Genomic DNA, 111,480 nt, shown 5'->3' with positions numbered 1-111,480 from the left:
GTGCTGCCGGTGGTCCAGAAGCAGATCAACGAAGCACCCAAGTACGCCGATCTGCGCCGCGTCTACAAGGCCCGCATCGCCGCCGAGTACGTCCGCCAGACCGTCGCCCAGGACAAGAAGGCCTTCGGCGGATCCTTCAGCAAGATCATCGACAGCAATCAGGTGAAGCGCTGGCCGCTGCGCGGCAAGAACGCCGACTGGGACAAGAAGACCGTCTGGAAGGAGATGAAGCGCTCCTACAGCGAGGGCGACTTCAAGTACGACATCCCCGTCAACGGTGAGGTCTGGGTCTACACCGTCGGCGGCGTCGACCTGACCAAGCAGCCCCAGGAGAAGGTCAGCAAGGCCCGGTTCCAGGCCGAGAAGCCCAACCTGCCCTCCGTCACCAAGGGTTCACGCAACGAGGCCCTCGGCTACCAGGCGACCGGCACCACGGTGATGGGCGGCGACAACAGCGGGAAGACCGGTGGCGGCGGCCCCGCCCCGACCCCCTCCCCCACACCGACCGGCACACCCACCCACGAACCGACCGGCACACCGTCCCCGACCCACACTCCGGCCCCGGACCCGTCCGGCGACGGCGGCCACAGCACGCCGCCCACCGGAGGGGGTGACCAGGACGGCAGCATGGCCGACACCGGCACCCAGGTACTGACCATCGCAGGTATCGCCGCCGCGCTCCTCGCGGCCGGCGGAGCCCTGCTCTGGATCCGGCGCAGGCGCGGCATCAGCGGCTAGCCGGAAGCCCGTACGGGAAGGGGCCCCTGCACTCTCATGCGACGGGAGTGCGGGGGCCGCCTTATGACGTCGGCCGTTCACGGCGTGGCCCAGGAGGCGGTCCGGGCGGGGGCGACGGCGAAGGTGGGGCCGTCGGTGACCTTGGAGTCTCGGACGTGCGCGGGCGAAGTCACCGCACTACGCTCGGTGCGGTAATGCGCCTGTGCCGGGGTGCGTACGCACGTCGTCGAGTCGGCTCATCACCAAGGCGACCGCGCAGGCGTTCGAGCAGCGGCAAAAGCCCTGCTCATCGGGGATATCCGGGCACGCAGTCCGTCGCGGCCGAGCATCGGAAAGGCCGCCCCCCGCACTGAACAGCGCCCCCGCGTAACCGAGTTGCCCACGGACCCCCTCCCCTTCACCACGTCGGCGCTATGCTCGCCAGACTTTGAGACCCCACGCAGAAAGTTGGGCGGTCGGTATGGCTGAAACCGTGAAGTGCGGCAAGTGTTTCGCCACGAAGGTCCCTCGCACTCCGTGTCAGGGCTGCGGCGACGAGGGCTGAAAGCCCCGAGAGCGGCGGCGGCCCGCTGGACGCTTACGAGGAAATGCTCGACCTGGCCCGCCGGGCTCACCGATAAGGGCGCGGCAGGCCAAGTCAGCGCGTTGACCGTCCTTTCGACGTGGCCGGGGCGGGCGCCCGGACGGTAGCGCACCGAGAAGTTCTGTCATCGAATCGCAGTTGGGGGATCACGAAATGTTCAGCCTCGCCATCAACGCGAACGCTCACGGCACGCGCGTAGAGTCCCTTTACCGACTGGTCGACGCATCCGGACTCGTCATCACGGTGCACGGATCCGGCGACCAGAGCGAGACGGCGAGGGCGATCCACGAGGCAGCCCCGCGCCTATCGGATGATCACGAAGTCCGGGCCAACGGCATGATCCTGAGCACCATGGCGCAGTACCGCATGTTCTGGGGTGTCGTCGGATATCCCGGTGGCAGTCTGGCGATCCTCACGCCCATGTCCCTGTACGAGGCACAGGACAGGCACGACTGGATCCGCCATTTCATGCATGACGTCCTCGACCCCGTCAATGCGCTCGCCGGCCGGGGCTACCGCGTCGGCGGGGGCGGAAACGGAACGGTGAGCGACTCCGACTTCGCCCAGGCTTTCGCACGTGCGTACGTTTGACAGTTCCGGACGGGTCGGGGCGGCAGGAAGGGGGCCGGTGGACGCCACGAGGCGACGCCTGTGGGGCGGGCCGGTATCGCCTACTTCCCTTCCGGCCGCGGCTGGAACATCGCGTCGTCGTAGTCCAGGAAGATGAGAGGCATGTTCCGTCGGAAGTCCGCGACTTCCGCACTGTCCTCGTACCCGGCGCACAGCGTTTTCGGCCAGTACCAGTATCCGCGTGAGGCGATCAGGAGATCGAGGTACTCGGAGAAGGTGCGGTGCGTGGAGGTCAGCTCTTCGCCGAAGTAGTGATAGCTGAGCTTCTCCTTGAAGACGCCACCATCCCCCCGCTCGAACGCCACACACGCTTCCGGGGTGAAGAAGTCGAAGGGCACCACAGGGCGGAATTCCTGTTCCCCCTCCGGGAACCAGGTCACCCCGCTCCAGTCCCCGAGCACTTTGTCGAGGGGCAGGATATCGACCAGGCCATGATCCGAGCTGTCCCCTTGCTGGATTTCGGGGACGGTGCACCGCCAGTCGAGCCTGAAGGACCCCACCTGCCGGTAGAACTCCTCCACTCCGGCGGGTAGCCGGTCGCCCGACTCCGCGATGACGCGGGAGACCTGGTCGGACGGGAGGGGCTCCGTCAGCGTGCAGTCCAGTAGCTCGACACGGGGGTTCTCGCGGAGTTCAGCGACCAGCGAGTCGAGTCGGTCCCTTGCATTGCTCATGTGTGTGTCTTCCGTCGCGTCGCCCGTTGAATCCGCCGGTCACAGGTGCTACATGTTGTTGTTTTCAATCTCCCACGCATCCCCGCCCAGATTCTTGCCATTGGCGTCGTACAAGGTGTATTCCGCCCTGATCATCCCGGGAAGGCCGAACCGGTAGATGCTGTCGAAGGCAATGGCTTCCGGAGATCCTGGCGTCATTTTCATGTCGGCCGCTGTGGGGTGGGTGCTGAAGTCCGCCGTCACGTGATAGCGGGCAGTGTGTCCCGACTGGAGAATGGCCCCCTTGAGACTCTTCTCGACCTTCGCGTGGTGCTGACTGTTGGCCTGCCTGACCAGCGGGGTCAGATTCTCCAGATTCTTTCCCGAGCCACCCAGGTTGTGGTTCAGGAGATGCCCCTGCACCATGTAGTTCTTGAACCAGTCCCCGATCGGAGTGCCGCTCGGCGGCCACCAGGCGGGTTGCACCGTGGGCGCCTGTCCCGTCCCGAGCTGGCCGGCGAAGAGCTCCCCCATCATCTCTATCCCCACGTTGCCCGCCGTGCCGTTGATCGTCACGGTGTGGGCTCCCTGCGGGTAGTCGACCCGCTGGTTGTAGCCCGGGAGCGGGGCTCGCTGCACGACCGGCGGTTGTGCGCGCTGGAGCGCGGTGCCCGAGGACGCGGAACGCTGGGCGGTGAGGTCCTCGCGCCGACCCGGTGCGGGTGCCCGCATGACCCGGGTCGCGTTGGCCTCCGCCTCCCGTTCGAACCGGTCGGAGGGGTCGGAGACGCTGAGTCCGGAGCCGTTGTCGGTCCCGGCGACGGGGCCTTGGCGCTGCTGGATGACGTGGGTGAGCTCATGGGCCAGCGTGTGCTTGTCGGCTCCGCCGGCGCCGATGACGACATGGTGGCCGGAGGTGTAGGCGCGGGCACCGACTTCGGCGGCCGACGCCTTGGCGGCAGCGTCGTTGTGGACGCGGACATCGGAGAAGTCCGCCCCGAGCCGGGACTCCATGTCCGTGCGGACGGCGCTGTCCAGCGGCCTGCCGGCCGAGCGCAGCACATCCCTCACGGCCGAGCGCTGCACCGAGGGCCGCTCCGCCTCCTCGTGGCCACAACCGGCACCGTGCCGGTGCCGGTCCTGGGCGGACGGGTGACCGGCGGCCCGCAGCATCTGGACGACGGCCGCGTTCCCGATGGTGCCCTGGAGGGCGAGGCGCCCGGCGCCCGGCCCCCCGTTCGCGGCCGCGGGCTTGCGCGCCTGAGCGGGACCTTGGGCCGCACCGGTCTTCTCAGCACCGTCCTGGCTGCGCATGGAGACCTCTTCCTGCTAGGAGAATGACTCTCCCTGCATACCCCGGGGCGCGGCTCCGGTTCCAGGTCTCCCAGGGCACAGTTGGTTGGCCCGGGCGCGCGGCTCAGCCGTTCGCGGCGTGGCCCGGAAAGGCGGTCCACGCGGCGGGGGCACGGTGTGATGACCGCTCAACTCGTGGCCGAGGAACCCCGGTTCCCCTCCTGAGCCGCCCCGGCCCTTAGCCTGGCCGTCGTGGCGGCCAAGGGCGGGGACAGGGCATCGGCGGAGGTCCGGCTGATCGATACGGTGCGCGCCGGTCGCGCCCACGCCGTGCGGGACCTGCTGAGTGCGGGCGCCGATCCGGAGGCGACGGACACCGACGGCATCCCCGTGCTGTGCCTCGCCGTCGACGCGTTCGACGAAGTCGTCGCGGATGCCCTGTTGGACGCCGGTGCCGATCCGCTACGGTCGCTGTCCGACGGGAGCACACCATTGCTGCGGGCCGTCGCCTCCGGCCACGCCGATCTGACCGACGCCCTGCTCCTCCCCGCCTCGGACCGGCTCACGGACGAGAAGCGGGCGGCCCTCGTGACCTGTGCTCGGCACTGGTGCGAGAGGGGCGCCGAAGGCGGGCTCCGCCTCGCGACCGGTGCGACGGGTCCGGTCGGAAGGCGCCGGATCTCCGACCGGCACCGCGTCAGCGAGTACGACGTGCTCACGCTCGATGGGATGAGCGTCTGCGACGGTCATCCGGCCGTGCTCACCCGCTTGGAAGCGGCGTTCGGATGGCGTCCGTCCTTCGACGACCTGCTCGGCCGGGCCCTCACCGACACCGACGAGAACCACGCCAACTGGGCGCAGGCGACGATCGTGCTCGCCCAGCGATCCGACGCGGAGACCTGGGAGGCGGCCCTGGCGCTGCGCTCCGACCCTGATCCACGGCGCCGGCTGTTCGCTGCGGACCTCGTACGGGATTTCGTCATCGTCGGCCAACACGCCGACTCGGAGGACTGCCCTTGGGAGCGGCGGGCCCTGGACGTCCTCATGCCGTGGGTCGCCGAGGAGACGGACCCGGCGGTGCTCGCGTCGGTACTGAGCGGGCTGAACTTCCTCGACGACCCGAAGGCCGAGGAAGTGGGGATGGCCCACCGCGCGCACCCGGACCCGAGGGTCCGCGTCCAGGTGCCCTCGACGCTGTTCAGAACGCGATACGCCTTCACGCACCCCGAGGCGTTGGGGGTGCTCGCCGCGCTGGCCCGCGACCCCGACGCCCGCGTCCGCGGGGTCGTGTGCGAGCTCCTCTATCTGTTCGAGGGTCGCGGCCCCGCTGTCTGCGACATCCTTGCGGGATTCCTGTACGAGGACGACCAGTTGGTACGCGTTAAGGCCGTCTGCGGACTTGCCGAGGCCGACGACCCGCGCTGCCTGGAGGGCGCCCGCCTGATCGGGCCGGTCGATCGGACGGACGGGGCGGACACCTGGCTGCTGGAGGCAGCGTCGCGCTACGAGCAGCGCCACGCCGGCTGAAACTCACGTCCGCTTGAAGTACTCGACCTCCCCGACGGCGATCGGCCCTCCGCCCTCCTGTCCGGCTGCTTCCCGCACGACGAACCGGATGGAGACGACATCGCTGATGCCCATCCGTACGGACTGCTCGCCGGGCTTGTCCGTGAGCGTCATCGTCTTCTCGTGCTCCGTCCCGTCCTTCGTCCTGATGACGAGGTCGGCCTTGGTCGCCCTCGCACCCGTCCGGAACACCTCGGGCTTCGTCGACACCCCGGTGTACACCGTGACGCCGACCAGCCGGAACGGTGTGTCGAACTCGGCGGTCAACGAGTCGCCGACCTTCGGGGCGCCCCAGTAGCTGTTCGTCACCCCGTCCGTGGCCGACTTCGCCGCGTGGCCGGGGGCGGAGGCGCTCGCCGTGGCGTCGGAGGGGCTGATCTCCCCCGTTCCGCCGAGCTTGTCCCGTACGTCCTCGACGACGTAGCGCCCTGCCGGTACGAGCAGGAAGCCCGCGACCAGGAGGCCGGCGATCAGCAGGGCCAGCACGCTCCCCCGCAGCAGCCGCCCCGACCCTGCCCGCACCTTGCGGTTGAAGGGCCACCTGGTGCGCCACCAGGGCAGGGCCTCATCCTGCTCACCGGGGTTCAGCGGCGCCGCGCAGCGTCGGCAGAACTTGCGGCCCGGCCGGTTGGAGGCCCCGCACTTCGGGCAGGGCGTGCCGTCCGGCTCGTCGACCGCCGCCACCGGCCTGACGACGGGGCGTGCGGCGACCGGTACGCCGGGCTGTACGGCCCCCACGGGCTCGTCCTCCACCGGTGACACCTGCCGCACCGGCCGCACTGGGCCGGGCGGCGCCGGGCGCACGGGGGCGGGGGCAGGCGGCGCCGGTCGTACGGGGGTGGGCTCGGGCGGGCGTACGGGGGTGGGCGGGGTCTGGCGTACGGGAGCGGGTTCCGGCTGTCGTACGGGGGCGGCCTCCGGCGTCGGCGGCCGCGGCGGGTCCTCCGCGACGGGCTCGGGCGCGGCTGCGGGTGCGGGTGCGACAACCGGGGCCGGCGGCGGCACCGGTGCCGGACGCGGGGCCGGGACGGGGGCCGGCGCGGGTTCGACAACCGGCGCCGGGGGCGTGGCCTCGGGTTCCGGCGCGGGCGTCGGGGCGTCGGCCTCCGGCGCGCGTACCGGCGTACGGGAGCGGCGCGAGGACCCGCCCAGGTACGTACCGCAGCTTCCGCAGAAGTCCTCGTCGTCCTCGTTGGCGGCTCCGCACGCCGGGCACGAGCGCGTCATGTCAGTCTCCAGTCTCGTCCGGTGCGCCCGGCAGGATCTCCACCCGGCAGGTGAGGTGTGCGGGGCACGAGGCCCGGACCACGGCCAGGACGCGGGCCGCGTCCACCGGCCTTCCGGCGGGTGCCCGGACCCGTACCAGCAGTTCCCCGGTCGGGGGCGCGGGCAGGTCCGTACCCGGCTCCGAGGACCAGGTGGCCCCGCCACCGTCGTGGATGACGGCCTCCACACCGAAGCAGAGCCGCAGGTGTTCCACCAGACCCCGGCGCGTACCGCGCCAGCGGTGCAACTCGACGGCGCGGGCGACGACGGCCCGGCGCAGCTCCACCGGCCAGGCCGGGTCGATGTCGGCCCCGACCCACGACGCCAGCCAGGGCAGGAAGTCGTCCGGGGTCAGCGCGGGGTCGAAGTAGGCCGGGAGGTTGTCGAGGGTGGACAGGACGGGGGCCAGGACGGTGTCGAGGCCCGCCGTGAAGCGCTGGGCGAGGTCGTCGTCCGCGTACAGGGCGGGCAGCAGTCCGCCGATCGGGTAGCGGCTGGGGAGCCCGGGGACCGAGGCCCTGGTCATCCGCGGTCACCCGCCCCGGCCGCGGTGACGACGATCTGGTGCTGGTGGGAGAAGACGAGGGCGTTCGCGGCGACGTCGATCCGGTCCGCAGCGGGTCCCCGGCGGCCCGTGAGCGGGTCGGCGGGGAACAGCCGTACCTCGTCCACCAGGCGGACTCCGCGCACGGCCTGCAGTACGGCGAAGATCTCGCCGTACTGGACGGGCCTGCCGAACGGCCAGCCGGTCCGGTCCGCGCCGCCCCGCAGCGGGTCGATGTGGCGGAACAGCGCGTCGAGCGCCTCGGCCCGCACGCGGTCCACCTCGTCGTCGGCCGCGACGAGTTCGGCGACCACGGTGACGCCCTGGTAGGCGGGCGGTTCCACGATCAGCCGGGTGCCGACCAGTCGCCGCTCGTCGAGCCGCTCGGCGACCGTCGCCAGCACCGAGTCCGGCGGGATCAGCTGCTCGAACCTCAGCCGGCCGCCCTCGTCGGGAACCGCGTCGGGCACCACCAGGACCCGCACCGCGCCGGCCTCGCCCGCGACGGCGGGCAGACAGCGGACCCTGCGCAGCGAGCGCGCGGCCTCCCGGGCGATGACCTCGTAGTCCTCGGCCGTGACGGCCCGCTCCTGGACGCGGAGGATGTGGGGCGCGCGGACCTTGGCGTTCTCGACGCTCTCGCCGTCGACCCCGCCCCGTGCCGCCTCGCGGTTGTCGACGGAGGCGACGTACGGCACCGAGCTGCGCAGGACGCGGATGGCGCCGCGCGCCACGTTCCCGGCGCCCCCGCCGCCCGTCCGGTAGTGGGGGACCCGGAGCTGGGCGCCCTTCGGGGGCACCGCCCCGTAGACGCGCATCGTGCCGTCCGCCTCGCGCACCTCCGGCGGGAAGGCGAACTCGCCGGTGACGGCGTCGATCCGCACGTGCCGGTCGCCCGGGGAGGAGGCACCGAAGTGCTCCACCGGTGTCCAGACCTGCCAGCCCTCGGCCGAGGACACCTGCACGACGGGCGGGTCCCCGTCCATCAGGAGCGGCACCTTGGCCACGGAGAAGCGCTGGCCGGCGACCCCTTCGGAGGTCCCGAGCGGTACGTCGAGGACGGTCTCCGCGTGTTCGACGCCGGTGGTGCCGCCGACGGTGAACACCTCGGCCTCGCGGATCGTCGGCGACTCCGAGTAGAAGGGCTGCCCCGGCTCGGGTGCGGTGACCCGGCAGCGCAACCAGCCGGCCCGCACTCCGGCCGTCACCGAGGCCGTGTGCCCGGCGGGCACGAACACGGTGATCTCGCCGGGCTTGTTGAGCCCTCCGGTGCTGTCGGTGCCCGTCCGGCAGGTCACCCAGCGGGCGCCGTCCCACGCCTCCCACACCAGCGGCGGCTGACGGGGGTCGACGCCGACACCCTCCACCCGGCTGTCGAGACGTACGGCGACGATGCACCGGGGCACGGCGGTGGGCAGCCCGAACAGCAGGGCGTCACCCGGCTCGGGCCGGGGCTGGAAGCAGGGGATGTCCTTGCCCGCGCCGAGCGGCGCGGTGCGGTCCGTCTGGTCGCCGGACATGGGGGCGGTGACCAGCCTGACCAGGGAACTCGGCACGATCGCCAGGTCCTCGGCGGTCGAGAAGACCACCGCCTCCTCCGTCTCGCCGCGGGCGGTGGCGACCTCCGTACCCGCCGGGAGGCGGACGGTGTCCGGCTGGGGGGCGGACAGCCAGAAGTCGACGTCGGCACGGGCGACGGTCGGCGGGAACAGCCGCACGCCGAGCAGATCGAGGAAGGCGGAGTAGTTCCGGTCGGGCACGCGGTTCAGCCGGTACAGCAACTGGTCGACCATGTACGCGAACGTCTCGATGAGCGTGACCCCGGGGTCCGACACGTTGTGGTCGGTCCACTCGGGAGAGCGCTGCTGGACGTACCGCTTGGCCTCGTCGACGAGTTGCTGGAAGCGGCGGTCGTCCAGGTTGGGGGAGGGAAGGGACATCAGGCCGCTCCCGCTTCGGGACTCTCGGAGGAGGGGATCGTGTAGAAGGGGAAGACGAGGTTGCGCAGGTCGTTGGTGGACCGCACGGTGTAGTGGACGTCGATGTACAGGGTTCCCTCGTCGACGGTGTCGAAGGCGACCACCACGTCCCTCACCTCGATGCGTGGTTCCCAGCGCTCCAGCGACGTACGCACCTCGTGCGCGATGCGGCCGGCCGTGGCGCCGTCGCCGGGCGCGAAGACGTAGTCGTGGATGCCGCAGCCGAACTCGGGGCGCATCGGCCGCTCCCCGGGCGCGGTGCCGAGCACCAGGCCGATGGCCTCCTCGATCTCCTGGTCCCGTTCGACCATGCCGATGCCGCCCGTGGCGCCGACCCGCAGCGGGAAGCCCCAGCCGCGTCCGATGAATCCGTTCCCGCTCATACCGGGCCTCCGATCAGGACGTTCGGCGCGCCCATGATGATCTTGGCGCCGCAGCTGGTGGTGTCCCCCATGCGAGCGGCCGGCAGTCCGCCGATCAGGACCATGCCGCCGACCGCGGCGGCCGGGTTCGGCATGACGACGTTGCCCGGTCCGAGCAGGGCGTGCGGCGGCATGGCGCATACGTGCAGGCTGCCGGTGACCGCGGCCGGCCGGCCGCCGATCAGCACGGTGGCGACGGCCACCGCACCCGGTGGCGGGGTGCCGATGACGCCTCCGTGGACGGTGGGGTCGCCTGTGCGGGCTGCGGGGGGCATGGCTGCTGTTCTCCTTGCTTGATCAGGGCTTCGGGGTGACGCCGGAGCGGGCGCGGGTGTCAGTTGATCCGGATGAGCCTGGCCTTGAGGACGGCGAGCAGTCCGCCGTCGACGGTGACCCCGGTCTTGCCGTTGATGGTCACCGAGGCCCCCTTCACGTCCACGTTCCCCGTACCGGCGTCGAGGGTGATCCCCGACCGGCCCAGCGAGAGGGAGCTGAGCACCCGGGAGGTGCCCCGGGCGAACACCTTCAGCGCGATCTCGCCCTTCCGCTCGTCCAGGGTGACCTCCAGCTGCTTGTCGCCGGTGGCCAGGCGCACCCCGGACGGGCCGCGCGGGGCGTCGAGCAGTTCGATCCGGTTGCCCGAACGGGACACGAGGGAACGGCGGTTGACCTTGCCGCTGGTCGGGTCGACGAGCGGCACGTCGTGGGGCGACGGCTTGTCGACGCCGTTGTAGAGGCCGCCCAGCACGTACGGACTGTCCAGCAGGCCCTGTTCGAAGCCGACCAGCACCTCGTCGTTGACCTCGGGGCTGAACACCCCGCCCCCGCCCTGGCCGCCCCACTGCACCGTACGGACCCAGTCGGACACGTACGTGTCGTCGAGCCAGGGGAACTTCAGCCGGACCGACCCGCGTTCGCCCTTGCCCCGGCCCTCACGGATGTCGGTGACCACGCCGATCGCGAGGCCCGGGATGCGGGGGCCGTGCGGCGACGCGCCGCCGCCGGTGAGCCCGGAGAGCGAACGGTCGGGGGAGGTGCTGACCAGCACGGTCGTGCGGTAGCCGCCGACCGGGTCGAGGACGTGGTGGGCCGCCGTCGCCGTGTAGCGCCCGGCGAACGCCGGTCCGACGTTGCCGAGGGCGACCGGCTCGCCGGCCCGCAGCCGGGGGTTGCCCTCGGCGACCGCCTCGATCTCCCCGAAGCCGGAACTGACCTGCGCGGCGACCGCGCCGGCGACCGCGCCGGCTTCGGCCTGGGTCCGGTACGGGGTGTCGGCGACCGTCATCCGGGCGTTCGGGCCGAACGCCCCTGCCGCGGCGGACGGGCTCATCCCGGGGACCACGGTGGTGCTGCGGATGGACTGTTCGCGCGCCACCAGCCGGGTCTTGGTGTCCACGTCCCAGCCGCGCACCTCGACGCTGTCCGCCCCGTCCGCGCCGGTCAGCACCGCGCGCAGGGCCAGCAGGTTGCGCCCGTACTCCAGCACCATCGGATGCTTGGTGGCGGAGGTCGTGGGGGCGGGCGCCGAGGCGGCGGGCTTCGGCTTCACGAACTGCAGCAGGCCCTTCTCGTCCACCCGTACGTGTGCGCCGCTCTCGCCCGCGAGGTACTGGAGGAAGTCCCAGTCCGAGATGTTGGGCTGGGTGAGCTGCTTGTACATGACGGGGGCCGCCTCGACCTTCCCGCAGGTGAGCCCGGCCCCGGCGGCGACCTTGCGGACGATGTCGGCGGCCTTCATGTTGCGGAAGGCCACCACCTTCCGCCCGCGCTGGAGCCGGTGGGCCTTGGAGAAGGCCCGCACGACGGTGAAGGAGCCGGTGGTGTCGCTGTCGAGTTCGAGCGCGGTGACCTCCCCGGTGAACAGCCGTTCCTTGGCCTGTTCCTGGACGGTGACCACGGAGATCTTCAGCGGGGTGCCGATGGTGATCCCGGTCGCGGTGAGCAGCGTGTGGTACGGGTCGCGGTAGGTCAGCACGGCGGTGTCGGGCAGGCCGACGTTCTCGTCGACCGCGCAGCTCACCAGCTGGGACGCCCAGGCCCGGGGGAGCTCGGCGGGCGCCTCGACGATCGGGTCGGCGGCGAAGGAACGGGCGGGCGCGGTCACCGGGCGGCCTCCGAGGCGTCTTCCAGTGCGGGCACGAGGAGTTCCGTGCCCGGGGCCAGGTACATGGGGTCGTCGATGTCGTTGGCCTCGGCGATGGTGCGCCATGCCGTGGCGTCACCGTATTCGCGCCAGGCGAGCAGCGGCAGGCTGTCCCCGGCGACGACCCGGTGCGTACGGCGTGCCTCCCGCGATCCGGACGTGGGGTTCTGGCCGGCCGGGTCGACGCTCGCCTCCTCGATCGAGAGGGAGCAGGTGGCGCGCAGCGGCTTCCCGTCGACGTCGAACAGCGTGTACGACACGGAAAGGCTGGAGAGCACCCCGTCGAACGACGTCGTCTTCGACGTCCCCCAGTCGAAGCGCACCCAGGGGCTCGACGGCTTCTTGCGGCCCAGGCTGCTCGGAGTGGGCACGCAGGCGGTCATCAGCTGCTCCACGGCCTTCTCCACCGAGTTGTCGTGGGTGGCGGTGGCGTCGAGGAAGACGTCGAGGGACAGCGAACGGGGCCCGCTGCCGACGAATTCGGGCAGCGCGGACTCGCCGGCCGTCCGGGAGGGGGTACGCCGCCACTCGGTGCTCTTGCTCAGGGAGAGCGTCGCCGGGTTGAACTGCAGGGTGAGCCGGGCGAGGGTGCCGGACGGTTTGGCGCCGACGTCGGCCGGCGGTTCCATGATGGTCAACTGGGCACGGGCACGGCTCGTGCGGGCGGTCGCTGCCATGGTGTCCCTCCTTCCTGCGCGTCGTCCCTGTCATGGGCTCGGGTACGGGCTTGGGCTCGGATACGGGCTTGGGCTCGGATACGGGCTCCGGTGTGCGGGCAGGCCATCAGGACGGCACCAGGCCCTCGTGCGCGATCTCCAGCGTCTCGATCGCCGCCTCGGAGCTGGACGGATCGAAGGAGGGCCCCTGCCAGCGGACCGGCACGATGCCCTGGATCTGCCAGCTGATGATCCGGCTGAGGTCCGGGCGGAGCGCCACGATCTCGCCGTCCTTGCGTTCCACCCGCTGCGTCGTCTCGTTCAGCCATCGCGCGATCTTCAGGGTGTCGGCGGTGACGGGGCGGGTCAGCGTGATGTTGGTCCAGGTGATCCGCCCGGGCAGCTGCCAGGTGAAGCCGTTGTTGCCGCCCTCGGCGTACTGCTCCAGCTCCACCTCGGCACCCAGACCCGAGCAGGTGTGGAACTGACCCAAGTCGCTGCCACCGATGGCGAGTTTGAAGAACACGCTCGTCGCGAAGATGTTGTCCGTCATGTACTTCTCTTCTTCTCTGCTGTCCGTGGGCGGCGGGGCGGGCGGGGTGCGGGGTTCAGCGGCGGCCGTCGTACGGCCGTCCGGAGCGTTCCCGTCCTCTGCGCAGGTCCGCCCGGATCAGCCTGCTGACCGGGTCGAGCAGCCGACGGGCCAGCTCCTCGATGTCCAGGCCGCTGACCTCGTTCGCCCGCGAAGCACCGGCGGCGTCCGCTGCGGTGGGGGCGGGTGCCGAGGCGGACGGGGCCGCCTTGCCGGACTTGGCGGCTTTCCCGGACTTGGCGGACTTCGGCTGGACCACACGGACGGGGACCCCGGAGAGTCCCGCCTCTTCCACGGCACGCTGGAGCGCCTGATCGCGGGTGGCGGGGGCGGGGGTCCTGGGCGTGGGGCTACCGGAGCCGCCGAGGCGCGCCGGGGCGGGGCGTGACGCGCGCACGGTGAGGGGCTGCGGTACGCCGGAGGGGGCGCCGCTCTCGGGCACCGGTCCGGCGGCGGGTGCGCCGGTCTCGGGCACCACCGGCATCGACAGGCGCTGCACGGGCACGGCGACACCCCCGGGCCGGGGGGATCCGGGCGGGTGCGGGCGCACCACCGGGACGGGCGGGGCGGATTCCGTTGCGGACCCTGCCCCCGTCCCCGTCGCGCGGTGCGGCAGTTCGGGGGTCCGGGTGGTGGGAGCCGCGGGGCCTGGGCGAGTGGGGGGAGCTGTGCGAGTCGTGGGGGCGGTGGTGTGCGCGGGGGCGGTGAGGTGCGCGGCCGGTGCGTGGCCGGACGGGGCGTTGCCGGCCGCGGGCGGTGCGGAGGGGTGCGGCGCGGAGGGCGCTGCGGCGCGCGCCGAACGCTGGACCAGCCGTGCGAAGGAGCGGGCGGAGGGCGGCCGGGACGGCGTCCGGGCGGCCCGGGCGCCCTGGGACACCGTGTTGGTCTGCGAGAGGCCGGGCGGAGGAGGGCCGGCCGGAGCAGGACCGGGCGTGACGGAACCGGGCGTCACGGACCGTTGGACGGTGGCGTCGGACACCTGTCGCTGCGGTCCTGCAAGCGGCCGTACGTCCGGCTGTCCTTCCGGCGCTGCTCCCGACGCCGCTTTCCGCCCTGCTCGCCGTCCCGCCTTCGGCGCGGCGACCGGGGCCCGGCGCGCCGGGTCCTGCGTGGCGGAGGGGTGGGCCGGGGTGCGCTGGGCGCCCTGCCGCTCCCCCGGCCGCGCGTCACCGGCGTCCGGCGGGCGGACGTCCCGTCGCCAGGTCGCCGCCACGACGGGCCGTGCGGTGGTGGTCGACACCGGCGCGGAGAAGCCTTCGGCCGCCCCGGTGCGTACGGCCAGCGTCCGTCCCGCGAGCAGGCCGCGCGATCGCTGGACCGTCATCGGCGCAGGGCCGGTCGCCGTTGCTCCCGTGACCGGCGCGATCGGCTGTCCGTGAAGCCCGCGCGGGGCGGCCCGTCGGACGCGTACCGGGGCGGGCGGGGTGGCCGGGGCGGGAGAGGGAGCGGCAACCGTGCTCGTGGACGGGCGGCCGGTGTCGGCGGCGCGTTGGACGGCTGCGGGATGCGTGGAGGCGGACGTGCCCCCGGCGCCGGGCCGTTCGGCCGCCGCGGAGCGCAGCGGCATGCCGGAGGGCGCGGACGGGGAGGCCGGAGAGGCGGGCGCGGACGTCGACGGCTGCCCCGCGGACGGGCCGCCCGGCAGCGGGCCCGTGGTTCCGGGCCGCGTCCGACGGGGGTCGCCCAGGAGCGGGGCGTCGTGCGTGGTGCCCGCGGTCGGCGGGAGCGAGGAGAGGGGCGCGCCGAGGCCGCCCCGGGTACGGGCCTGCGAGCCCGGGCCGCCGCCGGGGGCGGGGGTGGTCGGCCGGTGCGCAGAAGGTGCGGGTGCCGGGGCGGGTGCGGGCGTCGGCGCCGGTGCGGGCTGCACGGGGGTCGGGCCCGGACCGGGCGTCGGGCGCTGTCGCTCCGCCGCCTGCTGCCCCGTCGTGTGCCGTTCCGACGGCTGCCGGCTCTGCTGCCGTGCCGCCGGACCGCGCCCCGGGGCCTGTTCCGGGCCGTGGCCGTGGCTTTGGGCCACCGGCCCCTGTTCCGTCTGTCGCTGCACCACGGGCAGTGCGGGGTCCTGCGGCGCGGCCGGCCCGGAGGGAGCGCCCCCGTCCCGGCCGGACGGGCTGAAGAGAGCGGCCCCTGAGGGCAGTTCGCGCAGGGGCCTGCCCAGAGCGGGACGTATGGGGGGCGCGGCGGTCGGGCTCGCGGGACGCTCCGGCGTGACGGCGGCCGGACGTTCCCCGGGCTCCGCACGACCGGTGTCCGCAGGACCGGTGTCCGCACGGCCGGCGTCCACTCGGCCGGACTCCGCCCGGCCGGGCGCGGCCGACGGCCCGACCCGCGTGGCCGCCGCAGGCGTTGCGGCCGGCACGACAGCGGCGAGGTTCCGCAGCGGAGTCACCGGCCGGCGAGCGACGATCAGGGGCGGCGCGGTGCGCCGGGGGCGGACCGGCGCGGGCCGGGCCTGCGGCGCCGCAGCCGCGGCGGGCCCGGCGTCCGCGGTCGTACGGGCGGCGGGCGGCCGAGGCCCGGCCGCGGGCGTGTCCGGGCGGACGGCCGCGTCGCCGGAACCGGGCTGCCGGGCCACCGGCCCACGCCCGGCGCCGCTCCGGGCCTGCGAGCCGCCGGCCGACCGCTGAACGGTGGCGGGCGCGCGGCCGGGCCCGGCGGACGACGAGGGCTGGACGGGCCCCGGCTCCTCCTGGCCCGGTGCCCCGGCGGCGCGCAGGAGAAGGGGCGAACCGGCCGCCATGGGACGGGCGACGCCCGGCCGCGCCACGCCGTGGATGAGGCCCACGGGTGCGGAGGGCAGGACCGCGTGGCCGAGCTCGCCTCCGTACGCGACGTTCTGCCACGAGGCGAGCCGGGACCGGAAGCGCAGTCCGTCGCTCACCCCGATCGAGGACCGGGCGACCGTCACGGCCGGTGGCGCGACCCGCCGCCAGCCACCGTCCCAGTCCGCGTCCGGACGCGCGGGAGCGACGGCTCCCGGGGTGGCCCCGGAGTCCGCCCGCTGGACGGACTCCGGTCCGGGCGCAGGTACCGTACCGTCGCCGGTTCCGCCCTCCACGGGTGCGGAGCCGGGTGTGCCGGCCTGCTGCCGGCGGCCCCTGCCGAGCCAGTCCCTGAACTCCACGCCCTCACCCGCTCTCGTTGACGCGGGTGTTGATCCGCGCTATCTCCCTCACCCACTCCTGCCGCTCACCGTGGGTGAGGTCGAGGATGTCCTCACGCTGCCAGTGGAAGTGGTAGGCGATGTACGCGAGCTCCTCCCGCAGCCGGGAAGGCGCGTACGTCACTATTCCCCCAGGCGTTCACCCGAGAGGTCCACCTCGAACGACCCGTGGCACAGGGGGCATGTCACCGCGGCGTGGGTGTGGCCCTCGCTGTTGATGCGGCGGTAGAAGTCCTGGAGGAACGCCACGTCTGTGGCGTACATCCGCTCGACGACACCGGCGTGCACGTCGGTGATGGTGCCGAGCCGGGTGATCACCTGGCTGAGCAGCACCACGCTCAGGTACGCGGGGTTCTCCTTGACGCGCAGGTCGATCTGCGGGCGCAGCTCGTCCCGTGCCGTGGCGAGCCGCATCGACCCGCTCCGGTGGACCTGGCCCTCGTCGTCGACGTAACCGCGCGGGAGCTCGAACTCGAACTCCGTACGCAGGTCCTGACGGTCCCGCTCCCGTGCGGGCGGAGGCGTCGGGGCCTCCTCCCGCGGGGCGGGCGCGGCGGCGGCGAGGGTGTCGAGAACCTCGTCGAGGCCGCCGCCGGAAACGGTCCTGCGCCTCATTCGACCACGATCTCCTCAAAGGTGATGGTGACCGTCTCCGTCGCCGCGCTGGACTCGCCGGCCTTCAGCGAGGGGCCTTCCCACTTGCTGGCCCAGCCCTGCATCAGCTGGATGCGGCGGACGGTCTCACCCTTCGAGTCCTTGATCTCGATGGTGAGGTTCTGGCGTGCGGTGTCGACGGCGCCGTTGTTCAGCGTCTCCTTGATCCACTTGGTGAACTCGCTGCTCTTGTCGAGCCCGCGGGTGATCGTCACCTCACCGGCCTGGCGCGCGCCGGGCTGCTTGCGGATGATCTGCTTGCCCTCGGCGGTCACCTGACGGACCTCGACGACTTCTTCCTCGACGGTCAGACCGCTGATCTCCTGGATCGACTCCACGAGGTAGCCGCCGAGCTGCACGCCGAAGACGTGGGTGGAAAGAGCATCGCCCTCTGCCATGACTGTGTGTCACCTGTTCTGTTCGTTTGCCTGCTGGGACGCTCCTCGACGAGGACGGGTCACTCGTCGACGAGGCTGGTGCTGTCGGAGAACTGCGACAGGCGGAAGATGACGAACTCCGCGGGCTTCACCGGGGAGACGCCGATCTCGCACACGACCTGGCCGAGGTCGATGGACTCCGGCGGGTTGTTGTCGCGGTCGCACTTGACGTAGAAGGCCTCTTCCGCCGTCCGTCCGAAGAGCGCGCCCCGGCGCCATTCCTCGGTGAGGAAGGCGGTGACGTTGCGCCGGATGCTCGACCACAGGCGGTCGTCGTTCGGCTCGAAGACCACCCACTGGGTGCCCAGGAGGATGGACTCCTCCAGGTAGTTGAAGAGGCGGCGTACGTTGAGGTAGCGCCAGGCCGGGTCGGACGAGAGGGTCCGCGCGCCCCAGATGCGGATGCCGCGGCCGGGGAAGGCGCGGACACAGTTGACGCCGATCGGGTTCAGCAGGTCCTGCTCGCCCCGGCTGAGGCGGAGTTCCAGGTCCAGCGCACCGCGGATGACCTCGTTGGCGGGCGCCTTGTGCACGCCGCGCTCGCCGTCGCTGCGTGCCCAGACGCCGGCGACGTGGCCGCTCGGCGGGATGAGGGTCTGCTGACCGGTGGCCGGGTCGAGGACCTTGAGCCAGGGGTAGTACACGGTCGCGTAGCGCGAGTCGTATCCGGCGTCGTCGTTGCGCCAGGTGCGCACGCGCTGGGCGTTCATCCCGGGCGGGGTGTCCAGGACGGCGACGCGGTCGCCCATCTGCTCGCAGTGCGCGATCACGGCCAGCTGCACGGCCCTGACGCCCTCGTCGTCGATGTCACCGCGACGGTGGGAGCTCATCAGGTCCGGGACGGCGACCATGGTGATCTCGTCGATGGCCTCGAGGGCCGCGATGCCGGTGCGGGCCGACGCGTCGCCCACGTACTCGGTCGGGCCGGTCGGGGCGGTGGTGCCGGCGCCGGGGGCGGCGGGCGACAGGGTGAGGCTCTGCTTCTCGGGGCGGGTCTGCGCCGCGCCGGGCTGCTCGGTGACCTCGATGAGCTTGGACTGGCGGGCCTGGGTGACCAGGTAGCCCTTGACGTTCTTGCGTACGGAGGTGTCGTACGTCTCCACCACCTTGCCGCCCTGACGCACCAGCAGCCGGAAGCGGTCCTCCGGAGGGTTCTCGCCCTCGGGGTCGGCGACTTCGATGGAGAGGCCCTCGCCGGCGCCCGGCCGGGCGGAGACCAGGAAGCCGCCGATGGCGACGGGCGGGGCCGCGGCGGGCGCGGGGCCCTGCGGCGCGTCCTCGGCCGGGCCGCCGATGCGCACGATGTACGCCGCGCCGCCACCGTTGCTGAAGTAGCCGTGCACGGCGAGCGTCAGGTACGTGTCGGGGGTGAAGGTGCCGAAGGCCGATACGTACTGGTCCCAGCTCGTCACCAGCGTCGGCCGGTGGAAGGGGCCAGTCTCCGCGAACCCGACGAAGGCTGCGACCGCGGTGCCGACTCCCTCGATGGGCCGTGCTCCGGACTGCACCTCCTCCACGTATACACCTGGGGTGAGGTACGACGGCATGCTCGCTCCTTCGGGTGGTCAGTCGTTCGCGTGTTCAGTCTTGCCCGGGGCGTATCCGGGCAGTAGGTCTCAAAGTCCTCGCCACGGGGCAGGGCGACTGCCTTCCCGGGCACCCCGGGCGCCCGGCGGGCCCCTCCCGCCGGTGGCAACCGTCCTGACGGACTGGCAGGTAGGGCCCGGCGGGCCCGGGAGGGCATGCCTCCCCGGAACCCGGGCAGTTGCCCGCCGGTACGCCAGAGGGATTAGTTTCAGCCAGAAAGTACCGGGCCACTGGCTCGAACCGGCCGGATAATCACGGCCGGTTCGAGCCCGAAATATTTCGATCTGCTCCTGTGAGCAAGGTCATTCACTGTCCGAGCGGACCGCCCCGTCGACGAAAGACCGGGAATCACCCGCGAAAGACCGGTATTCACCGAGCGGAAACGCTCCGGCGCTTTGGTTCCCGGTCCCCGGCGGTGTGTGAAGAGCCACACTCCGATGAACGTCCGGGTGCGGGTTTCCGCTGGCAGGGACGCTGTTTGTTCACACTCACGGAACGGGCGGACAGGAATCCGAGGCTATCGTTCCTACGGTGCGATATCGCTCAGCACACCACTGACATTGAGTACTTGGTGGCACTCGGAGGCCTGCGTCCCGGTCGCCGGAGTGCCCGGTTTGGAACAGGTCACGGAAGCGGTGACCTTGGCATTCTCCTGGATCCGAATGGGGGTGACCCAGTGATAGTCCTGGTTGCGGAACGTCTCCAGAGCAATGGTGGTGATCTTGCGCTCTCCGAAGGAGATGGTCAACACCCCCTCGTCCCCCTGGAAGTTCGCCACGACGATGTCGGTGACGCCGAAGACCTTCCCTGCCGGGACCTGATACGTCCCGTCCTTCTTCGCTCCGGCACCCGTCTGCACGTCGATGGTCTCGGAGCTCTGCTGGCCGTTCATTCCGCCGGTGCCGCCCGTCGAGCCGGAACCGCCGGTCGCCGCACCACCGGTCGCGCCCTCGCCCGTCGCGGTGCCCGTCCCCTGCTCCTGGCCCTGACCGCCGGTCGGATCGCCGCCGGTGCCGCCCCCGGTTGCCGCGCCGCCCTGCGGCCGCTCCCGGTTCTCCTCCTGCGCCGCCTTGGCCCCCGCCTCCTTCGCGGTGCTGCGGATGGTCGGCCGTACGAGAGCGAACCACGCCACCAGCAGGGCGAGCAGTGCCGCCAGGACGATCAGCAGCCACTTCGGCAGCAGCGGAAGTTGTGCGAACTCGCCGGGCAGCGGCTCCGGGCGGCCGGGCTGTTCGCCCTCGGTGTCCGCCCCTTCGCTGTCCAGGGCCCTGACCTCGAAGGGCCAGGTGGCCGGAGCGCCGAACCAGATCAGCTTCCGGGCCCGTACGCGCAGGCCCACCTCGGCGGACTCACCCGGCTTCAGGCTCCGGCGTTCCGGTGTGAAGGCGAGGCGGAGTTCCTCCCCCTCCTGCTTTCCGGTGAAGACGACGTCGACGGGGGTGTTCCCCCGGTTCTGCGCCGAGGCCCGGAACCGGGCGCCCAGCCAGCCCCTGCGCCGGCCCGGCTCCAGTGCTGCCCGGAGTTCACGGAACGGCTCGACGACGACGGTCGCCTCGGGGACGGCCACCGACTCGGGGTGCTCCGCCGGCAGGACACGTACGCCCAGCGGGACTTCGCCCGCCTTGACCTCGTGGGACCGGGGCGGCGCGAGTCGCACCGTCACGGTCTCGGAGGTGCCGGGGTAGAGGGAGACCCGCTCCGGTTCCACCGTGGTCCATGCCGCACAGTCGCCGACCACTTCGAGGGTGTACGCCTCGACGATGTCGCCGTCGTTGCGCACAGTCAGCGTGGTCGTCGCTTCGGCGCCTGGCGACACCGTCACCGTGGGTATGTCGAATTCGGCAGATGTGGTCACGATGCGACGTTAGGCCGCGCCCCGGCCCCGGCAGCAGAGGCGAGAGGGCAACGTGCGGGCAGGGCCGGTGCCCTGGGGGAACACCCGCACCGTTTCGTCGTCCCCCGCGCCCGGGCCAGGTCCCCCTGTGAGGCCACGGAACGAGCCCGCGCGACGTCTGACGTACCGAGGACCGGCGCCACCACCCATCGGGGAACCTGCGGAAGTAGCTGAGGAAGACGAGCACATGACCATGACCACGACGGAATTCATGACGACAGGGGCGGAGGGCGGCCGCAGCCGTGGACCGACCGTGCCGGAGCAACGCGCACAGGGGACTCCGACGGCGCCCCCGGGGGGCAGGGTCTCCGTGGCGGTGTACGCGGAGGACCTGATCCTGCAGACCGGCATGGCGCACCAGTTGCGCATGCGGCCCGAGATAGAGCTGATACCGGAGGAGGAGGCCGACCGCGCCCAAGTCTCCCTGGTCGTGGTGGACATGGTGAACGAGGCCACCGTCCAGCTCCTGCACCGTCTCCAGCGCAACACCTCCACCCGCACCGGGCTCGTCGTCGGCTTCTTCGAACCGGGGGCCCTCCAGACCCTGATCGAATACGGGGTCGCCGCCGTACTGCGGCGCGGGGAGGCCGACCAGGACCGTCTCGTCCACCTGGTCACGGCGATCGCGAAGGGGGAAGGGGTGCTGCCCGGCGACCTCCTGGGAAGGCTCCTCGACCACGTCAGCAGCCTCCACCGCACCGTGCTCGACCCGCGCGGACTCTCGCTCTCCACGCTCACGGCGCGGGAGGCGGAGATGATCAGACTGGTGTCGGAGGGCTACGGCACCGCGGAGATCGCGCAGAAGACGTCGTACTCCGAACGGACCGTCAAGAACGTGCTGCACGAGGTCGCGACACGGCTGGACCTGCGCAACCGGGCCCATGCGGTGGGTTACGCCATGCGGCACGGCCTCATCTGAGGCGGCGCCTCTCCCGGACGCCCGCCGCCACGGGCCCGCGGGGGCAACGGACGCTGCCCTCGCGGCGCTCCGGGGCCTCCGCCCGGTCCTCGACGTCGGGCATCGGCCCCGCCCGGAAGTGAACGACCGCCAGGATCAGGACGCGCGGGGAGCCGCCCGCGGCCGCAAAGGGCACCGGGTCTTCCCCCGCTCCGGGTACTCGGGCCTCTGTCCACGCCACCCCCCACGCACGATGCTTGAGGGTGGAGAACCATCGATCAGACTGTGAGGTGGACCGTGGGCGGTCCTGCTGTCCCGGTACGACGTACCCGTTTGCGCCGACTGAGCGGTGTGGTGGTGCTGCTGGCTCCGCTGCTGGTCGCAGGTTCCGTCTCGGCACCGCTGGGTGCCACCCCGGCGGCCGCCGCCTCGGAGCCGGCGCCGACGGACACCGGCCGGATCGCCTTCGCCGGCAACGGGCATCGCAGCCTCGGGAAGGTCACGTCCGGCACGCTCACCGAGGACCTGTTCGCCACCGGCCCGGCGCACTACGACCAGGACGCCTTCGGACGCGGTGAGGCGCTGGTCTTCACGAGCCTCCGCGACGAGGTGAAGCCCCAGGTATACGTGCGCGATGCGGACGGCTCCGTACTGAGGCTCACCATCGGCCGCGACGCCGCGCACCCCGAACTCTCCGCCGACGGAAAGACCGTGGTCTTCGACTCCGCCGAACCGGGAGCCGGAGAATCGGTTCAGCGTGACCTCTGGTCGGTCGGCGTCGACGGCACGGGCCTGCGGCGGCTCACGAACACACCCGCCGACGAGACCCACCCGACGCTCTCCCCGAACGGCACCCGGATCGCGTACGCGAGTGACGGCGGCCCCGAGCCCGGTACTCAGATCTACGAACGGGCCCTGTCCGGCGGCACGGTGACGTGCGTGAGCGACAGCACGCAGGGCGATGCGAGCGAGCCCGAGTGGAACCCGGTGGGCGACACCACCCACCGGTCCCTCATCGCGTACACCCTGCGGGTGGAGCCGGAATCGACGACGGACACCGGGTACCGCCTGCGGATCACCGAAGGCCCCGGAACCGTCCGTCCCCTGCTGACCGGCGCCCGCGCCGGCTGGGGCACCCGTTCCGCAGCCTGGCTCCCGGACGGCAACCGCCTGCTCTTCCTCAGCCCCAACACGGACTGCGGATGCGCCCTGTACGACCACGTGTACCGGACGACCTCCGCCGGCGACGTGACTCCCGACAGCATGCTCTTCGAGGACCGGCAGGTGGACGCACCGGCCTGGCTCGGGCCGGCGGACTCCGGGTCGGTGATCGTCACCCGCCGGACCACCAAGGACGCCGACCTCGTCACGCTCCAGGACATGCGACAGGACGGCTCGGACCCCCGCGACCTCCGGCTCGACGTGCTGCGGGAGGACCCGGACGCCCGGACGAACACCAGCGACGACCCCGCCGACGATCCGCTGTTCCACCCGTCCCCCGGCTACGACCCCTGGACCGAGCGGCAGACGTACACGCCGGACGGCCGGAACATCGCCGTGACCCGCTTCGAGACCGTGAACGGCGTGCGGATCCAGCGCATCTGGCTGGCCGACACCGACGGGACGAACGAGGTGGCCATGGACCTGGAGGGACGGGGCGCCCAGGACTGGGACACCGACCCCTCCTTCTCCCCGGACGGCACCAAGCTGGCGTTCACCCGGACGTCCCCCCCGAGCGCCGAGGGTGCGACGCGGACGAGCCGGGTGCTCGTCGCCGACCGCGACACGAAGAAGATCATCGGCGAAGTGGTCCCGCCCGCGGGAGAGGTGGTGGGCGGCGACGCCCAGCCCGCCTGGTCGCCGGACGGCACCGTGCTCGCCTTCACCCGCAACCAGGTGATCCGGGGCCTCGGCGGGATCAAGCACATCTGGACCGCCCCGGTGAAATCCCTTGAGCAGCAGCGGGACCTCAGCGACACCGAGACCGGCTGCCTCGACGAGTGCAAGGTCATCGACGACAGCCCCGCCTTCTCCCCCGACGGCAAGGCGATCGCCTTCAACCGCAAGGACCGCGCCGACCAGATCAATCACCGGGCGAGCATCGTCGTCACCTCGCCCGACGGCACCGGCTGCCGGGTCGTGCTGCCGTCCGACAAGCGCAACGACCCCAACGCGTGCGGCGAGCAGATCCCGGACGTCTCGGCGAGCGGGCCCTACCAGCCCCGTGACGTGGCATGGTCGCCCGACGGCGCCCGGCTGGTGCTGAGCCACCGCCGGGACATCGCACCGAACTCCCCCGAGCAGTTGTCCGAACTCGACCTCGCCACCGGCACCCTGACGCCGCTGACCGCGAAGCTCCCGGGCCGCCAGAAGGAGCCCGCCTTCCAGCAGCAGGTCGACCTGGCACTGACCGCACCGCCCACCAGCCCCTCCGTGGAAGCCGGTTCGTCGGTCACGGTGACGGTCACCGTCACCAACCACGGCCCCGCACCCTCCCCCGGCACCACGTTCGTCGCCGACACCCCGCCGGGCGTACGCCTGGAGGAGCTCACCGCCTCCGCCGGCAAGTGCACCACCGGTTCGCCGACCTGCGACCTCGGCGTCCTGGCACCCGGAGCCGAGGTGGAGGTCACCGTGCGGCTGACGGGCGTGACCACGGGGCCCTGGCGGATGGGCTGGTCGGTCACCGGAGCCGTCGTCGACCCGAACCCCACGGACAACGCCACCGGAACGGACGTCCGGGTCCGCGACGTCCCCCAGCTGCCCGACCCGACGCCCTCGGCGCCCACCCCCTCCACTCCCCACTCGCCTCCCCCGCCTGCCCAGCAACCGCCCGCCCAGCAGCCCCCCGCACAGCCGCCCGCCCCCCTGCCGCCCGAGCCCGAAGCGGGTCCCGCAGTCGTCGTGCGGGCGCAGCCCAGCCCCGGATACGTCGGCGGGCGCGTCGTGGTGACGTACACCGTGCGCAACGGGAAGAACGCGCTCGCCACCGGCCTGCGGCTGCGCCTCGGACTGCCCGCCGGGGTCCCCGTGGCCACCCTCCCGCCGGGCTGCACCTCCGGAACGTGCGCGCTGCCCGACCTGGCGCCGGGCGCCTCCTCGGTCCTGCGCGTGGTGCTCGCCCCCGACCGGGCCCTGTGGACGCACATCACCGGGACCCTGACCACGACCGGCACCGACGCCGACCGCGGCGACAACGCCTCCCGCATCCCGCTGCGCATCCTCCAGCCCCGCATCATCTCGGTGCCGGCGATCGGCAAGCCGGGGTTCGTCACCTCGGTGCGCGGCAAGGACTTCCCGCCCGGCGTCCCGGTGAAGCTCACCTGGACGCCCGGAATCACGGCAGCCGCCGTGCCGACCCGGCCGGCCGGTGACGGCACCTTCATCGCACAGCTGCTGATCCTGGTGAAGGACCGGACGGGTCCGCGCACCATCACCGCTTCGGGCCCTGGGTTCAGCCCCGTCACCACACCGTTCCTGGTGGTCAGCGGCACCATGGTCCCGCCGGACGAGATGGCACGCCGGTGATCCACGAAGTGGACGAGGCGCTACGGCTGCTGCTCGTCGACGCCGGCCTCGAGGAGAGCGGGGTGGACCTGGTCTTCGACGCCCCGACGAGCGACTGGTCGGCGCGCCGCAACGCGCCGACGGTCAGCATCTTCCTCTACGGAATCCGTGAGGACGCGACCCGTCGCCGTACCGGCACCACCGAGGAGTACGACGACGAAGGCGTGGTCACGGGGCGGCGGACGCCTCCGCGCTGGTTCGAACTGACCTATCTGCTCACCGCGTGGACCAACCGGCCGCAGGACGAACACCGCCTGCTCTCCGAGGTGTTGCGCTGCGTGATCCACACGGACGCCCTGCCCACCCGGATGCTCACCGGCAGCCTCGCCTCACTCGGGCTGACCGTGGAGATGGAGGCGGCGACGGCGGGTTCCGCCGACCGGCCGTCCACCGTCGACGTGTGGTCGGCGCTCGGCGGCGAGCTGAAGGCCGCGATCGACCTGCGGGTGTGGGCGCCGCTGGCCGGCGAGGTGACGGTCGCCGGACCGCCGGTCACCGAAGGGCTGCTGGTACGCACGGCGCCCGGGCGGGACGGCGAGGCCACGGAACCCGGGCGACGGCTGCGCTACGACGGGGCGTCGGAGCCCCGCGGGCAGGGCTTCGCGGCGGAGCGTGAACGCCAGCTCCCGCCGGGCCGCCGCAGGCGTGGAGGTCCGTCCCGGTGACCACGGCGTATCAGGCCCCGGCCGGATTCCAGGAGCCGGACGCGGGCGCCCCGCCTGCGGCCGTCGAGGAGCTCTGGGAACGGCTGGGCGACATCGAGCGGCGGGTACGGCACGCGGTCGCGCTGCGCCAGGAGTCCGACCCGGAGCCGAACGATCCGTACCGGGGGCAATACCTCACCCCCGCCGCGGCCGAGCGGATCCTGGAGTCGCGCGACGCGTTCCTCCCCGTGCCGGCCGAGGGCCCCGGTGACCCGGCGCGTTCCCCGGCCGGGGGGCGGCTCGGCGCGCTCGCGGACAGCTTCGGTCTGGTCGCGCCGGACGTCGACCTCCTGCTCGTCGCGATGGCCCCGGACATCGACGCCCGGTTCGAGTGGCTGTACGGCTATCTCAACGACGACCTCACCCGGCGGCGGGCGACGATCGGCCTCGCCCTGGAACTCTGCGGACTGCCCGCCGCGGGCCCCGGCCGCTTCCGCTTCACGCCGTCCTCGCCACTGGTCGCGGCCGGGCTGCTGGAGGTGCTGGACGCCGAACGCCCGCTGCTCTCACGCGTCCTGCGCGTACCGGACCGGGTCACCGCTCATCTCCTCGGCGACGACGGCGTGGACGGAAGACTGCACGGTCTCGTCCGGGTGGCCCGGCCGGAGGAGGAGCCGGACCGGGACCCGACGACGCTGCGGGTCGCGGCGGCCCTCGGTACCGGCAGCGGTCTGGTGCATCTGCTGGACCGGGGCGGCGACCCCGGCCGGCTCGCGGCCGACGCGCTCCTCGCGGCCGGACACCGCCCGCTGGTGGTGGACGTCGCGGCCCTGGCCGCCGCCCCGGAGCCGGTGCGGACCTGGCGCGTCCTGGCGACGGAGGCGCGGCTGACGGGCGGCGGACTCGTCGTCGGGCCACTGGAGTCGCTCGTCCCCGAGCAGCCCAAGGGCGCCGGGCTGATCGGCGGGCTCTGCGAGGCGGTCGGCGGCGGGTCCCCCCTGATCATGTACGGCAAGAAGAACTGGGATCCGTTGTGGGCCGCCGAGAGCCCGGTGACGGTCCCCGTGCCGCCCCCGGACCCGGCGGACGCGGCACGGCGGTGGCGCCGGGCGCTCACCGGGGCGGGCGCCCCCGAGGGCCTCGCCGCCGGGACCGCGGCGGCCGAGGCGCAACTCGTCGACGCCACCCGCGCCTACCGGCTCGACTCCGGCCAGATCCGCCGGGCCGCCGCCGTCGCCTCCCGGCTGGCCGGTCTGGAGGGGCGCCCGGTCCAGGCGCAGGACCTGCGGACCGCCGTCCGGGCCCAGAACGGCGCGGGGCTGGCCCGGCTCGCCCGCCGCATCGAACCGACGGTCGGCTGGGACGACCTCGTGCTGCCCCCGTCGACCCGCCGCCAGCTGTCCGACCTGGCCCTGCGCGCACGCCACCGCGAGCAGGTGCTCGGCCGGTGGGGCATGCGGCCGGGCGGTGGCCGGGGACGGGGCATCGTCGCCCTGTTCGCCGGGGAGTCCGGGACGGGCAAGACCATGTCGGCGGAGGTCGTCGCGGCCGATCTGGGCATGGAGCTCTACGTCGTGGACCTGTCCTCCGTGGTGGACAAGTACATCGGGGAGACCGAGAAGAACCTGGAGAGGATCTTCGTCGAGGCGTCCGACGTCAACGCGGTCCTGCTGTTCGACGAGGCGGACGCCGTCTTCGGGAAGCGCTCGCAGGTCAAGGACGCCCAGGACCGGCACGCCAACGTGGAGTCGGCCTACCTGCTCCAGCGGATCGAGTCCTTCGACGGCATCGCCGTACTCACCACCAACCTGCGGGCCAACCTCGACGAGGCGTTCACCCGCCGTCTCGACGTGGTCGCCGACTTCCCCGTACCGGACAAGGAGCAGCGCCTGGCCCTGTGGGAACGCTGCCTGGGTACGGAGATCCCCCGCGCCCCCGGACTCGACCTGCGCACCTGCGCGGAGCGCTTCGAGCTGACGGGCGGCTCCATCCGCGCCTGCGCGGTCACCGCCGCGTACCAGGCGGCGGAGTCGGGCCTTCCCCTGGACACGCGGCAGCTCGTCTCGGCCGTGCTCGCCGAGTACCGCAAACTCGGACGCCTGGTCCTGGACAGCGAGTTCGGCCCGTGGCTGGAGCGCACCCGGCGGGCGGACTGAGGGGCCGCACGGTCGATCCGGAGCGCTGGACTCACGTACCACCGTCCGTATCATCTGCTGCATGACTGCAGAGCCCGCGCGATCCGCCGGCCGTATGCGCGCCTCCGACGCCGACCGTGAAGCGGTCGTGGAACAGCTGCGGGAGGCCGCCGCCGAGGGGCGCATCGATCTCGAAGAGCTGGACGAGCGCCTGGATCTGGCGCTCACGGCCAGGACCCACGCCGAACTCGCCCCGCTCACCGATGACCTGGGACCGGCCGTCCTCGACCCGGGCGAGCCGCTGACCCTGAAGGGCGGCATCCACGGCGCACAGCGCAGGGGCCGCTGGAAGGTGCCGCCGCGGATCGAGGCGTACGGGGGCATGGGCGGCGTGCTCCTCGACTTCACGCAGGCAGAGTGCCGGCTGCGCGAGATCGAGGTGGAGGTGGACGCGCAGATGGCCGGGGTGGTGTGCGTGGTCCCGGAGGGCTGGAAGGCGGAGACGGACGCGCTGGACCTCGGCCTGGGCGGCCTGAAGGACAAGACGTCGGGCGAGCGCCTGCCCGGCACACCGGTGCTCCGGATCACGGGCACGTGCGGCATGGGCGGCGTGGTGATCCGCCACCCGAACCTCCGCGAACGCCGCAAGCGGCGCAAGGAGCTGTCGCGCTAGGGCCCCGCGGGGTTGTTGAAGCGGGTCACTACACCTGGACGGGCCGGACGGTGAGGATCTGCTCGGCCCGGCCGACGGGTCCGCTGATGTCGTGCAGGACGGTGCTGGTGATCCCCTGGCCGGTGGGGCCGAAGACCACCGTGGTGTCGAGCCCGGTCCAGGGGCCCTCGGGCCGGCGGTGCAGGTGGATCGTCAGGTCGACGTTGGGGAACATCCAGGCGGTGGGCTGCTCGCGTACGGCGATGCCGTTGGCCGTGTCGACGAGCGCGACGTACGACGCGAGTGGGCCGACGGGCTCGCCCGCGACGAGGTCGAGGGGCGTCGAGATCCAGGCGGTCGTCCGTCCCGGACGGGGCGGCGCCACGGGGCGCACGTCGAGGGACGCGATGTACCCGCCGGGCCAGAGGTCGGCCATCGGCCAGGGCGCGAGTGCCCCGGGATCGGTGAGCCGTTCGGCTCCGCCCCCGGCGACGGCCTCGGTGTCGCCGGCGGCGAGGCACCAGGCCCTGGCCCGCACGGCCGGGCGGTCACCGATGAGGGCGACGGCTTCGACCAGTTCGATGGTGCGGCCGGGCCGCAGGGTCTCGACCCGGATCTCGCACGCGTCGAGCGCGAGCCGGCCGAGGATGTCGAAGCTGATCCGGGACAGCAGGAGAGCGTCTCCCGGCCGGTCGGCCAGGTGCCGCTCGATGGCGTGGGTGAGGAGGCCACCGAGTGGGCTGAAGTGCACTTCGTCCGTGCTCCACGCGCCGCCGGCGTGGGCGGTGGGCTTGAAGCAGTGGTCGTCGATGCGCTCGTAGTAGCTGCCGGTGTTCATCGGTGGTTCCCTCGCGGCTGTGCGGATCAAGGACCACCAGCGTGACACCGCACGTGTTCCGGCCGCCGCCCGGGTCCTCGGGCCCCCGGCCGAGGCGCGCGGCGACGGGGGCCACGGCCCCTCACGGCAGGTCCGGGGCCCACGCGACTCCGTTGATGTGTGATCCGCCGTCGACGAAGAGCGTGTTGCCGGTGACGTAGCGCGCGCCCTCGCCCGCGAGGAACGCCGCCACCGGGGCGATGTCCAGGTCGGGGTCACCGATCCGGCCCATGGGGTTGGCGGCGTCGGCCTGCGCCCCGAGCTCGGGGTGGTCGCCCATCATCCGCCGGAAGGCCGCACTCTTCGCACCCGGGCAGATCGCGTTGACCACGACACCCGTCGGGGCCCATTCACGGGCGGCGGTCCGGGTCAGGGTGCGCAGGGCCTCCTTGGCGGTGTTGTACTCCAGCGTCCCCATGTGGGCGTTCACGCCGTTGAGGCTGCACATGTTGATGACCCGGCCCCATCCCCGTTCCCTCATGTGCGGGAAGGCCGCTCGCATCGCCCAGAACGGCCCGTAGAAGCCGACTCCCAGACCACGCGCCATCATCTCGTCGGTCTTGTTCTCGACCCGCCCGACGTCTCCGGCACCCCAGGCGTTGTTGACCAGGATGTCGACGCTGCCCCACTCCCGCAGCGCGGTATCGACCATCGCCAGCACCTGCGCCCTGTCGCTTACATCGGTGCGCACGAAACGGCCACCGATCTCTTCGGCCGTGGCGCGGCCGGTCTCCTCGTTCAGTTCGGCGACCAGCACCCTGGCCCCGTCGGCGGCGAACCGCCGGGCGACGGCGGCGCCGATCCCGTCCCCGGCGCCGGTGACGATCGCGACGCGTCCTTCGAGTGGCATGCGTGTACTCCCAGCAGTCGGGCAAACCGGACCGGTGGCGCCCATCCAAACCGGTCCGGCCCGGCCGGACAGCGCTCCGTCCCGGTGGGCGGGACACCGTCCCCGCGCGCCCCGCTCAGGGCCGGAAGACCGCCACCGCCTCGTGCCCCTCCTCCTGCCGGAACGTCACCCGCAAGTCCATCCCGATGGCGAGCGCGTTCGCCTCGCACTCCACGACCTCCGTCATCATCCGCGGCCCCTCCGCCAGGTCGACGACTGCGGCGACGTACGGAACGCGGGTGCCGAACGGCGGCAGGTCGTTGCGGTGGACGACGGACCACGTGTAGAGCGTGGCCCGGCCGCTCGCGCGCTCCCAGGCCACGTCCTCGCTCCAGCAGTGGGGGCAGAACTCGCGCGGGTAGTGGTGCGCCCGGTCGCAGGCGCGGCAGCGGCGCAGCAGCAGGTGCCCCTCGGCGGCGGCGTCCCAGTAGGGGCGCGTGAAGGCGTCGGGCTCCGGGAGGTCGTAGCGGGGGGACCGCGTCGCGCCCGTCACAGGAAGAGCCCGAGCGCGTGGTCCATGGACCAGGCCTGCCAGGACATCGCGAACAGGGCGACGAGGGAGATGAGCGCCATCATCGCGTTCTGCCCCTGCTCCGCCCAGTCGTGGATCATCAGCACCAGGTAGAGCAGGTTGAGCAGCAGGCCGGCGACCAGGGCGACGGGGGTCAGGAACCCGGCCACCAGACCGAGACCGAGGGCGAGTTCCGCGTACACGACGACGTACGCCATGACTTTCGGACGCGGCGCGACGATCTTCTCGAAGCCGGTCCGGACCACCGGCCAGCGGTGTTTGCCCGCGACGTCCGCCGCCCACGCGATGCCGGTGCCGCGTTCGAACCAGCCCTTCCTGTCCTTGTGGCGCCAGCTCTCCAGCCACCACAGGCCGAGGCCTATGCGGAGCACGGCGAGCCACTGTGCTCCGTCGAGCCAGATCGTTCGCATGGGGTCCTCCGTTCACCGAATCTGACGGTACGTCAGTTCACCCGATGGCGGCGGCCCGCGCAAGAGGTGCGCACCCGTGATCAATTCGCAATCGATTCCGGTCTTGACCGAGACCCATCAAGGAACCGCGCGATTACGCTCCGAAGCATGTCCGACAGCACACCCACCACCGGTAGCAGCAGCACCCCGGCCCCCACCGACATCACCGAGGACCGCCCCGTGTACGTCATCGGCGGCGGCCCGGGCGGTCTGGCCGCCGCCGCGGCCCTGCGCGCGCAGGGGGTCCGGGCCGTCGTCCTGGAGAAGTCCGGGGACGTCGGCGCGTCCTGGCGGCGCCACTACGACCGGCTGCACCTGCACACCACCCGGCGCTGGTCCGCCCTCCCCGGGCTGCCCATGCCCCGCAGGTTCGGCCGCTGGGTCTCCCGGGACGACGTGGTGCGCTACCTGGAGAAGTACGTCGAGCACCACGGGCTCGAAGTGGTCACGGGTGTCGAGGTCTCCCGCGTCGACCGGGCGGCGGACGGCACCGGGTGGCGCCTGACCGCGACCGGCGGGCGGGAACTCACCGGCCGGGCCGTGGTCGTGGCCACCGGTTACAACCACACCCCGCGCATCCCCGACTGGTCCGGGCGCGACACCTTCACCGGCGAACTGCTGCACGCCTCGGAGTACCGCAACCCGGCCCCGTACGCCGGGAAGGACGTCCTCGTCGTGGGCGTCGGCAACACGGGGGCCGAGATCGCCGTCGACCTGGTGGAGGGCGGGGCGTCCCGCGTACGGCTCGCCGTACGCACCGTTCCGCACATCGTGCGCCGCTCCACGGCGGGCTGGCCGGCGCAGGCGACCGGCATCCTGGTGCGCCGGCTGCCGGTCGCGCTCGTCGACCGGGCCGGCCGCCTGATGTGCCGCGTCGCGGTCCCGGACCTCGCCGGACAGGGGCTCCCCCGGCCGGACACGGGCCTGTACTCCCGGGTCAAGGACGGGGCCATCCCGGTCCAGGACGTCGGGCTGATCGACGCGGTGAAGGGCGGCCGGGTGGTGCCGGTGGCAGCCGTCGCGTCGTTCGACAAGGACGCGGTGGTGCTGGCGGACGGGAGCCGGGTCACCCCCGACGCGGTGATCGCCGCGACCGGGTACCTGCGGGCCCTGGAACCGCTGGTCGGCCACCTCGGGGTGCTGGACGCCCGGGGCCGCCCGGTGGCGCACGGCGGCCGCACGCCGAAGCAGGCGCCCGGCCTGTACTTCACCGGATTCACCAACCCGATCAGCGGCATGTTCCGCGAAATGGCCCTGGACGCACAGAAGATCGCGAAGCGGGTGGCCCGCACGGGGTGACCCCGCACGGGGTGACCCCGGGCGGGGTGACCCCGGGCGGGGTGACCCCGGGCGGGGCCCGGGCCGGGCGCGGGATGCGAACCCGGGTGCGGGCAGCCCCGGGCCGCGCGGGGTGCGAACCGGGTGCGGTCAGCCCCGCGCGTCGCCATGCCCTCAAGCGCCGGGGGGACTCGAAGGAGCGGCCCGGCCCCCGTGGGCGCACCCGTGGTGGGTGACCCGGGCCCGCTCCCGGGCGTCTCCTCAGTCGCCGAACGTTCAGCGGGGACGCGGAGCAACCCGGGTATCCGTTCGGCGCCCTGCGGGGACTCCCCTGCACGGCCCCGGGTCGGCCGTCCAATGCCGTGCGGGTGCCCGGAGCCGAAGGGCGATGCGAGGCGAAGGGGCCCCGCGCGCCGTCGGTTCACGCCAGTCCGCTCTCAGCCTTTGCCTGCACACCCATTCCTGACGGGCCGTCAGTTCAGTAACCTGACAGTGCGTCAGGTTCGGCTTCGCTCGGCGGAGCCCGCTGTGACGCCGGCCGGGCACCCCGCGTGCCGACGGACCTTCGAGCAGGAGTGGGCGGAACGATGCTTGGATCGACTCACGGCACCCTCACCACCGACTTCCGCGCCAGGGTGGTGGCCTGCGGCGAGGAACCGCATGCCGCCGTCCACAGCATGGCGGCCGCCGCCGCGGAGGGCGACCTCGACGTCAGCGGCCGTCCGCTGCACGCGCCCGTGCCGGACCTGGACCGGTTCTTCCGGCCACAGTCCGTCGCCGTCATCGGCGCCTCCGACACCGAGGGGCGGCCCAACACGGGGATCACCCGTCAGCTGATCGCCTGGGCCGAGCGCGTCGGGGCGCGCCTGTATCCGGTGCACCCCACGCGCGAGACCGTCTTCGGGCGGACCTGCGCCCCCTCCGTCGCCGATCTGCCCGAACAGGTGGACCTGGCGGTACTGCTGGTCGGCGACCCGCTCCCCGTCATCGAGGAGCTCGGGCAGGCCAAGGTGAAGTTCGCCGTCGCCTTCGCCTCCGGCTTCGCGGAGACCGGTGCGGAGGGTGCCGCCGCGCAGGCCCGCCTGGCCGCAGCGGTCGAACGGTCGGGGCTGCGCCTGCTGGGCCCGAACACCAACCTCAATGCCTTCGAGGAGTTCCGCGACGACCTGGAGGGCCCGGCGATCGCGCTGATCACCCAGTCCGGCCACCAGGGGCGCCCCGTCTACACGCTCCAGGAGCTGGGTGTGCGGCTTTCGCACTGGGCTCCCACGGGCAACGAGGCGGATCTGGAGACCGCCGACTTCATCGCGTACTTCTCCCAGCGCCCCGAGGTCGGGGCCATCGCCTGCTACGTCGAAGGACTCAAGGACGGGCGCTCCTTCCTGCTCGCCGCGGACCGGGCCGCACGGGCCGGTGTCCCGGTGGTGGCGGTGAAGGTCGGGCGTACGGAGACGGGGGCCAGGATGGCCGCTTCACACACCGGCAAGCTGACCGGCGCCGACCAGGTCGTCGACGCGGCGATGCGGCAGTTCGGCGTGATCCGGGTGGACGGCCTCGACGAACTCCAGGACACCGCAGCCCTCCTGGCCCGGGCCCGCAAGCCGCTCGCCGACGGCGTCGTGGTGTATTCGATCTCGGGCGGCACGGGCGCGCACTTCTCCGACCTGGCGACGGGCGCCGGCCTGTCGCTCCCGGCCCTTTCCGAGGAGAAGCAGGCCGAGCTGCACACCTGGATCCCGGACTACCTGAACGTGGCGAACCCCGTCGACAACGGCGGCCACCCCGTCGGCGACTGGCGCGGCCGGAAGATCATCGACGCGATCCTCGCCGACCCGCAGGTGGGGGTCCTGATCTGTCCGATCACCGGCCCCTTCCCACCGATGAGCGACAAGCTGGCGCAGGACCTGGTCGACGCGGCGGAGACCACGGACAAGCTGGTGTGTGTGGTGTGGGGATCGCCGGTGGGCACCGAGGACGCCTACCGCACGACGCTGCTCGGCTCCTCCCGCGTCGCCACCTTCCGTACGTTCGGCAACTGCATCACCGCGGTGAAGGCCTATTTGGACCACCACCGGTTCGCCGCCTCCTACCGTTCCCCGTTCGACGAGGCGCCGCGCACCCCGTCCCCCTCCTTCCGCAAGGCGCAGGCCCTGATGCGACCGGGCCACCAGCTGAGCGAGCACGCGGCGAAGCAGCTGCTGCGCGCGTACGGGATCCGGGTGCCGCGCGAGCAGTTGGTGACCAGCGCCGCGGCGGCCGTCCGGGCGGCGGGGCTCGTCGGCTACCCCGTCGTCATGAAGGCGTCCGGCGCACAGCTGGCCCACAAGACCGAACTCGGCCTGGTCAAGGTCGGCCTCACCTCCGCGAGCCAGGTACGGGACGCCTATCGCGAACTCACCGACATCGCCCGCTACGAGGACATCGATCTGGACGGCATCCTGGTCTGCCAGATGGTGGAGCGGGGCGTCGAGATGATGGTGGGCGTCACGCAGGACGCCCTGTTCGGTCCGACAGTGACGGTCGGTCTCGGTGGCGTACTCGTCGAAGTGCTGCACGACGCGGCGGTGCGGGTGCCACCGTTCGGCGAGGACCAGGCGCGGGCGATGCTCGGCGAACTGCGCGGCCGGGCACTGCTGGAAGGCGTGCGGGGCGGCCCGCCGGTGGACGTGGACGCCCTCGTCGAAGTCGTCCTGCGGGTGCAGCGGATGGCGCTGGAACTCGGCGACGACCTCTGCGAACTCGACATCAACCCTCTGATGGTGCTGGGCCGCGGACAGGGCGCGGTGGCGTTGGACGCGCTCGCCGTCTGCCGCTGACCGACCCCGTCGCCCGGCCCGCCATCGAGCCCACCACCCGCCCAGGAGCTGCCTCATGCCGTCCTCCCCCGAAGACACCACCGACCACGCCGACCCGTCCGGATCGCCTGAGTCATTGATACTCCACGCCACTGACAACGGCGTCTCGTGGATCACGCTCAACCGCCCCGAAGCGATGAACGCCGTCACCTGGGACCAGCGCGAACGCATCATCGCCCTGCTCGCCGAGGCCTCCGCCGACCCCGCCGTCCGGGCCGTCGTCCTCACCGCAACCGGCCGCGGCTTCTGCGCCGGCGCCGACCTGCGCGGCGCCTCCGCCACCGGCGACCGGGTGCCGGGCGACGTGGCCCGGACGATCCGGCTCGGCGCGCAGCGCCTGATCGCGGCGGTCCTGGACTGCGAGAAGCCCGTCCTCGCGGCGGTCAACGGCACGGCGGCCGGAATCGGCGCGCACCTCGCGTTCGCCTGCGACCTGGTGCTGGCGGCGGAGTCGGCGAAGTTCATCGAGGTGTTCGTGCGCCGCGGGCTCGTGCCGGACGGCGGCGGGGCGTACCTGCTGCCACGCCTGATCGGTCCGCAGCGCGCCAAGGAGCTGATGTTCTTCGGCGACTCGCTCCCGGCGGCGGAGGCGGAACGCCTGGGCCTGGTGAATCGCGTCGTCCCGGACGTCGAACTGGCGGCGACGGCGCGGGCCTGGGCCCAGCGCCTGGCCGACGGGCCCACCCGCGCGATCGCCCTCACGAAGCAGCTCGTGAACACGTCGCTGGACGCGGACCGGGCCACGGCGTTCACGGCCGAGGCGATGGCTCAGGAGATCAACATGACGACGCAGGACGCCAACGAGGGCGTGGCGAGCTTCGTGGAGCGGCGCGTGCCGAAGTACCGGGGGGTGTGAGGCGTCCGCTTCACGCGGGTGACAGCCCGCCGCTGTCCAGTCACGCGGGTGACAGCCCGCCGGTGTCCAGATCGAGGTCGAACGGATCGGGGAGCCGCAGAACCGCACCGAACGGATGCGGGCCGTCCACATGGGTGTAGCCGAGATCGCCCGGCGCGGAGAACAGGGTCACGCTGCCTTCGATCCGGTCGACCAGGAGGTGGAGAGGGGCCCGGTACTCGGCGTACCGGCGCCGCTTCACGACCCGGTCGGTCTCCGCGTTCGACTCGGACGTGACCTCCACGACGAGAAGCGTCTGGTCCGGGAGCAAGGCGCCGCCGCCCATGGCGAGCGCCTCGGGGACGACCGCGATGTCGGGGACGTACCAGTTCGAGGAGCCGGGCAGGTCCAGGTTGCCGGAGCCCTCCACGCACCCGAGCGCGTCGACCCGGTCCTCGATCTGCCGGCGGACCACCCGGGCAGCACGTTCGTGGTCCCAGGTCGGTGACACGGGCTCGATAATCCCCTCGATGATCTGGACACGATCTCCGCGGATGCGCTGCACGGCGAACTTCAGAGCACGCTCGGGGTCGATGCCCTGCCCGTAGTCGGGTGCGCTGGTCATCTCGCGTCCCCTCTCCCTTCCCACACCTGCGGCAACTCAGAGTATCCGGTACGCCACCAAGCGTCGTCGCAGCACCGGGTAGCTCCCGCTGCCCGCTGCGGCCCGCGCCCACGACTTTCGGCAGTGCCGCCCCGGCCTTTCCGTGCGTACGGTCGACCGGGTGGACAGCGGACCGCGGACGGTGGTCAGTCGTCGGCGGAGGGCTGTCGGTCGCAGGTGAGCGGCGGGGATCCGTTGAGCTCTGCGAGGATCCGGGCACGGTCGTGGGCGATCTGCTTCTCGCCCGTGCTCCAGAGGTCGGGGCCGCTCGCGTGTCCGGGGATGGCGATGAGGGTGTGGTCACCGGGCCGAAGGCGGGGCGAGACGTCGTGGTCCATCAGGAAGGTGATCCTGGCGGGGCCCGTGGGGGGCTTGTAGTGACGGGTGACGGCGAGTTCGATCCGGTCCTGCGCGGTGCCGGGCTCCGGGTCGGCCCGGGTGACCGTGCCCTCGACGACCAGGCGGGCGCAGGCCACGTACCCGCCGGCGGCGGCCTTGGCATCGCCGGCGCCACTGGCTGTCCCGGTGCCGCTCACGGCCCGGAGCCACGCCAGCCCCGACACGGCGCACAGGACCAGGGCCGCCGCGAGGCCGCCCGCCGCGACGAGCCGGCCGCGACGCGCTCGCCGGGGCGGCTTCGGCCGCTGCGGGTGTCCGGCGTCGGTGCGACGGCCGGGAGGCCGCGGTGGACCGGTCTCGGTCCGGGCGGGCGGCCCCGCCGGTTCCTGGGCGGTGAGTGCGTCGGCGACAAGAGTGAGCTGCCGGCGGAGCGTGTCGAGGTCGGCGCGGGCCGCGTGGTACTCCTCCATGCGTTCGGTGTCGGAGTGCGCGGGGCCGGGCATCGGCTCGTCCAGGATCGCGGCCATCAACGGGTCCGTCTCGCCCTGGTCATCGGCCGGTGTGTGTGCGGCGGTCACGTCATACCACCTCGTTCTCGTGGAGCCGTTCGCGCAGGGCTCGGACGGCGGCGTGCAGCCGGCTCTTGACCGTGCCTTCGGGGATGCCGAGTTGTTCGGCGATCGCCCGGACGGACAGGTCGGCGTAGAAGCGCAGGACGAGGACCTGGCGCTGGGCCTCGGGCAGTTCGTCCAGCCCGTGGGCGACGGCGAGGGAGAGCAGCCGGGTGTCCTCGTCGGCGAAGGTCTCCCGCTGCCGCAGCGAGACCAGCCGCTCGCCGAGACGTTCCTGGCGATGCTTGGCGCGGTGCCAGTCCATGGCGATGTTGGAGGCGACGACCGCGGCCCACGCGGAGACGTTACGAGGGGCCTCCTGGCCGCTCGCAGCCCGCTCCAGCAGCCGCAGGCGGACCTGCTGCACACCGTCCGGCAGATCCGTCTGCGGCACACCCCCGAGTGCGAGCACCGCCCGCACCCGCTGCTCCTGGGCGGCGTCCAGCGGATCGGCAGCACCGCGGTCCTTCTCCCGGCGGCGGCCCGTTCTTCTGCGTAGCAACACGTCCCCTCCCTTCTCCCCACACGTTCCTCTAGGACGCCGCAGCCGCGCGGAACGTTCGATCCGCGCGGCTCGGACTCAGGGAGCTACGTCCAGCGACGGGAGATCCACTCCCTCGACCGCCACCAGCACGGCATCGGCCGGGGTCGCCCCCGCCGCCACCGCGACCGCCGGATCGATGCCGTCGACCTCGTAGACGGTCACTTCCTCCGCCTCCTCCGTGCCGTCCCCCCCGCCCGTGTCGTCGCACGCGGGCAGGAGACCGGTACCGAGGCTTTTGCCGACTGTGAACTTCGCGTCGGCCGCGACCAGTCCACTCACGTCAAGGTATGACCGGCCCTCGTACTTCACCAGGTACGCGCACTTCGACGAGGAGACGCCCGCGTCGAAACCTCCTTCGCAGCCGGTCACCCCGGCCACCAGAACCGCCGCCAGCCCCAGCGTCGACTTCCATCTCCGCATCCGCGTCTTCGCTTCCATCCCGCGCACCCCGTCTCTCCGGCATCACCGAAGGCCCTTCGGCCTCTTGGTGCTTCGACGGAGCAGCGCGCCGTTTCGTTCGGCCGGTTTTTCGGCCGCCCCCTGGATGGTGGTCAGCGGCGACGCCGGGGACGGCCCCGTCCCCACACTTCACATCTGACGTTCCGTCAGTTCTAATCGGAGGATGATGGGTCACGCAGGCATGGCCGCAACCGCCGTCCGCTACCTCCGGTCCGTCGGCGCTCCGACGGCCACCGGTCCCGTGCCGGTCGATCCACTGCCGCGCCCGGCTCTGCGGGCCGTCGCCGACGACGAGCGGCTGCCGCTCGACCGGGGTGAGTTCCGCCGCGTGCTGGGGCACTTCGCCAGCGGCGTCACCGTCGTCACCGCGCACGCACCGGACGACCCGGACGGCCCGGCGGGCTTCGCCTGCCAGTCGTTCGCCTCACTCTCCCTCGACCCGCCCCTGGTCACGTTCATGGTCGCCCGCACGTCGACGACCTGGCCGCGCATCGCCCGCGCCGGGGCCTTCTGCGTCAACATCCTGGGCGCCGACCAGGCCGCGCTGTGCCGGGGCTTCGCGGTGAGCGGCGCCGACAAGTTCGCCGGGGTGGCGCACTCCCCCGCGCCCGGGACCGGTTCGCCCCTGCTGCACGACGTGCCCGCCTGGGTCGACTGCCGCGTCCAGGCCGTCCACACCGGCGGCGACCATCTGATCGTCGTCGGCCGGGTGGAGGCGCTGGGGGCGACGGCGGACGAGGACGGGGCGGGGCCGCTGCTCTTCCACCGCGGTACGTTCGGACGCTTCAGCGGCTGAGGCCGTCACCCGGAGACGGCCACCGGCAGCCCCTTCGCCCGGCGGATCATCAGGGCCATCAGCGCCGCCATCGCGCACAGCGCCCCCGCCGTGTACCAGACCACGTCGTACGAGCCGAAGTGGTCGCGCGCCACCCCGCCCAGGAACGCCACCAGCGCCGCTCCCACCTGGTGTGAGGCGAGGACCCAGCCGAAGACGATCGCGCTGTCCTCGCCGTACCGCTCCCGGCACAGCGCCAGGGTCGGCGGGACCGTGGCGACCCAGTCGAGTCCGTAGAACACGATGAAGAAGACCATCGGCGGCTCCACGGTCGCCTGCATCAGGACCGGCAGGAACAGCAGCGATATGCCGCGCAGCGCGTAGTAGACGGCCAGGAGGCGGCGGGCGTCGAACCGGTCGGTGAGCCAGCCGGAGAAGACCGTGCCGATGATGTCGAAGATCCCGATGACGGCGAGCAGGGAGGCCGCGGCGGTGACGGGCATGTGGTGGTCGTGCGCCGAGGGCACGAAGTGGGTGCGGACGAGGCCGTTGGTCGAGGCGCCGCAGATCGCGAACGAACCGGCCAGCAGCCAGAACGGCCCGGTGCGGGCCGCGTCGAGCAGGACGCGCACGGTGCGCCTCGCCGCCCCGCGCGCGGGCGCCGGCTTCGGCACGTACTCACCGCCGTAGGGGGCCAGGCCCACGTCGGCCGGGTGGTCGCGCATCAGGAGCATGACGAACGGGACGACGGCGAGGGCCGCCAGGGCGACGGTCACCGAAGCCGGCTGCCAGCCGTGCCGGTCGACGATCCAGGCGCAGAGGGGCAGGAAGACCAACTGCCCCGAGGCTCCGGCGGCGGTGAGGATGCCGGTGACCAGGCCCCGGCGGGCGACGAACCAGCGGTGGGTGACCGTCGCGGAGAACGACATCGCCATCGCGCCGGTGCCGAGGCCGACGAGCAGCCCCCAATAGATCATCAGCTGCCAGGCCGCCGTCATCCAAACGCTGGCCAGGGCACCTGCCGCGACGGCGCTGAGGGCCACGACCACCACCCGCCGGATGCCGAACCGGTCCATCAGCGCCGCGGCGAACGGCGCGGTGAGCCCGTACAGCGCCATGTCGATGGAGACGGCGAGGCCGATCTCTCCGCGCGACCAGTCGAACTCCTCGTGGAGGGGGTCGATCAGCAGCCCGGGCAGGGCGTTGAAGGCGGCGCCGCCGATGATCGTCACGAACGCGACCGCGGCGACGATCCAGGCACGGTGGACGCCCCGGCGCCGGGGCGCCTCGTAGCCGGTCCGCGGGGCGTGGTCGCGGGCGGGGGGTTCGGTTGTCTGGGTCACGCGCTCAGCATCCGGCCCCCGCGACCCCTGCCACGAGTGGCCCGAGGGCCATGGTTCGCAGGAATCGGGCCAGGCCCTCACCACCGGCCAAAAGCCGGCCACCCGGATGCGCGTACGATCTGCGTCGATCGGCGGCCGGGCACGTCACGCAGGGTGCGTGGGTACGCGTCCACGCCGCTTCGTCCACGTCTCCGGGGGAATCACATGCAGTGGGTCGAACGCCAGCACTTCCACCACAGGTCCGCGCTGATGCAGGGCTGGGGCGCCGTTCTGCTGCTCGCCGCCTGCGTGTCGTGGGTGTGGCTGGGCTTCCTGCTGTGGGACCAGGACGACTCGCTGTACTGCTTCCGCGCGTCGTCGATCTGCGAGTTGGACAGCACCATGCCCAAGCAGCTGATCCTCCTGGCCGTCTCCGCACCCCTCTCGGTGGCCGGCTCGGCGCTGCTCGTCGCGGGCAGTGTGCGCCGGCAGACCACCGCACACGTCCTCCGCGTCATCGAGATGCAGCAGTCCGAGGAGCGTGCGCGCCGGAAGTAGTCGCCGCGCACACGGCCCAGGCGGCCGCCGCCCCCACCGCGTACCAGAGCAGGTCGGGCGCGTTGAACGTCGAGCCGAGCACCAGCCGTGCCACCGTGCTGCGTTCGGACAGTTCGGCGGGCACCCCGGTGAGCTGCAGCAGCTCGACCGCCCAGCTGATCCCCAGCCCGGCCCCGGCCACCGCGAGCGGCCGGGCGCGGGGTGCGCAGAGTGCGACGAGTGCGCAGACCAGGACCGTGTAGAGCGCGTCGCCCGCGTACTTGGCGACGGCGCCGTCCGCCACGGTACGCACCCCGAGTCCGGCCGCGACGGTCAGCACGGCCACCCCTGCCGCGACGCCACGGATGCGGAGAGTACGTCGCCCGCTCACCCGATCCGCTCCAGCCGCCGGATCGGCCGGGCCGCCAGCAGGACGCCCACCGCCAGCATGTTGATCACCGCGCCGGCGAGCAGCACCTCCGGGGCGCCCAGCCGGTCCGCGACCGGACCCGCCAGTGCGCGGCCCGCCGCCAGCATCAGCAGAGAGCCGGCCACGTCGTACGCGTGCAGTCGGTTCAGCGCCTCCGGCGGCACGTGCGTCTGTACGGTCGTCGACCACATCACCAGCCAGAACGCGAACGCCGCGCCCGCCACGAACTGCCCGGCCCCCAGCGCGAACACCGGCATCCCGAGCCCGAGCACCACCAGGTTCACGCACACCCCGGTCAGCGCGAACGCCCCCGCCGTCAGCGGGCGGCGCGGTCGCAGCCGCAGGGCCAGCAGGCCGCCGAGGACGCTGCCCGCGCCGTTCACCGCCATCATCGCGCCGTACGTCCCCGAGCCATGCGCCTCGGTGACCTCGACGGCGGTCAGCGGGAGCATCGGGCCGAGCACGGCGAAGCCGTACACCGTCCAGATCGCTATCACCCCCCACAACCAGCTGCGCGCCCTGAACTCGCGCCAGCCGTCGACAAGTTCGGCGAGGAACGTGCCGCGCGGCGCCTCGTCCGACGGGGCGGGCGCGAGCCTCAGCAGGTACAGGCAGATGCCGGAGACGAGGAAGGTGGACGCGTTCGCCGCGTAGACGGCCCCGGCGCTCGCCAGACCGACGAGCACACCGGCGAACGCCGGGCCCGCCATGGTCATCAGCGCCTCGGACACCCGCAGCACCGCATTGGCGCGCTGCACGTCCGTGGCCACCCGCGGGGTGGTCGACGCGACCCCCGGCTGGAAGAGCGCCGCCCCCACTCCGGCCACCGCGCTCAACGCGTACACCGCCCACAGCGGCGGGTTGCCGGTCGCGAAGGAGACCGCGAGCACCGAGGCGCCGATCAGCCGCAGCGCGTCGGCGATGATCATCATCCGGCGCGGGGTGAAACGGTCCGCCAGGACGCCGCCGAAGAGGACGAACAGGGCCAGCGGCCCCATCCAGGCCGCCAGCGCGAACCCCACGGAGGAGTGCGGCCGCCCCGCCCCCAGCAGCCCCGCGGTGAGCGCGACGGGGATCATTCCGTCACCGAAGAGCGCCGCGGTCCGGGCGACGAAGAAGAGCCGGAAGTTACGGTTCCAGAGCCGGTCCGGTCCGAGGGGCACACACGGCAACGGCGGCAGGGGCGGCGCTTCACGCGGAGAAGCGTCAAGTTCCGCGGCGGGAATGCCCGCGAGGTCTGCTGACTTTTCCTTCACAGCGAGGACATGTATCAGCTTATGGTCTGTACCAGCTAGTGCGAAGGGAGGCCGTACCGTGCCGCACCGGGTCGTCGTTCTCGCCCTCGACGGGGTGCTCCCCTTCGAACTGGGCATCCCCCAAAGGATCTTCGGCCGTTCGCTCGGTGCCGAGCCGCTGAACCGGGGGCGGAAGCTGTACGAAGTCGTGACCTGCTCGGTCCGTCCGCCCGGCCCGGTCAGCACCGACGCGGACTTCGCGATCACCGTCGAGAACGGCCCGGAGGCCCTCGCCACGGCCGACACGGTGGTGATCCCCGCGAGCTACGAACTCGGCCCCGTGTACACCGAGGGCAGGCTCACCGACGAACTCGCCGCCGCGTTCGCGCACATCAGGCCGGGCACCCGGATGGTGTCCATCTGCACCGGCAGCTACGTGCTCGCGGCGGCGGGCTACCTCGACGGCCGCCCGGCCACCACCCACTGGTCCTCCGCCGACCATTTCCAGACACTGTTCCCCGCCGTCCGGGTCGACCCCGACGTCCTGTTCATCGACGACGGGGACGTCCTGACGTCCGCCGGGGTCGCCGCCGGCATCGACCTCTGCCTGCACATGGTGCGCCGCGACCACGGCACCGCCGTCGCCAACGACGTCGCCCGGCGCACGGTCGTACCGCCGCACCGCGACGGCGGACAGGCGCAGTACATCCAGCGTCCGGTCCCCGACCCGGGGGTCTCCGCCACGACCACCGCCCGCGCCTGGGCACTGGGGCGGCTGGAGTCGCCGATCCTGCTGCGCGACATGGCGCAGCAGGAATCGATGAGCGTACGGACGTTCACCCGCCGGTTCCGCGAGGAGGTCGGGATCAGCCCGGTCCAGTGGCTGACCCAGCAGCGGGTGGAACTGGCCCGCCGGCTGCTGGAATCCACGGATCTGTCGATCGACCGGATCGCGCGGGACGCCGGTTTCGGCACGCCCACGTCGCTCCGGCAGCATCTCCAGGCGGCGCTGGGGGTGTCGCCGACGATGTACCGGCGGACGTTCCGGTCGACGACGGCCGCCGCCCCGGGCCGCTAGGCCGGCGCTAGAAGACCAGCACCCCCCGGGCCACCCGCCCGTGGTGCGCGTCGTCCGCCGCCTTGGCGAAGTCCTCCACCGGGTAGGTCTCGGTGACCAGTTCGTCCAGCAGCAGCCGGCCCTCCCGGTACAGGTCGGCGTACAGGGCGATGTCGCGCTGCGGGCGCGAGGACCCGTAGCGGCAGCCCAGGATCGACTTGTCCAGGTACATCGACGAGACGAGGAACGACGCCTCGGCCGTCGCCGCCGGTACGCCCAGCAGGATCGCCTGTCCGTGCCGGTCCAGCAGGTCGATCGCGGTACGGATCAGCTCGGTGCGGCCCACACACTCGAAGGCGTGGTCGGCGCCGTGCGGCAGGATCTCCTTGACCCCCTCGGCCGAGGTGAGGAAGTGTGTGGCGCCGAACTGCCGTGCCACGGCCTCCTTGTCGGGGTTGGAGTCCACCGCGACGATGGTCAGCGCCCCGGCGATCCGCGCGCCCTGGATCACGTTGAGCCCGATGCCGCCGGTGCCGATGACGACGACGCTCTCGCCCCGGTCGACCTTCGCTCGGTTCAGTACGGCTCCGACTCCCGTCAGCACCCCGCAGCCCATCAGGGCGGCCGAGGTCAGGGGCAGGTCCGCGGGGATCCTCACCGCCTGCACGGCCTTGACCAGGGTCCGTTCGGCGAAGGCCGAGTTCGACGCGAACTGGTACAGCGGTTCGCCTCCGCGCGAGAACGGCCGGCCCGGCATCCCGATCGCCTTGCGGCACATCGTGGGCCGGCCCCGGTCGCACTGTGCGCACGCGCCGCAACTGGCGAGCGTGGACAGGGCCACGTGGTCGCCGGGCGCCACATGGCTCACGCCCGCACCGACCGCCTCGACCACCCCCGCCCCCTCATGCCCGAGCACGACCGGCAGTGGGAACGGGATCGTCCCGTCGATCACCGACAGATCGCTGTGGCAGAGCCCGGCGGCGGCCACGGCCACCAGCACCTCGCCCGGGCCGGGGTCGCGTATCTCCAGGTCGTCGACGACCTCGGTCCGTCTGCCGTCGAAGACGACGCCTCTCATCCCGGCTCCCTCGGTAGGCCGAGCACGTGCTTGCGCTCGGCGGTTGGTGTCCCTGCGCCCCAGAGACCTGGGGCCCGATCGCGCCCGTCCTTCTCGAAGGCCGGAGCCCACATCGCCCCCGCCCTCCACCTCTCGGAAGCCGAGGCCCGCTTCGAGCCGTCCGGCGATTGCATTGCGCCCCGCCCCCGCAGGCGGAAGGCCGCCCGCCTACGCGTTCGGGCGCGCCGCGGCCTTCGCCGCCGCTGCCATCTCCTCCAGCCGCGCCAGCATCGGCATCGGGTCCGTGCCCACCGTCCCCGGCAGGAAGTCCGCGATGCGTTCCGGTGTCCACGCCGCCCCCTCCGCGTACCCCGCCCGCAGCTCCCTCGGCTGGGCCCAGACCGCGATCTTGGGGCCCGCGATCGTGTAGACCTGCCCGGTGATCCTTTCCGCGCGGGCGCGCTCGCTGAGCAGGTAGACCACGAGGGCCGCCACGTCCTCCGGCTCGCCGATCTCCTTGAGCTCCATGGGGACGTTCGCGGACATCCGGGTCCGCGCCACCGGTGCGACCGCGTTCGCCGTGACGCCGTACTTGTGGAGGCCGAGCGCCGCGCTGCGGACCAGGGAGATGATGCCGCCCTTGGCCGCGCTGTAGTTCGCCTGGGCGACGCTCCCCTGGTGGTTGCCGCTCGTGAAGCCGATGAGCGTGCCGGCGCCCTCCTGCTTGCGCATCACCGCCGACGCGGCCCGGAAGACGGTGAACGTGCCCTTGAGGTGGGTGGCGACCACGGGGTCCCACTCCGCCTCGGACATGTTGAACAGCATGCGTTCGCGCAGGATCCCGGCCACGCAGACGACCCCGTCGATCCGGCCGAACTCCGCGAGCGCGGTGTCCACGACCCGCTGCCCTCCGGCCATGGTGGAGATGTCGTCCGCCACCGCGACCGCTTCGCCGCCCGCCGCCACGATCTCCTTGACGACGGACTCGGCTATCTCGCTGGCGGGTTCTCCCCCCTCGATGGAGACGCCGTAGTCGTTGACGACGACCTTCGCCCCCTCCGCCGCCGCGGCGAGCGCGACGGCCCGCCCGATGCCGCGGCCGGCACCCGTCACGGCCACGACCTTGCCTGCCAAGAAGTTCCCCATGCCCGGCCCCTTCCCGCGGTTTCTGACGGACCGTTAGATTCTATGGGTCATCAGGTCCACCGGCACAAGCCCCAGGAGGCGCCATGTCTTTGCCGGCCGAGTTCCACGATCTCGCCAAGCGCGTGAACAACTGGGGCCGGTGGGGCGCCGACGACGAGATCGGAACGCTCAACCTGATCACAGACGAGGTCGTACGGGAGGCCGCGGCCACCGTCCGCAGCGGCCGGCGCGTCCCCCTCGCCCTCCCGCTCCAGCACGACGGCGTACAGAACGGACTGGTCCCGGGGCGCGTCAACCCCCTCCACACCATGACCCAGGTCAACCAGGAGCTCTTCGGCCCCGGCACGGTCGCGACCAGCGACGACACCGCGGTCCTCAGCCTCCAGACCGCCACCCACTGGGACGCCCTCACCCACGCCTCGCACTCGGGGAAGATCTACAACGGCCGTCCGGCCGCCACGATCACCGCCCACGGCGGCGCGCAGTACAGCGGCATCGACAAGGCGCCGCACATCGTCTCGCGCGGGGTCCTCCTCGACGTGGCCCGCGCCCACGGCGTGGACCGGCTGCCCGGCAGCCACGCGGTCACCCCGGAGGACCTGGAGGCGGCCGAGGAACTGGCCGGTGTCAGGGTCCGTTCCGGGGACATCGTCCTCGTACGGACCGGACAGGTGCAGGTGTACCTCTCCGGGGACAAGAACGCCTACGGGTATCCGTCACCGGGCCTGTCGATCCGCACACCGGAGTGGTTCCGGGGCCATGACGTGGCCGCGGTCGCCAATGACACGCTGACCTTCGAGATCTTCCCGCCGGAGATCGAGGACCTGTGGCTGGGGGTGCACGCCCTCGATCTGGTCGAGATGGGCATGCTCCAGGGACAGAACTGGAATCTGGAGGGCCTGTCCACAGCCTGTGCGGACGCGGGGCACTACGCCTTCCTGCTCTCCGCCATGCCGGAGCCCTTCGTCGGCGCCACCGGCACTCCGGTCGCCCCGGTCGCGATCCTCTGAGCGGCCTCCGCGCGCACGTCCGCGCGCACGGGAGCCGGCCGCCGGCCTCCCCCGTGCGCGACGGCAGCGCTACGCGCGGTGGATTCCGGCGTGCGAGGCCTCGTAGGCCGCGCCCCCACCCGCGCCGTCGCACTCGGGCGGGCCGGACTGCAGCTGCACCTGGACCAACGGGACGCCGCGGTCGACCTCGCACCAGATGCGTTTGCCCGCTCCCTCCGGCTGCCAGCCCCAGCGGTCGGCCAGGCCGTCGACCAGCTCAAGACCGCGACCGTTGGTGTCCTCGCCCTCCGCGTGCCGCTGCTGCGGCGGGCGGCAGCTGGTGTCGGCCACCTCGACCCGGACGGTCCCGGCGTTGCCCGGGGTGCCCGTCGAGCCGAACAGCATGCGCAGCACGGCCGGACAGCCGGTGTGCACGACCGCGTTGGTGACGAGTTCCGAGATCAGCAGGATGAGCGTCTCGGCCAGTGGCTCGTCGTCTCCTATCCCGGACCCGACGAGCCTCGAACGCGCCCATCTGCGGGCCCGTCCGACCTCCGCGGGGTCGGGCCCGACCTCCAACTGAACCTGAAGCACCTGCACCGCTCACACCATCCGAACCGGCGGACACATCGCCTCGCGCCTCCTCAGGGTCACGGAACGTGATTCCCTTACGAGACAGCATGGTTGACGTACAGTCACCGCAACAAGCGCTTCGGGCATATTCCATCGCGAAGGAGTACGCGTGGTGCATACTGTGCGACGCGCGCCGCGGGAAGTCGAACAGAGGCGGGTCACAGGGCCGGAAATCGCTTCCCCGGCAGGCCCGGCGCTTCTGCGTGGATCACGAGCAGGGCACCTCTCGCGGGCCGGAGCAGCCGCACAGGCCACATCCGGATCGCCAGGTTCCAGAACCACTCGCATCCCACGGAGCGTACCCGAGCCCGGCGCCGACTCCGGCCCGTGACGAATTACGCAAAGGACACAAGCCGGTATCGGGACGCACCGACTGCACTGCGTCACTCCGCAGCGTGAACCTCATGGGTCCGTCGCGTCACATGCGTGCACCCGGCAACCACACACCGCCGCTCAGCCCAGATCGGCCGCCAGCGCCTCCTCCGCGTCCGCGGCCGTCAGCCACTGCCCGGCCCGCAGCCAGGCCCGCTTGAGGCACAGGTGGACGTCCGCCTCCCAGGTGAAGCCCATGCCTCCGTGCACCTGGAGGCAGTCACGGGCGTTGGCCACGGCGGCCTCGTCGGCGAGGAGCTTGGCCCCGGCGGCCTCCACCGGGTCCGCCGTCACGGCCGCCGCGTAGACGGCGCTGCGGGCCGGCTCGGCCCGCACCAGCATCCCGGCACACAGATGCTTGACCGCCTGGAACGCCCCGATCGGCACTCCGAACTGTTCCCGCGCACCGGCGTGTTGGACGGCCGCCTCCAGGCTGCGGGTGGCGTTGCCGAGCTGCTCGGCCGCGGCCAGCAGGGCCCCCTCGTACCGAAGCCGTGCCCCGCCCGGCACCGCCTCTCCCTCGTACGCGGACAGGTCCGGCACCCGCCACAGGGGCGTGCCGGGGTCGAGCGACCGTACGGGCCGGGCCCCGTCCACCACCCGCCGCAGTTCCCCGCCCCCCACCACCCTCGTCCGCTCCCCGTCCAGGACCAGCAGCGCGTCGGCCCCCTCCAGGTGCCCCACGGGCCGCCCCGGCTCCGCCAGGGCCACCACGACCTCCCCCTCGGCCGCCCCCTTCACCGCGCCCGCGGCGAGCTGGGTGGCGGCCAGCGGCCCGGGCAATAGCGCCCGCCCGATCTCCTCGAACATCAGTACGGATTCGGCCAGGCCGAGCCCGACCCCACCGGCGGCCTCCGGCAGTCGCAGCGCGAAGAACCCGGCCCCACCGAGCTCCCGCCACAGCGCGCGGTCCACGCCCCCTCCCCGCTCGTGCGCCGTCCGCATCCGGTCCCTGCCGAAGCGGCCGGCGAGCAGCTCCCGTATCCCCGCCCGCAGCGCACGCTGATCCTCCGAGAGCTGGAAGTCCATCCTCCGCTCACCGCCCCTTCGGCAGGCCGAGGATGCGCTCGGCGACGATGTTCCGCTGGATCTGCGAGGTGCCGGCGGCGATCGTGTACGAGAGCGAGGAGAGCCGGTCCAGCACCCACTCCCGGTCCAGATCCAGGTCGTCCCCCGCCCCGAGCACCTCCGCCGCCGCCTCGTACAGCTCCTGGCGGACGTGCGAGTACCGCAGCTTGAAGACCGAGCCGCCGATCCCGGGAACGCCTCCTGTGCGCTGCGCCTCGCTGACGTTCCACTGGGTGAGCCGCCACAGCGCCCGGAACTCGGCGTTCAGCCGCCCCAGCCTCCGGCGCAGCACCGCGTCGTCCCAGCGCCCGCTCCTGCGGGCCTCGGCGGCCAGCGCCTCCAGCGTCCGCCGGCAGGCGACGACCTCCCCCACGAACGCCGTCCCGCGCTCGAACGAGAGCGTGACCATGGTGACCCGCCAGCCGTCGTTCTCCGCCCCGACCCGGTGCGAGACGGGCACCCGCACCTCGTCCAGGAACATCTCCGCGAACTCGGTGGACCCGGCGAGCGTGCGCAGCGGCCGGACGGTGACACCGGGGGCGTCCATCCGCATCGCGAGCCAGCTGATGCCCCGGTGCTTCGGCGCCTCCACGTCCGTCCGCACCAGCAGCTCGCACCAGTCGGCGACCTCCGCGTGCGAGGTCCAGATCTTCTGCCCGCTGACCACGTAGTCGTCGCCGTCGCGCACCGCCCGGGTCCGCAGCGACGCGAGGTCGGAGCCCGCGTCCGGCTCACTGAACCCCTGGCACCACATCTCCTCGCCGCGCAGCACCGGCGGCAGCCAGCGCGCCCGCTGCTCAGCCGTCCCCTCGGCGGCGATGGTGGGCCCCGCGTGCAGCAGCCCGACGAAGTTCGCGCCGACGTAGGGCGCCCCGGCCCGCTCCGCCTCCTCCAGGAAGATCAGGTGCTGGGTGGGGGTGGCGCCCCGCCCTCCGGCGTCGGCGGGCCAGTGCAGACCCGCGTACCCGGCGTCGTACAACAGCTTCTGCCACCCGGCGTCGTACGCCCGCCGCCCCGGCCAGTCACCGGGGTCCGGCTTCCCGGGCAGCCCCGGGAGCACCGAGCCCAGCCACTCCCGCAGCCGCGCCCGGAAGGCTTCCTCTTCCTCCGTGTACGCAAGGTCCATGACGCACGCGCCTACTTGTCGAGGTCGAGACCGAGCATCCGGATCGCGTTCCCGCGCATCAGTTTGTAGACGGTCTCGTCGTCCAGTCCCTTGACGTGGTCGAGCGCGACCTCCTTGGTGTGCGGGAAGGTCGAGTCGACGTGGGGGTAGTCCGTCTCGAACGTCGCGTTGTCACGGCCCACCACATCGAGCGACGCGACACCGTGCTTGTCGCGGAAGAAGCAGCAGAACATCTGCCGGTAGTAGTACGTCGACGGCGGCTCGGGGATCAGATCGCGCACCCCGCCCCAGGCCCGGTGCTCCTCCCAGACGTCGTCGGCGCGCTCCAGGGCGTACGGGATCCACCCCATCTGCCCCTCGCTGTAGGCGAGCTTGAGCTGCGGGTACTTCACCAGCACCCCGCTGAACAGGAAGTCCATCATCGAGGCCATCGCGTTGTTGAACGAGAGCGAGGCCTGGACGGCGGGCGGGGCGTCCGGCGAGGCGGCGGGCATCTGCGAGCTGGACCCGATGTGCATGTTCACGACCGTGCCGGTCTCCTGGCAGACCGCGAAGAACGGATCCCAGTAGCCGGTGTGGATCGACGGCAGCCCCAGATGGGTGGGGATCTCCGAGAAGGTCACCGCCCGCACCCCACGCGCGGCGTTCCGCCTGATCTCCGCCACGGCCAGATCGATGTCCCAGAGCGGGATGACGCAGAGCGGGATCAGCCGGCCGCCGCTGCCCCCGCACCACTCCTCGACCATCCAGTCGTTGTACGCACGCACACAGGCGAGCGCGACCTCCTTGTCGTGCGCTTCCGCGAAGGTCTGCCCGCAGAAGCGCGGGAAGGTGGGGAAGCAGAGGCTCGCCTCGACGTGGTTGAGGTCCATGTCCTTCAGCCGCTCGACGGGATCCCAGCAGCCGGGCCGCATCTCCGCCCGGGTGATGCCCTCCAGCGTCATGTCGTCGCGGTCGAACCCCACGGCGGCGATGTTGCGCTTGTACGGGAACTTGAGGTCCTCGTAGATCCACCAGTCGGTCGGCGGCCCGTCCGGGTCCATCGTGATGACGTACTTGCCACCGGTGTACGCGAGCTCGCCTATGCCCGCGGTCAGGGGCTGCGGCCCGCGCTCGCGGTACTTGGCGGGCAGCCAGGTCGAGAAGAGGTGCGGCGGCTCGATCACATGGTCGTCGACGCTGACGATCCGAGGCAGTTCCGTCATGGTGTCCCCTTCGGCGCACACGTTTCTGATGACCCGTCAGATTGACGTCGCCCACAGGCTAGCCCCGCACCCCTGGACCGACAAGGCGCAGCGCTCTACGCTCTGCGCACGATCTGACTACCCGTCAGCTGTGAGGGGTTCGCCGTGAACGAGACCGCACACGCCCTGGGTGCATCGGGCACCTTCTGGGAGCTCATCGAACGCCGGGCCGCCCTGACTCCGGAGCGGCCCTTCCTGATCCAGGACGACCGCACGCTCACCTTCGGCGAGTTGCGCACCCGTGCCGAGCGCGTGGCGGCGGGCCTGTACTTCATGGGCGTACGCCCCGGCACGGTCGTCGCCTGGCAGCTGCCGACCCGGCTGGAAACGGCGTTGCTGTCCTTCGCGCTGGCCCGGATCGGGGCGGTGCAGACGCCCGTCATCCCCTTCTACCGCGACCGCGAGGTGGGCTTCGCGCTGCGCGAGTCCAAGGCGGAGTACTTCGCGGTACCGGGCACGTGGCGCGGCTTCGACCACACGGCGATGGCCGCCCGCCTGTCGGCTGACCTCGTGGTCTTCGAGGCGTACGACACCCTTCCGGACGGCGACCCGGCCATCCTGCCCCCGCCGCCCTCCGACGGCACGGCGGTGCGCTGGATCTACTGGACCTCGGGCACCACGTCCGACCCGAAGGGCGTCCTGCACACCGACCGCAGCCTGATCGCCGGCGGCTCCTGCCTCGCCCACGCGCTCCACCTGTCGGCGGACGACGTCGGCTCCATGGCCTTCCCGTTCGCCCATGTCGCCGGGCCCGACTATTCGGTGATGCTGCTCCTGTACGGCTTCCCCGCGGTGCTGTTCGAGCACTTCGCGATGCCGGACGCGCTCGCCGACTACCGGCGCCACGGGGTGACGGTCGCGGGCGGCTCCACGGCCTTCTACTCCATGTTCCTCACGGAACAGCGCAAGGCGCCGTCCGCCCCCCTCATCCCCACCCTCCGCCTCCTCGCGGGCGGCGGCGCCCCGAAGCCGCCGGAGATCTACCACGCGGTCGTCCGCGAGATGGGCGTCCAGCTCACCCACGGCTACGGCATGACCGAGGTCCCCATGATCACGATGGGCGCCCCCGACGACACGGTGGAGCACCTCGCCGAGACCGAGGGCCGCCCGCCCGAGGGCATGGAGATCCGCATCACCGACGAGGACGGCGAGCGGGTGCCGCACGGGACGGACGGCGAGGTGCGCCTGCGGGGAGAGGCGGTGTGCCAGGGCTACCTGGCCTCGGCGAGCCCCTTCGATGCCGAGGGCTTCCTGATCACGGGGGACGTCGGGCACGTCCGGCCGAGCGGGCACCTGGTGCTCACGGGGCGGCTCAAGGACATCATCATCCGCAAGGGCGAGAACATTTCCGCGAAGGAGATAGAGGACCTCCTCGCCCGCCACCCCGGCGTCGGCGACGCGGCCGTGATCGGCCTCCCGGACCAGTCGCGGGGCGAACGCGTGTGCGCGGTGGTGGAGCAACCCCCGAACGCCGCGCCCCTCACCCTTCCCGAGCTGACGGCCTACCTCCGGGGCGAGGGCCTCTCGGTCCACAAGCTCCCGGAACAACTGGAACTGGTGGACGCGCTGCCCCGCAACGAGACGCTCCGCAAGGTCCTGAAGTATCAATTGCGGGCCCGCTTCACGTGACCCTGAGGGTTCCGTTCCCAAACGCCGGACGGGCTCGGGTTGTGGGTGGGGGTCCGGGGCCCCTCCGGGGCGTCTCCTCGAACGACGAACGTTCCGCCGGTACGCGATGGACCCGGGTATCCGTTCGTCGTCCTGCGGGGACTCCCCTGCACGCCCCCGAACCCGCCCGCCGCGAGTCTGCACCCATCGTCCCACCGGCGTGCAGACGCAGAAGCGACCGGGTGGGGGCGTGCAGGGCAGTCCCCGCAGAAAATGGCGTACGACCCGGGCACCTGCTCGTCGTCGGGCGCACACGCCATTTTTGAGGAGTCTGCCCGGAGGGCCCCCACCCCCACCCACCGGGGCAGAAGCGCACCCCGCGGAGCACCCGCACCCCGGAGGACCACGCTGCCGCCCGCCCAAGGGCTACGCGTCGGGTTCGATCACCGTGAAGTACGCGGCGAACGCCGCCACCGCCTCCGCCTCCGCGATCCGCCCGTCGCGGTCCGCGTCCAGGCTCTGCGCGGCGAACGCGGCCGCGTCCGGGCTGGCGCCGAGAACCCGCAGGGCCCGTTCGACGGCCCCCACCGCGGCGGCGCCGTCGTTGTCCGGGTCGGCCACGGCGATCGCCGCCCGCAGGAAGGGGCGGGCGATCTCCGCGAAGCGCTCGGGGTTGTCTCGGAGCCGTTTCACGGCGCCGCCCACGAACTCCTCGCGGGTGACCCGCTGGTCCCCGTCCACGTCGGCGATGCCGGCCATGCCCTGCCAGAACGCCTCGGCCCCGCTGTAGAGCGCCTGGCCCTTGTCGCAGCGGGCCGTCGTACCGAATTCGGTGAGCAGACGGGCGGCGGCTGCGTTGAAATCCGCGCGATCGATGTATCCGTTGCCGTCCTGGTCGAAGGCGGCGAAGCGGAAGGCGATCTTGCGCTCATACTCTGCGCTGTCCATGCGGGGAGCGTACGACGCCCGCAGGCGTCACGTGTCACTTACGCGCGTCACCGGTGTGACGACCCGGCACGGAGAGGGGCCGGCGGATCAGGCGGAGAGCGGCTGGGCCTCGTCGTCGACGGCCGAGTCCCAGTCGGGGTAGACCTCGAAGAGCCGGCGTACGCCGAGCGCGGCGAGCACCCGGTTGACGTGGGAGCCGTCCTCCGCGCCCCGGGCGGGCAGGATCAGCCTCAGGCGGCCCCCGCAGGAGCGCATCAGCCGGCGGGAGGCGATCAGGACGCCCACACCGCTGGAGTCGCAGAAGAAGACCTCGGAGAGGTCGAGGACGACGTCGTGGCGGCCCACGGCCACCACGTCGTGGACGGACTGGCGGACGACGGGTGAGGTCACGAGGTCCAGCTCGCCGTGCATGTGCAGCACGGTCCACGCGCCCTGCTCGGTCTCGGCCACGGAGAACGGCTTCCCGGAACGTTCCTGGCCCAGCCACGGGGCGTGGACGGCAGCCGGATGCGGGTTTCCAGGAGGGCTTGCTGTGCTCACGCGACTGGGCCTCTCGTTCCGGGGATCCCGGGGGATTCCAGCGATCCGGAAGTTTCCGTTCCTCCTCGCGGCTGCCCCGGCGCACTCACCATGAAACACGGCCTCCCCAAAGAAGGCCCAGAACAGTTTCGGGCAGAAATGATCACTTCAGGTCCGATTCCGACGCTCCGCGGTGCCGCATTCCCTACCATCCAGGGCGACCGCGGGGACGTACTTGCCGTAAAGGGGCGTGCTCGGTCAACCTTGCGGACTACATTCGATGTGACGAGGGGTACAGGGCAAGGGGCCCTGACGGCACAGGGCTGGGGGTCGCATGGCCAAAAACGCACCACCCCGCTGGGACCGCAGCATGCAGCAGCGGCTGGCACGCGGTGAGGCGGCCGCCCTCGGCGAGCTCTACGACCGGTTCGCGTCCCTCGTGCACAGCCAGGCCAACCGGATGCTGGACGACGAGAGCGCCGCGGACCTCGTCACCCGCGAGGTGTTCGCCTACGTGTGGGAGAACCCCGACGCCTACGACCCCAAACTTGGCTCGATGCGCTCCTGGGTCGCCCGGCTCACACACCGCGAATCCGTCCAGCGGCTGCGCGGGACCGCCGCCCCGGAGCCCGACGCGTACGACCGGGGCGGAGAGGACGACGAGGCCGGCGCCGGCCCGGTCGACCTGGAGGAACGGGTGCGCCTGGCCACCGCCGCGGCACGCGCCGACTACATCGTGGCGTCCATGCCCGCACCGCTGCGGGCCGCGCTGGAGCTCGCGTACATCCAGCGCCGCGACTACCGGCAGACCGCGACCGACCTCGGGGTCACCGAGGACGAGGCGCGCCGCCGGCTGCGGCTCGGGCTGCAGCTGCTGTCCACCGCGCACACCCGGCCGCTGGAGGGCTCCTCGCCGCCCGGATACGGACGGACCCTGTGACCGACGACGCGGACGGTACGGGTGAGGACGATGGCGAGGGGGGCGACGAGGTGCGGGGCGCCCGGCGCATACCGGGGCCACGGGCCGCCGCGGACGACTTCGACCCGGGCCGGTTCGTCCTGCCGCCACCCGTACCCGTACCCCTGGAGGCGGAGCCCGTGCCGGAACACGCGCGGCTCGACGACGACCTGCCCGGCCCGCCACCTGCCCCGGTGCTCCCGCACCGCGTCCTGAAGGCCCTTCTCGGTGCCTGGGCGCTGACCGCGTGCTCGGCCGAGGAGACGGAGGCCGTCGAGGCCCATCTCACGGAGTGCGCCCCGTGCGCGGACGAGGCACTGCGGCTGCGCGACGCGGTCGGCCTGCTGCACACGGACCGCACCCTGGACCTGGACCCCGTGCTCCGGAGCCGGGTGCTGGAGAACTGCCTGAGCCGTCGGCCGGCCAAGATCCCGGTTCCGGGGTGGGCCGCCCCGTACGACGCGGAGACGGCCCGGCTCGACGCGCTGCTGCGCGACATCGGCGACTCCGAGTGGCACGCCCCGGTGCGGCTGAAGTGGTTCGAGGACGAGCACAGGGTGAACCGCAAGACGACGGTCGCCGGCGTCATCGGTCATCTGATGACCGTCGACGGCCTGGTCAGCACCGCGCTCGGCCTCGACGACCCGCTCGCCGGGAGCGTCCCCGGCACCCCGCGCCGGGGCTCCGGGCTGCCGCTCGCGCCCACCACGCGCACCGAGACGTACTGGTCGGCCGCCCGGCGGCCACCGACCCGCACCGTCCGCCAACCGTGGCGCGACCAGAGCCACACACTGATTCGCACGGTGTCGTTCGCGGGACGCGGTGTCTCGGAACTCTCGGTCTCCTACGGGGACTTCGCCCTGCCGTTGCAGGACGCCCTGCTGGACCGCGCCTTCGAGTGCTGGGTGCACGCCGACGACATCGCGGAAGCGGTGGACTACCCGTACGAGCCGCCCTCCGCCGCCCACCTGCACCGGATGATCGACCTGGCGGCGCGTCTCCTGCCCGCCGCCCTGGCCCAGCGGCGCCGGGCGGGGCTCGCAGGTCCGGCCCGCCAACTGGTGACGGCCGGATCCCCGGGCCGCTCGCTCCATCTGGAGGTCGAGGGTTCGGGCGGCGGCAACTGGTACATCGCGCTGGACTCCCCCGCAGCCCTCGGCTCCCCGGACCACACGGTGGCGCAGGTCGCACTGGACGGTGTGGAGTTCTGCCAGCTGGTGGCGGGGCACGTGCAGCCCGTGGAGGCGGCGGCGGGGCAGCGCGGGGACCGCGACGCGATCCAGGACGTGCTCTTCGCGGCGGCCTCGCTCAGCAGGCTGTGAACCGCGCCCGGGCGAAGACCACCGCTGTGAACGGCATCTAAGGGCTGTCCCGTAATCCCTGGTGGATCAGCGCGCGGCGTCGGATGCGGTGCATCGCAAGGCGGAGGGGCGTCCGCATACTGGATGTGGGGGAGAGGTGCCGTAGCTGTCGTCGTGCGCCCGCCAGGGATTACGGGACAGCCCTTAGGCGAAGACCACCGTACGGCGGCCGTTCAGCAGGATGCGCCGCTCCGCGTGCCACTTCACCGCACGCGCCAGTGCCTGGCACTCCACATCGCGCCCGATGGCGACCAGCTGGTCCGGCGTCACGCCGTGGCCCACCCGCTCGACCTCCTGCTCGATGATCGGCCCCTCGTCGAGGTCGGCCGTGACGTAGTGCGCCGTCGCACCGATCAGCTTCACACCGCGGGCGTGCGCCTGGTGGTACGGCTTGGCGCCCTTGAAGCTCGGCAGGAACGAGTGGTGGATGTTGATGATCCGGCCGCTGAGCTGCTTGCACAGATCGTCCGAGAGGACCTGCATGTAGCGGGCCAGGACGACCAGCTCCACGTTCTCCTCACGGACCAGCTCGAGCAGCCGCGCCTCCGCCTCCGCCTTGTTCTCCCTGCTCACGGGGATGTGCCGGAAGGGAACGTCGTACGAGGCGACCAGCTCGGCGAAGTCCGTGTGGTTGGAGACGACCGCCGCGATCTCGACCGGCAGGGCCCCGATCCGGGAACGGAACAGCAGGTCGTTGAGGCAGTGGCCGAACTTGCTGACCATCAGCACGATCCGCATCCGGTCCGAGGAACGGTGGATCTGCCAGTCCATCCGGAAGGAGTCGCCGATCGCCGCGAAGCTCGCCCGCAGCTTGTCCGGAGTCACCGGGCTGTCCGCCGAGAAGTGGACGCGCATGAAGAACAGACCCGTGTCGTGGTCCCCGAACTGCTGACTGTCCTCGATGTTGCAGCCGGTCATGAAGAGATAGCTCGACACGGCGTGCACGATGCCCTGTTTGTCCGGGCACGAGAGGGTGAGGACGTACTGCTCGGGGACGGTCTCGACAGGCTGCGGCGCGGTCATCCCCGTAGCGTGCCACACCATCCGCGGTTCAGGCCGACCTGGTCATGATGCGGAGCACGTCCAGCGAGCGGGGCGGGACGTCGGGGTCCTCGCCGTCGTTCGTGGCGAGGAGCACATGGGCTTCGCGGGCGGCCCGGACGGCCTCCGGCCAGCCGTGGTGCTCCAGGTAGGCGGAGACGGGGGCGTCCGCGCCGACCTGGTGCATGATGCGCAGCACCCGCAGCACGGCGACGTCGACGAGGGCGGCCTCGCCGGAGTCCCGGAAGACCGTGCCGACGTACTTCTCGGCGGACCAGTTGTCGAGCCAGGTGTCCTCGACCAGGCGGTACACGGCGTCGGTGACGTCGCCGTACCCCTCCCGGCCGGCCAGCCAGCACTCGTGATGGAAGACGGGGTCGGAGAGCATGTGCAGCGCCGAGCGCACGTTGCTGCGCCAGCGCCACCACGGAATGTCATTGAGCGGCATGCCGCCCATGGTGGAGGAGCGACGGCCGCGACGGGAAGAGTTCTCGGAACCTTGCTGCACGGTTGTCGATCGTACGTTCCCTTTTCGGCTTTCCCTACGGCCCCCCGTAATTCACCTGGACGTCACCGAGCGTTGAACGGAGCACACTGCGGCGTTACCCGGGAGCGGGAAGTGTCTGTGCCCATGACCGGACGGCGACGCCCCACCCTCCCCCGCCCCTTCAGGTCGCTCACCGGTGCGGTGGCGGCGGGGGCACTGCTGATGACCGGCTGCGGCGCGCTCCCTGGAGCATCGGGGGACTCCAGGGAGCCCGTCACCGTGGTGACCTGGGCGCCCAGCGGCGCCTCGGGACCGGACGCCGCGAACATGGCGGGCATGACCGCGATGGCGCAGACGTACGCCCGCTGGGTCAACGGCGAGGGCGGGATCGACGGGCACGAGCTGCGCGTCGTCACCTGCGACGAGCAGGACACCTCGATCGGCGCCGGCAACTGCGCGCGCCGGGCCGTCAAGGAGAAGGCCGTCGCGGTGCTCGGTTCCTACAGCCGGCACGGGCGGGCGTTCATGGCGCCGCTCGAAGTCGCCGGCATCCCGTACATCGGCGGTTACGGCGCCTCCGAGGAGGAGTTCCGGAGCTACATGTCCTACCCGGTCACCGGCGGCCAGTCGGCGCTGCTGGCGGGCAACGCGAAGCAGCTGGCCGCCGCCTGCGACCGGGTCTCCCTGGTGCGTCCCGACACCCTGGGCGGAGACAGCCAGGCGTGGCTCCTGCGCACCGGCCTCACCGAGGCCCGCCGCCCCGCACCGGTCGACGTGCGGGCGGCCGAGGGGGCCACGTCGTACGACGAGGCGGCCGGACGGGCTCTGACGGGTGCCGGTGATGACGGCGGCTGTGTGACGGCCGTGCTCGGCGACCGTACGGAGACCTTCTTCGACTCCTTCAGACGGCTGGAGCCGACCGGCGGACCGCGGATCTCCTCGGTGCTCGGCAGCATCGGCCAGCCGCTCATCGACAGCACCGGCGGCAGCGAGAGCCCGTTCGAGGGCGCGTACGTCACCGGGTGGTACCCGGCCCCGGGCGACACGCGCTGGGACCTGATGCGGCGGGTGATCGGCGAGCACGCCTTCGGCGACAACCGCATCGACCCGGACGACACGGGCGTGCAGACGACCTGGATCGCCTACACCGCCCTGAAGTCGATCGTCGAGTCGCTGAACGAGGCGGAGATCACGCCCCGGAAGGTCACCAAGGCCCTCAACCACGGCACCCGGGTGGACACCGGCGGCCTCACCCCCGCACTGCGCTGGCGCTTCGAGGACATGATCGGCTCGTCCTCGTACCCCCGCATCGTGAACAGCAAGGTGACGTTCCAGGTCGTGCGCGACGGCCGGCTGGTCGCGGACAGGAAGGGCTTCGTGGATGTGACGACGACACTGTCGGACGCCAGCGCGACCGGCTAGGGCCCCGTCACCGGGGCCCCCGCGGTCCACCGCCGCTCAGAGGTCGGTGGACTCGTGCTTCGTCAGGCCGTACTTGGCCGCGATCTCGTTCCACAGCTTGGCCGCCTGCTTCTTGGCCTTGGTCGCCTCGCCGCTCTGCGCGTTGGCCTGCTGAAGTTGCGAGGTCGTACGGGCCTTGCCCTTCTTGCACACCTTCTTGCTCTTGGCCTGCCCGGCCCAGGCCGCGTAGTGGTCGTCCGCCGAGGCCGACGCCTGCCAGGCCTTGGTGAGCGAGGTGTTCAACTCGCCGCTGTTCGGCAGCTTGTCGACCGTCAGGCCCTGGAGCCGGGTCACCAGATCGCGACGCTGCTGGGCGGCGCCCTTGAGATCGGCCACGGCCTTGTCCAGGTCGCGGCAGTTCTTGGCCTTCTCCACCGCGCCGATGACCGCGGCCCGGCTGTTGTTGCTGTCCGCCAGCAGCTTGTCGAGCGCCTCGGCCTGCGGCTTCGCCGGGTCGGGCGCGGCCTGGGTGGAGGGCTGCTGCGCGGTGGGCGAACTCGCCGACGCCACCGGCTGCTTGGACTCCTCGCCCTTGTCGTCGCCGCCACTCATCAGGGCGCCGGCCCCGAGCCCGATCACGGCGCAGCCGATGACGACCGCGGTGATCAGCGGGACGTGCGCGGACTTCTTCCGCCGCCCGTCCTGGCCGTCCTGCGGCAGCCCGTCCTCGGGTCCCGCGTACGGGGGCGCCGGGGGTCCCGCGTACGGAGGCGCCTGCTGATACGCCTGCGGGGGCGGCCCGCCCTGGTACTGCTGCTGCCCGCCCCCGTACTGCTGCTGCGGGTGCTGCTGGTGCTGCTGGTTCTGCGCGGGGTCGAACCGGGGCATCTGCTGGGTGGCGCCCGCCGGTTCGTCGCTGCGGAAGAGGTTGTCGAACTCCGCCGGAGGCTGCCGCTCACCGGGTGCCCCGGGCCGGATGCCGTACGGGGCGCCGCCGGGCACGGGCGGTATGTACTGGGTCGCGTCGGCGTCCTGGCCGCCCTGCGCGGGCGGCGGCGCGGCGTGGGAGCCGGGCTGCTGGTACGCCTGCTGCGGGGCCTGGCCGTGGAACTGCGGGGAGTCCGCGGGGTTCTGTGGCGGCAGGCCGCCCGGCCCGGGACCGGCCGGTACCGGGGCGATGTACTGCGTGGCGTCCACGTCACCGCCCCCGCCCGGCGGCGCCTCCGGCGGCAGCGGCTGGGCGTACGGCGAAGGCTGGCCCTGGTGGGGCTGGTGGGACTGCTGCTGCGGCTGGTACTGCTGGGGCGGCTGCGGAGCCTGGCCGTACCCGGAATCGGGTGCCTGCTGCGCCTGGCCGTACGGCCCGGGCTGCGGCTGCTGCCCGTACTGCCCCTGCTGCTGCCCGTACGCGCCCTGCTGGTCCTGTCCGTACCCGCCCCGGCCCTGGCCCTGCGCCTGCTGGGCGGGGTCCTGGTGCGGCGCCTGCGGGCCCCAGGGCTGCCCCCACGGCTGACCGCCGGCCGGTGCCGCCTGGTCCGCGGGTCCCCCCGGCGTCCAGGGCTCGCCGCCACCCGCGGGCAGCACGACACCCTCGTGCGCGGGTCGTACAGCAGGGAGCTGCTGATCGTCGCCCTGTCCGCTCTGTGTCACCGGGACTCCTACGTGTAAACCTACGGAATCGTCGGCTCACGCTACCGGGTGGTCGCCACCCTTCGCCAAGCGCCTGTTGTCGCACACCACCCCTTCACACGGGCTGTAACACCCGGCGCCCTTAAGGCGCAGTTAAGGGGGCGAACGGTGACGGCTCCTGAATCCGGCCCCCAACTCGGCTACCACCTGGGGGCGAGGTCGGGACTCTGTCCGTAGTCGTCCACCACCGACCGTCACGTGTCGCGGTCGGTGGCTCCCCCTTTGGCTCCCCAGGGAGCCGAGAGCTGGATGGGTTCCGGAGCCGCATCGGCAAATCCGTGCTGCGCCGAATCCGCCGGCCGCTGCGCGAGCCACCCAGATACGCGCGGGCCGCCATTCACCGCGCCGCCCTCAGTAACGGTCCTCACATGCTGGAATCCGTGGCTCAGGTAGTACTGCTGGAGAGCGCGGTTCGTCGTCCACGCGTCCAGGCGGAGCCAGGCTGCCCCCGCTCGGTGCGCCCGGTCTCCTGCCCAGTCAAGGAGTCGCCCCCCGAGGTCCTGACCGGCGTGCGTGCGCGCCACAGTGAGCTTGTTGATGAACAAGGACGGTTCGCTCAGTTCGCCCGCAGTCCACAAGCCGTCTTCCGCAACGGTGGTCAGCGTGATGGTCCCTGCCGTCACCTCGTGATCCCGGAGCATGAAGACGGTTCCGGCCTCGATCGTGGCCAACAGCCGATCCGCCGGGTACGGACGGCTCCACTGGTCGGACCCGAGGCCCCTCAGCCAAGCTGCCGCCTCCTCTCGGAAGGCGAGCAGCTTAGGGAGGTCGCTCGGCTGAGCGGAGGTGATCTTCACTGGGGTTCGTTCTCGCTTCGGGCGGACAGGTCGCCGATCTCGTAGTTCATCCGGTTCAAGTCGCCCCGGAAGGTCGTGACTGTGCACCGGATCGGGCATTCATCGGAGTAGCCGGTGCGGGTCCAGAGCAGAACGGGCACCCCCGCACCGATCTCCAGCAACCGGGCTTCTTCCGGCGTAGGCATTCGGGTCGCGATCTCGTCGAAGTACCCGATCTGCGTGATGCCGAGGCTGGCGAGATAGCGGGTCGTGCCTTCCGCGATATCGCCCGGCTCGGTCAGGCGCGGCCCCCGCTCCACAAGCCACCCGGGGTAGTGCGTCGCTTGTGTCGACCACGGCACGTCATCTACGAACCGGTGACAGTGCCGCAGCACGGTTGTCGCCCCCGCGTCGACAAGCAGCCGAGCGGCGACGTACGCGGGGGCTGGCTGGAGCTCCACCCTGAACGTCTGGCTCGGCCGGCGGCCCGCGTTCGTGACATCCGTGCTGTAGGCGTCACCGTTCTGCGGAAAGGTCAGGTTTTCGAACCGTGAGGCGTTCAGCTCGAACACCTCGTGCTTCGTCACCTCGTACCCGAGCCCCTGGCTGGACGAGATCAGCCCTTGCGTGACCAGCAGACTCAGGCCGGACCGCACCGTGTTCCGAGACGCGTCGAACCGGGCAGATAGGTCGCTCTCAGAGGGCAGCCGCGACCCCGGCGGGTACTTCCCGTTGTCGATTTCCCGTCGCAGCGCATCGGCGACCTGGCGGTACTTCGGCTGCTTGTTCATGCGCCCATCATGACGCACTCGCTCAACTTGTTGGTACATGTGGGCCCCGATCTCTTGACGACTCACGGTCCGTGGGTGCAGCATCACCACATCAGCTTGTACCAACAAGTTGAGCAAGTGGTGCAGCTCCTTCAAGTGTGCTGGCTTGCGCTGACATTCCCGGTTTGGGACTGCCCGTTTGAAGGCGGCTTCGGTCGCGCGCTGCGGGCCCCGAGCTGGTCGTTCCTTGAGAACTGAACAGCGTGCCAAGTACGAACGATGGGGTGGAATTCCCCGTCCCCGCGGCGGTCCGGGTGATGTCGTCGGCGGCTTCTGTTCGCGTGCTGGCTCTGGAGAACACCTTCGGGTGCCACCCCGTACGCGCCGCCCTGCTGGCGTCAGAGCAGTGACGATGACGCGCCCGATTTCCCCGGCTCGGGACCTGCGCACCGTGGCAACGGAGCGCAGGTGAAGCCGTGTCCCTGCTCGTACGGGAGGTCGATATGCACCGACGACATATCCGGGCGCCGCCGCGATGGACCGGCTGGCGGCGCCCACATCAACTTCCGGTCCGCTCTTCTGCCTGTCCGGCTGCGCGCACTGCGCGGGTGCCGGGCGGGCGGTCGCCCTGATGGTCGCAGGCCGGGTTCGACTCCCGGTCGGGGCACTGCCGCTCGCTTTCGGGCGGTCCCGCATCACAGACGGCGCGCGGCCCCGGTGGTTGGACACCGGGGCCGCTGTTCGGGCCGTCGCACCTGCTAGGGAGACCACGACCCATGAAGACCATCGCTGCACTTCAGAACCTTGTTACGGCCGCCTCGCTCAACTTCGAGCCGACCGGCGCCGAGCTGGACGCGATCGAGGCGGAGATGCCGCTCATCCGGGCGGAAGTCGAGTTGCTGGACGCGCAGATCATGACCATCGACCGGCCGGCGAACGAGCTGGACGTACGGCGCGTGCGCCGCGCCCGCAACCGGGTCATGGCGGCGCGGCGGGACCTCACCATCCGTGCCACCTCGCCCCTGACGGGCGGTGCGGCATGAGCGTGACCCTCACCTCCGAGCGGGGCGCCCTGGTCGTCGTGTTCGTCGGCATCGCGCTGGCGCTGGCCGGGGCGGTTCTGGCGTCCCTGCTGGATGAGCCGTCGTGGCGGTGGCTGGCCACGGGCGGCGTGCTCGTCCAGGTCACGGGTTGGGTGCGCTACAGCCGCGCCCGGCGGGGCGGTGAGCGGTCGTGATGACGCTTCCCGCGCAGATGTCGAACAGCGGTGGCACCTGGCACCTGTACGTCCCGCTGATGAACACCCCGCATGCGTGGCCCGAGCACATCTGGAACCGCACGGCCGCGGTCCCGACCATCGCGGAACGCGAGCGCGCGCTGAACGGTCTCGGCTACGAGAGCGTGCCGGGTGACGAGTGGTCCTGGATCGAGGACAGCGACATCCCCGGCGACCCCGCGTCGCAGGTCCGGCTGATCGCCTCCGTGCGGGTCCGGCCCACGCTGTGGGGCGGTGCGGCATGAAGGCGAAGACCGTTCTGCCGGCCGTCGCGATGACGGCGGTGTCCATGGTCCTCACGCTGGCCGTGGTGATGATGTGGCTCGGCACGGCGATGCCGTGGCCCGTCGCTCTGGTCGTTGGTCTGGGGATCGACGGCGGGTGGCTGGCCACGCTCGCCTACGAACGCCGCCTGGCCGCGCAGGGGGACCACAGCCGTGTGGTCACCGGGGTCGGCTGGGCATTCGGTCTGATCGCGACCGGCGTCCTGGTCGCCCACGCACTGCTGGCCGAGGAGTCCGCGGGCGCGTGGCTGGCCGTGGCGTGGCTGCCAGTCGCGGCCAAAGCGCTGTGGCTGGTGCACGGGCTGTGGGAACAGACTGCCCTCACCCCGACCGCGCTGGGATCGATCCGGGGAATCCAGCAGGAGGCCCGCGACGAAGCGGCCGTGGCCCGGGCCCGGCTGCGGGCCGAGGCCGCGACCGAGGAGACCCGGCTGACGGCCGTGACGGAGGCCGGGTCACGCGTCGCACGCGTCCAGGCGAAGACCGCCCAGACCCTCTCTCAGGCGTGGTCGACGCTGGAGACAGCACGCAATGGCGAGGACACCAGCAGGGCTCTGACCAGTGTGACGACCCCCGTCACACCCGGCGTCACACCCCGCTGGGAACTTCCCGTCTGGGGACCCACCGAGCCCGTCCCGGCGCTCGCCCTGGAAGCGGCGCCCGCGCTCACCGATGACGCGCTGGACGTCCTGGTCGACGAGATCCGGCACAGCGAAACACCGGCCCTGTCCTACCGCGAGATGGCCACCCGGTTCCGGGCGGCCGGCCACTCCGCATCCGAAGTCCGGCTGCGGAGCGCGTGGAAACGCATGGTCGCCTGATGGCCACGCTGCCTGAGTTCCGGTGGCGGTTGGCCCCGGACGGATACGCCACCCGCCGGCAGTTGCGGGCGATGGGTCTGCGGCCCGGCGGACAGGACGTCGCCGCCGTACTCCACCGCCCGCGCCGCCGCCGCCGCGCACCGCTGGTCGCCTACCTCTACCGCATCGACCTCGCCCGACCCGTACGCCCTATGACGCCGGGCCGCGCGGCTGCGCTGGCCAAGGCGATGCGGGCCCGCCGCACCTGCCCGAACTGCCGCCGCGATGCCGGGTACTGCATCCCGCGCTCACTCGGCATGTGCGTGCCCTGCGCCGACGGTGCCGGATCGGGTGCCTAGAGGCTGTCCAGCACGTTCCCGACCAGGCCGACGACCCGGTACTTCACCTGGTGCCACCGGTTGCAGTACCGCTTCGGCCGCCACCATCGGCCCTGCTTGATCGGCCGCTTGCACCACTTGCACGGCTTCAGCCGCAGCTTGACGTCCAGTCCCCCCATGCCGCGACTTTAGCGGCCCTCCGCCGTAGGGGAAAACCATGGATTCGTTGCCCATTCCCGCCCCCGTCGTCCGCCTCCCGGACGGCACCTACACCTACGCCGACCAGGCATCCTTCCCGGTACAGCAGGCGCCGCAGCAGATCGTCCAGCACATCCACCAGGCCCCGCCCGACCGCACCGTCCAGCGCATCGCGCTCGGCTCCGGCGTCGGTGCCGGGGCGGTCGCGGCCGGCGTCTACTTCGGCCCGCTCCTGGTCGGTGTCCTCACCGCCATCGCAGCCAACCTCGCCATGCTCGCGTTCCTCGCCGCCGTCACCGCGTGGGGTGTCGTCACCGTCGTGAAGTCGATCGGGGGCAGTGACGGCAAGGCGGCCTCCACGTCGGTGTCCCGGTCCCGGCGTCGCCGCGGCTGACGTGCCCGTGTCCGTCCGGTCTCGTACCGGGCGGGCGCAGGACCGGACAGCCCGGCCCGACACCTGGGAGGCACCGCAATGGAGAGCTACACCCCCGCCGAGAAGCGTGAGCGTGCCCGGCTGTTCCGCAAGGGATTCCGCCAGGCCATGGCCGACTGCGTCGACCCCCGCCTTGAGGCCCGGATCGAGAAGATCGACCTGCGGGCCGCCGAGCGCGGCGCGCAGGAACTGCGGGCCCTGCACCAGGTGCAGGCCGATGCCCGCCAGACCCTGGCCAACGCCAAGGCCGCCGAGCGCACCGCGCCCCGCACCGACCGCCCCGCCGCCCGGCAGGCCCGCAAGGCCGCCGAGGACGCCGTACGCCGCGCGGAGCGCGCCGTGCTGCGCGCCGAGCGCTGACCACCCTGCACGTCTTCCGCTCATCCGATGTGAGACAGGAGCACAGCCAGTCATGACCGAACTCGCCACCGAGGGCGCCGACATGGGCACCCTGCACCACCTGGACGACCACCGCCCCACCACAGACCCCCTGACCAAGACCGCCCCGGCATCCGAGGACACCGCCACGATGGTGGCGGGTGTCGAGGCGGTCGACCGGGCCGACAACCCGCTGTCGGACTGGCTGACCGTCCCGGACGCTCCGGTTCTGCCGGCGTGGGCCCGGTCGGCCGCGTCCATCAAGGCCAACGCCGCCGCCCTGGTCCGCCTCACGTGGTGGCACTCGCGCTATCACGCGGTCCGCACCCCGAAATATCTGGTCAAGACCGTGCTGCTGGCCGCCCGCGGCTTCTTCCGCGCCACGGTCGGGATGTGGCCGACACTGTCCGCGCAGGACCACACCGCCGCCGTGAAAGCGCTGCGGGCACAGAGCAAGGCCCGGCCCGAAGATGTCGAACTCGCGGTGCGGTTGCAGATCGCGCATGCGGAGCGGACCCGGTCCCGGCGGTGGCGGTTCGGTGCCGCCGCCGTGGGCGTGGCCGCCGCAGCGATCGGCATCATGCTGGCCGACCCGCTGTTGCAGACCGGCATCGCCGGGGCCGTCATCACGCCGCTCGCCTACCTGGGCAGGGGCAAGGACACCCAGTTCCTGGACCAGGGCGCGCCGCCGCTGCGGGTCGACATGTCCGCCCAGCAGCTCAACGACGCGTTGCGCGCTGCCGGCCTCCTGAAAAGCGGCCGGGGTGACGAGGAAGGCCCGCGCGTTTCTTGCTCGATGGGCCCGGTCCGTGACGGCCGTGGCTGGGCCGTGATCTTCGACCTTCCCCGTGGAGGCGGTAAAACTGCCTCGGACGTGCTGGCCAAGCGTGAGGTCATCGCGCAGGAACTCGGGGTCGATGAGATCCAGGTCATCATGTCCCGCGTGCGCGCCGCCAAGGGCGGCAATGCCGGCCGGGTGTCGATGTGGGTCGCCGATGACGATCCCTACCTCGGACCGCTGAACCCGTCGCCGTTCGAGACGGCGGAGCGGTTCTCCATCTGGGACCCGGTCCCCTTCGGCCAGGACGCCCGTGGGGTGCGGGTGAACATCCCCGTCATGTGGCAGTCGATGTTCTTCGGCGGCCTGCCCCGCCGCGGCAAGACGTTCTCCCAAAGGCTGCTGACCTCTGCCGGGCTGCTGGACCCGTTCGTGCGGCACTACGTCGCCGACGGGAAGGGCGGCGCGGACTGGATGCCCATGAAGGCAGTCGCGCACTGCCTCGTCATGGGCGCCGAGGACGACGCGATCGAAGCGCTCAAGGCGATGCTCGCCGAACTCCTGGTGGAGATGGAACGCCGGTTCGCACTGCTCAGGGACCTGCCCACCTCCGTCTGCCCGGAGGGCAAGCTCACCCCGGAGATCGTGGCCAAGTACAACGTGCCGGTCATCTTCGTGACCATCGACGAACTGCAGGAGTACTTCACCGCGATGGAACGGGAGGACCGCGAGCAGGTCATCAACGACCTGTGCCGCATCGCCCGACGCGGCCCGGCCGCCGGGTTCGTGTCCAACTTCGCCTCGCAGCGCCCCGACGCCGACAGCGTCCCGACCAAGCTGCGCGAGATCATCACCATCCGCTACTCGACACAGGTCGTCGACCGGGCCAGCAGCGACATGGTGCTGGGCAAGGGCAAGGCCGCCCAGGGCGCCGACGCCTCGGTCCTGTCGGAGGAGCACAAGGGTGTCGGTGTCCTGGTCACCGGGCCCGCCTCGTACGTCACCGTGCGGGCCGACTACCTCGACGGCCCCGCCTTCGCCAGTCTGTGCCGCAAGGGCCGCGTCCTGCGCGAACAGGCCGGACAGCTCACCGGACAGGCCGCGGGCGATGTGACCGCCGCTGCCGACGCGGCCGGCGTGACCGTGCCCGCGATCGTCTCGGACGCGCTCGAAGTCATGCGCCACTCGCCCCGCATGTTCACGACCGATCTCCTCAACGGTCTCGTGAACCTGGACGAGGACGTCTACGGCGACTTCAACGCCGAACAGCTCGCCGCCGCGCTGGAGTCGGCCGGGGTCAAGCGGACCAGCAAGCAGGTCAAGATCAGCGGCTCCAACGGCGCCGGATACCAGCGCCGCGACATCGAAGCCGCCGTGCCCGCCGAGATCCTGCTCAGCACCGGCAGGTAGAGGGGTCCCCCGCTACCTCACCCCCACCGGGCACCCCCGCCAAGCGCCGCCCCGGCCCGTTCGGCAGGGGCGCGGAGTAGAGGGGGCCCTTTACCCCGGTAGAGGGGGAGGTAAGGGCCCCTGACCTGCAAGGTACGGCCGGTAAAGGGGGGTGCCCGCCACCTGCCCGCACCCCTCCACAGCCCACATTCCCACCCGAGAGGAACACGCGTGACCAACACCCAGACCGACTACGACGACCACGACGCGGCCGAGGAACCCGAGTACCTCGACTGCGAACGGTGCGACCCCACCGACGGCACCGAGCCCTACTTCTACCCGCACTGCTGCGGATGCGGTGCGGACGGCAGCAGCGAGTACCCCGACTGCACCTGCGCCTAGCTACGCCGACGGCGGCCCCCGTCTCGGCAAAGTCCGGGGCCGCCGTCGTCCAGCCATCCACATCAGAGAACTGGAGACACCCAGCATGACCCACGACCGCACCACCACGCTGCTCGAAGCGGCGTTACGGGCCGCCGAACGCGGCTGGCACGTCTTCCCGCTCCGCCCCGGCGACAAGCGCCCCGCCCTCCACGGCGAGACCGCCTGTCCCCGTACCGGCCCCTGCACCACCGGCCACCTGAAGTGGGAGCAGCGCGCCACGACCGATCCCGACCGCATCCGCGCCGCCTGGTCCTCCGGAGCGTGGAATATCGGGATCGCGACGGGCCCGTCCGGGCTTGTCGTCGTCGACCTCGACAGGCCCAAGCCCAACAGCAAAGCGGGCGCGCCTGACGGCGCGACGAACCTTTCGGCGCTCTGCGAGCGCGCCGGGCACCCGGCGCCCCGCACCCGCACGATCCGGACCGCGAGCGGCGGACAGCACCTGTACTTCACCGCCCCCGCAGCCGCCCGTCTCCACAACACCGCCGGAACCCTGGCACCCCTGGTCGACACCCGGGCGTGGGGCGGGTACGTCGTCGCTGCTGGCAGTACCGTCCACGGCCGCCGCTACACAGTCGAGGGTCCCGCCCTCATCGACCCCCTGCCCGCATGGCTCCGGCAACTCCTCATGTCCCCGCACCCCAAACCCGCGGCTGTAGTCCCCGGGGTTGCCCCCGCAGCGGTGCGGGCCCACAGGTACGCGGAAACCGTCCTCCAGCGCGAGCGCGGGACCGTGCGTGCGGCGGGTGAGGGACGGCGCAACACGACCCTCCTCGCGTCCGTACGGGCCGTGGGCCGGTTCGTGGCGTGGGGCGACCTTCCCCGCCACGTCGTTGAAGCGGCTTTTCAGGCAGAGGGCGAGGCGATCGGGCTCACCGCGGCCGAGTGCCGCGCCACCATCACCAGCGCCCTGGACTGGTCCGTTCGCACCTGCCGGCCACGACCGGAGGCAGCGTGACCACCCGGGCCCATCCTCACCTGAAAAGCCTCCCCACCCCGCCCCGGCCTCGCCGAACCGGACCCGGTCACAACGGCGGTGAGGCGCCGAAGGTCGTCGCCGAAGGCGTCCGCATTGCTGTTCTCCCTGACCCGCGCACGGTCACCGTGACCGGCATCGCGCCCGGTCTGAGCGTGCGAGGGCTCGGCCGCAACGAAATCCCCGTCGCGGACTGGCTCTGCACCTGCGGCCACCACGAACGCGCCCGAGGACGGAACGCCGTCACCGAACTCACCACCCGTGCCCGCGTCGGGCAGTGCCCACACAACGCTCCCGACCAGTCCAGGAGGACCGCCGCATGAGTGCCACCGCACAGACCACGGCCCCCATCGACGGCGCCGCGCTGCTCGCCGAAGTGGAGCAGTTTCACCGCCGGTTCAACGTGTTCCCCCGAGAGGCCGCCTACGTGGCCGTCGTGTTGTGGGACGCGCACGCGCACCTTCTGGACGCGTTCGACTCCACCCCGCGTCTCGCGTTCCTCTCCCCGGAACCGGGCTCGGGCAAGTCCCGGGCCCTGGAGGTGGTGGAGACCCTGGTGCCGCGCCCAATGCTGGCCGTGAACGCGCGGGCCGCCGCCCTCTTCCGGTCCGTCTCCGACCCTGCCGGACGGCCCACGATCCTCTTCGACGAGATCGATACCGTCTTCGGCCCCAAGGCAGGAGACAACGAGGAACTCCGCGGCTTCCTGAACGCCGGACACCGCCGCTCCGGAGTCACCTACCGGTGCGTCGGAGACGGGGGCAATCAGACCGTTGTCGAGTTCCCCTCCTACACCGCCGTTGCCGTTGCCGGGCTCGGCTACCTGCCCGACACCATCACCACCCGTTCCGTCATCATCCGCATGCGGCGCCGGGCAAGGAACGAGAAAGCCGAACCGTTCCGGGCCCGGCTCCACGAAGCCGAGGGACACGCACTGCGGGAGCGGCTCGCGCAGTGGGCCGAGCAGGTCCGCGACGACATCGCGGGCCGGTGGCCGCAGATGCCCGAAGGCGTCACCGACCGGCCCGCAGACGTCTGGGAGCCCCTGCTGTCCGTCGCGGACGCGGCAGGCGGCGACTGGCCCGACCGGGCCCGCACCGCATGCCTGGAGCTGGTCAACGCCGCCCGCGCCGACGACAAAGGCAGCCTCGGTATCCGGCTGCTCACCGACCTCCGCGACCACGTGATGGCGGGCACCGACCGGCTGCCGACCGTGGCGATCCTGGACCGGCTGTGCGCGCTGGACGAGGCGCCTTGGGCGGACATGAGCGGCCGGCCGCTCGACTCCCGGGGCCTGGCCAAGATGCTCGGGGAGTACATGACCCTCGACAACACCCCGGTCAAGGCCCGCAACATCAAGACCGCCGGGACCGTCCTCAAGGGCTACTACGCAGCCGATCTCCACGACGCGTGGGAGCGGTACTGCCCCCCACCCCCCTCAGGAGCCGCTACCTCCGCTACCTCCGCTACCTCGCAGGTCAGCGGCCCGGAAAAGGTAGCGGCAATGCTCCTCCCGTCCGCTACCTGAGCGCTACCCGCTACCGGCCCCCGCACCCCACAGTGCGGGGGCCGGTAGCGGATTCCATCCGCTACCGCTACCCCTGCCGCTACCTCGATCATGCCCCTGACCAGGGCGGTAGCGGAGGTAGCGGAGGTAGCGGACCTGACAGGAAGGGGCCGGAATGCCCCTCCACGCGTCGAAGGAGCATCCGCACCATGGACACGGCACCCACCGCATCCACGCCGCAGCGTCGCCTCCACCGCGTCGAAGCAGCAGCCGAACTTCTCGGAGTGAAGCGCTCCACGGCCTACGAGGAGATCCGACTGGGCCGCCTCCAGACCGTTCGTATCGGCCGCAGGCGCCTCATTCCCACCGAGTACATCGACGCCTACGTCGACCTGCTCAAGCAGGAAGCCAGCATCACCACGCACTGACACCACCGACCCGCACCAGGGGCCGCGCCCGACCGGGCGCGGCCTCTTTGTCTTGCGAAAGGCGCACCACATGACCGAGGCGTCCGAACGAGCCCGCAAAGCCGGGAACGGAGAAGATTCGATCTACTGGGACAAGTCCAAAGGCCGCTTCATCGGTGCCGTTTCTCTCGGCTACACGTCGGCTGGGAAGCGCAACCGACCCAAGGTCTCGGGGCGGACCAAGGCTGAGGTCCGGCGGAAGATTAGAGACCTGAAGAGGGAGTTGGAAGCCGGGGTCAAAGCGCCGGCCAACTACACCGTCACCCACGCCGTGAACGATTGGCTCGACAAGGGGCTCAAGGGCCGGGAGTCGAGCAGTGTCGACACGTACAGGTTTCTCGCAGGCACCCACATCACCCCGCTTCTGGGAGCCGCGAAGCTCCGGGAACTGAGTGCGGATGAACTCGACGAATGGCTGGAGAGCAGGGCGGCCGTGCTCGCAACGCAGTCGTTGAGGATGGTGCATTCGATCCTTCGACGCTCGATCAGCCACGCCCAGCGCAGGGACAAGGTCGTACGGAACGTGGCCGACCTCGTCGAAGTGCCGGAAGGCAGGCCCGGCCGCCCGAGTAAGTCCCTGTCCCTGGAGCAGGGGCAAGCCGTCCTGCTCGCACAACAGGGGACGTGGATTCACGCCTACGTGGTGCTGTCCCTCCTGGTCGGCATCCGTCCCGAAGAAGCACGGCCGCTGACTTGGGCTCACCTGCACGCCACACCGCCAGAGGGCACACAACCTCACGTTGATGTCTGGCGATCTGTGCGCCGCACCGGCGACACCAAGACTCGGAAGAGTCGCCGTTCCCTCGCCATGCCCGACCAGGCGGCCTCAGTGCTCCGGGCGTACAAGATTCAGCAACAGGCGCAGTCCAAGGCTGCTGGCGCCGACTGGACGGATGACGGTCTCGTCTTTCCGACGAGTCGTGGAACTCTGCGCAGCGCCAAGGATGTGCGTAAGAAGTTCCGGGAGCTGCTGACAGAGGCAGGGTTCAAGAACCCCGAAGCCTGGACCACTCGGGAGTTGCGAACCAGCTTTGTATCGCTGCTCTCAGACCACGGCATCCCGATCGAGGTCATCGCCCGCGTGGTTGGCCACAGCGGTACGAGCGTGACGGAGCGCGTCTACCGGAAGCAGCTACGGCCGGTCCTCTCCGAAGGAGCGGAAGCCATGAACGAGATCTTCGAACGCGGGGACACCGGAACCGAAACGCAGCCACCAAGGCCCTGATTTGGCGCCCGTGGCTCCCAATTTGGCTCCCGCCCCTAGCTCATGCGTCGCGCAATCGCCCGCTGACCTGCATGTATGGGTCAGCGGGCACCCCCATTGCCGTTACGGCGCAGTTAAGGGGGCGCCCCGTCAACCCCGGCCCCGGCCGGGCAGCCGGCGCGGAACCGGAGGCACCCCCTCTCAGGCCGCCTGAAGCTCCAGACGGGCGCCGAACTCCCGTACCGCGGGCTCGTCCCCGTACGGCACCAGACGCTGCTGCAGATCGTCCAGATACTCCGTGCCCCGGCTGGAGCGGACCGTGCCCAGCAGCTCCATCGCCCGCGTCCCGGTGTGGCAGGCCTGCTCCACCTCCCGCATCTGCACCTGCGCCGCGGCCAGCAGGGCCAGCCCGATGCCCCGGCGGCGGGCACGGGACGCCGGCAGAGCCCCCAGGGCCTCCTTCGCCCGGCGCGCGGCCGCCTCCGCCTGGCCGAGGTCGCGGTGGCAGTGCGCCAGCTCGTCGGCGAGGTACGCGTGGTCGAAGTGAGCGATCCAGTCGGGATCGTCCCCGCTCTCGGGATCGGCCTGCTCCAGCGCCGTCAGCGCCCGGCCCGCCACCGCCTGGCTGGTGCGGGCGTCCCCGAGCAGCGCGTGGCCGCGGGCCTCCGCCGCGTAGAACATCGCCTCCGCCCGCGGGGTCACCCGCCCGCGCGCCCCTTCCTGTGCGGCCCTGGCCAGCTGGGCGATCTCCCGCGGATTGCCGAGCTGGGCGGCGAGATGACTCATCGAGGCGGCCAGCACATAGCCGCCGTAGGCGCGGTCACCGGCCGCCTGGGCCAGGCGCAGGGCCTGGATGTAGTAACGCTGGGCGAGACCCGGCTGTCCCGTGTCGATCGCCATGTACCCGGCGAGCTCGGTGAGCCGGGCCACGGCGGCGAACAACTGCCGCCCGGTCGACTCGCGGTACGCCCCCGAGAGCAGCCCGGAGACCACACTGTTCAGGTAGTGCACCAGGACCGGCCGCACATGGCCGCTGCCGAACCGGTGGTCCAGGTCGACCAGCGCCGCCGTCGTCGCCCGCACCGCCTCCACGTCCGGCATCCCCACCCGGGCCCCGGCGACGCGTGCCACCTGCGGGTCCGCCCCGGTGATGAGCCAGTCGCGGCTGGGCTCGACCAACGCCGAGGACGCCACCGCGGAACCGGACAGGAAGTCGCGGCGGCCGACGTCGCTGCGCCACAGCTCGCAGACCTGCTCGATCGCCCCGATCACCGTCGGGGCGAACTGCAGGCCGACGCCGGAGGCCAGGTTCTTGCCGTTGGCCATGCCGATCTCGTCGATCGTGACCGTCCGGCCGAGCTTGCGGCCGAGCGCCTCGGCGATGATGCCCGGCGCCCTGCCGCGCGGCTGCTGGCCGCGCAGCCAGCGGGCCACGGACGTCTTGTCGTAACGGAGGTCGAGCCCGCGCTCGGCCCCGACCATGTTGACGCGGCGGGCGAGGCCCGCGTTGGAGCATCCGGCTTCCTGAATGAGCGCCTGGAGCCGTTCGTTCGGCTGGCGTGCGACGAGAGGCCTGGCTGCCATGTTTCTCCCCCTGAGGTCGCAGTGATCGGTGAGGAATCACTGCCCGTCATATGTCTGAGAAATTCGCCGATTCATCGTGTTGGTCACTTTTGACGCGTCTTCGCCCTTTCCTCCCGCCGCGCACCCTAAGATGCCGAACGGACTGTGCCGGATCTCCGGGATGGGGTTACCCGCCCCCGGCCCCCGTCCCTCCCGCGCGCCCCCGCCCGTGCATCGATGCGCCCCGCATGCGGAAGCGATGGACCGTAACCGCGCTCGCCACGCCCGTAACCCCAGGTGGCGGCCGGAGTTGTGCTGTGCGTGGAAGAGCCCATCGGAGTCATGGAAGCCGCACAGATCCCCCAGCAGCGAGCCGAGCAACTGCTCGATGCCGCGGTGCGGTACGCGGAGGAGCGGCACTGGGACGTGTGCCCGGGCACCTGGCTGGAGCCGGCCGGCGGCACGGAGCGGTGCTCGTGCGGCGAGGCCGGCTGCGCGGCGCCCGGCGCCCACCCGACCCGGGCGGACTGGGCGGGCCGGGCCACCGGCAGCGGAGCGGCGGCCCGACGGATGTGGTCCCAATACCCCAGCTCCTCGATCCTGCTGCCGACCGGACGCGCCTTCGACGCCATCGACGTCCCGGAGTCGGCGGGCTTCCTGGCACTGGCCCGGATGGAGCGGATGAGCCTGCCGCTCGGACCGGTCACCCGCACCCCCGACCGGCGGATGCAGTTCTTCGTCCTGCCGGGCGCCGCCGCCAAGGCCGAGGGCCTCGTCCGCAGGGTCGGCTGGGACGCCGCGGCGATCGGCCTGCACGGAATCGGTGAGGGGCACTACGTCACCGCCCCGCCCACCCGCGTCGGCGGCGCCGGAGCGGTGCAGTGGGCCCGCGGCCCCTCCACCGCCAACCGCTGGCTGCCCGAGGTGGAGGAGCTGATCAGCCCGCTCGCCTACGCCTGCGGGCGCGAAGCCGCCGACGCGCGGGGGCGCCTTTCGTAGGGTGTCCCCAGCGGGGGCGTCCAGAAGGCGGCGGGCGCTCCCAGGGGACTTCGAAGGGCGTGCAGCATGCCGGACCGGACTGACACCGACGGGGCCGACCGCGCGGTCGGGGCCGACGCACCGGGGGCGACGCCCGCGGTACGTGTGGAAGGGCTGTGGAAACGCTTCGGCGCCCACACCGCGGTCGCCGGAATCGATCTGGCGCTGCCCGCGGGCAAGTTCATCGGCCTGGTGGGCCCCAACGGCGCGGGGAAGACCACCACCCTGTCCATGGTCACCGGTCTGCTCCGGCCCGATCTGGGCCGGATCGAGATCGGCGGCCGCGACGTCTGGCGCGATCCGGTCGAGGTGAAGTCCCGCATCGGCGTCCTGCCCGAGGGCCTGCGGCTCTTCGAGCGCCTGTCGGGCCGTGAACTCCTCGCCTACACCGGCAGGTTGCGCGGCCTGCCCGGTGACGAGGTGGACAACAGGGCCACCCAGCTGCTGGACGTCCTGGACCTGGCGGGCGCCCAGCACAAACTCGTCATCGACTACTCGACGGGCATGCGCAAGAAGATCGGGCTCGCCGCCGCGCTGCTGCACAACCCCGAAGTGCTCTTCCTCGACGAACCGTTCGAGGGCGTCGACCCGGTGTCGGCGCAGACCATCCGCGGCGTGCTGGAGCGCTACACGCGCTCGGGTGCCACCGTCGTCTTCTCCAGCCATGTGATGGAGCTCGTCGAGTCGCTCTGCGACTGGGTGGCCGTCATGGCGGCGGGCACCATCCGCGCGCAGGGCACCCTCGACCAGGTCCGCGGCGACGCGTCCTCGCTGCAGAACGCCTTCCTGGAGCTCGTCGGAGCGGGCGACCGCGACAGCGGCGCCACCCTGGACTGGCTCGGCGGTGCCCGATGAACGTGCTCGACACCCCGGCCGCCTCCGGCCCCCGGACGAGCGCCCCGGCCGGGGGCAGGGACCTGGTCCCCGTCCTCGTACGCCTCAAGCTCGCCCTGCTCCGCAACGGGCTGCGGCAGTCGGCCGGACGCCGGGCCGTGTACATCGCCTCCGTCGTCGTCACCCTGCTGTTCGCCCTCGGGCAGCTGATCGGGCTGGTCGCGCTGCGCGGTCACGCCCACGCCGGTTCCCTCGTCGTCCTGCTCGCCGCGGTGCTGGCGGTCGGCTGGGCCGTGATGCCGCTCTTCTTCGCCGCCGGGGACGAGACCCTCGACCCGAGCCGTCTCGTGATGCTGCCGTTGCGGCCCCGGCCCCTGATCACGGGGCTCCTGGTGTCGTCGCTGGTCGGCATCGGCCCGCTGTTCACGCTGTGCCTGGCGGCCGGTTCGGTCATCGCGCTGGCGCACGGGGCGGGCGCGGTGGTGTTCGCCGTCCTGGCGGCCCCGCTGACCCTGCTGGTCTGCGTCGCGCTGGCACGGGCGGTCGCCACGGCCAACACCCGGCTGCTGACCTCGCGCAAGGGCCGCGATCTGGCGGTGCTCAGCGGGCTGGTGATCGCGGTCGGCATCCAGGGCGTCAACTTCGGCGCCCAGCGGCTCGGCCGGGCGGGCGGCCTCTCCACGCTCGACCCGGCGGCGGACGTGGTGCGCTGGCTGCCGCCCGCCTCGGCGATCGGCTCCGTGGAATCCGCGTCCCAGGGGGCGTACGGCCGGGCCGCCGTACAACTGCTCCTCTCCGCAGCAGCGCTGGTCCTGCTGGTGGTGCTGTGGCGGCGCAGCCTGGAGAAGCTGATGACGGCGCCGGACGGCTCGACGCTCTCCGCCGCCGAACCGGCCCGCACGAAGTCCGCCACGGACCGCCCCGGTATCTGGGCGCTGTTCCCCGAGGGGCGCACCGGCACGGTGATGCAGCGCAGCCTGCGGTACGTCGCACGGGACCCGAAGACCAAGGCGGCCTGGGTGACGGCGCTGGCGATCGGGCTGATCGTGCCGCTGCTCAACGCGCTGCAGGGCACGGGGTCGGTCTACTTCGCGTGCTTCGGCGCCGGGATGCTCGGCATCCAGATGTACAACCAGTTCGGGCAGGACACCTCCGCGTTCTGGATGGTGGCACTGACGATCTCCTCGCCCCGGGACGCGTACCTGGAGCTGAGGGCGCGGGCGCTGGCTCTGCTGCTGATCACCCTCCCGTACACGGTCCTGGTCACGGTGCTGACGGCGGCGGTGCTCGGTGACTGGGCGGCGCTGCCGGGGGTCATGGGGCTGTCGTTCGCCCTGCTGGGCGCGATGCTGGCGACGGGCGCGGTGGCGTCGGCGAGCTTCCCGTACTCGATCCCGCAGGACGGTGCGTTCAAGAACGTGGCGCCCGGGCAGGCCGGGCTCGCCTGGATCTCGATCTTCGGCGGCATGGTCTCGGCCGCACTGCTGTGTTCCCCCGTGATCGGGCTGACGATCTGGCTGCATCTCGCCGACGCGGAGAGCCTGCTGTGGGTCCTGCTGCCCGTGGGCGCCCTCTACGGGGCCCTGATCGCCTGGGCCGGGCTGCGGGTCGCCGCGCCGCGCACGGCGGACCGGCTGCCGGAGATCCTGCTGGCGGTCAGCAAGGGGTGACGGGCACGGCGGGCTGCCCAGGCCCTGTCGGAACGTCCGCACAGGGCCTAAGGGCTGTCCCGTAATCCCTGGCGGGCGCACGACGACAGCTACGGCACCTCTCCGCGTTGTCGGAACGCCCGAATACATCCAGTATGCGGACGCCCCTCCGCCTTGCGATGCACCGCATCTGACGCCGCGCGCTGATCCACCAGGGATTACGGGACAGCCCTTAGGGAGCCACCGGTTCGAGGTCGTCCCGGTTGTCCTCGGCGAGCTGCTCCAGGAAGGGCTCGACGGCGGCCCGCCAGCCCTCGGGCCGGTCGTAGTGGACGAGGTGTCCGGCGTCGGCCACCTCCGCGTACTGGCCTCCGGGCAGCACCCGGACCATCTCCTGGGCCTCCGCCCGGCCCAGCTCGCCGTCCAGGCCGCGGAGCACCAGGGTCGGGCACCTGACCTGAGCCAGCTCCTCCCAGTGCGCGTCGAAGACCCAGGTGGCGCGGGACTCGAGCATCTGCCGGCAGGAGAAGACGGGACGCCAGCCGTCGGCGCGCTCCGCCATCACCTCGGCGAAGAACTCGCCGCGGGCCGGGTTCGGCCGCTCCACCCAGGGGTCGTCCTCGCCGAACCACTTCCGTACGTCGGCCAGGGTGGCGAACGGGACCGGCCAGGACGTGAACCAGTCCTCCCACTCCCGCTGCGAGGCCGCGCCGAGCGCGGAGGCCCGCATGTCGCAGATGATCAGGGCCCGGACGAGGTCGGGGCGCTTCGCGGCGAGCTGCCACGCGGTGAGCGCTCCCATGGCGTGCCCGATGAGGGTGACGGGGGCGAGCCCGAGCTGCTCGATCGCGGCCTCGGCGTCGGCGACGTACGCCTCACGGTCGTACGGCCCGTCGGCCGGCTTCTCGCTGCGGCCGTGTCCCCGCTGGTCCAGGCCCACCGCCCGGTACCGCTCGGCGAGCCACCGGGTGGTGGAGGCCCAGTGCGAAGCCCGGCCCATCAGTCCGTGGAGCAGTAAGACACCCCCGGCGCGCTCCGATTCGACGCGCCCCTTGGGCGGGTCGGCGAACTCCCAGGCCGCGAGGCGTACGCCGCCGGTTCCGGTCACATCGATGCGCTGCACCATCTGTTCTGGCACCCCCTTCTGGTCCCTCGATCACCATGTGGTCGCGTCAGCCAGACTATCGAACCTTTATTCGAAAACCGGCTTCCGGCGCGCAACACCGCTCGTTCGAGTGACCGCCTTCCAGGATTGACGTCGGCCACGGAGGGGAGATCTTCTCCGGGAGGCGGGCCACTCGGGGATGAGGGCTCGCGGGAAACGACCTTGAGAGCTCGGGGCTCCAGGTCGGAACAGGGGAGGACAGGCCCCGGCGCCTTGCGGCGCCGGGGCCATCCGTCATCTCCGGGCCGCCGGCGCGGGCACGGGGCCCGGTCACCGGGGCGCGCGTAAGGGGGGCGTGCGCCGGGGCGTACGGACAGGTCGGAAGCCTCGCCGGAGCCATGTCCGCGAGCGGGGCGTGCGGGACCGCGGCAGCCTTGCCTGCGGCCTTCTCCCGGTGCGCAGGCCGGACATGCCAGTACGACGGGCGCATTCCGTGCTCCCCTCCCCGACCGCACGGCCAGATGGCCGACACTTTCAGGTATCCCTGCGCCACAGACTGGCACGCGATCCGTCCGGGCGCTGCAATTCCGGACGGAAAAACGGAAAACGGACGTCAGCACCGCTGATCGTCCGCCACCCGCACTTCGGCGCCTGCTCACATTCCGAGCATCGCCGCACTCAGAGCTTCGCTCTGTTCACTACCCGCCGAGGTTCACCACGGCTCCCCGCTCGCCGAGGTCGGCGCTTCGCCCGTGTTCAGCGCTTCGCCACGAAGACGTGCGAGGCGACCTCCGCGTCCAGCTCCGCCGCCTCACCGCTGCTGCCCACCAGCACCCCGCCGGGCGACTGCGTCACGCTGACCACGGAACCGGGCTGCACGCCCGCCCGCCGCAGCGTGTACATCAGCTGGGCGTCGGTCTGGATCGGCTCACCGATCCGGCGGACCACCACCGTCTTGCCGTCGGCGCCCGGGTCGAGATCCGACAGGCTGACCATGCCCTCGTCGAGGAACGGATCGGCCTCGGCCTTCTCGCCCAGCTCCTCCAGGCCCGGGATGGGATTCCCGTACGGAGACTCCGTCGGGTGGCGCAGCAGCTCCAGCACCCGCCGCTCCACGGCCTCGCTCATCACGTGCTCCCACCGGCATGCCTCGGCGTGGACCTGCTCCCACTCCAGGCCGATCACGTCGACGAGCAGGCACTCGGCGAGCCGGTGCTTGCGCATCACACGGGTCGCCAGCCGGCGGCCCTCCTCCGTCAGCTCCAGGTGCCGGTCCCCCGCGACCTGCACCAGGCCGTCGCGCTCCATCCGCGCCACCGTCTGGCTGACGGTCGGACCGCTCTGGTCCAGCCGTTCAGCGATCCGGGCGCGCATGGGGACGACGCCTTCCTCTTCGAGTTCGAGGATGGTGCGGAGATACATCTCCGTTGTGTCGATCAGTCCGGACATTCGTGCCCCTCGATGCAGTCGTGCGCTGGCCCTCGTCCAATTCTGACGCATAGCACCGACAACCGTGCCTCACCGTCCGCAGGAGCTCTGCCGACGAGGCCGGAACGGCCGGTGCGGTATTGACATGTCACTGGTCCAGACCGCACCGTGATCGGCGGTACGACGCCCCCTGGACGACACCCCACTTTGCCGGAAAGGCACTCCTCGATGAGCGAAAGCAAGCTGGCCGGTCAGTTCTTCGACGCAGCGATCGGCCTGCTGGAGCGGGTGCGGGACGAGGAGTCCGCCTCCATCGCGGCCGCCGGCGAGGCGATCGCCGACACCGTCGTGGCCGGCGGCAGGCTCTTCGCGTTCGGCGCCGGACACTCCTCGCTGGCCGCCCAGGACGTCGTCTACCGCGCGGGCGGACTCGCCCTCATGAACGTCCTGGCCGTCCCCGGCACCCTCGGCGTCGACGTCATGCCGGCGACGCTGGGCTCGGCCCTGGAAAGGGTCGACGGCCTCGCGGGCGCGGTGCTCGACTCCAGCCCCGCGAAGTCGGGCGACGTCCTCGTGATCATCTCGCTGTCCGGGCGCAACGCCCTGCCGGTGGAGATGGCGATGAACGCCCGCGCGCTGGGCCTGAAGGTCATCGGCGTCACCTCGGTCGCGTACGCGGAGGGCACCCGCTCCCGGCACAGCTCGGGCGGATTCCTGCGGGACCACTGCGACATCGTCCTCGACAGCAAGATCGCCATCGGCGACGCGGAACTGGACGTCGACGGCATCGAGGCCCCCTTCGCCCCCGCGTCGACGGTCGTCACCAGCGCGATCATGCAGGCGATGATGGCCGCCGCGTCGGAGCGCCTGCTGGAGCGGGGCGTGGAGCCGCCGCTGCTGCGGTCGGGCAACGTCGACGGGGGCCACGAGTGGAACGGGCGCGTGATGACGGAGTACGCGGACCGGATCTTCTACCGGCACTGAGCGGCGGGCTGCGCCGCGGCCGGGTCCGCGGCGTGAGCGCCCGCCCCCGGCGAGGCGTCCGTCCTCAATCGCCGGACGGGCCGGGGCGCAGCGCCTGATGCAGGTCCACCGACGCCGCCACCCGGTCAGCCACGCCCTCCGCGTACACCGCGTCCGGGCGCTCGAACGCGGCGCGGTGGGACGAGCGCAGGAACGTCACCACGCCCAGCGTCCGGCCCCGGCTCCGCAGCACCACGCACAGGGCGTGCACCGCACCGTCGGGCCAGCGCCGCTCCGCCGCCCACTCCCCGGCCGCCCCCGCCGACCCGGCGCCCGCCGAGGCCCGCACCGAACCCGTGCGGTCCACCGCCTGCAGGGCCGGGTGCCCCGGCGCGTACCGCATCGGGATGCCACCGCCGGCCACCGGCAGGCACGGGCCCGGCGCGTCGGCCGGCGTCCCCGCGGCGCGCACCAGCCGCTCGCCCGCCACCAGATCGATCAGCGCATGGTCGGCGAAGCCCGCGAGCGCGTAGTCCAGCGACGTCGTGGCCGCCTCCATCGGGTCCTCGCACTCGGCGGCCGAGCGTGAGGCGCGGTGCGACTGTCTGGACCGGAACCGCAGCCGGTCCGCCTCCTGGACGGCCAGCTTCGCCTCCGTCACGTCCTGGAACAGCCAGCCCACACCCAGCGGCACCGGCTCCTCCGCGAGCGGCGAGGCCAGCCGCAGGAAGCCGCTGCGCCAGCACCGCCGCCGGTCGCCGTCGCCCGTACGCAAGGTCACCCACAGCTCGACGGGGGCGGGCGGCGCGCCCTCGGCCAGCACATGCTGGAGCGCGCCCTCCAGGTCCTCCACGCCCTGCACGATCAGCTCGCCGAGCGGGCGGCCCAGCAGCGTCGTACGGCCGCCGCCCAGCGCGCGTGCCGCGTGCGCGTTGACGACGGTCGGCCGCAGGTCCACGTCCACCAGGACGACACCCCACGACGCGTCCTCGAACAGCGCCTCGCTCAGCGCGATGGACCGCTCCAGGTCGATCTGCGCGTGGACCTCGCTGAACGCGCAGTACACCCCGGCGGGCTTCCCGTCCGCGCTCCGCACCCCGGCCGACTGGGTCCGCACGAGCACCCGCCCGCCGTCCTTGCGCAGCAGCGCGAACTCGTGCACCTGCCGTCCGGCCCCGTCCATGACGGCCATCAGCCGCCCCTGCACCTCGCCCGCGTCCGCCCGCCGCACCGCCCACCCGGCGAAGCCGGGCCGCCCGACGGCCTCCTCGGCGGACCAGCCGAGGATCCGCTCGGCCTCGCGGTTCCAGTGGGTGACGGTCCCGTCCACGTCGAAGGCGCACAGTGCGGCGTCCATCCCGTCGAGGAGGGCCGCCAGCAACTCCGCCCCGGGGATCGGATCGGGACCGAGCGCGTCGGTCGTTCCGCTGGTCGTGGAAGCACTCATCCAGGGACTCCCTGCGAGACGTGTCCGCCATTGCCGCACGTCAGACCATTGAACTCGAACGTGACCCAGCACACGGCGACTTCCACGAAATCAATCACTCGATTAATTCGGTTGTGCGGGGCCGGGGGGCGTTCCTATGGTGGTGTCACACGTTGAAAGGAGGTGATCCGAAAAGTGCAGTCTTATCGGATTCGTGAGGTGGCTGCGGGCTGACAGCCCGTCGTCGCACACAGTGCACCTCGGCAGGCTCGTCTGCCGAAACCCAAGCAGTCACCGACCCGCAGGCTCGCCGGTAAGTCCGGCCGGCTCCTCCGCAAGGAGGGACCAGAGCCTGCGGGTTTCTGCATGCCGGGGCAGCGGCGTCCCGCGTTCTACGGGCACAGCCGCTCGACGCGCCACGCGCCCGCCCCGCCGCCCTCCCTCACGTACCGCAGCCGGTCGTGGAGCCGGTTCTCGTGGCCCTGCCAGAACTCGATCGTGTCGGGGACGACGCGGAACCCGCCCCAGTGCGGGGGCGCCGGGACCTTCTCGCCCTCCGGATAGCGGGCCTCGAGGTCCTCGTAGCGGCCGATCAGCTCCTCGCGCGAGCCGATCACCGCGGACTGGTCACTGGCCCACGCGCCGAGCTGGGAGCCGTGGGGGCGGGTGCGGAAGTAGGCGACCGTCTCCTCGCGGGGGACGCGGGACGCGGTGCCGGTGACGATGACCTGGCGGGCCAGCGGGTGCCAGGGGAAGAGCAGCGAGACGTGCGGGTTGGCGGTCAGCTCGCGGCCCTTGCGGGAGTCGTAGTTGGTGAAGAAGACGAATCCGCGCTCGTCGTACATCTTCAGCAGGACCGTGCGCGAGGACGGGCGGCCTTCGGGGGTCGCCGTGGACACCACCATGGCGTTCGGCTCGTGGAGCATGCCGCCTGCGGCGACCTGCCGGAACCAGTGGGCGAACTGCCCCATCGGGTCGGCGGCGAGGCCGTCCTCGGTGAAGGCCTCGGACCGGTACTGCTCGCGCATCGCGGCCGGATCAGTGGTGGAATCGAAGGAGGAGTCTGCGGTGGGCACGATGTCATCCTGCCGCAGCGGCCGCGCACGAAGGAGGTCCGCCCGCCGTTATGACGCGGCGGAAGGGGAGCTGTGCCGGATGTCACGCTTCCCGGTCACGTCGGAACCCGCCAGTATCTTGGGTGGGCCCTGGGGCCCGCCCGCAGCCGCCGATCCGAGGGAGCCGCCTGATGTCCGACTTCGTACCCGGACTCGAAGGAGTCATCGCGTTCGAAACGGAGATCGCCGAACCCGACAAGGAAGGCGGTTCGCTGCGGTACCGAGGCGTCGACATCGAGGATCTCGTCGGCCATGTGTCGTTCGGCAACGTGTGGGGCCTGCTGGTCGACGGGGCGTTCAGTCCCGGCCTGCCGCCCGCCGAGCCGTTCCCGATCCCGGTGCACTCCGGTGACATCCGGGTCGACGTCCAGTCCGCGCTGGCGATGCTCGCCCCCGTGTGGGGCCTGAAGCCGCTGCTGGACATCGACGAGGAGACCGCGCGCAACGACCTGGCACGGGCCGCCGTCATGGCGCTGTCGTACGTCGCGCAGTCCGCGCGCGGGCAGGGCCGGCCGATGGTCCCGCAGAGCGAGATCGACAAGGCCGGGTCCGTCGTGGAGCGGTTCATGATCCGCTGGCGCGGTGAGCCGGACCCCCGGCACGTGAAGGCCGTCGACGCGTACTGGACCTCGGCCGCCGAGCACGGCATGAACGCCTCGACGTTCACCGCCCGCGTCATCGCCTCCACCGGCGCCGACGTGGCCGCCGCACTGTCCGGCGCGGTGGGCGCCATGTCGGGCCCGCTGCACGGGGGCGCGCCGTCCCGCGTCCTCGGCATGATCGAGGAGATCGAGCGGACCGGCGACGCCACCGCGTACGTGAAGAAGGCCCTGGACAAGGGCGAGCGCCTGATGGGCTTCGGTCACCGGGTCTACCGGGCGGAGGACCCCCGCGCACGCGTCCTGCGACGAACCGCCGAGGAGCTGGGCGCACCGCGCTTCGAGGTGGCGCAGGCGCTGGAGAAGGCCGCCCTGGAGGAGCTGCACGCGCGGCGCCCGGACCGGGTGCTGGCGACGAACGTGGAGTTCTGGGCCGCGATCATGCTGGACTTCGCGGAGGTCCCGGCGCACATGTTCACGTCGATGTTCACGTGTGCGCGTACGGCGGGCTGGTCGGCGCACATCCTGGAGCAGAAGCGGACGGGGCGCCTGGTGCGGCCGTCGGCGACGTACGTCGGGCCGGGGACGCGCAGCCCGCGGGAGATCCCGGGATTCGATCAGCTGGCGGACCTGGGTAACTGACCAGGCCGCCAGGCAAGCAGTGCGACTACGTTGATTGCCTGGCGATCATTCATGTGCGCGAGGTTCCGGACGAGACGCTGCTCCCACGCATCTGGCAGCTGCGCCACAACATGCGGCCGTAGGACGCTGCCTACCTCGCCCTGGCCGAGACCCTCGGAGCGGAACTGGTCACGGTGGACCGGACGTTCGCCGCTGCACCTGGCCCGCGCTGCATCGTGCACAACCTGCGCGACGACACCTGAGCCTTCCGCCGGGGGCCATCCCCGAGGAGCCCACGGAGCGGTGGCCCGCCCCGGGAGCCGTGCCGTACCCGTCGCATTCCTGTGGCGTTCCTGTGTCATTCCCGCCGCAGTCTGAGATGCGTCATGGAGCGGCGTGGTGACGGACACCCGTCACCGCGCCGCTCCGGCACGTCCGGCCGCATCCGCGTGGCGGGGCACCTCGTCCAGTTGTTGAACGTTCCGGCTGTCGTACAGGGCAGCCCTCACTGCCAGTTAGGCCCAAAATGACACACAAGGGACGCATCGTCTCCGCAGTTGCCCTCACCACCTTGGGGCTCGGGCTCACGGCCTGTAACGACGGCGAGGACTCGGCATCGGTACAGGACTCACCATCCGCCTCCGCCCCGGCGTCCGACCCGGCGTCGTCCGACCCGAGCAGCCAGAGCCCGTCCGCGGACCCCAGCGACGACGCTGCCGCTCCGGCCGGTGGCGACATCACCGCCCCGGGCACGAAGCTCAAGATCGGCGACAAGGCGGTCCTGCCGTTCACGTACGGAACCGAGAAGAAGGGCACCGTCGCCGTGACCGTCACGGCGATCGAGAAGGGCGCCGAGGCCGAAATGGCCCCCTTCGGTGACAAGGCGAAGGGCATGAAGCCCTACTACATCCGAATGAAGGTGGAGAACGTCGGCGGCACCGACCTGTCCTACGCGTCCCTGAGGCTGCGCGGTGAGCTGGCAGACGGCGGCCCCACGGGCGTCATCCTGATAGGCGACCTCCCCGGCAAGTGCGACAGCGAGACGGCGCCCCGCGACTTCACCACCAAGGGCGCGTCGTACGAGACCTGCTCGCTCAGCGCCACGAAGACCGACCCCATCGCGGCCGCCTCGTTCGACGAGGGTGACGCGTACAGCGACAGCCCGGTCCTCTGGACCAACTGACCATCCGTTCCCGCGTCCACGCGCCGGGCATCTCGTCCATGACGACATGCCCGGCCGGCGGCCACTCGCCTTCGGGCGCCGGTGTACGGGCCCGAAGGGACAGCCTCGAAGAGAGTCAGAGAATTTCGATGTCCTTGACCCGCGGCGGGTTGTTCGGGAACGTGATGTCGGTCCACCGGTTGATGCGCACCGAGTCGCCGTTCACATCGAAGTAGACGAGGTCGTTGTTGCCCGTGGAAATGCGGTCGACCCACCAACTGCCGAAACCGGTCCGGCCCTTGTTGGCATAGCAGTCCACGCTGGTACGGCCGTCCAGGTGGGACCAGACCTTCAGGAAGTTCTCCCCACCACGGCACTCGACGTGGTCGATGGCGAAGGCGCTGTTCGCGGGCATGACCATCGTCACCGCGGCGGTGGCGGCGATCGCCACGCCCAGGGAGCGGGCAGCCCTCTTCGTCTTCGAAATCACAAGATCCCCTTCGTCCGGTACTCGGCTTCCGGCATACGGCATTCCACCTTCAGCCCTCGATATTCGAACAGGAAAGCCGCGTAGCGACGGCGAACAAAGAGGCGACGAAGCAATTTTCGCGCGTGGCACATCACTGCCGTTGCCACTCTCTCTCCTGCTTTACGAAGATCGCGCAAGGCGACTGCACATGGCAATCATCCACGACCCCCGGTCCGGAAATGGACCCTTAAATGTCCAGATCGAGACATGAGAGTGCTTTGCCGCCTTTCTGCCGTCCGGGAGGATCTGCTCCTGGCTGGTCGGGGACGACGAGGTCGTGTGCGAATGCCGACCAGGCACGTGGGCGGGGCGCTACGGATGACGCCTCATCCGGCCATGCCGCCCGACCTGCCTCTGGCCACGGGCGCCCCGATCCACCAGGACGGACCGGGTTCTCACCAGGCTCTACAGCTTTCCGGCGAGGAGCACGCTTCGGTGGCCGCCCAGCTTGCGGCCGATCTCCCGGGTGAAGCCGGACGTGAGCTCCGCCCAGCCCCAGAACGTGAACCCGAGCTGCCCGCACGCGTAGTAGTCGTCCTCCCAGCTCCACCGGTCGATCCCGGACGGCCGGTCGCAGGAGGGGCAGTGCACGAGCCCCTCGCCGCCGTCCTCGGCCCAGTCGTGGAATCGCCCCTTGAAGGGCTCCCAGGCGGACTCGATGGGCTCCCACACCTCGTCGACCAGCCGGATCTCCGTCCGGCAGAGCGGGCAGGTGGCCGCGCCCGCGTCCCCCTGGCCGCTGTCGAAGACCGTACGGCCGGTCTGGACGTGTAGCCCGTTGGACCACAGGTCGACCGGGTCCGGGTCCTCGACGGCCTTGGTGAAGTGAGGGCCGGGCGCATGTCCGTATCCGTCGCCGTCCAGGACACAGTCGGTGCGCTCGGCGGCCACGATGCCTTCCGCGATCAGCCAGTCCAGGACCCGGGCCCCGAGCTCCTGTGCGTCCCGCTCGGTGGCGTCGAGGTCGACGACGGTCTGGAAGTGGTCCCCCACGATTCCCCCGGCGCCTCAGCGGCCCACGTGTGCGGCGAAGGCGGCCCAGGCGGCGGGGGCGAGGGCGAGGGCCGGGCCCTCGGGGTGCTTGGAGTCGCGGACGTGTACGGCGGCGGGGTGGGCAGCGACCTCGACGCACTGGCCGCCCTCGCTGCCGCTGTAGCTCGACTTCCGCCACTCGTAGGCGACTTCGAGACACTGGCCGCCCTCGTCGCCGCTGTAGCTGGACTTGAACCACGCGCGTGCAGTGCTCATTGCTCTCCCAGCAGACGGTCCAGCAGGCCCAGGGTGTCTTCGGGGCTGAGGGCCTGAGCTCGCAGCATCGCATATTTCTGGGACAGGATGCTGATCTCATCGGGGTCGGAGACGAGCAGGCTGCCGCGCTGCGTCTCGGAGTAGGCGACCTGCTGGTAGTCAGGCGTTTCCAGCAGCGTGAAGGGGCCGTCGAGCCCGGCATGCGCACGATGACTCAACGGCAGAACCTGAAGGCTGACACCCGGCAGCGCGGCGCACGTACGCAGATGGCGCAGTTGCCCCGCATGCGCTTCGTCGTCGAGGAGTTGGAGCAACAACACCGGCTCCCAGATGACGAAGCTGATCGTCGGGGGTGCGGAGCGGTGCAGGATCTCCTGGCGTTCCAGCCGGGACGCGGTCTGGATCGCGATCTTCTCCTCGCTGAAGACGGGGACCCGGTTGCGGAACACCGCCCGCGCGTAGGCCTCGGTCTGGAGCAGGCCGGGCAGGACCTGGTTGTCGTACCAGGAGAGGGCCAGCGCCTCCCGTTCCAGGTCCATGTACTGCTCGGCCCACGCCGGTACGAGGTCGACCTCCGGCATGTTCTCCACCGCCGTGGCCAGCGCGCCCTTCGTGTCCAGGAGTTCGTCCATCCGGCGCGCCAGGTCGGGGAGGAGCGCGCGGCGCCCCTGCTCGATCGAGGCGGCGGTCTCCACCTGAACGCTTACGTGATCGGCCAGTTGGGCCTGAGTCAGGCCGGCCGCGACGCGGAACACGGCGACCAGCTTGCCTACGAGCTTCATGGCCGACGCGTTCTTGCGTTGCCGATTCCTGGGCTGCATACGGTCCCCACTCCCCACCCGGTCCCGTACTTCACGCCTCGACGACCCGTACAAGAAGTCTGTACGGGTGGACGGCACGGCCGGGCTCTCCCGAAGCTTGGGCCCCGAAGCTCGGGATGCGGGCTTCGGGAGGGGCGTCTCACTCGTTCGAGGGTACGTAGGGCAGGGCCGGGCCGGGGCTCGAGACTCGGGATTCGGGCGTCGGGACGCGAGCCCCGAGATTCGAGCGCCTTCTTTTAACCCGGCACCAAAAACAGGGAGGTTGGGATAACCACCCTGACCTCCCTGCCCCGTAACGGCGAGCAAGTATGACTAATGGTGACAGCTTGCGACGGAGCGTGGCGACTGTCTACGGTGCGAGAACGAAGCGACCCCGACCGGTGTTGTCACACCGAGCCGGGGTCTCACCTCAAGATCGCCAACAAAGGGAAAACGATCTCGTGGCTCCTCAGAACCATAGTCCCGCCCTGCCCGCGCCCGCAGGGTCGGCCCCGTACCCGATGGCCCATCCCGGTTACGGCAAGCGGTCCGCCCCGAACCAACTCGCGCCCGCTGCCGACGATTTCGCCCTGCTGCCCTTGCGCGAGCGCTACGTCGCCGGGTTCATCGAGCGGCTGCCCGAGGGCGCGTCGATGAGCGTGAAATGCCTCGCCCAGCAGATTCCCCTGTACGGGCAGCAGGCCATGGCCTCCGCACTGACCGCCCTGTCCGTCGCCGGGCACCTGCGGCGCGTACGGTGCGCGGTCGGCGACGGAGATCAGGTGCGGTGGGTGTTCCGCACGTCCTGGTCACGCACCGCCCGCGACAACGAATGGTGGGCCGCCCATCTCGCGGGAGGGCCCCTGTCCGTACCCACGGCCGCTCCGACCGCCGCGCCCGCCATTCCCGTACCCGACGCCCCCGTCCCCGTACCGGAGCAGGCGCCCGCGCAGCCCGCCGTACCCGCGCAACGGGCCGCCGCGCCGGAAGCCCACTCGCCCGCGTACCTGGCCCTCGCCGAACTCGGCCGCCGCGACACACGGCTGACGCTGTCCGCCGAGGACTGCGCGGTCCTGGAAGGCCTGGCCGAGCAGTGGTTCGCACGCGGCGTGAACACCGACTACCTCACCGGCGCACTCCTCGCGGGACTTCCCCTGAAGGTCGGCTCACCCTACGGCTTCGTCCGCGACCGCCTCATCAAGAAGATCCCGCCCGCGGCCCCCGCCGCCCCCACCCCGCCCCCGGCCGGAGCCCCCGTCCGCCACGTGCTGATGGAATGCACCGAATGCGGCGCCCCCGGGCCTGCCGAAGCACTCCCCGACGGCCTCTGCCGCCCCTGCCGCCGGCCGAAGACCGCCACCCCCCGGCCCACACCCGAACCTCCCGTCGAACGGGACGTCACCGCACTCGTCGCCGGACTCCGCGACCTCCTCAAAGCACCCTGAGGCCCCCTCCACCCCCACAGCCGTGACCACCCGCGTCGCGGTCGGCGGGCCCTCCGGTCACGGCAACGAGCGTGTGAGCCAGACGATTTCGCCCTTGTCCTCCGTGGAAACGTGGTCCCGCTCGAACCCGAGCTTCTCCAGGACACGGAACGACGGTGTGTTCCACGCGGCGACGGTAGCCCAGAGGCGTGCCCGCCCGGTCGCCGCTGCGGCGTCGAGCACCGCACCGGCCGCCTCGGTGGCGTAGCCGCGCCCGTGCGCGTGCTGGAACAGCTCATACGCGATCTCGGGCTCCTCCAGGGTGGAGCGCCCGATGATCAGCCCGCAGTAGCCGATGAAGTCGCCCTCGTCGCGGCGCTGGATGGGCAGCAGGGCGATCCCCGTGGACTCCGTGGCGGTGAGGAGCTCCGCGATGGCTGTCCGGATGTGCTCGACGGTCTGCGTGCCGTTGCCGCGTTCGGTGAGGAGGTCGCGGAACTCGGCGGCGTCGGACTCGGCCCACGGCCGCAGGATCAACCGCTCGGTTTCGAGGTGGAACGGCATGGTCTCGTACGAGGACATGCCCCTACTCTGCCGCATGGGCCGTCCCGCACCCGGCGGCCCCCCTGTGTCAGGGGCGGTTCAGTCCCCACGTCTGAAGGACGAACGGCCGCCCCTTCTCCTCCCCCTCGATCAGCGGTACGTCGAGCAGGCGGAAGCCCGTCTTCGTGGCCACCGCGACGCTCGACGCGTTCTCGGCCTCCAGCTCCAGGATCACCCGCTCCACGCCCAGCTCCTCGAAGGCGTACGCGGCCATCACGCGTACCGCCCGCGCGGCCAGTCCCTGGCCGCGGTGGGCCGGGCCGACCGCGTAGCCGATCTCCGTGCCCTCGGGGGCGCGGCGCAGCATCACCTCGCCGAGCGGGGCGCCGCCGTCCGTGGTGATGGCGAGCAGGATCGTCGTGCCCTCCGACCGCAGCTGCCGGGCCTTGTCCAGGCGGTTGCGGGCGGCCTTCGCGTCGAAGGGGGAGACGATCGGCGTCCAGTGCGCGATGTCGGGGTGATCGAACAGCTCCGGCATCGCGGCCAGGTCCGCTTCCGTCCAGTCGCGCAGGACGAGGCCCTCCCCGGTGAGCTCGATGCCCTCGGGAAAGGGTGACGCCGTGGTGCTGCTCATGGTGCGGACCTCCTTGGCCTGCCTGTTCAGGACGAGCAGGATATCCGGGGCCCTTGGCACGCCCCGGTCGAGGTCCGGCGGCTCAGCCCAGCGACTCGTCCAGCAGCGCCGCCCACTGCGCCACCACCCTGCGGCGGCGGGCGGTGTCGTCCGTGAGGACGTTGGCGAGGCCGAGGCCCCGGGCCATGTCGAGGAGGCCCTGGACCGTTTCCCGTACGCCGGGGCGGGTCTCGTCGGCGTTCAGGAGGCCGACGGCGATGCGGTGCGTCTCGCGGCCGACGCGGGCTTCGAGTTCGGTGACGCGGGGGCGGAGCTGTTCCTCGTTGGAGGCGGCGACCCAGAGCTGGAGCGCCGCGCGGAAGAGCGGGCCGGTGTAGAGGTCGACGAGGGCGGCGACGACGGCGGCGCGGTCCTGGACGGGGACGGCGCGCAGGGCCGCGGAGCGTTCCTCGGCGACGTACTCGACGGCTCCGGTGAAGAGGTCCTCGCGGGTGGGGAAGTGGTGCTGGGCGGCCCCGCGCGAGACGCCGGCGCGTTCGGCGACGACGGAGACGGTGGAGCCTGCCCAGCCGTGTTCGGCGAGGCAGGCGACCGCGGCTTCGAGGAGCTTCTGCCGGGTGGCACGGCTGCGGTCCTGCTTGGGTGGTGTCAGAGCCGCCATGCGGGATCCCGTCGTTCCAGGAAGGCCGTCATCCCCTCCCGGGCCTCGTCGGAGGCGAAGAGTGCCGCGGAGCGGGCGATGAGGTCTTCGGCGTACTGGTCGAAAGTCTCCCGCACAGTAGCCGTGACCAGCTCCTTCGATGCGGCCAGCCCCTGGGGCGAGGCCCTGCGCAGTCCGTCGAGTACCGGTACGAGCGCCTTGTCCACGTCCTCCGCCGCGAGGGTGACGAGCCCGGTCCTGGCGGCCTCCGTCGCGTCGAAGCGTTCGCCGGTGAGGTAGTAGCGGGATGCGGCTCGTGGGTCCAGTCGGGGCAGCAGGGGCAGGGAGATGACGGCGGGGGCGAGGCCCAGGCGGGATTCGGTGAGGGCGAAGGAGGAGTCGGGGCCCGCGACCGAGATGTCGCAGGAGCCGAGCAGTCCGAGGCCGCCGGCCCGGACGTGGCCGGTGACCCGGGCGACGACCGGTTTCGGCAGCGTGACGATGCGCCGCATGAGGGCGACGAAGGCGTGCGGGTCGGCCGGGGCCTTGAGGTCGGCGCCCGCGCAGAACGTGTTGCCGGTGTGGGTGAGGACCACCGCCCGCACGGTGTCGTCGGCCGCGCAGGCGTCGAGGGCTTCGGTCAGCCCTGCCACCAGCGCTGTGCTCAGGGCGTTGCGGTTGGCCGGGGAGTCGAGGGTGAGGGTCGTGATGCCGCGGTCGTGGGTGGGTGGGGCGAGGGTCATGGCTGCTTCTCCCTGTCACGCAGTTCGCGACGCAGGATCTTGCCGGAGACCGCGCGCGGTACCGCGTCGACGAACTCGACGCGGCGGATCTTCTTGTACGGGGCCACGCGCTCGGCAACGTACGCCATGACGTCCTCGGCGGTGAGGTCCGGGGCGGCCGGCTGCCGTACGAGGAAGGCCTTCGGGATCTCGTTGCCGTCGGTGTCGTACACCCCGATGACGGCCGCGTCGGCGATCGCCTCGTGGGTGAGGAGCAGCGCTTCGAGTTCGGCGGGGGCGACCTGGTAGCCCTTGTACTTGATGAGTTCCTTGACCCGGTCGACGACGAACAGCCATCCGTCGGCGTCGACGCGTCCGACGTCGCCGGTGTGCACCCAGCCGTCGCCGTCGATCATGTCGGCGGTGGCTTCGGGGCGGCCGAGGTAGCCCTTCATCACCTGCGGGCCGCGGATGAGGATCTCGCCGTCGGTGTCGATGCCGAGGTCCTTCCCCGGGTCCTCGATGGACGCGATCCGCATCTCGGTGCTGGGCAGCAGTTTGCCGACGGCTCCGGGCGGCGGGTTCTCGATGTCGAGGGGCACGACGTGGGTGCCGGGCGAGAGTTCCGTCATGCCGTACGCCTGCCGGACGGGCGGCACGCCGAGGCGGGCGGAGCAGGCGGCGGCGAGGTCGGCGTCCAGGGGTGCGGCGGCGCTGACGATGTACTCGAGCGAGGACAGGTCGTAGTTGCCGACGGCCGGGTGTTTGGCGAGGGCCAGGACGATGGGCGGGGCCACGTACAGGCCGGTGATGCGGTGTTCCTGGATCACGCCGAGGAACTGGTCGAGGTCGAAGCGGGGCAGCACGACAACGGTGGCCCCGCAGCGCAGGGGGACGTTCATCAGGGCGGTCAGCCCGTAGATGTGGAAGAAGGGGAGGACGGCCAGGATGCTGTGGCCGGGCTCCATGGGGATGAAGGGGCGCAGCTGCTCCAGGTTGGTGCCGATGGAGCGGTGGGTGAGCATGACGCCCTTGGGGGCGCCGGTGGTTCCGGAGGAGTACGGGAGCGCGGCGATGTCCTCGGGGCCGAACACGATCTCGGGTTCGGGGGCGGTGGAGCCGAGCATGTCGAGTACGGAGGTGTGCCCCTCGGCCTGGTCGCAGACGAAGATCTCCCGGATGCCGCCGGCGAGTTCGGCCGCCCGGCGGGCGACGTCGAGGAACAGGGACACGGTGACGATCCAGCGCGCCGCGCTGTCCCGCAGCTGCTTGGCGAACTCCTCGGCGGTGGCCAGCGGGTGCACGGTGGTGACGGATGCTCCGGCGCGCGTGGCCCCGTAGAACACGGCGGGGTAGGCGATCGTGTTGGGGCTGTGCAGGGCGAGGACGTCGCCCTTGCGCAGGCCCGCCTCGGCGAGGTGGGCCGCGATGCGGCGGTGGAAGGTGTCGAGCTGGGCGTAGGTGACGCTCATGCCGTTGGTGCCGTCGATCAGGGCGGCGGTGTCACCGAAGGCCGCGGCCCCGCCGAGGACCGTGTCGTGGATGGGCGTTTCGAGGGCCGGAACGTCTTCGTACTCGCTGTGGAACACCATGGCGGTTCCCTTCGACGCGGGTACGGCCTGTCCGGCACCACGCTCCGGGGGCAGCGGGGGCGCCGAGCGGCCGTTCGGTGGTGGAGAGGGTCAGCATCGCCTCCGACCGCGGGGGACGGGAAGGCCCCGGACGGGCTGGGAGCGGGTCGTCGGGGGCGGTCAGTACGACTTGGGGAGGCCCAGGGACTGGTGGGAGACGTAATTGAGGATCATCTCCCGGCTGACCGGCGCGATCCGCGCCACCCGGGACGCGGTGATCAGGGACGCGAGACCGTACTCACGGGTCAGGCCGTTGCCGCCGAGGGTGTGCACGGCCTGGTCGACCGCTTTGACGCACGCCTCTCCGGCCGCGTACTTCGCCATGTTGGCGGCCTCGCCCGCGCCGATGTCGTCGCCGTCGTCGTAGAGGCGGGCGGCCTTCTGCATCATCAGCCGGGCCAGTTCCAGTTCGATGTGTGCCTGGGCGAGGGGGTGCGCGATGGCCTGGTGGGCGCCGATGGGCTCCTTCCACACCTGGCGGGTCTTCGCGTACTCGACGGCGCGTCCCAGCGCGAACCGGCCCATGCCGATACCGAAGGCGGCGGTCATGATCCGTTCGGGGTTGAGACCGGCGAAGAGCTGGAGGAGTCCGGCGTCCTCTCCCCCACTCTCGGCTTCGCTCGAGCGGGAGGTGCCCCCACCGACGAGGGCGTCGGCGGGCAGGCGTACGTCGTCCAGGACGAGTTCGAACTGCTTCTCCGGCGCCTGGAGTTCCATCTCGATGTGGGAGCGCTGAAAGCCGGGTGCCTCGCGCGGGACGATGAACAGGCAGGGCTTCAGCTTGCCGGTCCGGGCGTCCTCGGTACGGCCGACGATGAGGGTGGCGTCGGCGATGTCGACGCCGGAGACGAAGACCTTGCGCCCGGTGAGCACCCACTCCTCGCCGTCGCGGCGGGCGGTGGTGGTGATCCGGTGGGAGTTGGATCCGGCGTCGGGTTCGGTGATCCCGAAGGCCATGGTGAGGCTGCCGTCGGCGAGGCCGGGGAGCCACTGTCGCTTCTGGTCGTCGGTCCCGAAGCGGGCTATCACGGTGCCGCAGATGGCCGGCGAGACGACCATCATCAGCAGCGGCGATCCCGCGGCACCCAACTCCTCCAGAACGATGGCGAGTTCGGCCATCCCGCTGCCTCCGCCGCCGTACTCCTCGGGAAGGTTGACGCCGAGGTAGCCGAGCTTGCCCGCCTCGGCCCACAGCTCACGCGGGTGCTCGCCCTTGCGGGCGAGGGCGGTGGAGTAGTCCCTGCCGTACCGCTTTCCGAGGGCGGCGACGGCGGCGCGCAGCGCCTGGTGCTCTTCGGTTTCGAGGACGGTGCTCATGCGTTCTCCTCCACGAGGTCTGCGGTTTCGGTGACGACGGCGAGCAGGGCGCCGACCTCCACCTGGAGGCCGGGCGCGGCGTGCAGGGCGGTGAGGGTGCCGGACGCGGGGGCGAGGATGCGGTGCTCCATCTTCATCGCCTCCAGCCAGATCAGCGGCTGCCCGGCCTCGACGGCGGCCCCGGCCGCGAGGCCGTCGGCGACGCGGACGACGGTGCCGGGCATCGGGGCGAGGAGGGAGCCGGGTTCGGTGCGTTCGGTGGGGTCGGTGAAGCGGGGCAGGGCGGTGAACGTGTACGAGCCGGTGGCGGTGTCCACGTACAGCCGGTCGCGGTGAGCGGCGACGCCGAAGTGCCGGGTGACGCCGCCCGTTTCGAGCGTGACGCGGTCGGACCGGACGGCCATGACGCGGGTGCCGTCCGTGGGTGCGAGCCCGTCGCGGGTGGCGCGGTAGGCGATCTCGTGCTCGCGGCCGTCGGGTTCGCTCCGGTAGCGCCTGAGCTGGGGCTGCGAGGCGACGTTGCGCCAGGCTCCGAAGCGGGCGACGCCACCGGGGGCGTCCCGGGTCGCCTCGGCGAGGGCGGCGGCGGTGGCGGCGAGGCGCTGGTCCGCCTCGTCGGCCTCGGCGGTCAGCGCGCCCAGGTGCCGGTCGTAGAAGCCGGTGTCGAGGCGGGCGGCGACGAAGTCCGGGTGCCGCAGGGAGCGGACAAGGAGCTCGCGGTTGGTGACCGGGCCGTGGACGCGGGCGCGCTCCAGGGCGCGGGCGAGCAGGCGCACGGCTTCCGTACGGGTCGGGGCGTGGGCGATGACCTTGGCGAGCATCGGGTCGTAGTGCACGCCGATGGTGTCGCCGCCGGTGTATCCGGTGTCCAGGCGCAGCCCGGGCTCGTCCGGCACCTCGAACGAGAGCAGTGCTCCGGTCTGCGGCTGCCAGTCGCGGGCCGGGTCCTCGGCGTAGAGCCGGGCCTCGACCGCGTGCCCGGCGGGCGGCGGCGGTGCGGCGGAGGGCAGGGGCTCCCCTTCCGCGATCCGCAGTTGCAGGGCGACGAGGTCGAGGCCGAACACGGCCTCGGTGACGGGGTGTTCGACCTGGAGGCGGGTGTTCATCTCCAGGAAGTACGGACGCCCGTCCGCGGCGACCAGGAATTCGACCGTGCCGGCACCCCGGTAGCCGACCGCCCGTGACGCGGCCGTGGCGGCGTCGTGCAGCCTGCCCCGGAGCGCGTCGTCGAGGCCGGGCGCGGGGGCCTCCTCGATGACCTTCTGGTGGCGTCGCTGGAGCGAGCAGTCGCGGGTGCCGAGCGCCCAGACGCCGTCGTGTTCGTCTGCCATGATCTGGACCTCGACGTGCCGGCCGCGCTCCACGTACGGCTCGGCGAAGACCTCACCGTCCCCGAACGCGGACAGCGCCTCCGCCGCCGCGGCCGTCAGCTCCCCGGGAAGATCGCCCAGTTCTCGTACGATCCGCATGCCGCGCCCGCCGCCGCCCGACGCGGCCTTGAGCAGCAGCGGCAGGTCCTCGGCACGGGCGGCGGCCGGGTCGACGGGGGTGAGCAGCGGTACCCCGGCGGCGGCCATGAGCTCCTTGGCGCGGGTCTTGGACGCCATCAGTTCGATGGCCTTGACCGGCGGGCCGACCCAGACCAGCCCCGCGTCCTGCACGGCGGCGGCGAATCCGGCGTTCTCGGAGAGGAACCCGTACCCGGGGTGGACGGCGTCGGCGCCCGCCGCGAGGGCGGCGGCGACGACGAGATCGCCGCGCAGATACGTGTCGGAGGGCGCGGCCCCCGGCAGCCGTACGGCGGTGTCGGCCTCCCGCACGTGCAGCGCGTCGGCGTCCGCGTCGGAGTACACGGCGACGGTCGCGATGCCGAGTGCGCGGCAGGTGCGGAAGATCCGGCAGGCGATCTCGCCCCGGTTGGCGACGATGAGTGAGTGAATAGTGGCTGTCAAGGGAGAACTCTTTCCGCTAGAACACCGCGACCAGCAATCGAGGAACCCCTACGGCGAGCGACCACCTCCGCGAGGGCGGCGGCGGTTCGGCCGCGAAGGGGGGTGCTCCTCACATCCGGAAGACGCCGAAGCCGCCGCGGGCGCCCTCGACCGGTGCGGTGTGGATGGCGGACAGGCACATGCCGAGGACGGTCCTGGTGTCGCGCGGGTCGATGACCCCGTCGTCGTACAGCCGCCCGGACAGGAACATCGGCAGGGACTCGGCCTCGATCTGCTGCTCGACCATGGCGCGCAGCGCGGCGTCCGACTCGTCGTCGTACGGCCGGCCCTTCGCGGCGGCGGAGGCGCGGGCGACGATGGACAGGACTCCGGCCAGTTGCTGCGGGCCCATGACGGCGGACTTGCTGCTGGGCCAGGCGAACAGGAAGCGCGGGTCGTAGGCCCTGCCGCACATGCCGTAGTGCCCGGCGCCGTAGGAGGCGCCCATCAGGACGGACAGGTGCGGAACCCTGGAGTTCGACACCGCGTTGATCATCATCGCGCCGTGCTTGATGATGCCGCCCTGTTCGTACTCCTTGCCGACCATGTAGCCGGTGGTGTTGTGCAGGAAGAGCAGCGGGATGTCGCGCTGGTTGGCGAGCTGGATGAACTGGGCCGCCTTCTGCGACTCCTCGCTGAACAGCACACCCTGGGCGTTGGCGAGGATGCCGACGGGGTAGCCGTGCAGCCGGGCCCAGCCGGTGACCAGGCTGGTCCCGTAGAGCGGTTTGAACGCGTCGAAGTCCGAGCCGTCGACCAGCCGGGCGATGACCTCGCGCGGGTCGAAGGGGGCCTTCAGGTCGCCGGGCACGATGCCGATCAGCTCGTCCTCGTCGTACTTGGGCGGCTCGGCCGGTCCCGGATCGGGGTGTTCCTTGCGCCAGTTGAGGCGGGCGACGATGCGGCGGGCCTGGCGCAGGGCGTCGTGCTCGTCGAGCGCGAAGTGGTCGGCGAGGCCGGAGGTGCGGGCGTGCATCTCGGCGCCGCCGAGCGATTCGTCGTCGCTCTCCTCACCGGTGGCCATCTTCACCAGGGGCGGGCCGCCGAGGAAGACCTTGGACTGCTCCTTGATCATGACGGTGTGGTCGGACATGCCGGGGACGTACGCCCCACCGGCGGTGGAGTTGCCGAACACGACGGCCACGGTCGGGATGCCGGCGGCCGAGAGCCGGGTGATGTCACGGAAGAGCGCCCCGCCCGGGATGAAGATCTCCTTCTGGGACGGCAGATCGGCGCCGCCGGACTCGACCAGGCTGATGGCCGGGAGCCGATTGGCGAAGGCGATCTCGTTGGCCCGCAGGGCCTTCTTCAGCGTCCAGGGGTTGGAGGCGCCGCCGCGTACGGTCGGGTCGTTGGCGGTGATCAGGCACTCGACGCCCTCCACCACCCCGATGCCGGTGACGAGCGAGGCGCCGACCGCGTAGTCGCTGCCCCAGGCCGCGAGCGGCGACAGCTCCAGGAACGGGGTGTCGCGGTCGACGAGCAACTCGATCCGCTCACGGGCCAGGAGCTTGCCGCGCGAGCGGTGCCGCTCCACGTACTTCTCGCCGCCGCCCTCCAGCGCCTTGGCGTGCGCGGTGTCCAGTGCGGCGAGCTTGTCGAGCATGGCGGCGCGGTTCGCGTCGTATTCGGGGCTCGCGGTGTCGAGCCCGGTGGGCAGGACGGTCATGCGTGCACCTCCGGTGCGTCGGCGCTGTCCAGGGAGTCGGGGGCCTCGCCCTCCGGCGGCGGGAGCAGCGCCACGGGTATCTCCAGCCTGCGCGAGCGCAGCCACTCCCCCACGGCCTTGGCCTGCGGGTCGAAGCGGTGCTGGGCGGCGACGCCCTCGCCGAGGAGGCCGTGGACGGTGAAGTTCAGGGCGCGCAGGTTCGGCAGGACATGGCGTACGACGGTGAGGCCGGCGGTCTCCGGGAGGAGTTCCCGCAGGCGCTCGACGGTCAGCTCGTGGGCCAGCCACCGCCACGCCTCCTCGCCGCGGACCCACACCCCGACGTTCGCGTCGCCGCCCTTGTCGCCGCTGCGGGCGCCCGCGACGAGCCCGAGGGGCGCGGAGCGGGTGGGGCCCGCTTCCAACGGCGGCGGCAGCGACGGCTGTTCGACCTCCGCCAGTTCTCGCGTACGGGCGGCCGGGGACTGCGCCTCGCGCCGGCCGTCGGGCAGCACGGCCACCTGGTCCACGTCCCCGGCCGGTACGTACCGGGCCTCGAACACCCCGTAGGGTGCGCCCTTCCCGGGCGGGGCGGTGACGTGGAAGCCCGGGTAGCTGCCGAGCGCCAGCTCGATCGCGGCGCCGGACAGGGCGCGCCCCACGGCCTCCGATTCCCGGTCGCGGACGACGAGCCGCAGCAGGGCGCTCGCCGTCTCCTCGGTCGCGGCGTCGGTCCGGTCGGTGCGGACGAACTCCCACCGCACCTCGTCGGGTTGCCGGCCGGCCCGTGCGAAGGCGTCCGCGATCTGGTCACGGACGAGCCGCGCCTTGGCGTCGACGTCGAGTCCGGTGAGCACGAAGACGACCTCGTTGCGCCACCCGCCGAGCCGGGTGAGCCCGGCCTTGAGCGTGGGCGGCGGGGCCTCGCCCTTCACCCCGGAGATCCGGACGCGGTCGGGGCCGTCGGGGGTCAGTCGTACGGTGTCGAGCCGGGCGGTGACGTCGGGTCCGGCGTACCGGGCGCCGCCCGTCTCGTACAGCAGCTGGGCGGTGACCGTGCCGGCGTCGACGACGCCGCCCGTGCCGTCGTGCTTGGTGATGACGGAGCTTCCGTCGGCGTGGATCTCGGCGACGGGGAAGCCGGGGCGGCGGATGTCGTGGCCCCGGAAGAAGGAGTAGTTCCCGCCGGTGGCCTGGGTGCCGCACTCCAGTACGTGTCCGGCGACGACGGCTCCGGCGAGCGCGTCGTGGTCCTCGGGGCCCCAGCCGAAGTGGGCGGCGGCGGGTCCGGTGACGAGGGCGGCGTCGGTGACCCGGCCGGTGACGACGATGTCCGCCCCGGCCCGCAGACAGGCGGCGATGCCCGCCCCGCCGAGGTAGGCGTTGGCGGTGAGGAAGCCGTCGGGCACGGGGAGGCTGTCGCCCTCGACATGGGCCACGCGCACCGGAACACCGACCTTGTCGGCCAACTCCCTGACCGCATCGGCCAGTCCGGCCGGGTTGAGCCCGCCGGCATTGGTGACGATCTTGACGCCGCGCTCGTGGGCGAGCCCGAGCCCCTCCTCCAGTTGCCGCAGGAAGGTGGTGGCGTAGCCGCGCGAGGGGTCCTTGAGCCGGCTGCGGCCGAGGATGAGCATGGTCAGCTCGGCGAGGTAGTCGCCGGTGAGGACGTCGAGGGGGCCTTCGGTGAGCATCTCGCGCACGGCGTCGAAGCGGTCACCGTAGAACCCGGAGGCGTTGCCGATCCGCAGCGGCGGCGTCATCGGTCCGACTTCGGGGAGCGCCCGGCCCCGGCGGGCCCGGCGAAGGCCTGGGCGATGTCCAGCCAGGTGTCGGCGTCGACGCCCTCGGCCCGCACGGCGAGGTCGTCGCGGTGGGCGCGCTGGGTGACGAGCAGGCAGAAGTCGTACAGCGGTCCGGTGACGCGCTGGGCGGCGCCCTCGGGGCCGTAGGAGATCAACTCACCGCCCGGGGACTCCAGTTCCACCCTGAACTCCTCCGTGGGTGTCTGGATCCCCCGTACGAGGAAGGCGTAGTCGCGGGCCCGCACCCCGATCCGGGCGACGTGCCGCAGCCGGGCGGTGGGAGCGCGGCTGACGCCGAGGGCGTCGGCGATGTCCTGGCCGTGCGCCCAGGTCTCCATGAGGCGCCCGGTCGCCATGGAGGCGACGCTCATCGGCGGCCCGTACCAGGGGAAACGGGCCCCGGCGGGTGCCGCGCGCAGGGCCTCCTGGAGCTGCTGCCGGCCGGTGCGCCAGCGTACGAGCAGGGCGTCCGGCGCGTACGCCGCGACGACCTCCTCGGCGGCCCGGTCGACGAAGCCCTCGGGGTCCTTCATCGCCTTCGCCACCTCGTCACCGAACCGCTCGGGCTCCGTGACGGCGATCAGGGCGACCTCGTCGGTCCAGCTGAGATGGGCCACCTGGTGGGCGACGGTCCACCCCTCGGCGGGTGTCGCCCCCGCCCATTGCGAGGCGTTCAACCCGGCCACGAGCAGGTCGAGTTCCTCACTCTCACCGCTCAGGTCGTCGAGCACGGCTGCGGCATCGGACACGGTGCGCTCCCCTCGGGGCGTGGCGGTGTGACCCGGAGCCTGCCAGCGGGAGAGAAAACAATCAAGCGTGCTTGCATGATTTCTTTTCCGGTCGCGCCGTGGAGGAAGCCGCCGCCCCGGACCCCCGCCCCGGGCCCTGTCCGGACCTAGGCTGACTCCGTGAACTTCGACACCACACGTGACATACGGATCAGGCCCGGCGTCCCGGCCGACGCTCCCGCCGTTCTGGACATGCTCGATGGAGCGGTGGCCTGGATGAACGGTCGCGGCAACACCCAGCAGTGGGGCACGACACCCTATTCGCGGAAACCCGGCGGGGCGGAGCGGGTGCGGCGGTACATGACCGACCAGACCCCGTACGTGGCGGAGCTGGGCGGCACACCCGTCGGGGCGGTGGTCCTGGACGACGGGCCCAACCCGCAGATGCCCATCGCGGCGGCCGGTGAACCCGAGCGGTACGTGCGGCTCCTGATCTCCGACCGCCGGCACGCAGGTCTGGGTGTCGGGGCGGCGCTGCTGGCCCATGCGGCCGAGGAGACCCGGCGGGCGGGCGTGGAGTTGCTGCGGGTCGACTGCTGGGCGGGCGGCGGGGGCGAACTGGTCGCCTTCTACGAGCGCAACGGCTTCACCCCCACCACCCCCTTCATGTCCGGGGAATGGCCGGGCCAGGTGCTGGCACGGCGGGTCGGCTGACGGCCCCGCGCCGGACGACGACCGGCGCTACTTCTCCCCGGACGCCGCCTCCTTCATCTTCAGCGTCGTGCTGGCCCCGTCCAGTGCCTCGCGGATGATGTCGGCGTGACCACTGTGGTGGGCGATCTCGCGGAAGATGTGCCACAGGACGCGGCGGACCGCCCAGACGACGGGCTCCGGGGGCGACCACGGGTACACCGGCAGCGTGACCTCACGGTCGAGGTCGGCCTCACGCACCGTGCGGTCGAACGCGGCGGCCGCGGTGTGGAACGCCTCCAGCAGTCGGGGCAGTTCCTCGGCCTCGGTCATCCGGTTGCCGTCCGGGTCGAGGTCGGCCCAGTCGATCTTGGCCGGGGCGGTGCCGTCGACCACGTCCAGCCAACTGCGCTGCACGAGCCCGAGGTGCTTCAGCAGACCGCCGAGCGTCAGCTCGCTGACGGTCGTGCGGGCACGCGCCTGCGTGTCGTCGAGCTGCGCGACGGTGTAGAGAAAATTGGTGCGCTGGTCGGTCACGAGCGCGAGCAGATCGTCGCGTTCCGGCATGTTTTCCTCCAGGTCGGATATCGCGACCACCCTAGATTCGGGCGCCCGGCGGCGCAGCCGGAACGGGATCATCCGCCCGCGCCCGTCGTCACCGCTTCCCGCCGCCGCCGATCTGGCTGCGTACGGCGCCCATGCTCGCGCCGATGACCAGCGCGATGGCCAGGGCGTCCGTCGTGGAGAGGGCCTGGTCGAGGATGAAGAAGCCGGCCGCGGCCGCGATCGCGGGTTCCAGGCTCATCAGGATCGCGAAGGTGGGCGCGGGCAGCCTGCGCAGCGCCATGAGTTCGAGGGTGTACGGCAGGACCGAGCTCAGCAGCGCGACGGCGGCGCCGAGGCCGAGCGTGGAGGGGACGAGGAGCTTCGAGCCGGACTCCATGATGCCGAGCGGCAGCGAGAGGACGGCCGCCACCACCATGGCCAGGGCCAGCCCGTCGGCCTGCGGGAAGCGGCGGCCGGTGCGGGCGCTGAAGATGATGTACGCCGCCCACATGGCACCGGCGGCCAGTGCGTACGCGGCGCCCACCGGATCGAGCCGGTCGAACCCTCCGCCGCTCAGCAGCACCACACCGCACAGCGCGAGTCCGGCCCAGATCACGTTGACGAGGCGGCGCGAGGCGACCACCGAGAGGGTGAGCGGGCCGAGCACCTCCAGGGTCACGGCGGCGCCGAGCGGGATGCGGTCGGCGGCCTGGTAGAAGAGCGTGTTCATGGCGCCCATGGCGAGGCCGAAGGCCACCACGGTGCCCCAGTCGGCGCGCGAGTGGCCGCGCAGTTTCGGGCGGCAGACGACGAGCAGGACGAGGGCCGCGGCGGCGAGTCGCAGGGTGACGACGCCGAGCGCGCCGGCCTTCGGCATCAGCAGCACCGCTACCGCCGAACCGAACTGGACGGAGAGCCCGCCCGCGACCACCAGCGCGATCGGCGCGAGCGCCGCTCTGCGCCCTCCCCGGGCGGGGCCGCCCTGCTCGCCGAGGGCGGTGACCGCCTCGGGTACGGCGACTGCGGCGGCCGTTTCTGCGGCGGTGCCCTGGTCGTTCACCTGTGGCCTGACTTTCTGGGTTCACGCGTGCGGGTCATGGAGAAGGACAGTGCAACACACTGCACTGCGAGATTGAAGATACTGCACTCACCTCGTGCGGGGCGTCTCTCCACCGTAAGGACCTGCGCGCGGCACGTGAAATGCCCATTGGGCTCCCGTTATGCTCCACACGCATGAGCGCGGGAGAGAACAGGGCAGAGAACAGGGCAGAGAACAGAGCGGGGAGCAGGGCCGGGAACACCGGCCGCGCCCTCGAGATCCGCCACTTGCGCGCCTTCCTCGCCGTCGCGGACGAGGCCAGCATCACCCGGGCCGCCGCCCGGCTCCGGCTCACCCAGCCCGCCGTCTCCCGCACCCTCGCCGCTCTGGAGCGCCACCTCGGCATCCGGCTCGTCGACCGCTCCACCCACCACCTGGACCTCACCCCCGAGGGCATCGCCTTCCGCGACCGGGCCGCCGCCGCGGTCGCGGCCTTCGACGCGGCGACCGACACGGAGGGGCTGCACAGGTGGCCGCTGCGGCTGGGCCACGCCTGGTCGGCGTTCGGCCCGTACACCACCCCGCTGCTCCGCACCTGGCAGGAGCGCCACCCGAGGACCCCACTGGAACTCCGCCGCATCGACGACCGCACCGCCGGACTGACCCGGGGCGAGGTCGATGCCGCACTGCTGCGCGGCCCGGTCGACGCGCCGGGCCTCGTCACGGAGGTGCTGTACGAGGAGGAGCGGGTGGCCGCCGTGGCGGCGGACGGCCCCCTCGCCGCCCGCGCCACGCTCCGGCTGGCCGATCTCGCGACCGGCACCGTCGTCCTGAACACCGTCTCCGGCACCACGACCTCCGAGCTGTGGCCGCCGTCCGCCCGCCCCTCCGCCACCCTGACCGTGGCGAACACCGACGACTGGCTCGCCGCCATCGCGGCGGGCCGCGGCTCGGGGGTCTCCGCAGCGTCGACAGCCGGCATGCACCCGCACGCCGGGGTCGCCTACCGCCCGCTCGCGGACGCCCCGCCCCTGCCGGTCGTGCTCGCCCGCCGCGACGCACCCGGCCATCCGGCCCTCGCCGACCTGGCCGCGCTGGCACGCGAGATCGTGGCGCGAAACGCTGCCGACTGAGGGAATTTTCGCGTACACGCGGGCAGTTGGGGCCCTGTGAAGGAGGCGCGAGGGACGCGCCCATCAGGGGGAGACCATGTCGGACCACCGCTCCAACAACGTCACCGTGCACGGCACCGTGGCCGTCGGCTACGAAGGCGTACGGGACGAGTTCACCGCCGTACTCACGGAGGAGCACAACGAGCCGGGCGCGCAGCTCGCCGTGTACCGGGACAGCCGGCTCGTCGTCGACCTCTGGGCGGGTGACGGGATCGACGGCGACTCGCTGCCCGCCGTCTTCTCCTCCACCAAGGGCGCGGCCCACCTCGTCGTCGCCCTGCTCGTCCAGGACGGCACCCTCGACCTGGACCGTACGGTCGCCTCGTACTGGCCGGAGTTCGCGGCGGAGGGCAAGGGCGCGCTGACGCTGCGGGAGCTGCTGGGCCACCGCTCCGGGGTCATCGGGGTCGAGGGCGGCTTCACCGAGGCCGACCTGGCCGACGACCGGGCGATCGCCGCCCGGCTGGCGGAGCAGGCCCCCTTCTGGGAGCCGGGCACGGAGTACGGCTATCACGCGCTGGTCATCGGCGCGCTCACCGGTGAGGTGGTGCGGCGGGCCACCGGGCGCTCCATCCAGGAGCTTTTCGAGGAGCGCGTCCGCGCCCCCTACGGCCTGGACCTCTACCTGGGGCAGCCCGCCGAACTGGAACCGCGCTACGTCCCCATCCGGCCCATGAACCCGTCGCCCGAGCAGGCGGCGGAGATCGCCGCCCGTCCTTCCGACCCGGAGAGCCTGAAGCCGGTGGCCTTCAACGTGCCGACGGACCTGGTCGCGTGGATCAACATCCCGTCCGTGCGGGCGCTCGGCCCGGCGTCGGTGGGCGGTGTCGGTTCGGCGCGCGCCCTGGCCGGGATGTACGCGGCCACGCTCTCGGAGTTCGCGGGCCGGCCCGCGCTCCTCAAGCCGGAGACCCGCGCCGAGTTCGCCCGGCTCGGCCTCGCCGGCACCGACCGGGTGACCGGGGAGAGCGACCACTTCGCCCTCGGCTTCGAGCGCCCGCACATGCCCTACCCGTCCCTCGGCGAGGACGCGTTCGGCCACTGCGGCGCGGCGGGATCGCAGGCCTTCGCGGACCCGGCGAGCGGGATCGCGTACGGCTACACCCGCCGGCGCTACGCGTACCCGGGCGGGGCGGGCCCGGAGAACACCCGGCTGGTGGCGGCGGTGCTGGCGGCCGCGCGGCACTGAGCCGAGGGGGCGGGGCAACCCGCCCCGACCTCGCCGGTTGCTGTACCTACATTATGTAGCTACATTCAGACGCATGGAAACGATCGGGCTGCGTGAACTCAACCAGAACCCGTCCAAGGCCGTGGCGCTGGTGCGCTCGGGCGTGCCCATACTCGTCACCGACCGGGGCGTACCAGTCCTGCGCATGGTGCCCGAAGCCGAGACACCGGACCCGCTCCGTCGCATGATCGAGGCCGGAGACGCCACTCCGCCCGCCGAGCAGGGCATGCCGGACCTGGTTCCCGAACTTGCCCCGAATCTGCCGAGCCTCTCCGACCTCCTGCTGTCGGAGCGCGACGAGGAGCGTCGGCGTTGATCTACCTCGACTCCTGCGCGCTCCTCAAGTTCATCAAGCCCGAACCCGAGTCCGAGGCCCTGCGCGCCTGGCGTGCCGGGCTGCCGGAGGGAACCGAACTGCTGACGAGCGATCTGGCCCGGCTGGAGATCACCCGCACACTGCACCGGGCCGGAATCGACCCCGAGCGCATTGCCTACTTCGTGGCCCAGGCCGTCCGGGGCGTGTACCTGATCGACCTCACCAGCACCGTGCTGGCGCGCGCTACCGCCTATCAGACCCGCAGCCTCGGCACTCTCGACTCCCTCCACCTGGCGACCGCCGACCCGTTCCGGGTGGGCCTCACCGCCTTCGTCACCTACGACAGCGAACTGGCCAGGGCCGCGACCGATTTCGGGCTCCCTGTGCACGCGCCGGCTTAGGTCCTGTCCGGAGTTCGAGCGCGACGCCGCGGGGGGACTCCAGACAGGAGCTAGCGGGGGCCCGGGGGCGGCGTACCCGTCTCCAGCCCCTCCGCCAGCACCTCCGCGAGGTGCCGTGCCCGCACGCCTCCCAGCTGGGCCAGCTGGGTCCGGCAGGAGAACCCGTCCGCCAGGATCTCCGGGTCCTGCGCCGCCGCCTCTCGCACCGCCGGCAGCAACCGGTCCTCCGCGCAGGCGACCGACACCTCCCAGTGGCCCCGCTCGAAGCCGAAGTTGCCGGCCAGTCCGCAGCAGCCTCCCTCCAACTCGCCCACCAGTCCGGCCCGTTCCCGCAAGCGGCGGTCCGCCGCATCGCCCAGGACCGCGTGCTGGTGGCAGTGCGTCTGGCCGGTGACCGGGCGGGCGAGGCGCGGGGGCTGCCAGTCGGGGGCGTACTCCTCCAGGTACTCGGCCAACGTACGGACCGATGACGCCAGTTCGGCGGCACGGGGGTCGTCCGGCAGGAGCTCCGGCAGGTCGGTGCGCAGCGTCGCCGCGCAGCTCGGCTCCAGGACGATCACGGGGTCGCCCAGCACGCCGCCCAGCCGCTTCAGCGTGCGGCGCATCACCCGGCGCGCCCGGGTCAGCTGGCCGGTCGAGACGTACGTGAGCCCGCAGCACAGGCCGCTCCCGGGCGTCAGCGTCGTCCGTCCCGCCGACTCCAGCACGCGGACCGCCGCCCGGCCCACCTCGGGCGAGAGGTGTTCGGTGAAGGTGTCGGGCCACAGGAGCGCCACCTCGTCGTTCGAGTAGAGGAAGGTCCCCCTGCCCTGGCGGCGCAGGAGCCACCGCGTGAACGTCTCCCGCGCCAGGACCGGGATGCCGCGCTCCGGCGCGATGCCCGCCAGCCGCTTGGCCAGGGCCGCGAGCGGGCGCACCCGGGCCAGCGCGTTCAGCGGCCGCGCGAGGGGCGCGGCGAGGCGCAGCCACCGCGGCAGCCACCCCATCGCGTAGTGCGCGGCCGGGCGCAGCCGGTGGCGGTAGTGGTGGTGCAGGAACTCCGCCTTGTACGTGGCCATGTCGACGCCCACCGGGCAGTCACTGCGGCAGCCCTTGCAGGACAGGCACAGGTCGAGCGCGTCCCGTACCTCCGTCGAGCGCCAGCCGTCCGTGATCACCCCGCCCGCCGTCCCGGCCAGCATCTCGTGGAGGAGCCGGGCCCGGCCGCGCGTCGAGTGGGCCTCCTCGCCGGTGGCGCGGAAGGAGGGGCACATCACGGACGGGCCCGAGGCCTGCTCCGTACGGCACTTGGCGACCCCGACGCACCTGCGCACCGCCGCCGAGAAGTCGCCGCCGTCGTGCGGGTAGCCGAAGGCGACGTCGACCGGCTTCTTGGGGAGCACGTCGAAGCGGAGGTTCTCGTCGAGGCGAGCCGGGCGGGCGAGGATGCCCGGGTTCATGCCGCCGTCGGGGTCCCAGAGGTCCTTGTACCGGGCGAAGAGGGCGACCAGTTCGTCCCCGTACATCCGGGGGAGGAGTTCGGCGCGTGCCTGGCCGTCGCCGTGTTCGCCGGAGAGGGAGCCGCCGTGCGCGACGACGAGTGAGGCGAGGTCCTCGGAGAAGCGGCGGAAGCGGGCGACGCCCGCGCCGGACAGCAGGTCGAAGCCGATCCGGACGTGGATGCAGCCGTCGCCGAAGTGCCCGTACGGCGTGCCGCGCAGGCCGTGTTCGGCCAGCAGGGCGCGGAAGTCCCGGAGGTAGGGCCCGAGCCGGGTGGGCGGCACGGCGCAGTCCTCCCACCCGGGCCAGGCCTCGCTCCCGTCGGGCATCCGGGTCGCCGTCCCGGCCGCGTCCTCCCGGATCCGCCACAGGGCCCTCTGGCCGGCCGGGTCGGTGACGACGGCGGTGTCCACCGCGTCCGCCGAAGCGGCCCGGACGAGGCGCTCGGCGTGGGCGCGGGCCTCGGCCGGGGTGGCGCCGCCCGTCTCGGCGAACAGCCAGGCGGCGCCGCGCGGCAGCCCGGCCGGTTCGCGTACGAGGTCGGCGGCCATGCCCTCGACGGTCAGCGGGTGGTGGGGGAGGAGGCCGGGGGCGGCCTCGGCGGCGGCGGACTCGTCGGCGTAGCCGAGGACGGCGAGCGCGCGGGCGGGGGGTGAGTCGACCAGCCGCACCGTAGCCTCCGTCACGACGCCGAGCGTGCCCTCGCTGCCGCAGAACGCGCGGACGGGGTCGGGGCCGTTCTCGGGCAGCAGGGCGTCCAGGGCGTAACCGGAGATGCGGCGCGGTAGTTCGGGGAATCCTGTGCGCAGGAGTGCGAGGTGGCCGGCGATCAGTTCACGGAGACCGGCGGGGCCTTCGGCCCCCTGTTCCAGCCGCAGGGTGTCACCGGCGTAGCGGGCGACGGTCAGGGCGTGGACGTTGTCGGCGGTGGTGCCCCAGGCGACCGAGTGGGAGCCGCAGGAGTTGTTGCCGATCATGCCGCCGATGGTGCAGCGGCTGTGCGTGGAGGGGTCCGGGCCGAACGTCAGCCCGTGCGGGGCGGCGGCGGCCCGCAGGTCGTCCAGGACGACGCCCGGCTGGACCACGGCCGTGCGGGAGCCGGCGTCCAGGTCCACGAGGGTGCGCAGGTGGCGGGTGAGGTCGAGGACGACGCCCGTGCCGGTGGCCTGCCCGGCGATGGACGTACCGCCGCCGCGCGGCACGACGGGCACCCCGTGCGCCCGGCAGACGGCGAGCGCGGCGGTGATGTCGTCGGCGTCGCGCGGAGCGACGACGCCGAGGGGGACCCGCCGGTAGTTGGAGGCGTCCATCGTCGTCAGGGCGCGCGCCGTGGCGTCGAACGCGACCTCGCCCCTCACGGACGCGCGCAGTTCACGGACGAGCGCGGTGGGGGTACC

Annotated in this window: 108 protein-coding genes (2 of these 108 cut by a window edge); 45 read left to right on the top strand and 63 right to left on the bottom strand. The window is 72.0% G+C overall.

Annotated features, from left to right (window positions below; translation table 11 throughout):
* Window positions 1-738, top strand: the 3' portion of a protein-coding gene (locus ACFYPA_RS16875; RefSeq protein ID WP_389132475.1) for an LPXTG cell wall anchor domain-containing protein. Its footprint begins 1,551 nt before the window's first position; the window shows 738 of its 2,289 coding nt (coding positions 1,552-2,289); the start codon falls outside the window, past its left edge; its stop codon occupies window positions 736-738.
* A gap of 736 nt (window positions 739-1,474) precedes the next feature.
* Window positions 1,475-1,912: a hypothetical protein gene (locus ACFYPA_RS16870; RefSeq protein ID WP_389132472.1), complete on the top strand. Its 438-nt coding sequence runs from the start codon at window positions 1,475-1,477 to the stop codon at window positions 1,910-1,912.
* Window positions 1,913-1,992: 80 nt separating this feature from the next.
* Here ACFYPA_RS16870 and ACFYPA_RS16865 read toward each other — a convergent pair whose 3' ends face one another.
* Window positions 1,993-2,625 (bottom strand): hypothetical protein, encoded by a 633-nt coding sequence (locus tag ACFYPA_RS16865; protein WP_389132470.1) that lies wholly within the window; start codon window positions 2,623-2,625, stop codon window positions 1,993-1,995.
* A gap of 48 nt (window positions 2,626-2,673) precedes the next feature.
* Entirely contained in the window at window positions 2,674-3,918 is a 1,245-nt protein-coding gene (locus ACFYPA_RS16860) for a DUF4157 domain-containing protein (protein ID WP_389132467.1), read from the bottom strand.
* 231 nt (window positions 3,919-4,149) lie between these two features.
* On the opposite strand from ACFYPA_RS16860, the gene ACFYPA_RS16855 reads away from it, so the two are divergent.
* Entirely contained in the window at window positions 4,150-5,424 is a 1,275-nt protein-coding gene (locus tag ACFYPA_RS16855) for an ankyrin repeat domain-containing protein (protein WP_389132465.1), read from the top strand.
* 3 nt (window positions 5,425-5,427) lie between these two features.
* On the opposite strand, the gene ACFYPA_RS16850 is transcribed toward ACFYPA_RS16855, so the two are convergent.
* The 14 genes from ACFYPA_RS16850 to ACFYPA_RS16785 form a co-directional block, all read right to left on the bottom strand.
* Window positions 5,428-6,690, bottom strand: a complete 1,263-nt coding sequence (locus ACFYPA_RS16850) for an NADase-type glycan-binding domain-containing protein (protein ID WP_389132462.1) — start codon at window positions 6,688-6,690, stop codon at window positions 5,428-5,430.
* A gap of 1 nt (window position 6,691) precedes the next feature.
* The gene (locus tag ACFYPA_RS16845) at window positions 6,692-7,255 is read right to left on the bottom strand and encodes a phage tail protein (RefSeq protein WP_359078097.1); all 564 of its coding nucleotides are present in this window, start codon (window positions 7,253-7,255) and stop codon (window positions 6,692-6,694) included.
* Window positions 7,252-9,213 carry a putative baseplate assembly protein gene (locus tag ACFYPA_RS16840; RefSeq protein WP_359078095.1) on the bottom strand — a complete coding sequence of 654 codons (1,962 nt, stop codon included), beginning with the start codon at window positions 9,211-9,213 and terminating at the stop codon, window positions 7,252-7,254. Before ACFYPA_RS16840 ends, ACFYPA_RS16845 begins: the two co-directional genes overlap by 4 nt.
* Window positions 9,213-9,635: a GPW/gp25 family protein gene (locus ACFYPA_RS16835; protein ID WP_359078093.1), complete on the bottom strand. Its 423-nt coding sequence runs from the start codon at window positions 9,633-9,635 to the stop codon at window positions 9,213-9,215. The genes ACFYPA_RS16840 and ACFYPA_RS16835 overlap by 1 nt, the downstream gene beginning before the upstream one ends.
* Window positions 9,632-9,949 (bottom strand): PAAR domain-containing protein, encoded by a 318-nt coding sequence (locus ACFYPA_RS16830; RefSeq protein ID WP_359078091.1) that lies wholly within the window; start codon window positions 9,947-9,949, stop codon window positions 9,632-9,634. The genes ACFYPA_RS16835 and ACFYPA_RS16830 overlap by 4 nt, the downstream gene beginning before the upstream one ends.
* A 59-nt stretch (window positions 9,950-10,008) precedes the next feature.
* On the bottom strand, window positions 10,009-11,778 hold the full coding sequence (locus ACFYPA_RS16825; RefSeq protein WP_359313968.1) for a VgrG-related protein: 1,770 nt from the start codon (window positions 11,776-11,778) through the stop codon (window positions 10,009-10,011).
* Window positions 11,775-12,494, bottom strand: a complete 720-nt coding sequence (locus ACFYPA_RS16820) for a LysM peptidoglycan-binding domain-containing protein (RefSeq protein WP_359078087.1) — start codon at window positions 12,492-12,494, stop codon at window positions 11,775-11,777. The genes ACFYPA_RS16825 and ACFYPA_RS16820 overlap by 4 nt, the downstream gene beginning before the upstream one ends.
* Window positions 12,495-12,600: 106 nt before the next feature.
* Window positions 12,601-13,026, bottom strand: a complete 426-nt coding sequence (locus tag ACFYPA_RS16815; protein WP_359078086.1) for a phage tail protein — start codon at window positions 13,024-13,026, stop codon at window positions 12,601-12,603.
* 55 nt (window positions 13,027-13,081) lie between these two features.
* Window positions 13,082-16,189 carry a hypothetical protein gene (locus ACFYPA_RS16810; protein ID WP_389132455.1) on the bottom strand — a complete coding sequence of 1,036 codons (3,108 nt, stop codon included), beginning with the start codon at window positions 16,187-16,189 and terminating at the stop codon, window positions 13,082-13,084.
* A gap of 4 nt (window positions 16,190-16,193) precedes the next feature.
* Window positions 16,194-16,352 (bottom strand): DUF6760 family protein, encoded by a 159-nt coding sequence (locus tag ACFYPA_RS16805; RefSeq protein WP_167535327.1) that lies wholly within the window; start codon window positions 16,350-16,352, stop codon window positions 16,194-16,196.
* Complete coding sequence (locus ACFYPA_RS16800) at window positions 16,352-16,843, bottom strand: hypothetical protein (RefSeq protein WP_359078083.1); 492 nt, start codon at window positions 16,841-16,843, stop codon at window positions 16,352-16,354. Before ACFYPA_RS16800 ends, ACFYPA_RS16805 begins: the two co-directional genes overlap by 1 nt.
* Window positions 16,840-17,280, bottom strand: a complete 441-nt coding sequence (locus tag ACFYPA_RS16795; protein ID WP_124720830.1) for a phage tail protein — start codon at window positions 17,278-17,280, stop codon at window positions 16,840-16,842. The genes ACFYPA_RS16800 and ACFYPA_RS16795 overlap by 4 nt, the downstream gene beginning before the upstream one ends.
* A gap of 59 nt (window positions 17,281-17,339) precedes the next feature.
* Window positions 17,340-18,866 carry a phage tail sheath family protein gene (locus tag ACFYPA_RS16790; RefSeq protein WP_359078081.1) on the bottom strand — a complete coding sequence of 509 codons (1,527 nt, stop codon included), beginning with the start codon at window positions 18,864-18,866 and terminating at the stop codon, window positions 17,340-17,342.
* A gap of 566 nt (window positions 18,867-19,432) precedes the next feature.
* The gene (locus ACFYPA_RS16785; RefSeq protein WP_359316431.1) at window positions 19,433-20,737 is read right to left on the bottom strand and encodes a hydrolytic protein; all 1,305 of its coding nucleotides are present in this window, start codon (window positions 20,735-20,737) and stop codon (window positions 19,433-19,435) included.
* Window positions 20,738-20,987: 250 nt separating this feature from the next.
* On the opposite strand from ACFYPA_RS16785, the gene ACFYPA_RS16780 reads away from it, so the two are divergent.
* The 5 genes from ACFYPA_RS16780 to ACFYPA_RS16760 all read left to right on the top strand — a co-directional run bounded on the left by ACFYPA_RS16780 (window position 20,988) and on the right by ACFYPA_RS16760 (window position 28,717).
* Window positions 20,988-21,719 (top strand): LuxR C-terminal-related transcriptional regulator, encoded by a 732-nt coding sequence (locus ACFYPA_RS16780; RefSeq protein WP_359078079.1) that lies wholly within the window; start codon window positions 20,988-20,990, stop codon window positions 21,717-21,719.
* 276 nt (window positions 21,720-21,995) lie between these two features.
* Window positions 21,996-25,226, top strand: coding sequence for a hypothetical protein (locus tag ACFYPA_RS16775; protein WP_389132451.1), 3,231 nt, complete (start codon window positions 21,996-21,998; stop codon window positions 25,224-25,226).
* Complete coding sequence (locus ACFYPA_RS16770) at window positions 25,223-25,930, top strand: DUF4255 domain-containing protein (RefSeq protein WP_359078078.1); 708 nt, start codon at window positions 25,223-25,225, stop codon at window positions 25,928-25,930. Before ACFYPA_RS16775 ends, ACFYPA_RS16770 begins: the two co-directional genes overlap by 4 nt.
* The gene (locus ACFYPA_RS16765) at window positions 25,927-28,065 is read left to right on the top strand and encodes an AAA family ATPase (protein ID WP_389132448.1); all 2,139 of its coding nucleotides are present in this window, start codon (window positions 25,927-25,929) and stop codon (window positions 28,063-28,065) included. The genes ACFYPA_RS16770 and ACFYPA_RS16765 overlap by 4 nt, the downstream gene beginning before the upstream one ends.
* 61 nt (window positions 28,066-28,126) lie before the next feature.
* On the top strand, window positions 28,127-28,717 hold the full coding sequence (locus ACFYPA_RS16760; RefSeq protein WP_389132445.1) for a DUF1707 domain-containing protein: 591 nt from the start codon (window positions 28,127-28,129) through the stop codon (window positions 28,715-28,717).
* Window positions 28,718-28,745: 28 nt separating this feature from the next.
* Here the strand turns inward: ACFYPA_RS16760 and ACFYPA_RS16755 are convergent, their stop codons facing one another.
* The 4 genes from ACFYPA_RS16755 to ACFYPA_RS16740 all read right to left on the bottom strand — a co-directional run bounded on the left by ACFYPA_RS16755 (window position 28,746) and on the right by ACFYPA_RS16740 (window position 31,404).
* Window positions 28,746-29,534, bottom strand: coding sequence for a thioesterase family protein (locus ACFYPA_RS16755; RefSeq protein ID WP_359316152.1), 789 nt, complete (start codon window positions 29,532-29,534; stop codon window positions 28,746-28,748).
* A gap of 121 nt (window positions 29,535-29,655) precedes the next feature.
* A complete protein-coding gene (locus ACFYPA_RS16750) occupies window positions 29,656-30,423 on the bottom strand; it encodes an SDR family oxidoreductase (protein WP_359078073.1) in 768 nt (255 codons plus the stop codon).
* Between the two features lie 115 nt (window positions 30,424-30,538).
* The gene (locus ACFYPA_RS16745) at window positions 30,539-30,955 is read right to left on the bottom strand and encodes a Zn-ribbon domain-containing OB-fold protein (RefSeq protein WP_389132441.1); all 417 of its coding nucleotides are present in this window, start codon (window positions 30,953-30,955) and stop codon (window positions 30,539-30,541) included.
* The gene (locus ACFYPA_RS16740) at window positions 30,952-31,404 is read right to left on the bottom strand and encodes a DoxX family protein (protein ID WP_389132439.1); all 453 of its coding nucleotides are present in this window, start codon (window positions 31,402-31,404) and stop codon (window positions 30,952-30,954) included. Before ACFYPA_RS16740 ends, ACFYPA_RS16745 begins: the two co-directional genes overlap by 4 nt.
* 147 nt (window positions 31,405-31,551) lie before the next feature.
* On the opposite strand from ACFYPA_RS16740, the gene ACFYPA_RS16735 reads away from it, so the two are divergent.
* The 3 genes from ACFYPA_RS16735 to ACFYPA_RS16725 all read left to right on the top strand — a co-directional run bounded on the left by ACFYPA_RS16735 (window position 31,552) and on the right by ACFYPA_RS16725 (window position 36,432).
* A complete protein-coding gene (locus tag ACFYPA_RS16735) occupies window positions 31,552-32,742 on the top strand; it encodes a flavin-containing monooxygenase (protein ID WP_389132437.1) in 1,191 nt (396 codons plus the stop codon).
* 566 nt (window positions 32,743-33,308) lie between these two features.
* Window positions 33,309-35,537 carry an acetate--CoA ligase family protein gene (locus tag ACFYPA_RS16730; RefSeq protein WP_359078065.1) on the top strand — a complete coding sequence of 743 codons (2,229 nt, stop codon included), beginning with the start codon at window positions 33,309-33,311 and terminating at the stop codon, window positions 35,535-35,537.
* A 55-nt stretch (window positions 35,538-35,592) separates the two neighbouring features.
* A complete protein-coding gene (locus tag ACFYPA_RS16725) occupies window positions 35,593-36,432 on the top strand; it encodes an enoyl-CoA hydratase-related protein (RefSeq protein WP_359078063.1) in 840 nt (279 codons plus the stop codon).
* Window positions 36,433-36,472: 40 nt separating this feature from the next.
* Here ACFYPA_RS16725 and ACFYPA_RS16720 read toward each other — a convergent pair whose 3' ends face one another.
* The 4 genes from ACFYPA_RS16720 to ACFYPA_RS16705 form a co-directional block, all read right to left on the bottom strand.
* Complete coding sequence (locus tag ACFYPA_RS16720; RefSeq protein WP_389132434.1) at window positions 36,473-37,036, bottom strand: Uma2 family endonuclease; 564 nt, start codon at window positions 37,034-37,036, stop codon at window positions 36,473-36,475.
* A gap of 185 nt (window positions 37,037-37,221) precedes the next feature.
* Window positions 37,222-37,992, bottom strand: coding sequence for a hypothetical protein (locus tag ACFYPA_RS16715; protein WP_389132432.1), 771 nt, complete (start codon window positions 37,990-37,992; stop codon window positions 37,222-37,224).
* Window position 37,993: 1 nt separating this feature from the next.
* Window positions 37,994-38,527, bottom strand: a complete 534-nt coding sequence (locus ACFYPA_RS16710) for an RNA polymerase sigma factor (protein ID WP_389132638.1) — start codon at window positions 38,525-38,527, stop codon at window positions 37,994-37,996.
* 78 nt (window positions 38,528-38,605) lie between these two features.
* Entirely contained in the window at window positions 38,606-39,007 is a 402-nt protein-coding gene (locus ACFYPA_RS16705) for a DUF6281 family protein (RefSeq protein ID WP_359078055.1), read from the bottom strand.
* Window positions 39,008-39,209: 202 nt separating this feature from the next.
* Here ACFYPA_RS16705 and ACFYPA_RS16700 point away from each other — a divergent pair, with 202 nt between their 5' ends.
* Window positions 39,210-39,824 (top strand): flavin reductase family protein, encoded by a 615-nt coding sequence (locus ACFYPA_RS16700; protein ID WP_389132429.1) that lies wholly within the window; start codon window positions 39,210-39,212, stop codon window positions 39,822-39,824.
* A 5-nt stretch (window positions 39,825-39,829) separates the two neighbouring features.
* On the opposite strand, the gene ACFYPA_RS16695 is transcribed toward ACFYPA_RS16700, so the two are convergent.
* Window positions 39,830-41,146, bottom strand: a complete 1,317-nt coding sequence (locus tag ACFYPA_RS16695; RefSeq protein WP_359316160.1) for an MFS transporter — start codon at window positions 41,144-41,146, stop codon at window positions 39,830-39,832.
* Window positions 41,147-41,350: 204 nt separating this feature from the next.
* Here ACFYPA_RS16695 and ACFYPA_RS16690 point away from each other — a divergent pair, with 204 nt between their 5' ends.
* A complete protein-coding gene (locus ACFYPA_RS16690) occupies window positions 41,351-41,683 on the top strand; it encodes a hypothetical protein (protein WP_359078051.1) in 333 nt (110 codons plus the stop codon).
* Here ACFYPA_RS16690 and ACFYPA_RS16685 read toward each other — a convergent pair.
* Window positions 41,640-42,053 (bottom strand): DUF2809 domain-containing protein, encoded by a 414-nt coding sequence (locus ACFYPA_RS16685; protein WP_359078049.1) that lies wholly within the window; start codon window positions 42,051-42,053, stop codon window positions 41,640-41,642. The genes ACFYPA_RS16690 and ACFYPA_RS16685 overlap by 44 nt on opposite strands.
* On the bottom strand, window positions 42,050-43,264 hold the full coding sequence (locus ACFYPA_RS16680) for an MFS transporter (RefSeq protein WP_389132424.1): 1,215 nt from the start codon (window positions 43,262-43,264) through the stop codon (window positions 42,050-42,052). Before ACFYPA_RS16680 ends, ACFYPA_RS16685 begins: the two co-directional genes overlap by 4 nt.
* 142 nt (window positions 43,265-43,406) lie before the next feature.
* On the opposite strand from ACFYPA_RS16680, the gene ACFYPA_RS16675 reads away from it, so the two are divergent.
* Window positions 43,407-44,405, top strand: a complete 999-nt coding sequence (locus ACFYPA_RS16675; protein ID WP_359078046.1) for a helix-turn-helix domain-containing protein — start codon at window positions 43,407-43,409, stop codon at window positions 44,403-44,405.
* 7 nt (window positions 44,406-44,412) lie between these two features.
* On the opposite strand, the gene ACFYPA_RS16670 is transcribed toward ACFYPA_RS16675, so the two are convergent.
* The gene (locus ACFYPA_RS16670; RefSeq protein ID WP_359078044.1) at window positions 44,413-45,462 is read right to left on the bottom strand and encodes a Zn-dependent alcohol dehydrogenase; all 1,050 of its coding nucleotides are present in this window, start codon (window positions 45,460-45,462) and stop codon (window positions 44,413-44,415) included.
* A 207-nt stretch (window positions 45,463-45,669) separates the two neighbouring features.
* Window positions 45,670-46,587 (bottom strand): SDR family oxidoreductase, encoded by a 918-nt coding sequence (locus ACFYPA_RS16665; protein ID WP_359078042.1) that lies wholly within the window; start codon window positions 46,585-46,587, stop codon window positions 45,670-45,672.
* 83 nt (window positions 46,588-46,670) lie between these two features.
* Between ACFYPA_RS16665 and ACFYPA_RS16660 the strand changes: the two genes are divergently transcribed.
* Window positions 46,671-47,597, top strand: a complete 927-nt coding sequence (locus tag ACFYPA_RS16660) for a cyclase family protein (RefSeq protein ID WP_389132420.1) — start codon at window positions 46,671-46,673, stop codon at window positions 47,595-47,597.
* 69 nt (window positions 47,598-47,666) lie between these two features.
* Here the strand turns inward: ACFYPA_RS16660 and ACFYPA_RS16655 are convergent, their stop codons facing one another.
* The 4 genes from ACFYPA_RS16655 to ACFYPA_RS16640 all read right to left on the bottom strand — a co-directional run bounded on the left by ACFYPA_RS16655 (window position 47,667) and on the right by ACFYPA_RS16640 (window position 51,980).
* Window positions 47,667-48,176, bottom strand: coding sequence for an ATP-binding protein (locus ACFYPA_RS16655; protein ID WP_359078040.1), 510 nt, complete (start codon window positions 48,174-48,176; stop codon window positions 47,667-47,669).
* Between the two features lie 486 nt (window positions 48,177-48,662).
* Window positions 48,663-49,610, bottom strand: a complete 948-nt coding sequence (locus tag ACFYPA_RS16650; protein WP_389132417.1) for an acyl-CoA dehydrogenase family protein — start codon at window positions 49,608-49,610, stop codon at window positions 48,663-48,665.
* Window positions 49,611-49,617: 7 nt separating this feature from the next.
* Window positions 49,618-50,775: an acyl-CoA dehydrogenase gene (locus ACFYPA_RS16645; RefSeq protein WP_389132414.1), complete on the bottom strand. Its 1,158-nt coding sequence runs from the start codon at window positions 50,773-50,775 to the stop codon at window positions 49,618-49,620.
* 11 nt (window positions 50,776-50,786) lie between these two features.
* Window positions 50,787-51,980, bottom strand: coding sequence for an amidohydrolase family protein (locus tag ACFYPA_RS16640; RefSeq protein ID WP_359078035.1), 1,194 nt, complete (start codon window positions 51,978-51,980; stop codon window positions 50,787-50,789).
* A gap of 144 nt (window positions 51,981-52,124) precedes the next feature.
* Between ACFYPA_RS16640 and ACFYPA_RS16635 the strand changes: the two genes are divergently transcribed.
* A complete protein-coding gene (locus ACFYPA_RS16635) occupies window positions 52,125-53,648 on the top strand; it encodes an AMP-binding protein (RefSeq protein ID WP_359078033.1) in 1,524 nt (507 codons plus the stop codon).
* A 405-nt stretch (window positions 53,649-54,053) separates the two neighbouring features.
* On the opposite strand, the gene ACFYPA_RS16630 is transcribed toward ACFYPA_RS16635, so the two are convergent.
* Complete coding sequence (locus ACFYPA_RS16630) at window positions 54,054-54,575, bottom strand: EF-hand domain-containing protein (RefSeq protein WP_359078031.1); 522 nt, start codon at window positions 54,573-54,575, stop codon at window positions 54,054-54,056.
* Window positions 54,576-54,662: 87 nt separating this feature from the next.
* A complete protein-coding gene (locus ACFYPA_RS16625) occupies window positions 54,663-55,025 on the bottom strand; it encodes an STAS domain-containing protein (RefSeq protein WP_359078886.1) in 363 nt (120 codons plus the stop codon).
* Window positions 55,026-55,428: 403 nt separating this feature from the next.
* On the opposite strand from ACFYPA_RS16625, the gene ACFYPA_RS16620 reads away from it, so the two are divergent.
* Together ACFYPA_RS16620 and ACFYPA_RS16615 are read left to right on the top strand one after the other, a co-directional pair.
* The gene (locus tag ACFYPA_RS16620) at window positions 55,429-56,034 is read left to right on the top strand and encodes a sigma-70 family RNA polymerase sigma factor (RefSeq protein WP_359316183.1); all 606 of its coding nucleotides are present in this window, start codon (window positions 55,429-55,431) and stop codon (window positions 56,032-56,034) included.
* The gene (locus tag ACFYPA_RS16615) at window positions 56,031-57,374 is read left to right on the top strand and encodes a zf-HC2 domain-containing protein (protein ID WP_359316186.1); all 1,344 of its coding nucleotides are present in this window, start codon (window positions 56,031-56,033) and stop codon (window positions 57,372-57,374) included. The genes ACFYPA_RS16620 and ACFYPA_RS16615 overlap by 4 nt, the downstream gene beginning before the upstream one ends.
* A gap of 183 nt (window positions 57,375-57,557) precedes the next feature.
* On the opposite strand, the gene purU is transcribed toward ACFYPA_RS16615, so the two are convergent.
* Together purU and ACFYPA_RS16605 are read right to left on the bottom strand one after the other, a co-directional pair.
* Window positions 57,558-58,436 carry a formyltetrahydrofolate deformylase gene (gene purU / locus ACFYPA_RS16610; RefSeq protein ID WP_359078025.1) on the bottom strand — a complete coding sequence of 293 codons (879 nt, stop codon included), beginning with the start codon at window positions 58,434-58,436 and terminating at the stop codon, window positions 57,558-57,560.
* Between the two features lie 28 nt (window positions 58,437-58,464).
* Entirely contained in the window at window positions 58,465-58,911 is a 447-nt protein-coding gene (locus ACFYPA_RS16605) for a hypothetical protein (protein ID WP_359078884.1), read from the bottom strand.
* A 174-nt stretch (window positions 58,912-59,085) separates the two neighbouring features.
* On the opposite strand from ACFYPA_RS16605, the gene ACFYPA_RS16600 reads away from it, so the two are divergent.
* Window positions 59,086-60,363, top strand: a complete 1,278-nt coding sequence (locus tag ACFYPA_RS16600; RefSeq protein WP_389132409.1) for an ABC transporter substrate-binding protein — start codon at window positions 59,086-59,088, stop codon at window positions 60,361-60,363.
* A 36-nt stretch (window positions 60,364-60,399) separates the two neighbouring features.
* On the opposite strand, the gene ACFYPA_RS16595 is transcribed toward ACFYPA_RS16600, so the two are convergent.
* The 3 genes from ACFYPA_RS16595 to ACFYPA_RS16585 all read right to left on the bottom strand — a co-directional run bounded on the left by ACFYPA_RS16595 (window position 60,400) and on the right by ACFYPA_RS16585 (window position 63,598).
* Window positions 60,400-61,992, bottom strand: coding sequence for a hypothetical protein (locus ACFYPA_RS16595; protein WP_389132406.1), 1,593 nt, complete (start codon window positions 61,990-61,992; stop codon window positions 60,400-60,402).
* Between the two features lie 233 nt (window positions 61,993-62,225).
* The gene (locus ACFYPA_RS16590; RefSeq protein ID WP_359316193.1) at window positions 62,226-62,828 is read right to left on the bottom strand and encodes a GNAT family N-acetyltransferase; all 603 of its coding nucleotides are present in this window, start codon (window positions 62,826-62,828) and stop codon (window positions 62,226-62,228) included.
* Window positions 62,825-63,598, bottom strand: coding sequence for a GntR family transcriptional regulator (locus ACFYPA_RS16585; protein WP_359316196.1), 774 nt, complete (start codon window positions 63,596-63,598; stop codon window positions 62,825-62,827). Before ACFYPA_RS16585 ends, ACFYPA_RS16590 begins: the two co-directional genes overlap by 4 nt.
* Window positions 63,599-63,861: 263 nt before the next feature.
* Between ACFYPA_RS16585 and ACFYPA_RS16580 the strand changes: the two genes are divergently transcribed.
* The 6 genes from ACFYPA_RS16580 to ACFYPA_RS16555 all read left to right on the top strand — a co-directional run bounded on the left by ACFYPA_RS16580 (window position 63,862) and on the right by ACFYPA_RS16555 (window position 66,296).
* Entirely contained in the window at window positions 63,862-63,987 is a 126-nt protein-coding gene (locus ACFYPA_RS16580; protein WP_389132403.1) for a hypothetical protein, read from the top strand.
* A 366-nt stretch (window positions 63,988-64,353) separates the two neighbouring features.
* Window positions 64,354-64,620 (top strand): DUF6284 family protein, encoded by a 267-nt coding sequence (locus ACFYPA_RS16575; protein WP_359316198.1) that lies wholly within the window; start codon window positions 64,354-64,356, stop codon window positions 64,618-64,620.
* Window positions 64,617-64,814: a hypothetical protein gene (locus tag ACFYPA_RS16570; RefSeq protein WP_356350385.1), complete on the top strand. Its 198-nt coding sequence runs from the start codon at window positions 64,617-64,619 to the stop codon at window positions 64,812-64,814. Before ACFYPA_RS16575 ends, ACFYPA_RS16570 begins: the two co-directional genes overlap by 4 nt.
* Window positions 64,814-65,098, top strand: a complete 285-nt coding sequence (locus tag ACFYPA_RS16565; RefSeq protein ID WP_356350387.1) for a DUF6303 family protein — start codon at window positions 64,814-64,816, stop codon at window positions 65,096-65,098. The genes ACFYPA_RS16570 and ACFYPA_RS16565 overlap by 1 nt, the downstream gene beginning before the upstream one ends.
* Window positions 65,095-65,958, top strand: a complete 864-nt coding sequence (locus ACFYPA_RS16560) for a protein spdB (protein WP_359316201.1) — start codon at window positions 65,095-65,097, stop codon at window positions 65,956-65,958. The genes ACFYPA_RS16565 and ACFYPA_RS16560 overlap by 4 nt, the downstream gene beginning before the upstream one ends.
* Window positions 65,958-66,296: an RRQRL motif-containing zinc-binding protein gene (locus tag ACFYPA_RS16555; protein WP_359316203.1), complete on the top strand. Its 339-nt coding sequence runs from the start codon at window positions 65,958-65,960 to the stop codon at window positions 66,294-66,296. The genes ACFYPA_RS16560 and ACFYPA_RS16555 overlap by 1 nt, the downstream gene beginning before the upstream one ends.
* Here the strand turns inward: ACFYPA_RS16555 and ACFYPA_RS16550 are convergent.
* Window positions 66,293-66,454, bottom strand: a complete 162-nt coding sequence (locus ACFYPA_RS16550) for a hypothetical protein (protein ID WP_359316204.1) — start codon at window positions 66,452-66,454, stop codon at window positions 66,293-66,295. The genes ACFYPA_RS16555 and ACFYPA_RS16550 overlap by 4 nt on opposite strands.
* Before the next feature lie 38 nt (window positions 66,455-66,492).
* Between ACFYPA_RS16550 and ACFYPA_RS16545 the strand changes: the two genes are divergently transcribed.
* The 8 genes from ACFYPA_RS16545 (at window position 66,493) to xerC (ending at window position 74,070) form a co-directional block, all read left to right on the top strand.
* Window positions 66,493-66,867 (top strand): DUF6251 family protein, encoded by a 375-nt coding sequence (locus ACFYPA_RS16545; protein WP_359316206.1) that lies wholly within the window; start codon window positions 66,493-66,495, stop codon window positions 66,865-66,867.
* A 78-nt stretch (window positions 66,868-66,945) separates the two neighbouring features.
* On the top strand, window positions 66,946-67,266 hold the full coding sequence (locus tag ACFYPA_RS16540; protein ID WP_359316209.1) for a hypothetical protein: 321 nt from the start codon (window positions 66,946-66,948) through the stop codon (window positions 67,264-67,266).
* A 52-nt stretch (window positions 67,267-67,318) separates the two neighbouring features.
* Window positions 67,319-69,472, top strand: coding sequence for a cell division protein FtsK (locus tag ACFYPA_RS16535; RefSeq protein ID WP_359316212.1), 2,154 nt, complete (start codon window positions 67,319-67,321; stop codon window positions 69,470-69,472).
* A gap of 210 nt (window positions 69,473-69,682) precedes the next feature.
* Window positions 69,683-69,853, top strand: a complete 171-nt coding sequence (locus tag ACFYPA_RS16530; RefSeq protein WP_359316215.1) for a hypothetical protein — start codon at window positions 69,683-69,685, stop codon at window positions 69,851-69,853.
* An 85-nt stretch (window positions 69,854-69,938) separates the two neighbouring features.
* Window positions 69,939-70,853, top strand: a complete 915-nt coding sequence (locus tag ACFYPA_RS16525) for a bifunctional DNA primase/polymerase (protein WP_359316217.1) — start codon at window positions 69,939-69,941, stop codon at window positions 70,851-70,853.
* Between the two features lie 337 nt (window positions 70,854-71,190).
* The gene (locus tag ACFYPA_RS16520; RefSeq protein WP_359316221.1) at window positions 71,191-72,399 is read left to right on the top strand and encodes a DUF3631 domain-containing protein; all 1,209 of its coding nucleotides are present in this window, start codon (window positions 71,191-71,193) and stop codon (window positions 72,397-72,399) included.
* Between the two features lie 188 nt (window positions 72,400-72,587).
* A complete protein-coding gene (locus ACFYPA_RS16515; RefSeq protein ID WP_359316223.1) occupies window positions 72,588-72,806 on the top strand; it encodes a helix-turn-helix domain-containing protein in 219 nt (72 codons plus the stop codon).
* 70 nt (window positions 72,807-72,876) lie between these two features.
* Complete coding sequence (gene xerC, locus ACFYPA_RS16510; RefSeq protein ID WP_359316226.1) at window positions 72,877-74,070, top strand: tyrosine-type recombinase/integrase; 1,194 nt, start codon at window positions 72,877-72,879, stop codon at window positions 74,068-74,070.
* A 180-nt stretch (window positions 74,071-74,250) separates the two neighbouring features.
* Here the strand turns inward: xerC and ACFYPA_RS16505 are convergent, their stop codons facing one another.
* Window positions 74,251-75,633: a transcriptional regulator gene (locus ACFYPA_RS16505; protein ID WP_359078021.1), complete on the bottom strand. Its 1,383-nt coding sequence runs from the start codon at window positions 75,631-75,633 to the stop codon at window positions 74,251-74,253.
* Window positions 75,634-75,954: 321 nt separating this feature from the next.
* On the opposite strand from ACFYPA_RS16505, the gene ACFYPA_RS16500 reads away from it, so the two are divergent.
* From ACFYPA_RS16500 to ACFYPA_RS16490, 3 genes are all read left to right on the top strand, one after another.
* Complete coding sequence (locus ACFYPA_RS16500; RefSeq protein WP_389132633.1) at window positions 75,955-76,611, top strand: bifunctional DNA primase/polymerase; 657 nt, start codon at window positions 75,955-75,957, stop codon at window positions 76,609-76,611.
* A 66-nt stretch (window positions 76,612-76,677) separates the two neighbouring features.
* Window positions 76,678-77,505, top strand: a complete 828-nt coding sequence (locus tag ACFYPA_RS16495) for an ABC transporter ATP-binding protein (RefSeq protein ID WP_359078019.1) — start codon at window positions 76,678-76,680, stop codon at window positions 77,503-77,505.
* Window positions 77,502-79,154: a transporter gene (locus ACFYPA_RS16490; protein WP_389132394.1), complete on the top strand. Its 1,653-nt coding sequence runs from the start codon at window positions 77,502-77,504 to the stop codon at window positions 79,152-79,154. Before ACFYPA_RS16495 ends, ACFYPA_RS16490 begins: the two co-directional genes overlap by 4 nt.
* Before the next feature lie 211 nt (window positions 79,155-79,365).
* Here ACFYPA_RS16490 and ACFYPA_RS16485 read toward each other — a convergent pair whose 3' ends face one another.
* Window positions 79,366-80,259 carry an alpha/beta hydrolase gene (locus tag ACFYPA_RS16485; protein ID WP_359078015.1) on the bottom strand — a complete coding sequence of 298 codons (894 nt, stop codon included), beginning with the start codon at window positions 80,257-80,259 and terminating at the stop codon, window positions 79,366-79,368.
* Between the two features lie 735 nt (window positions 80,260-80,994).
* Window positions 80,995-81,687 (bottom strand): metal-dependent transcriptional regulator, encoded by a 693-nt coding sequence (locus ACFYPA_RS16480; protein WP_359078013.1) that lies wholly within the window; start codon window positions 81,685-81,687, stop codon window positions 80,995-80,997.
* Window positions 81,688-81,894: 207 nt separating this feature from the next.
* On the opposite strand from ACFYPA_RS16480, the gene ACFYPA_RS16475 reads away from it, so the two are divergent.
* Window positions 81,895-82,650, top strand: a complete 756-nt coding sequence (locus ACFYPA_RS16475) for an SIS domain-containing protein (RefSeq protein WP_359316232.1) — start codon at window positions 81,895-81,897, stop codon at window positions 82,648-82,650.
* 64 nt (window positions 82,651-82,714) lie between these two features.
* Here the strand turns inward: ACFYPA_RS16475 and ACFYPA_RS16470 are convergent, their stop codons facing one another.
* Together ACFYPA_RS16470 and pdxH are read right to left on the bottom strand one after the other, a co-directional pair.
* The gene (locus ACFYPA_RS16470; RefSeq protein ID WP_389132389.1) at window positions 82,715-84,076 is read right to left on the bottom strand and encodes a PAS domain-containing protein; all 1,362 of its coding nucleotides are present in this window, start codon (window positions 84,074-84,076) and stop codon (window positions 82,715-82,717) included.
* A gap of 371 nt (window positions 84,077-84,447) precedes the next feature.
* Window positions 84,448-85,083, bottom strand: a complete 636-nt coding sequence (pdxH, locus tag ACFYPA_RS16465; protein WP_359078880.1) for a pyridoxamine 5'-phosphate oxidase — start codon at window positions 85,081-85,083, stop codon at window positions 84,448-84,450.
* Between the two features lie 218 nt (window positions 85,084-85,301).
* Here pdxH and ACFYPA_RS16460 point away from each other — a divergent pair, with 218 nt between their 5' ends.
* Window positions 85,302-86,411: a citrate synthase 2 gene (locus ACFYPA_RS16460; RefSeq protein WP_359078007.1), complete on the top strand. Its 1,110-nt coding sequence runs from the start codon at window positions 85,302-85,304 to the stop codon at window positions 86,409-86,411.
* Window positions 86,412-86,916: 505 nt separating this feature from the next.
* Window positions 86,917-87,573 carry a hypothetical protein gene (locus ACFYPA_RS16455; protein WP_389132386.1) on the top strand — a complete coding sequence of 219 codons (657 nt, stop codon included), beginning with the start codon at window positions 86,917-86,919 and terminating at the stop codon, window positions 87,571-87,573.
* Window positions 87,574-87,688: 115 nt separating this feature from the next.
* On the opposite strand, the gene ACFYPA_RS16450 is transcribed toward ACFYPA_RS16455, so the two are convergent.
* From ACFYPA_RS16450 to ACFYPA_RS16435, 4 genes are all read right to left on the bottom strand, one after another.
* Complete coding sequence (locus ACFYPA_RS16450) at window positions 87,689-88,042, bottom strand: beta/gamma crystallin domain-containing protein (RefSeq protein WP_359078003.1); 354 nt, start codon at window positions 88,040-88,042, stop codon at window positions 87,689-87,691.
* A 444-nt stretch (window positions 88,043-88,486) separates the two neighbouring features.
* Window positions 88,487-89,074 (bottom strand): hypothetical protein, encoded by a 588-nt coding sequence (locus ACFYPA_RS16445; RefSeq protein WP_359078002.1) that lies wholly within the window; start codon window positions 89,072-89,074, stop codon window positions 88,487-88,489.
* A gap of 15 nt (window positions 89,075-89,089) precedes the next feature.
* On the bottom strand, window positions 89,090-89,329 hold the full coding sequence (locus ACFYPA_RS16440; RefSeq protein ID WP_359078000.1) for a DUF397 domain-containing protein: 240 nt from the start codon (window positions 89,327-89,329) through the stop codon (window positions 89,090-89,092).
* Window positions 89,326-90,111 carry a Scr1 family TA system antitoxin-like transcriptional regulator gene (locus tag ACFYPA_RS16435; protein ID WP_389132630.1) on the bottom strand — a complete coding sequence of 262 codons (786 nt, stop codon included), beginning with the start codon at window positions 90,109-90,111 and terminating at the stop codon, window positions 89,326-89,328. Before ACFYPA_RS16435 ends, ACFYPA_RS16440 begins: the two co-directional genes overlap by 4 nt.
* Window positions 90,112-90,590: 479 nt before the next feature.
* Here ACFYPA_RS16435 and ACFYPA_RS16430 point away from each other — a divergent pair, with 479 nt between their 5' ends.
* The gene (locus ACFYPA_RS16430; RefSeq protein WP_389132381.1) at window positions 90,591-91,574 is read left to right on the top strand and encodes a MarR family transcriptional regulator; all 984 of its coding nucleotides are present in this window, start codon (window positions 90,591-90,593) and stop codon (window positions 91,572-91,574) included.
* A 57-nt stretch (window positions 91,575-91,631) separates the two neighbouring features.
* Here ACFYPA_RS16430 and ACFYPA_RS16425 read toward each other — a convergent pair whose 3' ends face one another.
* The 10 genes from ACFYPA_RS16425 to ACFYPA_RS16380 all read right to left on the bottom strand — a co-directional run bounded on the left by ACFYPA_RS16425 (window position 91,632) and on the right by ACFYPA_RS16380 (window position 103,233).
* Window positions 91,632-92,135, bottom strand: a complete 504-nt coding sequence (locus tag ACFYPA_RS16425; RefSeq protein ID WP_389132379.1) for a GNAT family N-acetyltransferase — start codon at window positions 92,133-92,135, stop codon at window positions 91,632-91,634.
* A gap of 49 nt (window positions 92,136-92,184) precedes the next feature.
* Window positions 92,185-92,730, bottom strand: coding sequence for a GNAT family N-acetyltransferase (locus ACFYPA_RS16420; RefSeq protein ID WP_389132376.1), 546 nt, complete (start codon window positions 92,728-92,730; stop codon window positions 92,185-92,187).
* 82 nt (window positions 92,731-92,812) lie between these two features.
* On the bottom strand, window positions 92,813-93,391 hold the full coding sequence (locus ACFYPA_RS16415; protein WP_359077992.1) for a TetR/AcrR family transcriptional regulator: 579 nt from the start codon (window positions 93,389-93,391) through the stop codon (window positions 92,813-92,815).
* On the bottom strand, window positions 93,379-94,113 hold the full coding sequence (locus ACFYPA_RS16410; RefSeq protein WP_359077990.1) for an enoyl-CoA hydratase family protein: 735 nt from the start codon (window positions 94,111-94,113) through the stop codon (window positions 93,379-93,381). Before ACFYPA_RS16410 ends, ACFYPA_RS16415 begins: the two co-directional genes overlap by 13 nt.
* On the bottom strand, window positions 94,110-95,684 hold the full coding sequence (locus tag ACFYPA_RS16405; protein WP_359077989.1) for a 4-coumarate--CoA ligase family protein: 1,575 nt from the start codon (window positions 95,682-95,684) through the stop codon (window positions 94,110-94,112). Before ACFYPA_RS16405 ends, ACFYPA_RS16410 begins: the two co-directional genes overlap by 4 nt.
* Before the next feature lie 159 nt (window positions 95,685-95,843).
* The gene (locus ACFYPA_RS16400) at window positions 95,844-97,040 is read right to left on the bottom strand and encodes an acyl-CoA dehydrogenase family protein (protein WP_359352604.1); all 1,197 of its coding nucleotides are present in this window, start codon (window positions 97,038-97,040) and stop codon (window positions 95,844-95,846) included.
* Complete coding sequence (locus ACFYPA_RS16395) at window positions 97,037-98,992, bottom strand: acetyl/propionyl/methylcrotonyl-CoA carboxylase subunit alpha (RefSeq protein WP_389132371.1); 1,956 nt, start codon at window positions 98,990-98,992, stop codon at window positions 97,037-97,039. Before ACFYPA_RS16395 ends, ACFYPA_RS16400 begins: the two co-directional genes overlap by 4 nt.
* A 109-nt stretch (window positions 98,993-99,101) precedes the next feature.
* On the bottom strand, window positions 99,102-100,700 hold the full coding sequence (locus ACFYPA_RS16390; RefSeq protein ID WP_359077983.1) for a carboxyl transferase domain-containing protein: 1,599 nt from the start codon (window positions 100,698-100,700) through the stop codon (window positions 99,102-99,104).
* Window positions 100,697-102,442, bottom strand: a complete 1,746-nt coding sequence (locus tag ACFYPA_RS16385) for an acyclic terpene utilization AtuA family protein (protein WP_389132367.1) — start codon at window positions 102,440-102,442, stop codon at window positions 100,697-100,699. The genes ACFYPA_RS16390 and ACFYPA_RS16385 overlap by 4 nt, the downstream gene beginning before the upstream one ends.
* Complete coding sequence (locus ACFYPA_RS16380; RefSeq protein WP_389132364.1) at window positions 102,439-103,233, bottom strand: TIGR03084 family metal-binding protein; 795 nt, start codon at window positions 103,231-103,233, stop codon at window positions 102,439-102,441. Before ACFYPA_RS16380 ends, ACFYPA_RS16385 begins: the two co-directional genes overlap by 4 nt.
* A gap of 159 nt (window positions 103,234-103,392) precedes the next feature.
* Here ACFYPA_RS16380 and ACFYPA_RS16375 point away from each other — a divergent pair, with 159 nt between their 5' ends.
* Window positions 103,393-103,926: a GNAT family N-acetyltransferase gene (locus tag ACFYPA_RS16375; protein WP_359077977.1), complete on the top strand. Its 534-nt coding sequence runs from the start codon at window positions 103,393-103,395 to the stop codon at window positions 103,924-103,926.
* Between the two features lie 27 nt (window positions 103,927-103,953).
* Here ACFYPA_RS16375 and ACFYPA_RS16370 read toward each other — a convergent pair whose 3' ends face one another.
* Both ACFYPA_RS16370 and ACFYPA_RS16365 read right to left on the bottom strand, forming a co-directional pair.
* Entirely contained in the window at window positions 103,954-104,469 is a 516-nt protein-coding gene (locus tag ACFYPA_RS16370) for a DUF664 domain-containing protein (RefSeq protein WP_389132361.1), read from the bottom strand.
* Between the two features lie 88 nt (window positions 104,470-104,557).
* Entirely contained in the window at window positions 104,558-105,508 is a 951-nt protein-coding gene (locus tag ACFYPA_RS16365) for an EamA family transporter (RefSeq protein ID WP_359077974.1), read from the bottom strand.
* Window positions 105,509-105,681: 173 nt separating this feature from the next.
* On the opposite strand from ACFYPA_RS16365, the gene ACFYPA_RS16360 reads away from it, so the two are divergent.
* From ACFYPA_RS16360 to ACFYPA_RS16345, 4 genes are all read left to right on the top strand, one after another.
* On the top strand, window positions 105,682-106,620 hold the full coding sequence (locus tag ACFYPA_RS16360) for a LysR substrate-binding domain-containing protein (RefSeq protein WP_389132358.1): 939 nt from the start codon (window positions 105,682-105,684) through the stop codon (window positions 106,618-106,620).
* A gap of 76 nt (window positions 106,621-106,696) precedes the next feature.
* Window positions 106,697-107,848, top strand: coding sequence for a serine hydrolase domain-containing protein (locus ACFYPA_RS16355; protein ID WP_359077970.1), 1,152 nt, complete (start codon window positions 106,697-106,699; stop codon window positions 107,846-107,848).
* A gap of 73 nt (window positions 107,849-107,921) precedes the next feature.
* Window positions 107,922-108,203, top strand: coding sequence for a type II toxin-antitoxin system prevent-host-death family antitoxin (locus ACFYPA_RS16350; protein ID WP_359077968.1), 282 nt, complete (start codon window positions 107,922-107,924; stop codon window positions 108,201-108,203).
* Window positions 108,200-108,604 (top strand): type II toxin-antitoxin system VapC family toxin, encoded by a 405-nt coding sequence (locus ACFYPA_RS16345; RefSeq protein ID WP_359077966.1) that lies wholly within the window; start codon window positions 108,200-108,202, stop codon window positions 108,602-108,604. The genes ACFYPA_RS16350 and ACFYPA_RS16345 overlap by 4 nt, the downstream gene beginning before the upstream one ends.
* Before the next feature lie 50 nt (window positions 108,605-108,654).
* On the opposite strand, the gene ACFYPA_RS16340 is transcribed toward ACFYPA_RS16345, so the two are convergent.
* Window positions 108,655-111,480: the 3' portion of an FAD-binding and (Fe-S)-binding domain-containing protein gene (locus ACFYPA_RS16340; protein ID WP_359077964.1), read on the bottom strand. The gene runs 27 nt beyond the window's last position; 2,826 of the gene's 2,853 nt are visible here — the last part of the coding sequence; its start codon lies beyond the right edge, outside the window — the gene reads right to left on this strand; the stop codon is at window positions 108,655-108,657.

This window comes from Streptomyces sp. NPDC005775 (genome assembly GCF_042871565.1).
Classification (GTDB): Bacteria; Actinomycetota; Actinomycetes; order Streptomycetales; family Streptomycetaceae; genus Streptomyces.
Note: the sequence above shows the minus strand (reverse complement) of the source record. Positions and strands in the feature narration are given on the sequence as shown.

Excerpts from the sequence above, each read along its gene's own strand:
- ACFYPA_RS16665 (WP_359078042.1), bottom strand. The coding sequence starts at position 46,587 with ATGGGGAACTTCTTGGCAGGCAAGGTCGTGGCCGTGACGGGTGCCGGC.
- ACFYPA_RS16550 (WP_359316204.1), bottom strand. The coding sequence starts at position 66,454 with ATGGGGGGACTGGACGTCAAGCTGCGGCTGAAGCCGTGCAAGTGGTGC.
- ACFYPA_RS16440 (WP_359078000.1), bottom strand. The coding sequence starts at position 89,329 with ATGAGCACTGCACGCGCGTGGTTCAAGTCCAGCTACAGCGGCGACGAG.
- ACFYPA_RS16515 (WP_359316223.1), top strand. The coding sequence starts at position 72,588 with ATGGACACGGCACCCACCGCATCCACGCCGCAGCGTCGCCTCCACCGC.
- ACFYPA_RS16415 (WP_359077992.1), bottom strand. The coding sequence starts at position 93,391 with ATGGCGGCTCTGACACCACCCAAGCAGGACCGCAGCCGTGCCACCCGG.
- ACFYPA_RS16780 (WP_359078079.1), top strand. The coding sequence starts at position 20,988 with ATGACCATGACCACGACGGAATTCATGACGACAGGGGCGGAGGGCGGC.
- ACFYPA_RS16355 (WP_359077970.1), top strand. The coding sequence starts at position 106,697 with ATGTCGGACCACCGCTCCAACAACGTCACCGTGCACGGCACCGTGGCC.
- ACFYPA_RS16730 (WP_359078065.1), top strand. The coding sequence starts at position 33,309 with ATGCTTGGATCGACTCACGGCACCCTCACCACCGACTTCCGCGCCAGG.
- ACFYPA_RS16835 (WP_359078093.1), bottom strand. The coding sequence starts at position 9,635 with ATGAGCGGGAACGGATTCATCGGACGCGGCTGGGGCTTCCCGCTGCGG.
- ACFYPA_RS16500 (WP_389132633.1), top strand. The coding sequence starts at position 75,955 with ATGGAAGCCGCACAGATCCCCCAGCAGCGAGCCGAGCAACTGCTCGAT.
- ACFYPA_RS16630 (WP_359078031.1), bottom strand. The coding sequence starts at position 54,575 with ATGGACAGCGCAGAGTATGAGCGCAAGATCGCCTTCCGCTTCGCCGCC.
- ACFYPA_RS16555 (WP_359316203.1), top strand. The coding sequence starts at position 65,958 with ATGGCCACGCTGCCTGAGTTCCGGTGGCGGTTGGCCCCGGACGGATAC.
- ACFYPA_RS16360 (WP_389132358.1), top strand. The coding sequence starts at position 105,682 with ATGAGCGCGGGAGAGAACAGGGCAGAGAACAGGGCAGAGAACAGAGCG.
- ACFYPA_RS16725 (WP_359078063.1), top strand. The coding sequence starts at position 35,593 with ATGCCGTCCTCCCCCGAAGACACCACCGACCACGCCGACCCGTCCGGA.
- ACFYPA_RS16425 (WP_389132379.1), bottom strand. The coding sequence starts at position 92,135 with ATGTCCTCGTACGAGACCATGCCGTTCCACCTCGAAACCGAGCGGTTG.
- ACFYPA_RS16760 (WP_389132445.1), top strand. The coding sequence starts at position 28,127 with ATGACTGCAGAGCCCGCGCGATCCGCCGGCCGTATGCGCGCCTCCGAC.
- ACFYPA_RS16420 (WP_389132376.1), bottom strand. The coding sequence starts at position 92,730 with ATGAGCAGCACCACGGCGTCACCCTTTCCCGAGGGCATCGAGCTCACC.
- ACFYPA_RS16475 (WP_359316232.1), top strand. The coding sequence starts at position 81,895 with ATGAGCGAAAGCAAGCTGGCCGGTCAGTTCTTCGACGCAGCGATCGGC.
- ACFYPA_RS16645 (WP_389132414.1), bottom strand. The coding sequence starts at position 50,775 with ATGGACCTTGCGTACACGGAGGAAGAGGAAGCCTTCCGGGCGCGGCTG.
- ACFYPA_RS16800 (WP_359078083.1), bottom strand. The coding sequence starts at position 16,843 with ATGAGGCGCAGGACCGTTTCCGGCGGCGGCCTCGACGAGGTTCTCGAC.
- ACFYPA_RS16540 (WP_359316209.1), top strand. The coding sequence starts at position 66,946 with ATGGAGAGCTACACCCCCGCCGAGAAGCGTGAGCGTGCCCGGCTGTTC.
- ACFYPA_RS16505 (WP_359078021.1), bottom strand. The coding sequence starts at position 75,633 with ATGGCAGCCAGGCCTCTCGTCGCACGCCAGCCGAACGAACGGCTCCAG.
- ACFYPA_RS16650 (WP_389132417.1), bottom strand. The coding sequence starts at position 49,610 with ATGGACTTCCAGCTCTCGGAGGATCAGCGTGCGCTGCGGGCGGGGATA.
- ACFYPA_RS16525 (WP_359316217.1), top strand. The coding sequence starts at position 69,939 with ATGACCCACGACCGCACCACCACGCTGCTCGAAGCGGCGTTACGGGCC.
- ACFYPA_RS16410 (WP_359077990.1), bottom strand. The coding sequence starts at position 94,113 with ATGACCCTCGCCCCACCCACCCACGACCGCGGCATCACGACCCTCACC.
- ACFYPA_RS16350 (WP_359077968.1), top strand. The coding sequence starts at position 107,922 with ATGGAAACGATCGGGCTGCGTGAACTCAACCAGAACCCGTCCAAGGCC.
- ACFYPA_RS16605 (WP_359078884.1), bottom strand. The coding sequence starts at position 58,911 with ATGGGCGGCATGCCGCTCAATGACATTCCGTGGTGGCGCTGGCGCAGC.
- ACFYPA_RS16840 (WP_359078095.1), bottom strand. The coding sequence starts at position 9,213 with ATGTCCCTTCCCTCCCCCAACCTGGACGACCGCCGCTTCCAGCAACTC.
- ACFYPA_RS16790 (WP_359078081.1), bottom strand. The coding sequence starts at position 18,866 with ATGCCGTCGTACCTCACCCCAGGTGTATACGTGGAGGAGGTGCAGTCC.
- ACFYPA_RS16705 (WP_359078055.1), bottom strand. The coding sequence starts at position 39,007 with ATGGAAGCGAAGACGCGGATGCGGAGATGGAAGTCGACGCTGGGGCTG.
- ACFYPA_RS16720 (WP_389132434.1), bottom strand. The coding sequence starts at position 37,036 with ATGACCAGCGCACCCGACTACGGGCAGGGCATCGACCCCGAGCGTGCT.
- ACFYPA_RS16600 (WP_389132409.1), top strand. The coding sequence starts at position 59,086 with ATGACCGGACGGCGACGCCCCACCCTCCCCCGCCCCTTCAGGTCGCTC.
- ACFYPA_RS16470 (WP_389132389.1), bottom strand. The coding sequence starts at position 84,076 with ATGAGTGCTTCCACGACCAGCGGAACGACCGACGCGCTCGGTCCCGAT.
- ACFYPA_RS16575 (WP_359316198.1), top strand. The coding sequence starts at position 64,354 with ATGAAGACCATCGCTGCACTTCAGAACCTTGTTACGGCCGCCTCGCTC.
- ACFYPA_RS16435 (WP_389132630.1), bottom strand. The coding sequence starts at position 90,111 with ATGAAGCTCGTAGGCAAGCTGGTCGCCGTGTTCCGCGTCGCGGCCGGC.
- ACFYPA_RS16740 (WP_389132439.1), bottom strand. The coding sequence starts at position 31,404 with ATGCGAACGATCTGGCTCGACGGAGCACAGTGGCTCGCCGTGCTCCGC.
- ACFYPA_RS16405 (WP_359077989.1), bottom strand. The coding sequence starts at position 95,684 with ATGGTGTTCCACAGCGAGTACGAAGACGTTCCGGCCCTCGAAACGCCC.
- purU (WP_359078025.1), bottom strand. The coding sequence starts at position 58,436 with ATGACCGCGCCGCAGCCTGTCGAGACCGTCCCCGAGCAGTACGTCCTC.
- ACFYPA_RS16390 (WP_359077983.1), bottom strand. The coding sequence starts at position 100,700 with ATGACCGTCCTGCCCACCGGGCTCGACACCGCGAGCCCCGAATACGAC.
- ACFYPA_RS16850 (WP_389132462.1), bottom strand. The coding sequence starts at position 6,690 with ATGACGCGCTCGTGCCCGGCGTGCGGAGCCGCCAACGAGGACGACGAG.
- ACFYPA_RS16520 (WP_359316221.1), top strand. The coding sequence starts at position 71,191 with ATGAGTGCCACCGCACAGACCACGGCCCCCATCGACGGCGCCGCGCTG.
- ACFYPA_RS16385 (WP_389132367.1), bottom strand. The coding sequence starts at position 102,442 with ATGACGCCGCCGCTGCGGATCGGCAACGCCTCCGGGTTCTACGGTGAC.
- ACFYPA_RS16795 (WP_124720830.1), bottom strand. The coding sequence starts at position 17,280 with ATGGCAGAGGGCGATGCTCTTTCCACCCACGTCTTCGGCGTGCAGCTC.
- ACFYPA_RS16490 (WP_389132394.1), top strand. The coding sequence starts at position 77,502 with ATGAACGTGCTCGACACCCCGGCCGCCTCCGGCCCCCGGACGAGCGCC.
- ACFYPA_RS16495 (WP_359078019.1), top strand. The coding sequence starts at position 76,678 with ATGCCGGACCGGACTGACACCGACGGGGCCGACCGCGCGGTCGGGGCC.
- ACFYPA_RS16480 (WP_359078013.1), bottom strand. The coding sequence starts at position 81,687 with ATGTCCGGACTGATCGACACAACGGAGATGTATCTCCGCACCATCCTC.
- ACFYPA_RS16535 (WP_359316212.1), top strand. The coding sequence starts at position 67,319 with ATGACCGAACTCGCCACCGAGGGCGCCGACATGGGCACCCTGCACCAC.
- ACFYPA_RS16370 (WP_389132361.1), bottom strand. The coding sequence starts at position 104,469 with ATGCCGGAACGCGACGATCTGCTCGCGCTCGTGACCGACCAGCGCACC.
- ACFYPA_RS16750 (WP_359078073.1), bottom strand. The coding sequence starts at position 30,423 with ATGCCACTCGAAGGACGCGTCGCGATCGTCACCGGCGCCGGGGACGGG.
- ACFYPA_RS16400 (WP_359352604.1), bottom strand. The coding sequence starts at position 97,040 with ATGAGCACCGTCCTCGAAACCGAAGAGCACCAGGCGCTGCGCGCCGCC.
- ACFYPA_RS16755 (WP_359316152.1), bottom strand. The coding sequence starts at position 29,534 with ATGAACACCGGCAGCTACTACGAGCGCATCGACGACCACTGCTTCAAG.
- ACFYPA_RS16845 (WP_359078097.1), bottom strand. The coding sequence starts at position 7,255 with ATGACCAGGGCCTCGGTCCCCGGGCTCCCCAGCCGCTACCCGATCGGC.
- ACFYPA_RS16670 (WP_359078044.1), bottom strand. The coding sequence starts at position 45,462 with ATGAGAGGCGTCGTCTTCGACGGCAGACGGACCGAGGTCGTCGACGAC.
- ACFYPA_RS16830 (WP_359078091.1), bottom strand. The coding sequence starts at position 9,949 with ATGCCCCCCGCAGCCCGCACAGGCGACCCCACCGTCCACGGAGGCGTC.
- ACFYPA_RS16700 (WP_389132429.1), top strand. The coding sequence starts at position 39,210 with ATGGCCGCAACCGCCGTCCGCTACCTCCGGTCCGTCGGCGCTCCGACG.
- ACFYPA_RS16560 (WP_359316201.1), top strand. The coding sequence starts at position 65,095 with ATGAAGGCGAAGACCGTTCTGCCGGCCGTCGCGATGACGGCGGTGTCC.
- ACFYPA_RS16860 (WP_389132467.1), bottom strand. The coding sequence starts at position 3,918 with ATGCGCAGCCAGGACGGTGCTGAGAAGACCGGTGCGGCCCAAGGTCCC.
- ACFYPA_RS16455 (WP_389132386.1), top strand. The coding sequence starts at position 86,917 with ATGACACACAAGGGACGCATCGTCTCCGCAGTTGCCCTCACCACCTTG.
- ACFYPA_RS16865 (WP_389132470.1), bottom strand. The coding sequence starts at position 2,625 with ATGAGCAATGCAAGGGACCGACTCGACTCGCTGGTCGCTGAACTCCGC.
- ACFYPA_RS16735 (WP_389132437.1), top strand. The coding sequence starts at position 31,552 with ATGTCCGACAGCACACCCACCACCGGTAGCAGCAGCACCCCGGCCCCC.
- ACFYPA_RS16820 (WP_359078087.1), bottom strand. The coding sequence starts at position 12,494 with ATGGCAGCGACCGCCCGCACGAGCCGTGCCCGTGCCCAGTTGACCATC.
- ACFYPA_RS16660 (WP_389132420.1), top strand. The coding sequence starts at position 46,671 with ATGTCTTTGCCGGCCGAGTTCCACGATCTCGCCAAGCGCGTGAACAAC.
- ACFYPA_RS16460 (WP_359078007.1), top strand. The coding sequence starts at position 85,302 with ATGTCCGACTTCGTACCCGGACTCGAAGGAGTCATCGCGTTCGAAACG.
- pdxH (WP_359078880.1), bottom strand. The coding sequence starts at position 85,083 with ATGCGCGAGCAGTACCGGTCCGAGGCCTTCACCGAGGACGGCCTCGCC.
- ACFYPA_RS16620 (WP_359316183.1), top strand. The coding sequence starts at position 55,429 with ATGGCCAAAAACGCACCACCCCGCTGGGACCGCAGCATGCAGCAGCGG.
- ACFYPA_RS16485 (WP_359078015.1), bottom strand. The coding sequence starts at position 80,259 with ATGGTGCAGCGCATCGATGTGACCGGAACCGGCGGCGTACGCCTCGCG.
- ACFYPA_RS16870 (WP_389132472.1), top strand. The coding sequence starts at position 1,475 with ATGTTCAGCCTCGCCATCAACGCGAACGCTCACGGCACGCGCGTAGAG.
- ACFYPA_RS16570 (WP_356350385.1), top strand. The coding sequence starts at position 64,617 with ATGAGCGTGACCCTCACCTCCGAGCGGGGCGCCCTGGTCGTCGTGTTC.
- ACFYPA_RS16640 (WP_359078035.1), bottom strand. The coding sequence starts at position 51,980 with ATGACGGAACTGCCTCGGATCGTCAGCGTCGACGACCATGTGATCGAG.
- ACFYPA_RS16585 (WP_359316196.1), bottom strand. The coding sequence starts at position 63,598 with ATGAACAAGCAGCCGAAGTACCGCCAGGTCGCCGATGCGCTGCGACGG.
- ACFYPA_RS16565 (WP_356350387.1), top strand. The coding sequence starts at position 64,814 with ATGACGCTTCCCGCGCAGATGTCGAACAGCGGTGGCACCTGGCACCTG.
- xerC (WP_359316226.1), top strand. The coding sequence starts at position 72,877 with ATGACCGAGGCGTCCGAACGAGCCCGCAAAGCCGGGAACGGAGAAGAT.
- ACFYPA_RS16690 (WP_359078051.1), top strand. The coding sequence starts at position 41,351 with ATGCAGTGGGTCGAACGCCAGCACTTCCACCACAGGTCCGCGCTGATG.
- ACFYPA_RS16545 (WP_359316206.1), top strand. The coding sequence starts at position 66,493 with ATGGATTCGTTGCCCATTCCCGCCCCCGTCGTCCGCCTCCCGGACGGC.
- ACFYPA_RS16815 (WP_359078086.1), bottom strand. The coding sequence starts at position 13,026 with ATGACGGACAACATCTTCGCGACGAGCGTGTTCTTCAAACTCGCCATC.